Below are 115343 nucleotides of genomic sequence, written 5' to 3'. Positions count from 1 at the left end.
CCAGCCCCAGCAGCATCAGCGCGCTGGCAAGCCCGATCAGCAGGCCGCCGAGAAAGCCGAGGCCCGGCGCGGCGTCCGGGAAGATCGCGCTCACAACGCGTTCAGCGGAAGCTTGAGGTAGCGGGTGCCGTTGTCTTCGGGCTCGGGCAGATGCCCTGCCCGCATGTTGACCTGGATCGATGGCAGGATCAGCCGCGGCATGGCCAGGGTCGCGTCGCGCGCTTCGCGCATCGCGACAAAGGCATCTTCGTCGATCCCGTCGTGGACGTGAACGTTCGCCGCGCGTTGCTGCGCGACGCTGGTTTCCCAGCGGTAGTCGTCACGGCCGGGCGCCTTGTAGTCGTGGCACAGGTACATGAGGGTTTGCGGTGGCAGTTCCAGCAGGCGGCGGATGGACCGATAGAGGGTGCGGGCATCGCCGCCGGGAAAATCCGCGCGCGCAGTGCCGTAGTCGGGCATGAACAGCGTATCGCCGACGAATGCCGCGTCGCCGATGACATAGGCGAGATCGGCCGGCGTGTGGCCGGGCACGTGCAGCACCGTCGCGGGAAGCTCGCCGATCCGGAAGACGTCGCCATCCTCGAACAGGCGATCGAATTGCGAACCGTCGCGTGCGAAGTCGGTGCCCTCATGGAAGAGCGCGCCGAATGTCTGCTGGACCGTCAGGATCGCCGCGCCGATCGCCAGCGTTCCGCCGAGGCGGCCCTGCAGATAGGGCGCGGCAGAGAGGTGGTCGGCATGGGCATGGGTTTCGAGGAGCCAGTCCACCGCGAGGCCTTGTTCGCGGACATAGGCGATGATCGCGTCGGCCGAGGCGAAGGACGTGCGGCCCGACGCAGGGTCGAAATCGAGCACGCTGTCGATGATCGCGGCGCGCAGGGTCGCGGGGTCGTGAACAACATAGCTGACGGTGTTGGTCGCTTCGTCGAAGAAGGCCTTGACCGTGGGACCGCGCTCAGTGGCTGCTTCGATCTGCTCTGCGGCGTGACGTAGGGGCGAGTCCATCAGGCACCTCGATTACTTAACTAGAAATATATGTATGTGTGTAATCGTGTTGCGTCAACCGCCCGAAAATGAGAAAAGACCGAAATGACGGATACGGAAATGCGGGCAGCGGTTGCCCTGCGCATGGGCGACCTCGCGCCCGACTTCGAGGCGCGAACCACCAAGGGGCCGCTGCGGCTGTCGTCGTTGCGCGGGCGCTGGGTGGTGTTTTTCTCCCACCCCGCGGACTTCACGCCGGTCTGCACCACCGAATTCGTGGCGCTGGCCAAAGCGCAGCCGCGCTTTGAGGCGCTCGGCTGCGTCCTCCTCGGCCTTTCCATCGACAGTCTTTACTCGCACATGGCCTGGGTGCGCGCGATCCGCGAACTGTTCGGCGTCGCCATCGATTTTCCGATCGTCGAGGATCCGTCCATGGCGGTCGGTCGGGCCTACGGGATGCTCGACGAGGCCGCACGGGATAGTTCCGGCTTGCGCGCGACCTATTTTATCGACCCTGACGGCATCATTCGCGCGATCATCCACTATCCGATGACGGTCGGGCGCTCGGTCGAGGAGATGCTGCGCCTTCTTGCCGCATTGCAGGCGGCGCAGGGCGGCGATCGGCTGGTGCCCGAGGGCTGGCAGCCCGGCGAGCCTTTGTTGCTGCTTCCCGCCGAGGATGGAGGGGCGGCCGACTGGTTTTGCCGTCGGGCGTCATGACGCCGCTTTACGAAAGCCGCACGCAGGCGGACCTCGCGGCCGAAAAGCTGAAGGTGTTCGCCCAGCCGCAGCGCCTGATGGTGCTCTCGCTGCTACTCGCGCGCGGCGAGCAGAATGTGAGCGAGATCGACGCGGCGACCCGGATCGGTCAGCCGGCGCTCAGCCAGCAGCTGGCCGAACTCCGTAAGGCGGGCATGGTCACGACGCGTCGGCAGGCGAAGCAGGTATATTACCGGCTGGCCGATGCCGGGACCACGCTTTGCGTGCGTAGTCTTGAAGCAATTTTCGGCGAAGGCGCCGGGAGTGCGCTACCGGGCCTCCATACCCAAGCGGAGACCATGGGCATCGACGTGCCGCCAAGTGCCGCTGGGTTTGCCAGAACCTTCGGTTGAAACGCTCTATCGGTATTCGACACCTAAGTTGCTAATCGCACTTGGCGCGATGCTGGTCTCACCCGCCTTATATCGCGTTTGCTGACAGGTTTCGGCGCATTGAGCAAGTATGTCGCCCAGTCGCTCATGAGCCTGCGACGCTTTAGGAAGGCATCGCCGCGCCGGTAGGCGCGTTGGGTCTCGTCTCCGACCTGATGGGCCAGCGCGTGCTCGACGATCGTTTCGGCGTGATCCGTCATGTCGCCCATGTAGTCGCGGAACGAACTGCGCATCCCATGCACGGTGTAGTGGCCTAGCTTCATCCGCCGCAGAACCATCGTCATCGACATATTCGACAGCGACTTTCCTTGCTTCTGGCCGGCAAACACAAAGGCGTTGGGGCGACGATTGCTGCTTCGGCCGATCTCCTTGAGAATGGTCACGGCGCGGTCAGACAGCGGAACGCGATGCTCGATGTTCATCTTCATGCGCTCCTTTGGTATCGTCCAGACGGCATTGTCGAGATCGAATTCTGACCAGGTCGCCTGAAGGGTCTCGTTCGTTCGGGTTGCGGACAAGATCGTCAATTCCAAAGCACGCGCTGCGAGCGCAGGACGAGTGCGCAGCCGCGTATAAAAGCCTGGCATGTCTTCGAACGGGATGGCGGCATGATGGGTAACGTCGGTCTTCTTGCGACCACGCGGAAGAAGGTGGATGAGATTGCCTCGCCAACGGGCGGGGTTCTCCCACGGCCCGTTGACGTGCTTAGCGGCTTTAGCCGCATCAAGGATGTTCTCGATCCTGCCGCGTAACCTGCTGGCCGTTTCTGGAACCGATCGCCAGATGGGGCTCAGGATAGCGACGACATCGTCCGTCGTAACGGCATCGACCGGCTTGTCCAGAATTGGACCGGCGTAGGTCGATATCGTGTTACGCCATTGCTGACGATGCTTGGGATTTTTCCAACCCTCTTCGTGCCTCGCAATGTAGGTTTCCGCGAAATCGCGAAAAAGCGGCGCGCCTGAGGGTGGGGCAACGGGCTCGAACGATGCCTTAGCCTTCTTGGGGATGATGGCTTTCTTCGCCTTTTTCTCAATGAGGCGGTCTCGCTCCTCGGCGGGGTCAAGGCCATCGGCGACTTGCGCTCGCGCGAGCGAGGCGGCTTCCCGCGCCTTCGCCAGCGAAACATCGGCTGCGGCGCCGAGCCCCATTTCCCGACAAGTCTTGTTGCGCTGCCAGCGGAAGACCCACCGCCGCGACTTATCTGGATCGATACGAAGCCAGAGGCCGCCTCCATCTCCATATTTTCCAGGTTCCTTGAGCGTCTCAACCCGGCGGGCGCTAAGTTTGTGAATTCCTCGTGCCATGTCGTCCTCGGCAAACGGCGAGGCCTGAAGGGGCAAAACTGCCGCCCCATTTGCCGCCCCATTTGAGTCGCGGAATGCTGCGATCTGACACGAACCAATGCGAACGAGTTCGGATCAAAAATCCGCAGAAAGCTCTTTAATTTCCGAGGGATATAGAGCACAAAATGGGCGGGAATTCAATGTTATGGAAACCCCGGGTTCGAATCCCTCCCGCTCCGCCATCACCTTGTTTTCCTGCATTCCCAGCGAACCGAAAAGCCCAGCGTGCCCCGGTCTTTCGGACTGATTGGCGTCCCACCTCATCCCCTCGCATCTGTCTGTGACCGATTTGGCGTGTGGTAAAAAGCGCGGGCGCAGGCCCGACATCGGATTGGGCAACGGATCGAAGGTGACGCTCGCTGTCGCCCGCGATCGGGCGCGCGAGGTGTGGACCTGGGTGGAGCTTGGCCTCGACCCTGTGTTCGAGAAGCGCAAAGCGGACGGCATACCGACATTCAGGGAGGCCACGGCCAAGGTCTATGCGGCCAATCGAAAGAGTTGGCGCGACGAAAAGCATGAGGGCAATGGCTGCGAAACGCTGGGTGGACGAACCGCACACGGCGAAGGGCTACCAGTCGGACTATGATCTCCTGATCATCGTCAACGACAAACGGCTGACCGATCGGGTGACCTATTGGGCGAAGCTGGAAGCGCGCCTTTATGCCGAACAGACGATCACCAAGGCGATCCGGACGCCGATCAATTTCATCATCCAGACGCTTAAGGAGGTGAATGCCGGCCTCGCATGGCCGCTATTTCTTAAGGGACGTCGCCAGGGACGGCATCGCGCTTTACGAAAGCGATGACACCGAACTGCACCAGCCCAAGCCCAAAACCCCCGCCCAGGCGCTCGCGATAGCCCAAGAATATTTCAACGAATAAATGCCGAGCGCATCAGGGATGTTGGAAACGGCAAGATTCAGCGCCAATCAAGGCCGTCTCGCCGATTGTCAGGAAGGCGATTGGTCGTCCGAGGGCATCAGCCAGGCAGTGAAGCTTACTGGAGAAGCCACCCCGCGAGCGGCCAAGAGCGCGTCGATGAGCCCCCCTTTTCCGCCCGCTAGCGCCGGATCGTCACCTCGCAATAGCTCGGCTCATATTTGATGAGACGCCCATGGCACTTCGTCTTCTCCGCCGCGATCAGGGTGGAACCTGATCCGCCAAATGGATCGAGCACGATCTCACCCCGCTTCGAGGTGCTCCTGATCGCATCCATCACCATAGTCACTGGCTTAACCTTAGCGAACAATCAGATAGTTTGAGCGGCCTTCATGGATTCTACGTCCTCAACGCCAACACCGATGCACTTAAGAACCTCTATGTTGTGCTCGCCCAGTAGAGGAGGTCTTTGAATCTCCATGTTGGCATTACCGACATGTACTGGAGGACACGCAAGCGAAACGCCATCTGTTTCAGGAAAGGCGACCTTCCGCAGATATGTTTCCGAGAGACCCAACGCGCCACCTACCACCTCCCCCGGCGTCAGGATTGGGCTGGCACCAATATTATGCGAGACGATCGACAGCAGGCACTCTTCGCGCGTCTTGTCGGCCGCCCATTCCGCCATGATTGCGCTCAGGGCAGCGCCGTTGCGGCCGCGCTGGATGTCGTCGACGAAACGGGAATCATCAAGCAAGTCCAGACGATCCACCATCTTCGCCCAGCGTCGGAACATGCCCTGTCCGATCACCTGCATGATGAACCAGCCGTCGCGAGCTGCGAATATGTCGGACGGCCCTGCAATCGGACTTCTATTCGCAATGGGCAGGCGAATGTTGGTCCCTGCTTCATGCTCGATGAGGACCGGGTTCATGATGTTGAGCGCGGTCCCGGCCAGCGTTGCCTCGACCTGCCCGCCCTCGCCGGTCTTCATGCGCCGTATAATAGCCGCCAAAGTCCCGAAAGCGGCAGAAATCGCAGTCGAATAATCGACATAGGAAGTGGCAGAGCGATAGGGCTTACCCGGTTCCCCAGTTAAGTAGACAGCGCCGCTGATGGCCTGCCCCACCCCGTCGAATCCGACCGCTTCCGCCAACGAGCTGTTGCTGTCGAACGCGCTGATCGTCGTCAGGATGACGTCAGGCTTGATGGTCCTGAGCGTTTCATAGTCTAGCCGGAAATGATGCAGCGCCCCTATGGAAAAGTTGGCTACCACGACATCAGCTGTCGCGACCAACCTGTGCGCGAGCGCCCTTCCCTCCGGCTTGCCAATGTCGAGGGTAAGCGATTTCTTGCCGCGGTTGGCCTGAAGGAACATCGCCCCTTCGCCAGTCGATGTGGCAGGCATCAGATATCGGTCATCGCCACCGCCAGGCGGCTCGATACGTATCACTTCCGCACCCAGATCGGCCAGCATCGCCGCGCAAAAAGGCCCGGCGATATATCGCCCGAAATCCAACACCCGCACGCCCTCCAATATACCTGCCACCAGATGCTCCATTTTTTCTAACTGTTGACCGATAGAATATTTTTTCTTAGCTTACAACTATGAGAGCCTGTGCAGTCCTCTTTGCAGGGGACACCGCCCCAATCGAACAGTGGTAGGAGCGGGCGAGAGGCCGCAGCCTCACGAACAGGAGAAGGATCGATGCCGACCGAAATTATATCATCCGCTGCCCCCGTCAGCCCCGCGCACCCCGCGGCGCTCAACTGGGTCGCCTCCGGGCCGAAGCGGCTCTGGATCGACGGTCAGTGGCAGGAGGCAACGAGCGGACGGCAGATTGAGTCGATCAACCCGGAAACCGAAACGACTCTGACCAGCATCGCCGACGCGAACGCCTCGGATATCGACCGAGCCGTGACCGCCGCGCGCCGCGCATTCGAATCGCCCGCCTGGAGCAGCATAACCCCGCATCAGCGCACCTTTTTCCTTCTGAAGATCGCCGACATTGTGGAGGCGCATGGGGAGGAGTTGGCGACCATCGAAACCCTCGATAACGGTATGCCGCTCTGGTATAGCACTGCCAGCGTCCGCGCGGTCGTGGAGCAGTTTCGCTATTATGCCGGCTGGCCGACCAAGATTTTCGGGTCAACCAATCCCAGTGCGCCGAATATCCTGAATTACACACTGCGCGAACCGGTAGGCGTGTGCGGTCAGATCGTGGCGTGGAACGTGCCGCTGGTCATGTCCGCCATGAAGATCGCGACCGCCCTCGCCTGCGGCAACACCGTCGTTCTAAAACCCGCCGAACTCGCCTCGCTCAGCACATTGCGGTTGGCCGAACTGATCGAACAGACCGATCTGCCGCCGGGCGTCGTCAACATCGTGACGGGCCTCGGTTCCGGCGCGGGCTCCGCTATCGCGGCCCATCCCGGCATCGACAAAATCGCTTTCACCGGCTCCACCGCCGTCGGTAAGCAGATCATGCGCGCGGCGGCGGACAATATGAAGAAAGTGACGCTGGAACTGGGCGGTAAATCCCCCAACATCATCTTCCCCGACGCCGACATCGACCAAGCGCTGGACTTTGCAGTGCGCAGTTTCTGCGGCAATTCGGGGCAGGTCTGCTCGGCCAGCACCCGCGTCCTGGTGCATCAGGATATGCACGACGAAATCGCCGCGCGCGTGGCGACGATGGCCGCGAGCTACAAGGTCGGATCGCCCTTCGCCGCCGATACCAAGCTGGGGCCGCTGGTGTCCGCGATCCAACGCGACCGGGTGATGGGCTATGTCGAGGCCGGGAAACGGGGCGGCGCCACGCTGAACTTCGGCGGCGAGCGCGTCGGCAGTCAAGGCTATTTCGTTCAGCCCACCGTCTTCAGCAATGTGGACAACAGCATGACGATCGGCCGCGAGGAAATTTTCGGCCCTGTCGTCAGCATCATTCCGTTCCGCGACGAGGAAGACGCCATTCGCAAGGCGAACGATACCACCTACGGTCTGGCGGGCGCGGTATGGACGCGCGATATCAGCCGCGCGCATCGCGTGGTGCGGGCGATGAAGGCCGGGCGTGTCTGGATCAACAGCTATGGCGACGCCGATCCGGTCATGGCCTTTGGCGGCTACAAACAATCGGGCTTAGGCCGCGAATATGGCCAGGAATCGATTGAGGCCTATACGCAGGTGAAGTCGGTCTGGGCGCGGCTTTGACAAATAGGTGGCAGAGGCTCCTGTAAGAACGGGAGCCTGATCAATCCCCCAGAGGCGGCGCTTCCGGGACCAGCGAGAAATGATGGGCGCGAATGCGCGTCTTGCCTTCGCCCCAATCCAGCAACCAGGTTGTGCGGAGACGCGATTGCGTCCGACGATTGCCGGCCAGGTTGAAGTCGAACGTGCAGAAACCCTGCGCCAACAGCGATGTAGCCCCGGTTTCCACTATCTGCTGCTCGAACAGCTCGACCGAAGCTGACAGAATTACTCCGGCATAGCTGTCGAAATAGGCCCGGATCGCTGCCGCGCCCACACTATGATCGGGGCGGCCGCCAAACAGCAGCGCATCATCGGCATAGAGTGCCGCCAGCGCCGCAGGGTTCCAATCGTGAGCCGCTTCTCTCCACGCGGCTGCCACGGCGTAAAGTCGTTCGCTCACATATGGCCCCGGCTGCGCACGCTGCCATAAAGGTTGAGATACCAGAGCAGCAATTCCCGATGGCTGCCGATCCCCAGCCGGTCATAGAGCCGCTTACGATAGGTTACGACTGTCTCGCGACCGATGGCGAGATCGGCGGCAACGCCATCGGTCGACTGCCCATACAGATAGCGCGCGCAGACGGCCGCTTCGCGCGGCGGCAGTGCTTCGGGCGCCAGTGCGATGCAGCGTTCGATATCCGGCAGATGCGTCAGCGCGCGAGAAAGCTGGCGGTCGCGGTTGACGGTCGCCCAATGCTTGGCGACCAAGGGAAAGGCCAGTTGCGCCATCCATTCGACCTGCGCGCGCTGGTCGCTGCCGAAGGGGCCCCGCTCGACCGAACGCAACATGCTGATGCCGATCACATCGTCCGCCGCACGCCCGCACACCATGATCCGGTCGCGCAGGTGCATCCGGCCATATAAGGTGCTGCGCAGGCGATCGGACGACGCCTGCATCATGTCGGTCTGATAGAGACGCGGCGCCAGCGATGCTTCGTCGCACATCTTCCCCATCGCGCTGTCGAAACGCCACCATCGTCCTGCTGCATAGGCCTTGGCGATGGAGGCGGCGCTGTCGCTGCCGTCGCTGCTCAAGGCTGAGCGGACATGGGGCTCATACTTATCGACGTTAAAGAGATAGAGCTGGTCGGCTCCGCAAATACCCTCGACAAAGCCGGCTAGTTTTCGCTCGAAATCGGGATCACCTATGGCCGTCACCAGATGGCCGAAACCGTCCAGCGGCGTGGCTTGCGCCGGCAGCGGAGCAGCCTTGAGCCGTGTGGAATGGAGATCGCTGATCATGCGCCGGCCTCCTCGATCCGCTGTCCTTATTGGCCGGGATCATATCGCATCCCGGCCGGGCTATATTATTTTTCTGTTTAACGTTCAAATTTCAGGCCGCCTGTTCAAGCGAACTTTTCTTGATCATCAGGCCGGTGCGGCGCAGGCTGACTACCATTTCGCCACGCTGGTTATGGCCGCGCGTCTCGAACTCCACGATGCCAGTATCGGGGCGAGACTTGGACTCCCGCCGGCTGACCACCTCCGTCTCGACATAGATGGTGTCGCCGATGAAGACGGGCTTGGGAAATTTAATGTCCGAAAATCCCAAATTCCCAAGCGTCGTCCCCAGCGTCGTGTCGCCGGCGGTCACGCCGCAGGCAAGCGCGAGGGTGAACAGACTGTTGACCAGCCTTTTGCCGTAGATGGTCGTCTTGCAATATTCATCGTCCATGTGCAGCCAGGCACAATTATAGGTCAGCGCGCTGAACATGAGATTGTCGGCTTCGGTCACGGTGCGGGTGATCGCGTGCTTGAAGATGGTGCCCGGCTCCAGTTCCTCATAATATTTGCCGGTCGCCAGTTCCCGATAGTTCACGGTCATGGAATCTCTCCTGATAAGATGGTTCAGGCCAGCGCGTCGGCCAGCGCGATGATGTCCTGCGCGGTCTTCACATGCGCGATGTCGATATGCTCGCCATCATAGACGACCGACGCGCGCCCGGCGGCTTGCGCGGTTTCCAGTGCTTCGATCATGCCGCGATAATAGGCGACCTCTTCGGGTGAAGGGCTGTAGACTTCGTTGATGATCGGCACGTTCGACGGATGCAGCGCCAGTTCGCCGTCCATGCCCAGCGCCCGGTCCTTGAGCGAGGAGGCGCGTAGACCCTCCAGGTCGCGAATCTGCTGCCAAACGCCGCCGATCGGACGCTTCCCTGCCGCACGCGCTGCCATCACGATGCGTGACTTGAGGTACAGCGTCTCGCGTCCTTCCGGCGACCAGACGGTGTTGAGAGCACGGGCGACATCCGCATTCTTGGCGGTCGCGCCGACGATGGCGGTGACGCGCGGCACGCTAGCGATCTTGAAGGCGTCCTGCAAAGCCTTGGCCGTTTCCAGTAGCGGAATGAGGCCCAGCGAACCAAGCGCCACGCCATTGCGCGCTTCTGCCTCGGTAATCATCGAGGACGCGGTCACGACGTCCTCATAGCCATTGGGCTTGGAGATATAGATGCCCTCGACCCCCGATCGCACCACCGCGAGCAGATCGTCCAGGTCATAAAGATGCGGACTGCGGTTGATGCGGACATAGACGCGCTGGCCCTGTTCGAGCAGCCAGTCGATCTTGCTTGCGACCAGCCCGCGCGCGTCCAGCTTGTCCGCGGGCGGCACACTGTCCTCCAGATCCAGAATCAGCGCGTCCGCGCCGGCCCCGGCCGCTTTCTCGATCATGCTCTCCTTATTGCCGGGAACGAACATGAAGGAACGCGTAGGCTTGAGTGTCATCTTCTTCTCTCCCGACCTTAATAGCTTTTCGGCAGGCCAAGCTTGCGCTCGGCGATGTTGCTGAGGATGAGCTGCGGGCTGACAGGCGCGATATAGGGAACCCAGATTTCGCGCAGGAAGCGCTCGACATGATATTCCTTGGCATAGCCGAAGCCGCCATGGGTCAGGATCGCGGTCTGGCACGCCTTCATGCCCGCCTGCGAAGCCAGCAGCTTGGCCGCATTGGCCTCTGTGCCGCAGGGCAGCCCCTGATCGAGCAGGCTCGCGGCCGCCATCACCATATGGTTGGCCGCCTCCAGTTCCGCCCAGCTCTGCGCGAGGGGATGCTGGATGCCCTGATTCTGACCGATTGGCCGGTCGAAAACGACGCGATCCTTGGCATATTGGGTGGCAAGCCGGATCGCTGCCTGTCCGATGCCGATGGCTTCCGACGCAACCAGGCAGCGTTCGGCGTTCATGCCGTGGAAAATATATTCCAGGCCCTTGCCCTCTTCACCGATGCGATCCTCCACGGGAACGGGCAAATTGTCGATGAACAGTTCGTTGGTGTCGACCGCCTTGCGGCCCATTTTCTCAATCTCGCGGATCTGGACATAATCGCGATTGAGTTTCGTGTAGAAGAGGCTGAGGCCTTCGGTGCGCTTCTTGACCTGCTCGATCGGCGTCGTGCGCGCCAGGATCAGCATATGTTCGGCGACCTGAGCGGTCGAAATCCAGACCTTCTTGCCCGAGATATAATAGGTGTCGCCGTTACGTTCCGCCTTCACTTTGAGCTTGGTAGTGTTGAGGCCTGTGTCCGGTTCCGTCACCGCGAAGCAGGCCTTCGTTTCCCCGCGAGCAAAGGGCGGCAGGATACGCTTCTTCTGTTCCTCGGTGCCGAACAGGACGACCGGGTGCAGGCCGAAGATATTCATGTGGATAGCCGACGCCGCCGCCAGCGCGCCACCGCCCGCCGCGACTGTACGCAGGAACAAGGCGGCTTCGGTGATGCCGAGGCCAGCGCCGCCATATTCCTCCGGCATGGCGATGCCCAGCCAGCCACCGCGTGCGACTTCCTGGAAGTATTCCTCCGGAAATCCGCCTTTCAGTTCGCGCTCGAGCCAATAGTCGAGACCATATTTAGAGCAAATCCGCTCCGCCGCCTCGACGATCGCCTGCTGTTGCTCATTGAGGGTGTAATCCATTCCGCCTGCTCCTCTCAGGTTCGACTCGACCCCGAACCATTCGATAATTTCAAACGGTTGTTAGATTGATTTTTCAAATCCGTCAACGATAGCCCTTGATTTCCCGCGGAGGCGATTGCAGCTAAAGGGAGGCACGATAGGTCCGCCGCACACAGGTCGCGCGGGCAGGTGGAAAGGGACGGAAGTGGCGGAGAGCAAAGCGGAACCCCAGGAGCAGGCCCAAAAAAAAGGGCCGAAAAAGGGAGATGTGACGCGGGCGGCGATCCTGGCTTCGGCAGCGCGGCGCTTTGCGGAAATGGGCTATGCTGATTGTTCCCTGCGCGACATTGCCGGGCTGACCGGCCTGAAGGCGGGCAGCGTCTATTATCATTTCCCATCCAAGGAAGTGCTGCTCGACGAAGTACTGATGGCCGGCATAGAACGGCTGACCAAGGCGGTTACGCATCAGATCGCTGCATTGGGCGACAGGGCGAGCGCTACGGATCAGATGCGCGCCATGATCCACGCGCACGTCACCTGCTTCCTCGACGTTCGTGACGACGCCAACACTTATTTGCGTATCTATGATCATCTGCCGCCGGTCATGAAGCGGCGCACCCGTTCCAACCGTCTCGATTATGCCCAGCTCTGGTTCGACACCTTCGATCGCGGCGTCAAGGAAGGCGAGTTTTCGGCCGCTATCGACCGGATAACCTTCATTTCCTTCCTTCTCGACTCGATGAACGGCGTGATCGAATGGTTTCGCCCCTCGCGCATGACGATCGATGGCGTTTGCGCGATGATCGACAGCACCGTTCTCCAGGGCATATTGACCGACGAAGCGCGGGCCGCCAGCCGATCCAGGCGACGTGATCCGGGGCGGTGAGACCGGCTCGGACAAAATCAATCCGTGATTTTCTAACAAATGGCCGATAATATTGTAAGAGCAGCTCCGGCGTCTATGCTTTGCGGTAAACGGCGTGCCGACTGCCGCCTCACCCCTTTCCGTGGAGAGATTTGTCATGCCAGGGCCACTTGCTGGATTGAAAGTTATCGAGATCGCCGGACTGGGACCGACGCCGTCCTGCGGCATGTTGCTTGGCGACATGGGCGCGGACGTGATCCGGGTTGACCGCGTCGCCAAGGCCGATCTGGGCATTGAGATACCGGCCCGCTTCAACCTACGCGATCGGAACAAGCGGTCTGTGGCCATCGACCTCAAACAGCCCGATGGCGTCGAAGCGTTGCTGAAACTTATCAAACATGCCGATATCTTGATCGAAGGGTTCCGGCCTGGCGTCGCCGAACGTCTGGGCTTCGGGCCGCAAGCCTGCTTCCAGCAGCGGCCTTCCCTGGTCTACGGGCGCGCGACGGGCTGGGGACAGGACGGGCCGCTTGCCCAGTGCGCCGGGCATGACATCAACTATGTCGCGCTGACCGGTGCGCTCGACATGATCGGGCCACGCGATAGCGATCCCGTGGTGCCCCTCAACTTACTAGGCGATTATGCGGGCGGCGCGGCCTATCTGGCTTTCGGGCTGATGTGCGCCGTCTTCGAGGCCCGGCAATCCGGCAAAGGGCAGGTGGTCGACGGAGCGATCGTCGATGGCGTGACGGGACTGCTCACCATGTTCCATACCATGCGCCAGTCCGGCGAGCTGGTACCGGAACGCGGCGCCAATCTGCTCGACGGTGGTGCGCCTTTCTACACCACCTACCCCGCCAAGGACGGCAAACATGTCGCGGTGGGTGCGCTGGAAAGCCGTTTCTACGCCGCGCTTGTAGAACGGATGGGGCTGGACGCCGCAGCGCTGCCCGATCGTAACGACAGGTCCAACTGGCCGGCGTTGCGCGCTCTGTTCGCTTCAATCTTCGCGCAGCGCAGCCGCGACGCATGGGCCGCGCATTTCGCGGATTGCCCGGATGCCTGTTTTTCGCCGGTGCTGTCGCTGGCAGAAGCGAACAGCCATCCGCACAATCAGGCGCGCGGGATGCTGGCGGCGTTTGACGGGCTCGATCATCCCCTGCCCGCCCCGCGCCTGTCGCGTACGCCCGGCGCCATCACCGGCCCGCCGCCCCAGCCGGGTGCGCAGACGCGCGCGATCCTGAGCGAATGGGGATTCGAGCCCGCCACCATCGAGGATGGCATCAGGCAGGGCGTATTCCTCGATGCCACGCACAGCCGGCCCGCCTGACGGGCGGACCGGCGCCCAGCGTCAGAATCGGTAGAAGCGCGACGCATTGCCGCTCAACATCGCGTCCTGCTCATCCTGGGAATAGGGCGCGATGATCCGGCGATAATCGTCGACCAGATCCTTCAATGTCCCGCCGTAGAGCGAGTCCACCGGCCAGTTCGACCCAAAGAAGCAACGATTGCAGCCGAAAGTCTCAATCACCGTTTCGACGGTGTCCTTCACCGACTGGTAGGTCCAATGATGGTCGGTCATATGGACGCCGGAAATCTTGCAATAGATATTGTCATATTGCCCGAGCCGCCGCATCGCCCCCCGCCAGGCGGCAAGGCCTTCGGGATCGCGCTTCATCGGCATACCGCAATGGCCGACGACGATCCGCGCCGTTGGGAAAGCCCCCGCCAGGGCGCTTACTCCCGTCAGATTTTCCCAGGCAAAAGGGTCTTCGAAACACAGGTCGCGATCGACCAGTAACTTGAATCCCGCCCGCAACGACGGCGAATCCGCCCCTCCCGCCCCCCACAGCATCCTGATACCGCGAAAGCCCGCATTTTCGCCCTGCCGGTCCAGCGTGGCGGCGACCTCGGGCGCATCCAGTGCTGCATGGCCGACAATCGCGATGGGAATGTCCCCCCGATCCGCCAGACTCTGAATCCAGGCGGATTCCATCGCCGGGTCTGATCCGAAGGCCGCCTCCGCATGGACGATCTTGGTGACGCGGCTGGGCAAGGCTTCCGCCAGATAATCGTCCAGCGTGTAATCGTTCAGCGTAATAGGCCTATAATCGCCCAATATGCCCGTCCATGGCTCCCCAATCGTCTCCAGCCAGCTATAGGTCAGCGCCTTGCGGTTGAAGAAATGGACATGGGTATCGACCCATCCGCTGCTTGTGCCTGCCATTGGCCCTCTCCCGTTATCGGACGCTCCTTCAGCGCCCTCGGCTTCATGCTAAAACCGCACGGCACCTGAAACAGACCCCCTCGGAGGGGACACACGGCCCGGCGTCACATGCGTAACGTGGCTCATCGACAGGCGGAGCGCCGCCCGCAAGGCAATATCAGGAGACGGATGTGAAAGGTGTGATATTCAAGGGCAATTGCGAGCTGGAACTGGTCGATTTCCCCGATCCGCGGCCTGGCACGAACGACGTCATCGTCGAGATCAGGGCATCAGGCATGTGTGGCAGCGACCTGAGATTCTACCGGCCGCCCTCCGGCGCGGCGCTGGCGGCCATGGGCTTCAAGAGCATGGCCCAACTGGGACTAGACGACAGCCAGGGCGTCATCGCGGGCCACGAACCGGCAGGCATCATCGCCGCTGTCGGTTCCAATGTCGATGAGCGCCATTTCCGTGTCGGCGATCGGGTCATGGTCTATCATTATGACGGCTGCCACGTCTGCGACCATTGCCGCACCGGCTGGACGCAGATGTGCGATGAGGGTGCCTTCATCTTCGGCGCGACCCGTCATGGCGGCCATGCCCACTATATGAAGGCACCCGCCAGCGCCGTACTGCATCTGCCCGAAGAACTCAGCTTTGCTGCGGGCGCGGCGATTTCCTGCGGCACAGGCACGGCCTATGGTGCACTCGTGCGGCTGGACCTCAGCGCACGCGATACGCTGGCGGTCGTCGGCCTCGGTCCGGTCGGCCAGGCGGCAGTGCAACTCGCCGCCGCGATGGGCGTCCGCGTGATCGGCGTCGATATCTCGTCCGAACGGGCCGCGCTGGCGAAGGATTTCGGCGCCGCCGAAACGGTCGACGCCAGCCGGGACGACCCGATCGAGGCGATCATGCAATTTTCCGGCGGCAAGGGCGTGTCGCGCGCGCTGGATGCGTCTTGCACACTGCCCGGACGTCAGGCGGCGGTGCGGGGCACGGGTAAATGGGGCCGGGTCGCGCTGGTCGGCGAAGGCGGCGAACTTCAGGTGGAGGTGAGTCGCGACATTCTGCGCAAGCAGTTGACGATCTTTGGTTCCTACACCTTCTCCAATGTCTGGCAGGCCGATTGCGCCCGCTTCATCGCGGATCATGGCGTCGACGTGGACCGCATTTTCACCAACCGCTGGCGGCTGGAGCAGGCAGAAGCCGCCTATGTCGAATTCAACAAGCAGGCCGCGGGCAAGAGCGTGATCGAGTTCTGATCGAAAGAGTGCCGCCCGGCGGCGGCACTCTTCCCCCCTTATCTCAGTCCAGCGCCTCGGCCATCGTCTTGGCCCGAGTCCATTTGTCGACCTGCTCCAGCGAATGACGGATCAGAATTTCGCTTTCGTGGAGATAGACGAAAGACTTGGCGCCCGATTCCATGCCTTTCTGTGTGCTTTCGATATTGGCGAGGTCTTCGAGAAAGGTGTCAGTGATAGTTGCGGTGAAATGTTCAAGCTGCAATCTTTCGCGCACCGTCGTCGCCTTGGGCTGATAGAAACGTGCTTCCCAGCTCGACTGGCTGCGGTTGCGCGGCCAGAATTCATGCGTCCAGAAACGGCTGGCCGAAATCTGGATATGCCAGTTGGGGAATATCCAGTTGACGTCGCTCGACCAGTCCTTGCGCTTGGGATGATTGACCATCGGATGTTCGGCCAGCGGGTTGACCTCGCCCTCCTTCTGCGTACCCGTAACCGTCTGGTTCGCCGGATAGAGCCAGCGCACCACCTTCCAGTTTGCCGGCGGCTGGTAGCCGATGTTCAGCCAGCCCGCGACCGAGCGATGCGCGCCATAGGCCCCGGCGTCGAGCGGACGACTGCAAGGGTTGTCCTTGCCCGCGTAGACCGGCGCCAATGTCTTGGGATGGATCGACTGGATATGATAGAATTCGCTGAAATTGTCAGCAAGACATTTCCAGTTCGCGTTGATCTCCCCGGACAAGATCAGGCAATTGTCGGCATGGGGATAGGGAATATCGGCGAATTCCGTGCCGAACGATCCAAGAAATTCCATCAGGCCGACTTCGGGCCTGGGCTGAAAATTGATGAAGATCCACCCGTCCCATATGTCGCAGGCGACCGGGGTCAGGCCGCATTTCTTCTTGTCGAAATCGAAAAAGCCGCTCTCGTCAGGCACGCCGATCAGTTCGCCCGTATTCTTGTAGGTCCAGCCATGGTAGCGGCAGGCAAAGCGGTTCGCCTTGCCCTCTGGCTCCAGCACAACATGATTGCCCCGATGGGAGCAGACATTATGGAAGGCGCGGACCTGCCCGTCCTTGGCGCGGGTGATGATGATCGACGCGCTCAGGATCGCGATGTCCTTAACGAAAAACTGGCCCGGCTCCACGATCCGTTCTTCCCGCCCGACCATCAGCCAGGCACGGCGGAAGATGCGCTCGCGCTCCAGCTCATATTGGTTGGGATCGGTGTAGAGGCTCGCTGGCATCGGGCCGGTCGATACGCCGACCAGATCGGCAAGGGTGGGCTGCAACTGGCTCATCTCGTTCATAATGTCTCTCCCGAAATCCGATCAGCCGAAGGGCTGGAGGCCGGCACCGATCTTGAGTGTGTGGGGCCAGGGCGAATATGGCACGCGCGACGCTTGATGCAGTTCCACCGCAATCGCGGCCTGCATCAGCGCCAACAGCAGCCGGAATAGGCAAGCGGCGTCATCGGGCATGTCGTGAAGCGGATAGCGTTCGACATGCACTGTGGCCTCCTCCATCCGGGGCGTCATCGCGTCGTAGAAGCGGACAATATCCTGATAGTCTGCACCCGACCGGCGCATCCAGCGGTCATGCGAGGTCGGAACGTCCCAATAGTCGACAAACTCCTCGAACGCCTCGAAACCCTGCGGCAATCTGCCCATTCTACGCTCCTCTCGTTCCGGGCCGTCGCTCAGGCGAACGGCCTCTGGTTGACGAGAAGGCTAGGAAGTCGGGTCGGCGCGGCCAATCCCTATGATGGGGGAACGACCGGGTCAGGATGCGGTAGCAAGATTCCCCGCACCGCCCACATATTGGCGCAGATACCAGAGCAGCAACTCGTGATGGCAACCGATGCCGAGCCGCCCGTAGAGCCGCTTTCGATGGGTATGGATCGTTTCCGTCCCGATACCAAGGTCGCTGGCGATGCAACTGGCGCTCAGGCCATAAAGAAAGCGCGCCGCGACTTGGATTTCGCGCTGCGACAGCCCAACTTCGGTCACCGACAGATTCTGTTCGATGAGCGCCAGCGACGTCAGCGATTCGACCAGCCTGCGGCTCTGACTCACCATTTCCAGATGCTTGGAGACGATGGGGAATATCTCCGAAAAAGCAAGATTCATGCCCGAAAGATGATCTTTCGACGTCAGGTCGCGCGGCGCGGAGCGCATGATGCTGAAACCGACCACCCCCATCGGCGTCTTGCCGCAGACCATCAGCCGCTCGATCAGTTTCTGGCTGTGGTAGAAGTCCCGCAACTCGCTGGTGGGCGCCTGCCGCGCCTCCAAACGATATAGGGTGGGTTGTTCGCAGTCGAGGCTGCTGCCCTCGTTCATGTCGCGGTCGCCGCGCCAAAGGCTGCGCCGCATATAGGTTTGCGCCAGGTCTTGCGCGCTGCCCTTGCCATCGAGGCTGAGACCGCATGCGATGTCGGGCCTGCCGTCGGACAGTATGAAGAAATGCAGGGAATCGACGCCGCATATTTCATTGAGAAACGGCAAAAGGCGCTGCTGAAGGTCATTGCGGCCAATGGATTCGAACAGGCTGGCATAGACGGGGCGCGGCAGGCTGCTCCCCAGATCACGGGCCTGGTCGGGACATAGGGGGACGGTCCATCCCATCGGCTACCCTCTCGAAATCTTCTTGATATCGAACCAATCTAGGCGCTTTTCCGGCCGATGTCACGCAAGGAAGGGCCGCAACCGCGACCCTTCCCCTGCATCGATCATGGCGGATTCAACGAAAGCTATAGCTCAACGTCAAGCCATAGGTCGCTGGACGTCCGGCGAAGCGCGATACGGTATCATAACCCGATACGACGTTGCTCCAATAATATTCGTTGCCGATATTCTTGCCCCACAGGAAGGCGCGCCAACGCTTGCCTGCGTCCTCGATCCCGATCTGGGCGTCGGCTACGACGTAGCCCCGAATGCAATAGACGCAGCCCGCATTGGTCGCATTGATTGTCGATGGGTTCTCGCCGCCGCCCAGGGTTGCAATGGTTGACGACCGCAGATTCACCGTTCCACCCACGAACAAGTTGATAGTCGAGGTGAGCGGTTGGCTATAATTGGCGCTGACCGAAATCTGATGCTTCGGTGTGTAGGGGATCGGCGTTCCGGCGAAGTCAATGCCGGTGTCGCCGCCCGCATTGGTCCCGATGAAGCGGTCGATCTTTGCATCCAGATAAGTGTAGGCTGCGTTCACGACCAGATGATCCGATGGACGCGCGGTGAACTCCAGCTCGAAGCCTTTGATCGATGATTTGGGGATGTTGCGCAGCACATCGAGCTGACCGAAGGTCGGATCGTTCAGCTTGGTGCGGAGCTGCTTGCCCTTATAGTCATAATAGAAGCCCGCCAAATTGAACTGTAGCAGGCGATCGATCAACGTCGCCTTCAGGCCTGCTTCATAAGCCAGAACCGATTCCTGCCGCGCCGGGACATATTGGTTCAGCGTCGAACCGGTTATCGAGGGGAAACTGCCTGCCTTATAGCCCTTCGATACATTGACGTAGAGTAGGACGTCGGGCGTCGCCTTGTAATCGACACCGACCCGCCAGGAGATATTATCCTCCTTCAGCGTGTTCTGATAGGCCCCGATCGCGCCAAAGGGCAAATAATCGACCGCCGGAACGAACTGACCATTGGCGAGCGCTTCGGAGTCCACGTTGATCGCGACGCACTCGCCCGGAATATAGGGCTGGAACGGAATGCCCTGGAATTGCGCACCGAAAAATTTGAGGACATTGCCGATGTTGTAGGGCGCCTGCGGATCGGTCTGGCAGATATTCGCCTTGTTCCGCGCATTGGTGTAGCGGATGCCGCCCTTCAGTGTCAGGTTTTCGATCACATCATATTCTACATTGCCAAAAAAGGCGTAATTGCGCATCGTTTGGCGATTGGTGATCGTATCGACGCTAAGTGGGAAGCCGAAAAGCTGGCCGAAACCAATCGTCGCAGACGAGGCGGAATAGTCGATATTGACTTCCTGAAAGACCTTGTCCCACTCATAATTGGCACCGATGACGAAGCGCAACGGGTTATGCGGGTCATTGGCGAAGCGCAATTCCTGGAAGAAGGTCTGAATATCGCCCACTGTCAACGGCACGTCGAGGGCATTGAGCGGCAGACCATCGGAATCATTGCCCTGACGCTGGTTGAACTTGGTATAGGCGCTAAGCGCAGTGATGGTGCCGAAATCCCCGACATCAAGATCGGTCCGCAACGATGCCTGGATCATGTCATTATCGGCGAAAGGCACCTTGCCCGGCCCATAGAGGCTGGACGACAGCGACCAGTCCGCCGCCCGCGGATCGTTGGCGGAGAAGGGCGATGCGACCACCGCCGGATTGCGGAACTGACCCGGCGGGCTGGACAAATTTTCATTCTGGAATTGCAGCGCGATATGCTGCCCCGCCTGAGTCTCGCTCTTGTCCTTCCAGCCATTGACGTTGAGCAGGAAGCGGAGCGAGGACGACGGCTCCCACGCAAGCTGGAATCGGCCCATATAATTTTCGACCTTGCCATTCCTGTCACCCGGCCGGCTGGCACTGCGCTGCCAGCCATCGGCAAATTCGGCACGTCCTGCGATGCGTGCCTTCAACCCCTCGGCAAGGGGGCCGCTTACATAGCCCTCCACATCAACCTGGTTGAAGCGGCCATAGGTCAGCGAGGCGCCGGCCTCGAAACTGCTAGTCGGCTTGGCGGCGATATAATTGATCGCACCGCCGGTCGCATTCTGACCGAAAAGCGTACCCTGCGGCCCCTTGAGCACTTCTAGCCGTTCGAGGTCGAAGGTCGAATGCGCCGTCAGCACCGGAAAGGAAAGCGGGATTTCATCGACATAGATACTGACCGACGGATAGGCGCCGATCGAGGTTTCGTAGAAGCCCACGCCGCGCAGCGTGTAAACCGGCGTGCCATTGGGCGCTGCCGCGTAGGACAGGCTGGGCACGCGCGCCGCGACATCGGACAGGGATGTCAAATTCTGCTGCTTCAGCATCTCACCGCCGACCACCGCCGCCGTAACGCCGACATCATTTAGATTCTGCACGCGCTTGTTCGCGGTCACGACGATTTCCGCGATCCCGCTATTGTTGGCAGCATCGCCAGCGGCGGCGGCGGTCTGAGCCGCGGCAACACCGGTCCAGGCGAAGGCGATCAGCGCCGCGCCCGAGGCGTAGTGATGATTGCGATATGTCATATATATATATATCCTCTCCCTCCCGTCCCCTCGACCAAGCCAAGCAGTCCGGCGTCATTGCCAGCCGCGGCCGCGAGGGGATTTCGTTGCTCAGCAGCTTCCCCAAGGAAACCGCTTCTCCCAAATTCGATCAGTTGACCGTTAGTTTTTTTATCAAAAAAATATCGACCCGATCAGGCATCCAGATTGAGCATCACGGTCTTGATTTCTGTAAATTCCTCGATCGTCGCCCAGCCGCCCTCGCGGCCGAGGCCGGAGCGCTTGATCCCGCCCGCCGGCGAATTGGGCATCACCGAATAGCCGTTGATGCCCACCGACCCCGTCCGCATCGCCTTTGCAACCCGAAAGGCCCGGCTGAGATCGGTGGTATAGATGCCGCCCGACAGTCCATAGTCGCTGTCATTCGCCATATGGATGGCATCGCTCTCCTCCTCGAAGGGGATGACGCAGAGTATCGGCCCGAAAATCTCCTCCTGCGCGATCCGCATTCGGTTATCGACATCAACGAACAAGGCGGGGCTGACCCAATTGCCGCCCGCCAGATCGCCGCCGGGCTGATCGCCACCAAAGACAAGACGGGCGCCCTCTTCCTGCCCAATTGCGACATAGGACAGCACCCGCTCCAACTGGCGCTTTGAAATGATCGGGGCCGACGTCGTAGCCGGGTCGAAGGGATCACCGAACTTAACCTCTTGCACCTGTTCCTGCGCATAATGCACGAATTCATCGAGGATCGAGCGATGGACCAACGCCCGCGTCGGTGTCGAACAGACCTGCCCTGACAGGAAGGTCGAACATAGCCCCATCAGGTTACGCGCCGCCGTCCGCACATCGCGGGTGTCAGGGAAAACCAGAGCCGCGCTCTTGCCGCCCAGTTCCAGCGTCAGGCGCTTCATATTGCGGCCCGCAGTCGACATGATCTTCTCGCCCACCACCGGGCTGCCGGTGAAGCTGACCTTGTCGACGCCGGTATGGGTAGACAGCGCTTCGCCGGTCGCCGGGCCACCGGTCACGAGGTTGAAAACGCCGGGCGGCAAGTCCGACTGCGCTAATATGTCCGCCAGCCTCGCAATGGCGAGACCCGCCAGTTCGGACGGCTTCAACACCACCACATTCCCGCAGGCAAGCGCGGGCGCAACCTTCATCGCGAAGGTCATGACCGGCCCGTTCCACGGCGTGATCGCGGCTACGACACCCACCGCCTCGCGGAAGGTCATGTAGTGCATGTTGGTCGCGCCGCTATATTGCGGAAAAGTCTCGCCGGTGATCTTGTCGATCCAGCCGGCATAATGGTCGAACATGTCCGCCGCGACACGGCCCGAAACGCGGCCCGACAGGCTGAAGCTGATTGGCATTCCGTTGTCGAGCGTCTGGAGATGAGCAATCTCCTCCTCCGCCGCATAGATCGCCTCGACGATCGGCTGAAGGATGCGCTTGCGCTCGCGCGCCGCCAGATGCGGCCATGGTCCCTCATCGAAAGCCCGCCGCGCCGCCGCGACCGCTGCATCCACGCCGCTCCGCCCGGCTTCGGCGAAGCTGGTCACGACCTCATTGGTCGCGGGATGGATTTGGTCGTAGCGCCCTTCCCCACCGTCGCGCCATTGCCCGTCGATATAGAGTTGCCCCGGCTTGACGCCCAAACGATCCCGGATCGCCAATATGCGGCTTTTTCCGACCAGCGTCGCCATGTCTTCCACCCCCTTCATGCCACCGCCAGCGCGGCCGCGACCGGCGCGGGGCGTACAGCCTCCATCAAATGGCGCACATCGGCCAGCCGTTCGAGCGCCATCACCGCCTCGATGCAACGGTCGACATTCCGCGGCGGGATAACGCCATCGGCATTGTGGCGGAACTTCTCGACGATCTCCGCCACGCTAAGCGCAATGCCTGGCTCGGGCGCCTTGCTGCCGCGCGGATAGCGCCGCTCGCCCCGGAACATCTGGCCCCGCGCACGAATCTCGATGATGGCCGGACGGCTGGCCGCATGGCCCTCGATCAGCTTCACATAGTTGGGATGCACCTCATGGGACACGCGGTCCATCAGGCTCATCACGGACTCCCCGAAGACAAGGCTTTCATCCATCCATGCCTTGCCGGGTTTTACCCGATGCGCCGCGACCGCCAGACCATGGGCGATGCTGAACTGCGCGTCATGGACATGCTCGATCCGACGGTTAAGCCATACTGGCTGCTCGACGAAGCCCTCGACATAGGCCTTGATGCCTTCAATCTCCTGCGGCTGAATATCGTTCGTATCGAGTATCTCCGTCATCGCGTCGATCAGGGCATGAAGGATGCGGCAATGCGGATAGGGCTTGTAGGTCTGCTCCGCCGGGAAACGCCATTCAGCGCCTAGCGCATCGGCGATCGGCGCCGGCTCCCAGCGCGCGGTGCCTATGAAGCGCGGGAAGCCATAGTCCCGGTCATCCAGCACCTGAAGATCGCCGCGATGCCCCAGCTCGGCCATATGCGCGGCGGTGAAGGCCGCCTGTGTCAGCGATCCGGCGAGCAGATATTTGATGGTCGAACTGGGCGCATGTTGGAACCAGGCCGCCTGCGAGTTGACGGGCGCGATGCAGCCCGCAATGCCAAGACCATGGGCGATCCTGTCGATTGACGCCCCCTTGATCTTCATGATCGCGGCCGTCGCGCCGAAGATTGTGCTGCTATAGCCATAGACTTGCGGCGGGGACACTTTTCCGTCCCTTGTATCACGCAGATAATCCATCGCCTTGCCAAGCCGGTAGGAGATTTCATGGGACAGCGCCGTGGCCTCAACCAAGGTTGCGCCGCTCACGCCCTCCTGCTCTGCCATCGCAAGCGCGCCGGGCAGCACATAGGGGGAGACATGGCCGGGCGGCAGCACGGCGTCCATGTCGAGCGTATTAATCAGTTCGCCATTGGCGAAGGCGGCGCCGAAGACCGACACTTTCCGGTCGGTGCCGATGATCGTCGCCGGGCCGTCGTCGCCGCCGGTCATGCGGCCATAGTCGATCCCGGCCCGTCCCTTGGGCTGATCGACCGCCGCGAGCGCGCAGCCGATGGAATCGAGGATGATGAGCTTGCACTCCTCCACCACCTCCGACGGCAGAACGCTGATGGCGGTCCGGCCGGTAAAGTCCGCCAGTTGTTTGATGAGGGTGTCCATCCCAGTCTCTCCGTGCGCCCCTTTCCAGGGCGTCCTCTATGATTGAACCAAATTACGCCGCCCTACCGGCCCACACATTCCCCCTTGGGGGGGACATTGCTTACGTCAGCCATAGGCGTCGGCGAAATGGCCGGTCGCGCTCATCACCGTGGTCCGGATTTCCTGATAGGCGTCGAGCGCGTCGCTGCCATTTTCCCGGCCCCAGCCGCTCGCCTTGAATCCTCCATAGGGGGTCGACCAGCGCAGATAGCGATAGCTGTTGACCCACACCATGCCGGCCTCGATCCGCTGCGACACGCGCAGCCCCCGACCCAGATCACGCGTCCACAGGCCCGCAGTAAGCCCGAACTCGCTGTCATTGGCGATGGCGATGGCCTCCTCCTCCTCGTCGAAGGGAATGATCGACACCACAGGCCCGAATATCTCCTCGCGCGCGATGCGCATGTCGTTGCGCACCTCCGCAAAGATGGTCGGCGCGACGAAATAGCCGTCCGACAGCGCGCCGCCGAGCCGCTCGCCGCCCGCTACCAGTTCGGCCCCGTCCTGTTTGCCGATCTCGACATAAGAGAGCGTCTTGGCGAGCTGCGCTTCATGCGCCTGCGGTCCCATATGCGTCGCTTCGTCCAGCGGCATACCCACGCGCACCCGCTGCTGACGGGCGCGGAAGGCCTCCACCACCTGCGCATAGATGGGCCGCTGTACCAGCACCCGCGACCCCAGCGCGCAAGCCTGCCCGCAATGCGCCCAGGCCGAGGATGTCGCCGCATTGATCGCCGCGTCGAGATCGCAATCGGCAAAGAGGATATGGGCTGCCTTGCCCCCCAGTTCGAAGGTGAACCGCTTGAGCGTATCCGCACCGTCGCGTAACATGCGCCGCGCTGTCGCGCCCGATCCGGTGAAAGAGATTTTCGCGATGCCGGGATGCTCGACCATCCGCGCGCCTGCGGCAGGGCCGGCGCCCGGCACGACATTGACGACGCCGGGCGGAAATCCTGCTTCATCGGCGATGCGCGCCAGTTCCAGCGACGTCACCGCCGTCAGTTCGGAAGGCTTCAATATCACCGTGCAGCCCGCCGCCAGCGCTGTGCCGATCTTCCAGCAAGCCGTCAGCAGCGGCACATTCCAGGGCGTGATCGCGCCGACGACCCCTACCGGCACCTTGGTCGTGAAGGCATGGACGCCCTCGTCCAGCGGCAAGGTCCGTCCCTCGCTCTTGTCAGCCAGCGACGCGAACCAGTGATACCATTGCGCATGGGCGCCGACATCCATGCGCGCCTCCCGGATGGCGCGGCCGCAGTCGCGCGTCTCCAGTTCCGCCAACCGGGGCGCCTTTTCACGATAGAGTTCGGCAAAACGCCGGATCAGTTGCGCCCGCTCCCAAGCGGGTATGTGGCGCCATGGCCCGGCAAAAGCCTCGCTCGCGGCGGTGACAGCCTTGTCGATGTCGCACGCGCCGCCAATTGCGACCCGTGCCCAAGGACGCCCGGTCGCGGGATCGATCGACTCGATCACCGCGCCATCTTCGGGCGCGACCCATTCACCGGCAATGTAGAGCTTGTCCCAACTCGGGGTCATGATCCTCTCCTTTTCCGACAGGATCGGGGGACGGAGGCGCGCGCTCAATCCCCCGATGAGGGTAAGGTCAGGCCGAAAAGTCGGGCCGCCGCTTCTCCCGGAAGGAGGCCAGCCCTTCCTTTACTTCCGGCCCGCCAAAGCCCAGCATCTCCAGCGCAAGTGAAGCGTCGAACGCCGGCCCCGCCATGCGCATCCAGTTGTTAAGCGCATGTTTGGTGAAGCGGATCGCTGTCGGCGCCCCGGCCGCCAGGCGCGCGGCGATCTCAACCGCCTTGTCCTGAAGCACATCATCCTCGACGCAAAGCGAGACAAGGCCGATGCGCTCGGCCTCCTCCCCCTTCACCGGGTCGCAAAGCAGCAGATGATATTTCGCCTTGGCCATGCTGCACAGTAGCGGCCAGAGGATCACCGCATGATCGCCCGCCGCCACACCCAACCGGGTATGCCCGTCGGCCAACCTTGCGCTTTTGCCCGCGATCGATATGTCCGCCAGCAGCCCCGCGACAAGCCCGGCGCCCACCGCCGAACCCTGAATGGCGGACACAATCGGTTTGGTGCAGTCGAGGATGTTGTAAACCAGATCGCGCGCTTCCTGCCAGACGCGCACTTTAGCGGCGTAGCTGTCGGTCAGTTCCTCGACCAGTTCGAAATCGCCGCCCGCCGAAAAGGCCCGCCCCGCGCCGCACAGGATGACCGCCCGCACATCGGGATCGGCGCTGATGTCGCGCCAGATGTCGGTGATTTCCTGATGCCCTTGCCGGTCCAGCGTATTCAGCCGCTCGGGCCGGTTGAAGGTCAGGCGCAACACCCCATCAGAGGGCCAGTCGAAATCAAACGCCTTGTACCGTCCGTTGCGGTCGCTCATGCTGTGATACTCCTCTCCGCATTTCTGACCGCCTCCAGCTCCTCTATGGCGCCCGGATTGTCGAGCGCGGACAGGTCGCCCAGCGGCTGGTCGGTCCAGATGCGCTTGATCACGCGGCGCATCACCTTCGAACTGCGTGTTTTGGGCAATTGCCGGACCAGATGGACACGGCTCGGCTTGAACGGTTTGCCCAGCCGATCCGCGACATGGCGCGCGACCTGATCGGCCAGTTGCGCGCCATCCCCGGCCCAGCCCGGCATGATGATGATGAATACCAGTAGCTTCTCGCCCTTGGTCGCATCGGGCACGCCGATGGCGGCGGCTTCGCTGACCGTTTCCAGTTCCAGCACGACTTCCTCGACTTCGGCCGGGCCAAGGCGCTTGCCTGCGACCTTGAGCGTGTCATCCGAACGACCCATCATGAAGAAGGAGCCGTCCCGATCCCGTACCGCCAAGTCACCATGTACCCAGATGCCCGGCAAGGTGCGCCAATAGCTGTCGAGATAGCGCTCATCATCCTGCCAGAAGGAGTGCGTCATACCGACAAAGGGGCTGCGCACGACGAGTTCGCCCACTTCGCCGACAAGCGCGTTCCCGCCCGCATCGGCCACGCCGACATCCACGCCGGGCGAACCGGTGTTGAAACCTGACGGGCGAATGGGCTTGACCACCACGCTCGACAGCAACGCCCCGGATACCTCGGTCCCGCCGGTATAGTTGATCAACGGCGCGCCGCCGCCAAAGCGACGCTGGAACCAGATGAAATGTTCGGGATCAATGCCCTCGCCCGCTGTGATGAGAAGTTCCACCGTCGAACGGTCGCCCGCAAGCGCCAGCGCTTCATTGGCGGCCAGGCCGCGGATGAGCGTGGGCGCCGATCCATAATGGGTCACGCCATGCCGCGCGACCAGACGACCCATGCGCGACCAGTCGGGATAGTCGGGCGCCCCGTCATAGCAGACCAAAGTTGCGCCGCGCAGCAAGGCGCAGGACAGGACCAATGTGCCCGCGATCCAGCCCATATCCGCCGGCCAGCAATAGACCTTGCCCGGCCCGACATTGAAATGGACCAGCGAGTCGTGGGCGATCTTCAGCGGGAAGCCGCCATGGGTATGCACCGCGCCCTTGGGCTTGCCAGTCGTGCCGGAGGTGTAGATCACCATGAAGGGGTCGGACGGGCTCATGCGTTCGGCGGGCAGGCCATCCTCCGTCGTCGCCGCAACCTCCTGCCAGTCGATCCCGCTCGATGGAACGTCCGTGCCCTTCCAGATGATGTGCTGAAGCGACGGCAATTGCCGCGCGACCTCTTCCACCACCGGCACCAGATCGACCCGCCGCCCGCGCCGGTGGAAACCGGTAGTTGCGATCAGCGTGCTGACCGCGCTCGGCTTCAGCCGCGAGATGATCGCATCCGCGCCAAAGCCGCTGAACAAAGGCACGACGATCGCCCCCACATAGGCGAGCGCCAGCAGCGACACCGTCGCCTCGACGCCGTTTTCGGTGAGCAGCCCCACCCGGTCCCCGTGCCCAATGCCCCGCGCCCGCAGGCCGGCGGCAAAGCGGCGCACGGCCTCTCCCAGCTCGGGATAGCTGAGCCATTGCACCGTGCCGTCTTCCTGCTCGGCCACGACGCCGCGCTGGCCCGCCATCCGCGGATCGTCGCACCAGCGCAGCACGGTATCCACCCAGTTCAATTCGCCGCCGGGAAACCAGTCGGGAAATTCAGGACCGCGATCGAAACTGACATAGGCGTCGGGGCGCCGCGACCAGACGATGCCCAGTTCATTGATGACGCGCATCCAATAATCGTCGGGCCGCTCCAGCGAATGCCGATGCAGCGCGTCATAATCCGCAAGGCCGAAGGCGCGAACCCAAGCCGTCACCTGCGCCTCCTCGGCCTGTCGATGGCTGGGGTGCCAGATATCCTTGTCGTCTCTCGACATGCTTTTTCATCCCGTCGATGGGTGCGCCGTCAGGCGCGGTGCATCCTCTTTACGGCCCTTCTCATCCGCCTCGACGGCGCGGCGCGCAAGCACGGACAAAGGGCGATTGACCCCACCCCTCGGCAGGGCATAGGGTAAACCTATGCCCTGCCAGCGGAGTTTTCGCGCTATGTCTTCACCCGAACTCGCACATGAACGAACGCTGCGCATGGCAAGAGAGCTACCCGCCTTGGATGTCCGTCAACTGCATTATTTCGTGACGCTTGCGGAACAGGGATCGATCTCCTCCGCCGCGACGGCCCTGCATATGGCGCAGCCGTCGCTGTCCGAAAATCTGATGCGGCTGGAAAAACGGCTGGGGGTGCAGTTGGTGGTGCGCAGCGCGCGCGGCGTCATGCTGACGCAGGCCGGGCAATTGCTGGCCGAACATGGCCGGCAGATCGTCGACGCCACCGGCCGCGCCATCAACGAAATTCGCCATGCCGGGAATGACGCGCGCGGCCCCGTCGCCGTCGGCCTGCCACCCTCGCTCGGCCTGTTGCTGAGCGTACCGCTCGCCGAAACAATCCAGAGCGAGTATCCCGAAGTACGTCTGCGTATCACGGAAGGGATGTCAGGAAATATTGCCGAATGGATCGAAGAAGAACGGATGGACCTCGGCTATGTCTATGAAGTCCACGACAACCATGACCTGATATTCCAGCCCGTCATGGCCGAAAAACTCTTCCTCGCGACCGCACCCGACAATATTCCCGATTGCGTCGACTGGACCGATCCCGCCGCGCCGACTATCAAGGGCGTCGATCTCCCTTCTCTGCCCCTTGCCCTGCCCGCCAGCTCACACGGCGCGCGCAAGGTAGTGGAGCGTTTCGCCCGCGGCGCGGGGATCAAACTCAACATCATTGTCGAGATCGACTCGCTGCCCCAGCTCATCACCATGGCGACCCGGGCGAGCGCCTACACGATCCTGCCCCATGCCGCCGTGATCAACGAGGTAGCCGCCGGGACCATCAGGCTGTTCGAGATTGTCGAACCGACAATGACCCGCAGCGCGTTCATGCTGCGCAAGCGGTCCCGCCCGATCACCCGGGCCAGCTTCGCCGTACAACAGTCCATCGGCATCATCATTCAGGAAATGATTGAACGATTTCAACTTGATGCGGCCTTCATCAGCGAAGATGCCCGCCTCAATCCACCCGTGGAAAAGGATAATAAGTGACGTCGATAGAACGCAGCGCCCTGGCCGAAGGGCCAGACGCCCTTCCGCCCGATGCGGGCGCGCTGACCCGACTGCTGGTCGATCGCTTCAGTTGCCGCGCCTTCCGGCCCGATCCGGTGACCGACGCGCTGATCGACCGGATGCTGACCATCGCGCAACTGGCGCCGTCCTGGTGCAACACCCAGCCCTGGCAGGTGACGATCACCTCGGGCGAGGCCACCGATCGGTTTCGCGCCGCGCTGATAGCGGACATCGACAACCCGACGCCCGACACGGCGCCGGACATCGCCTTTCCCGCCGCCTATAGCGGGGTCCGGCTGGAGCGCCGCCGCGAGGTCGGCTGGCAGCTTTACGAAAGCGCGGGCATCGTCAAGGGCGATCGCGAGGCTTCGGCGCGGCAGGCGCGGGAAAATCAGCGGCTGTTTGGCGCACCCCATGTGCTGTTGATCCACACCAGCCGGGAATTGGGCGCCTATGGCGCGGTCGATTGCGGCGTCTATCTGGGCACGCTGCTGCTGGCAGCACAGAGCCTGGGGCTGGGCATCATCCCGCAGGCGGCGCTTGCCCATCATTCGGCGCTGATCCGCCGCCATTTCGCCGTGCCCGACGACCAGATGTTCGTTGTCGGCGCCTCCTTCGGCTTCGCCGAAATGGACAGTCCTGTGAACCGGTTCCGGTCGCGCCGCGCGCCGCTCAACGACAGTGTGAAGAAAGTTTCGCAATGACATATAAGCCACTGGAAGGATTGCTGGTCGTCGCTCTGGAACAGGCCGTCGCGGCGCCGCTGGCAAGCAGCCGCCTCGCCGATGCCGGCGCGCGTGTCATCAAGCTAGAACGGCATGAGGGCGATTTCGCGCGCGGTTACGATAATTATGCGGCAGGCCATTCGACCTATTTCACCTGGCTCAACCGCCATAAGCAATCCTGCCGCGTCGATCTGGCGCAGCAGGATGACCGCGCGCTCGTCCATGCCATGCTGGCCAAGGCCGATGTGTTCATCCAGAATCTGGGACCGGGCGCCACCGGCCGTCTTGGTCTGGGCAGCGAGGCTCTTCGCGCGGCCTATCCCCGGCTCATCACCTGCGACATCAGCGGCTATGCGCCGGATACGCCCGATGCGAAGCGCAAGGCCTATGACCTGATGATCCAGGCGGAATCGGGTCTTGCGGGCATTACCGGCACCGAAGCATCGGGCGCCAGCCGCATCGGCATATCGATCTGCGACGTCACCACCGGCATGACCGCCCATGCACAGATATTGGAAGCGCTCTACCGGCGCGAGCGTACCGGCGAAGGCAGCGCCATTTCCGTATCGCTGTTCGACGTGGCGGCCGAGGCGATGAACATCCCCTATATTGCGGCGCGCAACGGCGGCCCGCTGGCGCGCCGGGTCGGCCTCGCCCATCCGTCGATCGCGCCCTATGGCGCCTATGAATTTGCGGATGGCACCCTGCTGGTCGCGGTGCAGAGCGAGCGCGAATGGGCGCAACTGTGCCGCGACATATTGGACGATGCGGAACTGGCGAACGACCCGCGTTTCCGTTCCAATTCGCTGCGCGTGACCAATCGCCCGGCGATGGAGGAAATCATACACGCCGTCTTCGCGACGATGCCCACGGCACAGGCCATCGAAAGGCTGGAACGCGCAAAGATCGCTTGGGGCCGCGTATCGACGCTGGAGGATTTGATGGCGCATAGCGCGCTGACCACCGTTACCGCGACGGCGGGCGAGGATGACGTGGTGATGGTGGCCGGCCCGGCGGTAGTGGATGGCCATCGCCATGGTGGCGGCAAGGTGCCAGCCCTGGGCGAGCATGACGAAGCGTTGCGGCGCGAATTCGCGCTGACGACCGCATAAAAAAAGAGCGGGTGATGCCCTCGCATCGCCCGCCCCTCATGGTCCGTCACAAGACAGGCTCAGATAACGCCGCTTTGCTTCCATTCGGCCAACTGGCTGTCCGAAGCGCCAAGCAACGCCCCGAAAACCGCTGCATTGGCTGCGCCCAGATCCATGGCGGGCTGATCAAACCCCACCTTGCAGGCTGAAAAATGGATGGGCAGGCCCATTCCTGTCGCGCCGATCTTGCCCAGGCTTGGATGCTCCAGTTCCACCACCGCCCCGCGCTCGCGCAGCCTGGGGTCGTTCAGCACCTCAACCGCGGTGCGCACCGGTACCGACGGCACGCCCCGGCTGCCCAGTTCCGCCAGCAGGTCGACCGTTGCATAGCCGCTAGTCCAATCCTCGATCAGCGCGTTCAGTTCATCGGCATGTTTCATGCGCGGACCGCGACTGGCAAAACGCGGATCGTCGAGCAATTCTTGCCTGCCCATCGCTTCCAGCAATCCCCGGAACCATACCGGATTGAACCCCGCAATCGCTGCATGGCCATCGCGTGTCGGATACACCCCGAACGGCACCAGCCGGTCCTGCGAATTGCCCGACCGCACAGGATAGCCCGCCGCCTGCGACACGTCGAAATGCTCCTCCGCCACCAGGGAGGCAAGGCAATCGAGCATCGACACCTGAATATGCTGCCCCTGGCCCGTCCGTCCGCGCTGGATCAGCGCGGCAAGGATACCGTTGCAGGCATAGAGCGGGGCCAGCAGATCGGCAATCGGTAGGCCGAAGCGGGTGGGCGGGCCGTCCTTGAAGCCGGTCACGTCCATGATCCCCGACAGCGCCTGCGCCAGCACGTCCATGCCCTTGAGGCCCGGATAGATGCTCGGCTCGCCGAAGGCCTTGATCGAGGCATAGACGATGCGCGGATTGACCTTCGCCACATCCTCATAGGCGACGCCCAGACGCATGGTGGCGCCCTCGCTCATATTTTCTATGACGACGTCGGCCTGCTTCGCCAGTTCCAGAAACAGCCTGCGTCCTTCAGGTGATTTGAGGTTCAGCGTGACGCTTTTCTTGTTGCGCGCGCGATTGAGAATGGTGAGCGAGACATCGCCCTCCTCCGGCGCGCCATAATGAATGCCGTTCTTCCCCACGTGCGGCGGATTGGTGCGGGCGATATCCCCACCATCGGGCGATTCCACACGGATCACCTCCGCCCCCAGCCCCGCCAACAACAGCGAGCCATAGGGACCGGCCAGCGCCACGGTGAGGTCGAGGACGCGAATGCCCTCAAGCGGTCGCTGCATCGTCATAGTCACCTCATTATCTTTCATCATGGTCACTTTATTGCGCCAACAGGTTGGTGAAGGTCGCAACCTGCTCGTCGCCGCCGAAATCGCGAATGGCTTTCAGCAGCACCTCGGTCTTTTCCGGGCTGATGACGCCATCCACCAGTTCGCGAAACTTGCCGTCAAGCCTGTCCTGGCTCATCGGATTTTCGACCGTGCCGGTGGAATCCTCGATAAAGACACGCTCGGAGCTCCCATCCCTGAAGGTGACGGTCACATCGGCGACGAACTTGCCGGGATATTGCAGGTCGAGTTGCGCATCCTCGACCATATGCACGCGGCGCGCGAGCCTGAGTATCTCGCCTTCGCCCGACAGGTCGAGCCGGTCTTCCTTGGCGTCGAGATGGACCTGATAGCCATTGCCCAGCCCGATCAGCGTGAAGGCGAGCTGGACCGGCAGGCTATATTGCACATGCTCGATCATCCGGGGGGTATAGGCATTGGCGTTCTTCGTGCCCACCGGCACATTGGCGGAACGCTGGATGCGCAGGTCCAACCGCTCGACCTCCGCCGCGCGCCCTGCAAAGGGACTCACTGCATCGATGTAGCCATGGATGCAGCCGCAGCAGAGATAGGGCTTGATCCAGACCTTAGCGATTTCCAGAGGACGAGCCGGACGGAACCAGTCGGCGGCTTCGTCTCCGACTTCCGTGCCGATAAAAGTGCGATAGAAGCCCTTGCTGCCAGTGAGGTAGAAGATGGGGCCGGTAATGCCATGCTTCGCCATCTGCGCAGCACGGATGCCGCCGGTGGTGCCCAGCCCCGAATGGACGCGTTTGATCGACCCGCCGCTCGACGTATATTCGGTGGTGCCCGACGCGTGGCTCATCGCGATGGCGAGCGCGTGACCGGTCTGCTCGCGACTAAGTTGGAGCAGGCGGGCAGCGATGGCGGCGGCTCCAAAGTTGGACAACATGCAATGGGGATGATAGCCCCGCGCCAGCAGTTCCGGCGCGGCGATGGAGCCGATGCGGGTATAGACTTCATAGCCGACGACCATGGCTGCCAGCACCTCGTCGATGGTGGCGCCGACCTCCTCGCCCAGCGCAAGCGCCGCCGACACGACGCAGGAACCGGGATGGCTGGCGCTTTCGCGATGGGCATCGTCATATTCGAATGCATGGCCAAAGGTGGCGTTGACCATGGTGGCGTCGATCGCGCTCATCTTGTCGCCATGGACGGTGACGGTCGCGACACCAGGCCGCATCTGGGAGCGGACGAACTCCAGCGTCCTGATCGACCAGGGCAGTTGCGAGCAGGCGAGCTGGTTCGCGATCTGGTCCTGCATCAGCCTTTTGGCGGCCGAACGCGCGGCCTCGGTCAAGTCTTCGACCGTAAATCCATGAATGAAATCGAGAATGGATTCTTCCAGCGTTGCGGAAGGGTCGGACGAAATCCGGGTCGATGAAGCGGACATATAGGCCATTCTCTCTAGGTTCCTGTTTCAAGAGCCGAAAATACCGGGCCAGAGGATGTCTGCCAATGAAGGGCTTCACCCCATAGGACATGCCTATGCCTAAGTCAGGCAGTGAAGGCGCTGGACTTCCGCATGGAAGCCACTGGTGCGAAGAAACGTCCAGCAAGCCAGCGGCGTAGGTCCGGCTGACATTACGGAAAGGACGGAGCATTGCCTGAGCAGAAAGGCGCCCGACAGGAGCGGGTGACGGATGATCGCCGCTTCGCACTGCGAAGCCTGCTCTTCGTGCCCGGCGATGCGGACAAGAAGATCGACAAGGCGCTCGATACGCCCGCGGATGTCGTGATCCTCGATCTGGAGGACGCTGTCGCGCCCTCCGCCAAGCGCGCCGCGCGCCTGTTGGCCTGCGGCGTGTTGCGCGGTGATCGCCGCAAACCGGTCGCCATCCGCATCAACGCCGTGGATACGCCCTGGTATCTGGAAGACCTCGGCGCGATCGGCGGGTTGCGGCCCGATATTGTCATGCTGCCCAAATGCGAGGCCGCCGCCGACATAAAGCGGCTGTGCGATCAGTTGTCCGTTCTGGAGGCGGCGGCAAGCGTGCCGGTCGGGGACATCGCGATCCTGCCACTCGTAACGGAAACCGCCGCCGCGCTGCGCAACACGGATTATCGCAGCGTCAGTGAGCGATTGTGTGCGCTGGGCTTCGCCGGGGAGGATCTGTCCGCTGATCTGGGGGTGGAGGCGCGCGACTCCTTGGGGATGAATCCACTGCTGGAACAGGCGCGGCGAGCGGTCGCCATGGCGGCGGCGGCGGCGGATGTCCCTGCCATCGACACCCCTTTCCCCGATCCACACGCCACCGCCGCCCTGGCGCGCGAAGCCGGCGACGCCGCACGACTGGGCTTTGCCGGCAAGATGTGCATTCACCCCGGCCAGATCGACGCCGTCCATGCAGCCTTTCAGCCAAGCGAGGCGACGCTGCAATGGGCGAGGGGGGTGGTACGGGCCTTGGCGCAATCTGCCCAAAACGGCGTAACTTTGCTGGACGGGAAGATGATCGACCGCGCGCATCTGCGTTTGGCGGAGCGATATCTGCGTCACGAAGCCCCGGAGAAAGCGCAATGAGCGATGATGCCGGGAACGCGATCGCACTCGATCATCTACGCAACTGGATCGGACGCAGCGAGACGGTGCGGGACAGCATCGCGCTGGCGCCGGCCGCCGCGCTCGCCGCGACACTGGACCACGACCATGCGCCCATGGAGGGCGATACGCTGCCCGCGCTGTGGCATTGGATCTATTTCACGCCCCGCGCCCGCCAGTCGGATTTGGGCATCGACGGTCATCCGAAACTGGGTGGCTTCATACCGCCCATCTCCCTGCCCCGCCGCATGTGGGCCGGGGGACGGCTGACATTCTTCCAGCCGCTGCTGATCGGCGATCGGGTGGAAAGGGCGACCGAGATCATCAGCATCGAAAGCAAGACCGGCCAGCAAGGCCCCTTACTGTTCGTAACCCTGCGCCACCGCCTGTCGACCGGACGCGGCCTCGCCATCGACGAAGAACAGGATCTGGTCTATCGCTCAGCGAGCGCCAGCTCCGCGCCGGCCCTGCCCGCCAGCGTGACCGCCGAACCGCCGCCAGCGCTGTGGCGCGACACGCTGCTCCCCGATGCCCGACTGCTGTTCCGCTATTCGGCGCTGACCTTCAACACTCATCGCATCCATTATGACCTGCCATATGCGCAGGGCGAGGAAGGCTATGCCGGTCTGGTCGTGCAAGGACCGCTGACCGCAACGCTGCTGGCAGACCGGCTGATGACGCATGTGGGCGGCCGCCTGCGCTGCTTTTCCTTCCGGGGACGCAGCCCGCTATTTTCCGGTGCGACGGCCCAACTATGTGGTCAGCCGGAAGAGACGCCGGGCCGTTTCGCGCTCTGGGCCGAGGGACCGGACGGCATGGCGGCCATGACCGCCCATGCCGAACTGGAGACGTCCGATGCCGATTGACGCCGACAGACTGCTGAATTTCCCGATCCCGGCGGTGCGGCAACAGGTGACGCCCCGCGACGCCGCCTTCTACGCCCTGTCCGTCGGCCTGGGCCATGATCCGCTGGACCCGGCGCAACTGCCCTTCGTCGATCCGCTCGCCGGGCCGGTCCCCATGCCCTCCATGGCGCTGGTGCTGGCGCATCCGGGCTTCTGGCTGGGGCATCCCGATTCCGGCGTCGATCCGCTCGCCGTACTACATGGCGGCCAATCCTTGATGCTGTTCGCGCCGATCCCGGTTGATGGAAAGGTCGCCAGCAGCACGCGCATCACTGGCCTTATCGACAAGGGACCGGGCAAGGCGGCGCTGATCATCACGCAAACCGAGTTGGTGGATGCGGCAGGCGCATGTTTCGCCCGTCTCGACCGCACCACCTTCATCCGCAACGGTGGAGGCTTTGGCGGCGACGATGCTGCATCGCCGCCCGTCCCGCCCCCGTTGCCGCCACCCGCACCGGATGGCGAGCCGGATGGCGTGATCGACCTGCCCACCTTGCCGCAGCAGGCGCTCTACTATCGCCTGAACGGCGACCTCAACCCGCTGCACAGCGATCCGCAGGTGGCGGCAAAAGCCGGCTTCGATCAGCCGATCCTGCATGGCCTCTGTATCATGGGCGTCATCACCCACGCGCTGCTACGCCAGTTGGACTATCGAACCGACCGGCTGCAATCGGTTAGCCTGCGCTTCGCCGCGCCCGTCATGCCCGGCGAGACGATCCGCACGGAAATCTGGGCCAATGGCGCCTTCCGCGCGCGCGTCGCCGAACGCGGCACCGTGGTCGCGGATCAGGGATATTTCACGACATTGGCTATGGATAGGAGAGCAATATGACCGGGTGCCTCGAAGGCAAGGTGGTCGCCATCACCGGCGCGGGACGCGGCATCGGCCGGGAACTTGCGCTCCATTGCGCGCGGCAGGGGGCGGCCGTGGTCGTCAACGATCCGGGCGTGGCGCAGGCAGGTGAAGGTGGCGACGCGGGCCCGGCCGAAGCGGTCGCGGCGGAAATCGCCGCATTCGGCGGCAAAGCGCACGCCAATCTCGCCAATGTCGCCGATCCGGTGGCGGCCGCGACGATCATCGAGGACGCGGTCCAGCGTTTTGGGCGGATCGACGGCGTGGTCAACAATGCCGGCATCCTGCGCGACGCCATCTGGCACAAGATGAGCTATGAGGACTGGCGGAGCGTCATCGACGTCAACCTGACCGGCGTGTTCAACGTGGCCAAGGCCGCCACCCCCCATTTCCGCGAACAGCAGTCGGGCAGCTTCGTCCATTTCACCTCGACCAGCGGACTAATTGGCAATCTGGGCCAAGCCAATTATTCGGCGGCGAAGCTGGGCGTCGTCGCCCTCTCCCAATCCATCGCGCTCGACATGGCGCGCGCGGGCGTGCGATCGAACTGCATCGCGCCGTTCGCATGGAGCCGGATGACCTCTTCCATCCCCGCCGAAACCCCTGAGCAGAAGGCCCGAGTCAAGCGGTTGCAGGAAATGTCGGCGGACAAGGTCGCGCCGCTCGTCTCCTTCTTGATCTCGGACGTGGCGAAGGAGGTCAGCAACCAGATCTTCTGCGTGCGCAAGAATGAGATATTGCTCTTTTCCAAGCCGCGTCCGCTGCGCTCTATCGCCAAGCTGGAAGGCTGGACGCCACAGGCGATCGCGGACGAACTACTCCCCGCCTTCCGCCCCAGCTTCGCCCGCGCCGACGAGGTGTCGGCCCACGTCTTTCCCTATGATCCGATCTGAGGCCCCAGCCATGAGCAGCACCCCCAATCCGGGCATGGACGCCGAGCTATTCGAGCAGTTCATCGAACAGTTGCGGCGCTATGTGCGCGACCGGCTGATCCCAGCCGAAAAGGCGATAATCGAGCAGGACCGCATCCCCGACGCCATCGTCGCGGAAATGCGCGACATGGGCCTGTTCGGCCTGACCACGCCGGAGGAATTTGGCGGCGCGGGCATGGACATCAGCCAATATGCGCGCACGATCCATGCGCTTAGCCACGCGATGCCGGCCTTTCGCTCGCTCATCACGATCAACACCGGCATGTTCTGTTCGGCGATCAAGAATGGCGGCACGGCGGAGCAAAAGGCCCAATGGCTGCCGCGCATCGCGGCGGGCGACATCGCCAGCTTCGCCCTGACCGAGCCGGGGTCGGGTTCTGATTCCGCAGGACTTCAAACCATGGCGGTCAAAACCGACAGGGGCTGGGTGCTGAACGGGACCAAACGCTACATCACCAACGCGCCCTACGCCAAGGTGGCGCTGGTGATGGCGCGAACGGACAAGGAAGATTTGCCGCGCAACGCGCATGTATCGGCCTTTATCATCCCCATGGATGCGCCGGGCGTATCGATCGGCAAGTCCGACAAGAAGATGGGTCAGGCCGGCAGCCACATCGCCGATGTCATCCTGGAGGATGTGGAGGTATCCGACGGCGCGCTGCTGGGCGGAGAGACCGGGCAGGGCTTCGCCTTCGCGATGATGAGCCTCGACACCGGGCGCATGTCGGTGGGATCGGCGGCAACCGCCTATGCGCGGCGGGCGCTGGACAGCGCGATCCTGTATGCGACCGAGCGCAAGGCGTTCGGCGCGCCGATCGCCAATTTCCAGCTCATCCAGCAGATGATCGCCGAAAGCGAGATCGAAATCTATGCTGCCGAAACCATGATGGCCGACGTCACTCATAGAGCCGACGCGGGCGAGAATGTCTTGCGCAAGGCGGCGGCGTTTAAGGTGTTCGCGACCGAGATGTGCGGCCGCGTCGTCGACCGCGTCGTCCAGATCTATGGCGGCGCGGGCTATCTGGCCGAATACGATGCGGAACGCTTCTTCCGCGATGCCCGCCTCTACCGCATCTACGAAGGCACCACCCAAATCCTGCAACTGCAAATCGCCAAGCATCTGCTGCGCGAATTTCATGGAGCGCAATGATGAATCTCAGCCCTTATGACAATGAGAATTTCCCCGAAATCCGCGAGGGCGTGCGGCGCCTGTGCGCGGAATTTCCCGGCGAATATTGGCGCGATCTCGATGCGAAGCGGGCATATCCCACGGCCTTCGTGAAGGCGCTGACGGAGGCTGGCTATCTCTCCGTGCTGATCCCGGAGGGATATGGCGGGTCGGGCCTTGGTTTGTCAGCAGCGGCGGCGATCCTGGAGACGATCCAGGCCGAAGGCTGCAACGGCGGTGCCTGCCATGCACAGATGTACACGATGGGCACGATCCTGCGCCACGGGTCGGAGGAGCAGAAGCGCGCCTATCTACCCAGGATCGCGACGGGCGAATTGCGTTTGCAGGCCTTCGGTGTGACCGAGCCGACCAGCGGCACAGACACCACCGCGCTGCGGACGACGGCGGTGCGGGATGGCGACGACTATATCGTCAACGGGCAGAAGATCTGGACCAGCCGCGCCGAACATTCGGACCTGATGCTGCTGCTCGCGCGCACTAGCCCCAAGGATCAGGTGGCGAAAAAGACGGACGGGCTGTCAACCTTCATCGTCGACATGAAGCACGCGCTGGCGGACGGGTCGCTAACGATTCGTCCGATCCGCACAATGATGAACCATGCGACGACCGAGGTTTTCTTCGACAATATGCGCATCCCGGCCGCCAATCTGCTGGGCGATGAGGGCAAGGGCTTCCGCTATATCCTGTCGGGCATGAACGCGGAACGCACGCTGATCGCGGCGGAATGTGTTGGCGATGCGAAGTGGTTCACGAAGAAGTCCGCGGAATATGCCGGCGAACGAAGCATCTTCGGCCGCGCCATCGGCAAGAATCAGGGCGTCTCCTTCCCCATCGCTCGCGCCTACGCCAATATGCGCGCGGCCGAGCTGATGGTGCATGAAGCGGCGCGGCTCTACGAAGCCGGGCAGCCCAATGGCGCGGAGGCGAACATGGCCAAGCTGCTGGCGGCCGACGCCTCGGTCGAGGCGGGCAATGTCTGCATTCAGACCCATGGCGGCTTCGGCTTTGCCGAGGAATATGATGTCGAGCGCAAGTTCCGCGAGACGCGGCTCTATCAGGTCGCGCCGATCTCGACCAACCTCATCCTCTCCTTCCTCGCCGAGCATGTCCTTGGCCTGCCGAGGAGCTACTGATGCGCCGGGCCGCGATCGTCGCGCCGCTGCGCACCCCGGTCGGCGCCTTTGGAGGGTCGCTGCGCGACGTGCCGGTGGAGACGCTGGGCAGCCTGGTCGCCAGGGCGGTGATCGAGCACGCCGGGATCGACCCGGCAAGGATCGAGGATGTCGTCTTCGCGCAAAGCTATGCCAATAGCGAGACGCCCTGCGTCGGGCGCTGGATAGCGCTGTCGGCGGGACTGCCTGTCGAGGTGCCGGGGATGCAGCTCGACCGGCGTTGCGGTGGCGGCTTGCAGGCTATCGTCACCGCCGCGATGATGGTGGAAAGCGGCGCCTGCGATGTCGTCATGGCCGGCGGCGTCGAAAGCATGAGTCGGATCGAATATTACACCACCGACATGCGCTGGGGTAAACGGTCCGGCAGCACGCAGCTTTACGATCGGCTCGACCGGGGCCGTGAACGGTCGCAGCCAGTGGAGCGCTTCGGTCCTATTTCCGGCATGATCGAGACGGCGGAAAATCTCGCGCGCGATTACGGGATAGCGCGCGAAGACGCCGACGCCTTCGCGGCGGAAAGCCACCGCCGCGCCGCCGACGCCTGGGAAGAAGGGCGCTTCGCGGCGGAGATCATTCCCATTCCCGTGCCGCAGCGCAAGGGCGACGCCGTGCTGTTCTCCCGCGACGAGGGTATCAGGGCGGAAACCAGCCCGCAGTCGCTCGGGAAACTGCGCGCGCTCATGAAGGACGGCACCGTCACGGCGGGCAATGCGGCGCAGCAGAATGACGCCGCGGCCGCCTGCCTAATCGTGGCGGAGGACAGGCTGGAGGAACTGGGTCTCAAACCGCTGGCCTTCCTCAAGGGTTGGGCCGCCGCCGGCTGCGAGCCGTCGCATATGGGCATCGGCCCCGTACCCGCCACGGCCAGGCTGCTTAGAAAAACCGGGCTGAAACTGGATGATATGGGCCTAGTCGAAGTCAACGAAGCCTTCGCGGCTCAGGTTCTCGCCGTGCTGAAGCGCTGGGATTGGGATGACCGCAGCCGGCTGAACGTCAACGGCTCGGGCATTTCGCTGGGCCATCCCATCGGCGCGACCGGCGTACGCATCATGACTTCGCTGCTGCATGAGATGCAGCGCCGCGATGTGCGCTATGGCCTGGAAACCATGTGCATCGGCGGCGGTCAGGGGATGGCCGCGATCTTCGAACGGGCCTGATCTTCAGATCAGTCCCGAGAACGCAAATTGTCCACCAGCAGCGTGAAGGCCGAAGAGGCATGGCGCCGGTGCGGATAATAAAGATGGTAGCCCGGCAGATTAGGCGTGAATTTGCCGAGCACCCGCACCAGCCGCCCCGCCTCCAGATCAGGCTGAACCTGATCGAGCGGCAGATAGGCGAGGCCGTGCCCATCCAGCGCGGCGTCCCGGATCAGCGTGATGCTGTTGAGGACCAGTTGACCATCGGCCCGCACCCGCGTTTCCCGTCCGCCCCGCATCAACCGCCAGCCATTCAGCGTGCCGGAAGTCGGCAACCGTAAATTGATCGCGCGATGGTCGATCAGTTGGGCGGGCGACGACGGCATGGCATGGACGCGGAAATAATCCGGCGCACCGACGATGGCCATGGGGATATCCGGCCCGATCCGCACCGCGATCATATCTCTGGCGATCTCCCCTCCCAGCCGGACCCCGGCGTCGAACCGGTCGGCCACGACATCGGCAAGGCCATAGTCGATGGTGATTTCCACCTTGATGTCGGGATTGTCGGGCAGCATGGCCTTCATCGCCGGGACGAGGATGGTTTTCGCCGCATGTTCGACCGTGGTGATGCGGATCGTACCCGCCGGCCGGTCGCGCAATTCCCCCAGCGAAGCGATCGCCGAATCCAGATCGTGCAGCATCGGCCCCAAGGTTGCCAGCAGTCGTTCGCCCGCGTCCGTCGGCGCCACGCTGCGTGTCGTGCGCGACAGCAGGCGCAGCCCCAGCCTTTCCTCTATCCGCCGCACGATCTGGCTCAGCGCCGACTGCGCCATACCCAGACGCGCCGCCGCCTTGGTGAAGCTGCGTTCCTCCGCAACCACGACAAAGGCCGCCAGATCAGCGATTTCATCCCGCCGCATTTATCACCTCATTGATAGGGCCAAACAGGATTCTCCGGCTAATCGAAATAATCTTACCGCCCTACATTGCCTTCATCAACGCAAAGGAGTGCGCAAAATGGGCAAGATCAGCTTCGCCAATTCGAACAATGCCACGATCAGCATGTCCGCCATCATCCACTACCCCGAAGGTTTTGAAGAAAGCGGCCGCTATCCCGCGATCGTGGTGTCACATCCGGGCGGCGGCGTGAAGGAACAGACCGCGGGCACCTATGCCCGCAAGCTCGCCGAACAGGGCTTCATCGCCATCGCCTATGATGCCTCCTATCAGGGTGAGAGCGGCGGTGCCCCGCGCCAGCTTGAAAATCCCCATATCCGCACCGAGGATGTCAGCGCGGTGATCGACTATCTTACGACCCTCCCCTATGTGGACCAGGGCCGGATAGGCGCGATGGGTATCTGCGCCGGGGCGGGCTATACCGCCAATGCCGCGATCCAGGACCGCCGGATTAAGGCGATCGGCACTGTCAGCGCCGTCAACATCGGATCGATGTTTCGCAACGGCTGGGAAAACAACGTCAAATCGATCGACGCCCTACCCTACATCGTGGCCGGGTCGGACGCCCGGACATCCGACGCGAACGGGGTCGACATCGCCACCATGCCGCTCGCCCCGCTGAAGGAGGAGGACGCCCCCAACGAGGAACTGCGCCAGGCCTGGGAATATTATCACACACCCGCGCCGCCTGTCCGACCGCGCCCGGCTTCGCGACGCTGCGCAGCCTGAACCAGGTCATCACCTATGACGCCTATCACATGGCCGACATCTATCTGACCCAGCCCGTCCAGATCGTCGCAGGCAGTGTCGCGGGCAGCAAATGGATGAGCGACGACCTGTTCGACCGCGCCGCCAGCACCGACAAGGCATTCCATGTCGTCGAGGGCGCCAATCATATGGACCTCTATGACGGTCAGGCCTTCGTCGATGAGGCGGTGTCGGTCCTCGTGCCCTTCTTTCGGGCAAGGCTGAACGTCGCGGAAACCGTCCCGGCCGAGTGACCGGGGAAAGGAAGGAAATTCCCATGCAATCCATACAGATCCAGAATGCCGACATGGCCTGGCCTATCGCGGCGACTATTCAATATCCGCCGGACTTTGACGAGACGCGAACATATCCGCTGATCGTCAGCATCCACCCCTTCGGCAGTTGCAAGGAGCAGACCTCCGGCGCGATCTATGGCAAGGCGCTGGCGGAGCAGGGCTTTGTCGTCATCGCCTATGACGCCAGCTTTCAGGGAGAATCGGGCGGCAGCCCACGCTGGATCGAGGATCCGACCCAGCGGGTCGAGGATGTCAGCCGCGTGATCGACCATGCCGTGACGCTGCCCTATGTCGATGAAGACCGGATCGGGGTGATCGGCATTTGCGGCGGCGGCGGTTACGCGATCAATGCAACCCTCACCGAAAAGCGGATAAAGGCGGTGGTCAGCGTCACCGGCGTCAATGTCGGCCGGCTGTTCCGTGAAGGTTTCAGCCAATATGATCCGCTCGGCGCACTGGGCGCCATGGCGGCGCAACGCACGAAGGAAGCGCGCGGCGGCGATCTCCAGGTCAATGAACTGCTGCCCGCCAGCCCGGCCGTCGCGACGCAGAACGGCCTCACCGAACGGGATGTTTTCGAAGCGACCGATTACTACAAGACACCGCGCGGCCAACAGCCCGGCGGAGCGACCCGGATGCTGTTTTCCCATGCACAGAAGACACTGGCATGGGACGCCTTCGCCTTTGCCGAAACCTTGCTGACGCAGCCGGTGATGGTGGTGATCGGCCAGAAAGTCGGCGCGTTCGGCGCGTTCCGCGACGGCATGGAAATCTATGGCCGAGCCACCGCGTCGAAAGACCGCCAACTAGTTTCGCTGGAAGGTTGGTCGCACTACGACCTTTACGACAAACCTGAACCGGTCGGCCGCGCACTCGAAAAGGCCGTTCCCTTTTTCCGGCACCATCTGCGCGAATAAGCCGCCGACAGGAGCTTGATCCACCGGGTCATGCCCCCGCCCTTGTCTACATACGCATCGACAGGCTGACGCCATAAGTGGCCGGCGTCCCGGCGAAGCGGGCCACGGCGTCCGACGATGTCACGGCATTATTCCAATAGTAAGTGTTGAAGATATTTTTGGCGAAGACCATGAGACGCCAAGCATCGTCCGGTCCGGCGATGCCCACGCGGGCGTCCACAAGGATATAGTTGTCAATGCCTTGCAGCATCTTGTTCGTCGGGACGGCATTGGCGGCGTTGGTGTCGCCGCCCACGACCGCGATCGTGTTCGAACGCAGGTTCATGCTTCCGCCGACAAACGCATTCAGGCTGCCGGTGATCGGGAATTCATAGTCGAGATTCGATGACAATTGATATTTCGGTGCGAACGGCATCCGCGTGTCCGCGAAATCGGCGGGCAGGCCACCGCCGCTGATACCCTGGAATGTCTTTATCTTGGCGTCCAGCCAGGTGAAGCCGGTGGCCAGCGTCAATCCTTCGACCGGCCGCATAGTGGTTTCCAGCTCGAAACCCTTGATCGTGGATCTGGGTACATTGACCAGCGCATCCTGAATACCGAAGAAGGACTGAACCTTCGACCGCAACTGCTTGTCGCGATAGTCATAATAGAAGCCGGCGGCGTTGACCTGTAACGATCCACCCAGCAGCGAGGCCTTCACCCCGCTTTCATAGGCCGTCACCGATTCCTGGCTGACTGCGCGATACTGGACGAAGCTGGTCGCCGATACGGCGGGGAAGCTGCCCGCCTTGTAGCCCCGACTGACATTGGCGTAGAGTAGCAGACCGGGGCGCGGCTTATAGTCGAGGCCCGCGGTCCAGGAGATATTATCCTCGCTCAATCTGTCCCTATATTCGCCGGGCGCACCGGGCGCGACGCCGTTGATCGTGCGACCGAGATCATTGCCCGCGAAGCAGTCGCCCGTCCGGAACGGCCCCGCCGCGCCGCCATAGACGATATCGAACAGAAAGGCCCCTGTCCCCCTGGCGTCATCGGTCAGGTCGGTGTTGCAGATGGTGGCCGTGCTCTTCGCCCGCGTATAGCGGGCGCCCGCCTTGAAGGTCAGCCCGTCGGCCAGATCATATTCGCCATTGGCGAAGACGGCGTAGCTGCGCAGCTTCTGGAAATTGCTGTAGTGGGCGCGGGTCAGGTCATAGCCATAGAAGGTTTTCACCGTCTCGTTGACCGAAGTATAGCGATAATCGAAATCGGCCGCCTGATCGACCTTGCTGTCCGCATAATTGGCGCCCACCACCCATCGGAAAGGCCTGGCCCCACCATTGCTGAGCCGCAGTTCCTGGAAGACGCTGCGGATCGAACCGTCGCTGATGAGGTCGTTCACCGTATAGGGCAGGCCGTCGCGGTCGGCCCCCTGCCGCTGGTTGAACCGCAGGTAGGAGGTCAGCGAGGTCAGCGTGATCGCGTCGCTGAGGTCGATGTCCCCACGCAGCGAGACCTGCCAGAAATCGCTGTCGCCAAAGGGCTCGAAACCCGCGACCGGCCCGCCCCAGTCGGCGGCGCGCGGCTTTTCCGGGGAAAAGGGGATAGTGGGAATGATCGGATTGGCGACCGGATTCTGCTGGACATAGCCGATATATTGCGGCGCGGCGGTGTCGCTCTTGTCCTTCCAGCCATTGACATTAAGGCTGAACCGCGCGGTCGGTGCCGCCTCCCAGTCGAGCAGCAGGCGGCCCATGAGATTGCGGACCTTGCCATTGCGGTCGTCGGGGCGCGAATTGCTGATCTGCCAGCCGTCCATGCGCTCGATGCGTGCGGCCACGCGGGCTTTCAGCGCGCCGGACAGCGGACCGCTGACATAGGCTTCGCCATTGACCTCGTTGAAGCGACCATAGGAAATATTGAAGCCGGCCGACAGATCGTCGGTGGGCTTGGCGGCGATGAAGTTGATCGCACCGCCGGTCGAATTCTGGCCGAACAATGTGCCTTGGGGACCTTTTAGGACTTCCACCCGCTCCAGATCATAAGCCGAATGGATCGCCAGCGCGCCGAAGGGCAGCGGCGCTTCGTCGACATAGACCGATACGGTCGGGTAGGCGGCCAGCGAGGATTCGATGAAGCCGACGCCGCGCAGGGTCAGGATCGGCGTGCCATTTTCCGAATTGGCGAAAGACAGGCCCGGCACCGCCTGGGCGATGTCGGCAAGGTCGCTGATTTGCTGCCGTGCGAGCGCTTCGCCACCCAGCACCGCAACTGTCGCGCCGACATCGGACAGCTTCTGCTCGCGCTTGTTGGCGGTGACGATGATCTCGGGTCCAACGTCATTGGCGCCGGGCGCATCCACCTGCGCATAGCTGGGCGACGCCAACATTGCTGTGCCGATCAGCAGAAATCTTCTAGGGTACATGACGTTCCTCCCATTTTAGGGGCCTTTGTGGCCCTTATCTGCTCAGTAAAGCGTGTAACCGCCGTCCACCGGCATGACGACGCCGGTGACGAAGGACGGGTCGTCCGACAGCAGCCACATGGCGGCGCGCGCCTGTTCGATCGGCTCGCAGGCACGGCGCAGGGCGTGAGCCGCCTCCAGTTTCGCGACATAGCCCGGATTGGCCTCCACATAGTCGAGGTAGAGCGGCGTACGCGTGGCCGATGGCGCAATGGCGTTTACGCGTATGCCATGCTGGCCATATTCGGCGGCGGCAGCGCGGGTCAGGCCGGTAATCGCATGTTTGGATGCCGAATAGGCAGCAAGTTGCGTGTCGTAGATGAAGGCGCTGACCGAAGACGTGTTGACGATCGCGCCCCCACCCGCCCGCAACATCGCCTGAATTTCATATTTCATGCACAGGAAGGTGCCAAACAGGTTGACGCCGAAAACCCGCTGCATCTCTTCCAGCGCCATGTCCGCGAGCAGACCTGGGGCGTTGGCGATACCCGCATTGTTGAAGGCCCCGTCCAGTCTGCCATAAGCGTGCTCGGCCCGATCCACCATGGCGCGGACATCGCTTTCCTGCGCGATATTTGTGCGGATGAACTGCACCTTCCGCCCCGATGCCGTCAACTCGGCCGCCAGCGCCTCGCCGCGCTCCGCATCAAGGTCAGCGGACGTCACCAGTGCGCCATGTCCCGCGAACAGGCGCACCGCAGCTTCACCGATGCCACTCGCGCCCCCGGTCACGATGATCGACCGCCCTTCCATGCCTGCCATATTCCCCTCGCGTTATTTGAGATCGCTGCCTTCTTGTGGGTGGCTATCATCGCGGCATCCGCTGTGCTGCCCCCAACATTAGGGACAGCGGCGATCGCCATCTTGAACCGCACGGAGTATCGGCGCTGTGCCATCAGAGCCGATGGCGCGATTTCTCGAAACAAGGAGGATGCTCTCATAATCCGGTTCTGACATTCGATACGGCTTGAGCCATGTCGCGCACGAATGTCAGTATCTGTTTTATGATCTGTATAGATATTTGATTCTATTGGATTTTGTGATTTTTACATATGCAGTCCCATCCCAACCTCCAGGGGATGCAAATGCCAAAATCGATCCACTAGCTGTAAGTCGCAGCACGCCATCCGACGTGCAGTGACGATCAATGCTTCCGCTGGTCGCAGAGCAAATGACAGGCGTTGGAAAATTGCGCTAAATACCAGCTCACCAGATCGCGCATGCCGCCCATTCGGAAGCGTTGGTAGAAACGCTTCTTGTAGGTTAACGCAGTTTCATAAGAAATGGCGAGATCGAGCGCCGCTCCCTCGCAAGTCAGGCCATAGAGCATACGGGCAATCACCTGCGCTTCTCGTCTGGGAATATTATGCCCGGACAATGCAATACATTGTTCGATGAGTTTGAGAGACGTCAAGGCCGACGACACAATGCTCCGTTCATCCAGCAACGCATAATGGCGGGCAAGCAGCGGGAAGGCGATTTCACCGATCATACCGACCCTTGAACGTTCCTCGTCGCTGAAAGCCCCCCGCGCCTGGGTTCGCACGATGCTGAGACCAAGATGCCCACCACCGCCCTTTCCGTAGACAACCACCCGCTCCCTTATGCCCTTGTCGTCATAGAAATGCTTGAGTTCCTCGGTTTCCGGTCGATCGATACTGAGTTGGGTAAGGATCGGATCATTATCATTCCATCGGCTGCCGGCATCGAGGGTGGGATCGAACTGCCACATGCGGCGCTCCAGATAATGGGAGCTGTGTTCCTGCGCCCTCGCGCTGCCATCCTCCGTGATCGACATCAGCATCTGCGGCCGGCCTGAAGGAAAATGACAGATATGAACAAATTCCGACTGAAACATCTGCATTAACTGCCGCGCCAGTTCGGACTCGAAAGTCGGAGCGCCGACCGCCCCGATCAGACCGCCCATGCCGTTGCACCGGGTCGACATGCCGAATGGAGGCGGATTGGCTCCTGCCGCGCTCTTGCCTGGGTACATCTCCAGCACCCTCCCCTCGTTCCTTATATGTATGGCGGCGATTGCTGCGCCAGAACACTTATCGTGATTCGAATGCAGAACATGATCCGGGCAGACAACAAAATCAAGCGATCGTTAGAATTTTTGCCATCCCGGCATCGCAAACAAGAATGGCGAAACAGGGGCAAATCTGCCGGATCGTTTTGACCATTTTTCCCGGGATGTCATCCTGCGCGCTATTCTGCCTGACATGAAAGCCGCGCGCTCCTTCCCGAAGAAGGAGACACGCGGATCGGCGGGATGGAAGCTCCTATTTGGGGAAATTAACCTGCGCCTCGACCCGGCCATCGGCCTTCTTGATCAGCCACTTACCGTTAATCTTGACATAATCTTCGACCAGCCGTTCGAAACCCAGGCCGGTCTGGCCACCAATGGCGCCATAGCCGTTGATAAACCACAAGGCCCGCGCCCGATCGGCGGTCACGGTTTCGAATTGCGCCATGGTGCAGATGTGGATCGACTGCCCCTGCAAAAGCTGTTTGACGAAATCGATGAACTTATCCGCCCCAACAAGCTGCGCCGGCGGGCGCATGTTGGGCCCGTCAGGACCTTCGGTCTGCGCGAAATAAAGTTCGAAATCATCCGCCATCGTGGCGCGCAGCGCGTCCCAGTTGCGATTGTCGAGGGACCGGCAGAAGGTCAGACGAAGATCCTTCATCTCCTCGATCGCCAAGATGCGGTCGAGCCCCTTGAGTTCCGTGGCGGCGGCTCCCTGCGGCGCGAGCGACTTGGCCTCCACCGGGGCGATGCCGCCCACCGCTGTCATGACGGTCAGAGCGACAATGACGGCGCTCCCAATAGTTTTCCGGATTTTCATCTTCTCTTCTCCCATAGTTGTTCTTTGAGGGCGTTTTTTTCATCGGTGCCCGATTAGAAGATGATCCTGCGCCGACTGCGCGCGATCGCATCGGAACATCATCAGAAATTATAGGAAAGCGACCCACCGAAAACGCGCGGCGGCGCCCATATCGCGTAAGTGCCCAGCGGCCCGCCCTGATATTGCTGCGGGCGGTCGTGGTTGGTGAGGTTCGTCACGAACAATTCGCCGCGCCAATGCGTGTCGGCGGTGGTGTAGGATATATTCGCGCCCACTTCGGCATAGGTGCCGACGGGGAAACCAAGGTTCGCAACGTTGTAATTCTTGGTCGCGGCGTTCACATTGGCCGAAAGCTGGACAATGCCCGAACCCACGTCGATGTCGTAGCTCGTGGCGAAATTTCCCGACCATTTGGGAGAACGCGGCATCCGCGTTCCGTCCGCCGAGACATTGACCGTCGTCCAGGTACCGGGCAGGTCCGGGCTGGGAACAAATTTCGGTGCATCGGCGAAACGGACGAACTTCGCATTGAGATAGGCCACGCCCATACTGATCGACCATTCCGGCGTCGGGCGGAAGCTGCCCTCCAGTTCCGCGCCAAAGCTGCGCGCCTCGTCGGCATTGACGGAATTGGTCCGGGCCGGATTGTTCGCATCCACGGCCGTAACCTGCACATTCCTATAGTCATAGTAGAATGCCGCCGAAGTAATGCTGAAGCGATGAGAACTGTGCTTGAATCCCACTTCATAGGCGTCCAGATGTTCAGGATCGATCAGGACTGGCGCCGCGCCGGAATAGGTTCCCGTCTTATAGCCGCGCGAATAAGAGGCATAGACATTGCTGCCTGCATCGATCTGATAGCGGACGACCGCACGTGGCGTGAAGCTGTTCCAGCGCTTGTGATCCGGCAGATTCAGGTCCGGAATGTCCGGAATGTCCTCGATGGGGATGGCCAGGCCTGTAACGCTGTTGACCAGCGAATAATCCTTGCGCTCGGTGCTGTAGCGACCGCCGGCGGTCAGGAATAGATTTGGCGCCACTTCATAGGTCATGTCGAGAAAGGCTGCGGCAGTTTCCGCCTTGATATGCTGGAAATTACCGCCCGTCGAAGGCTGCCCAAAGAAGACGGCCCGGCCGTTGTCGGCATCCCAGACCTTGCCCCAGTAATAATAAAGACCAGCCACGTAATCAAGTTTGCCGATCTTACCATTAAGCGTCATCTCGTCGGAAAAGGTCCGGTAGAATACGTCGTTGCCGACATCGAAGAAGGAAAGCTGGGAAAGGTCCGCGTCGGCCAGAAACCTGTTCTTATCAGCGCGATAGCTGGTCACGTTCTTCAGCGTCAGTTCGTCACTCATCTCCCAGTTCAGAATAGCCGCGCCGGAATCACCGACATTCCGGTTTATGGGCTCGCTGTTGGCGGAGGTCTGCCAGGGCTTCGTCGCGATGATCGGCTTTTCCAGACCGAAAAGAGCGGCCAGCGCCGTCATGCCTTCAAATCCGTCCGGGTTGTTCAATCCCAGTGCAGTGGTGTCGAACGCATAGCTGTGCTCATAAATCAGGCGGACGCTAAGCCCCTCATTGTTCGTGAGCAGGATGTCCGGGCGGATGTTGAACATCTTGGCGCGCGCATCATCGTCCGCACCGGTCACGATATTCTTCGTATAACCATCCGACTTGCGATAGCTGACCGACAGGCCGGCTCGAATATTGTCGGTGATGGGACCGGACAGATAGCCCTGCACCCGCAGGTCTTCATATTTGGCATAGCCGATCTTGAAGCGACCGGTCAGCGTTCCCGAAGGTTCGGACGTGGTGATCAGGATCGCGCCACCGGTGGAGTTACGACCGAACAAGGTACCCTGCGGTCCTTTGAGCACCTGCATCCCGTTCACGCCGGGCAGATCGAAATTCATGCCGCGCGTGTTGGGCAGGTAAACGCCGTCGACATAGACTGGCACACTCGCGTCCAGAGAACCGCTCAGCAGCAACGTGCCGACACCGCGCAGAGTCGGCATGAAGGTGGGGGCCTGCCCCTCGAAACGCAGGCTGGTGACGGATTTCCCAAGATCGAATACGGAATTGATCTGCTTGACCTGCATCTCTTCCGCGCTGATCGCGTTAACGGAAACCGGCACATCGACCAACCGTTCGGCGCGGCGCTGGGCCGTTACGATGATGTCGCCAAAGTCACTCGTTTTCTGCCCTTCGCTTTGAGCAGGGTCGGCTTGGGCCATGGCGAAATTGGGCAGCATTGTCAGCATGGCGCCGCAAAGCAATGTCGAAATCTTCATCTCTCTCCCCCATTTTTATGCGAGCGAGCAGGCATTACTTGGCCCGTCAGCGCTCTGCTGTCTCATTCTGTATAGAACGGAAGGCGTAGGAGGACGTGTCCCCAACATTGGGGGCCATTACAGGCTCGATCTGTGCCAGACCTTATCTGCTTCAATGATCGGAACGCGGCGAATGTATTAGGGTGGGATTTGAGCCTTTAGCGCTGCGCCCGCTTGGGACCACGATATTGCATGTCGTTAGGGCGTACAGCCGCTCAGCCGCGATAGCGCAAGGCGTCGATCAGCGCGGTGAAGGCCGGTGGATGCTGGCGACGGCTGGGATAATAGAGGTGATAGCCTTCGAAACTCATGCGCCAGTCGGCCAGAACCTCGACAAGTTCCCCCCTGCCTATGTGCACTGAGACATAATCGAGCGGCAGATACGCCAGGCCGAAACCCGCAAGACAGGCCTGACGCACCTGGGATATGCTGGTGAATATCAGCCGTCCTTCGGACGTGACGCCAATGTCCTTACCGGCCTTGCTGAACCGCCATGCCAGCAATTCCCCATGGGTGGGCAGGCGCAGGTTGATGCAGGCATGGTCGGAAAGATCCTGCGGTCGTTTCGGTCGTTTGCGACCCGCGAACCAGGACGGAGCGCCGACGACGCTCATCCCGATATCCGGTCCGATCCGCAGCGCGATCATGTCCTTCGAAACCAGTTGGCCCCGGCGCACGCCTGCATCATGGCGCTCCCGCACGATGTCGGCCCGCCCATAATCGGTCGTCAGTTCGATATTGATCTCGGGAAAGGCGACAAGGAACGCCTCCAGAGCCGGCCACAGGACATTTTCAATCGCATATTCATCGGCCGAAATGCGGATCGTACCCGCCGGACGATCCATCAGAGCGCCAAGCTGGGCGAAACCGAGATCGATCTCCTCCAGCGCAGGCCCGACCCGTGCCAGCAATCGTTCCCCCGCCCCGGTCGGCGAGACATTGCGCGTGGTGCGGTTGAGCAGACGAATGCCGACCCGCTCTTCGAGCGCGCGCACGGTCTGGCTCAGCGCCGACTGCGACACCCCCAGTCGCGCGGCGGCGCGGGTGAAGCTGCCCTCCCTGGCGACGGCGACGAAGGCGTTCAGATCACGGAGATTTTCGGTCTGCATTAATAAGCATTGCTAATGATGGCTTTCGCATAACCCTGTCTAATGTAATTCCCGGCCCGACGCTATCTCTTCATCATCGCAACGAGCGGGAGAAAAGATCATGAAGTCTGTCACATTTTTCAACGGTTCGATCCGAATGGCCGGCAACCTCCATGTGCCCGAAGGATTCGACGAAGCGCGGCGACATCCCGCAATCGTGTGCGTCCATCCGGGCGGCGGCGTGAAGGAACAGACCGCCGGCCTTTACGCGCAGCGGCTTGCACGCGAAGGCTTTGTCGCGCTGGCCTTCGACGCCTCTTTCCAGGGTGAAAGCGGCGGCGAGCCGCGCTTTCTGGAAGACCCCTATGCCCGCGTCGATGATGTGCGTGGCGCTGTCGATTATCTGACCTCGCTGGATTGCATCGATCCCGCGCAGATCGGCGTTCTGGGCGTCTGCGCAGGCGGCGGCTATGCGATCCACGCCGCGATGACCGACCGGCGCATCAAGGCGGTCGGCGCCGTCAGCACCGTCAATATCGGTGCGATGTTCCGCAACGGTTGGACCGGCGCGACCGATCCGGCACAGGCCATTGGCTTGCTCGAAATGGGCGCCACGCAACGAACGATTGAAGCCAATGGCGGCGACGTCGCCTATATCCCCTTCTCACCAACCAGCCTTGATGGCGTGGAAGACCCCGACATGCGCGAAGCCTATGACTATTACCGCACCCCCCGCGCGCAGCATTGCAACACACCTAGTAAGTTCATGACACGTAGCCTGCCGCAACTGGCGAGTTATGACGCCTTTCATTTGGCCGACGTGCTGCTGACCCAGCCATTGCAACTGGTGGCGGGCAGTGACGCAGGTTCGCTCTGGTTCAGCAAGGATATCATGGATAAGGCAGCCAGCCAGAACAAGAGCCTGCACATCATAGATGGAGGCACCCATCTGGCGCTGTACGACAATCCCGATTGCACGGAAGAGGCGGTTTCGCAGTTAGCGCCCTTCTTCAGGGCTCATCTTTAACTGCAGTCCACTTACAGATTGGAAATTTCTGATCTGTAAGTGGACCATCGATCCAGGCTCAGGACCTGATCGTCAGTGGCATTTTCTTCGTGATCAGGAATGGCCTGCGATGGCATGATGCGTCTACTGAGTGTGAGCCGTCAAAGGTGATTTGAAACCGTTTCATCCGCTGGAGCAGGCTCGGCGTGTTCAACAATATCTTCGCAGCGCTCGCGGCGAAGGGCGGGAAGCCAGACCAGTTGATGATCGATGCGACCCATCTGAAGGTGCCATTTTCATCAACCGCTCGGCCGCAAACGCGATCATGTTGCGCAAATTTCAGCGTTCGATGCCTTCTCCACCGGCGAGCGCAAGTGCATCATGGGGTCGGTGATCGTGGTTCCTTCCGTCAGGTTCGAGCTTCGCAACCCAAACCTATCCGAAAATCACGGTGACCACCTCAGACCTCAGCTACACCACTCTCTGGACACGACCTTTTTCTCGACGCCGAGGTCGGCAATTTCACTTTCAATGGCACCCGCAAGCGGGCCAGACTCCTCCAACAGACTTTCCGACAAATGACTTGAAATGAAACCTTGCAGATGCGGCCACGCTTATAGGGGGGGGGCCGCGTCGCAATCTGTTTTATGGCAAAGGATGGGACTTTACGGGCTGTTTGCTTCGGAGCGAAATCAGCGACAATCTGCTTTTGAGACACCCAGGTGACCGTTTTGGGAAGACCTTGGCTGGAACGTTCGCAATAGTCGGCTTCGGGACCAAGAGACATTCTCGCCTGTGAGTGTCCCCATTTGTCGCGGCAGCGACTAACCGTTACAATCCTCAGAAGGCGAGTTTTACCCCGACATTGGCCGAAGCGCGGCGATCATCCTCGCTATAGGTCTGTGAGGCATTGGCAAAAAGCGAGAGAGCCGAACCGACCCGCATTTCCGCGCCGCCGCTCACGTTGCCAACCAGACCGCCACGACGGACGCCGAGCGATAGCAATCCCTGCTCCGATCCGGAGAAGCCTGCCAGCGCCTCGACGCTCCGGCCTTGCAACTGATATTGCACGCCCAATCGCACGAAGGGCCGGAAGCGAGCTTTGGAACCGCGACTGCGCCCGAAGGCGATGCCGCCATCGGCGAACAGGGCATCATGCGTGTCCTTCGCAACGTCGAGCGCCCAGACGCTGCCATTGTCCTCGCGCAGGCCTGTGCGGGTCGTCGCGACATAGGTCAGGCCGATGTCCGGCTGTGCCGCCCAATCGCTGCCCAGCAACGCCTCGTAGGAAAGGGACAGGTCACCGACCCAGTTTTTGAGGCGGAAGCGGCCATGCGCCTTGTCACCATCGGGCGTCAGGCGATCGGTATCGGCATCGATCTGGTGATAGGCCAGCGTCGCGTCGAACCGCAGCGCGCCCATCGCATAGCTGCCAGCGACACCGGCGAACCAGCCATCGGCGTCGGTCTGCGATCCCAGGTGGCGCAGCGTCTGGCGCGAGTCCAGATAGCCGCCAAAGCCTGCGATCGACCAGCGGTCCGTGCCGATACCCAGCCCACCGAGCAGGCCGTAGCTGCGCGAACGGCTGGCCGACTGACCGGCCTGGTCGTCGGCCGCGATCCGGCCCAGGCCGCCCAGATATTGGCCGATGCTGAACGCCCGCGGTGCATCGTCACCCGACAACCGGGCAATGCTGCGCGCGGCATTGGCAATCGTCAGGCCATTCTCCATGCCCATCTGGGTCGCGGAGGCATAGGGTTCGGCGGTCAGGCGCGCGAAAGCGGCGCTGTTCGATGCACCCGATGCACTCGCCAGTACGGGCAGCGTGTCTATCAGGCCGTCGCTAGCCGTGCCTGCGCTGATCACGGCGTTGGTGTAATCGATGGCGCGCCGGACCTGCGGCGTGAAGCTGCCATTATTGAGGAACTGGCCCAGCAGGCGGATGCGCTTGTCGTCCTGAACGATAAAGCCGAACAGGCTGTCGGGTTTCACGATACTGGTATAGCTGCCCGATATGCCGCCATTGGCGATGATGAGGTCCAGCGTGGTGCCGGGCTTCACCTGCTGATCGGCGGTCAGGACGAGGCCAGCGCCCTGCGCGATCGTCAGCGTGCCGGAAATCAGCAACTGATCGGATAGGGTCGGGCTGATCTCCATAAGCGTGGTCGATCCACCCGCCAGGGCGACATTGCCGATCACGGTCATCGTGCCGGGCGATGCGCCGGGGCTGAGCGTCCCCGCGACATTGACATTGCCGATCACATGGCCGGCCGATCCGAAGGTCGCCCCCTGACGCACCACAAGGCCGCCCGCGCGGATGGTGGAGCCCGCACGCCCCACCAGACGCCCGCTCGTCAGGTCGATCACGCCGAAATCGGCGTCAGCCGAAACGGTCGCATAGCCACCACTCATATCCAGCCCGGCGATATTGCTGACCGCCGCAAAGCGGACCGGTGCAGCCGCGCTGCCGGCGTTGAGCAGGATGCGATTGCTGCCCGCGCCGCCATCGATCGATCCTGCGAACAGGCCGTTGATGATGAAACGATTGTCGGCGCTGCCGAAGGTCAGGCTGTTCGTGGTCAGCGATGCATCGCTCGCCAGCGTCAGGTCGCCTGCCACATTCAGGCTCTGCAAGGTGAAGCCATTGGTCAGGGTCAGCATCGCGGCCCCCTGCGCCGTGACCGCTTCGAAGCCGAGCAGGTTGTTGGCGTCCAAGGTGCGGGCGTTGGCCATCCCCAGGATCAGGCCGTCATTGCCAGCGCCGCCCGACAGAGTTCCCTGCCACAGCGCGCCATCGGCGAGGGTTACGATATCATCGCCGCCGGCCATGTCGATCTGGCCCGACAAGCGACCACCCGCCGCGATGTCGAGCCGTTCACCGACATCGCCGAAACGCAGCACGCCGTCGGCGCCGCCAAGCTGACCCGTCACAACGAGGGTGCCGCCCGCCAGCGACACACTTTCAAAAGCGGTTACGGCACCGGTCAGCGTGACCGGACCCTGCGCAGAGAAGGCCAGGCTGTCATCGCCCGCGCCGCCATCATAGCGGCCCGCCGCGCGCGTCAGATCGAAGATCAGCGCGTCATTGCCACCGCCCAGCAGCACGTTGCTGGCATCGCCGGTCAGGCGCAATTGTTCTTGCGCGGCGCTGCCCAGGATCTGGCCGACAAACGCACCGTTGGTGGTGAGGTTGAGGTTTGTGCCGAGAAGGCTAATCAGGTCATAGCCCTGATCCAGCGCCAGAGTCAGCGTACCCTGGCCCTCGACCGAGAGCTGCTCGAATCCGGTATGGGCGCCGATGCCGCTGCGGTCGCCCGCCATGATCACGCGATAGAGATCGGTCCCGGTGCCGCCATCTATCAGCCCGGCCACGCTGCTGCCCGCCTGTTCGGTGAAGCTGTCATTGCCCGCGCCCATGTCGACCGGCCCCCCGATGCCACCCCCGTTGACGATGCTGTCATCGCCCCCGGCCAGCGCAATGCCCCCACCGATCGTGCCCGCGTTCTGCACGCTGTCATTGCCTGCTCCGCCAGTAACGGTGGTCCCGCCGACGCTGCTTAGCGTCTCGCCCGCTGCCACGATGATGGTGCCGCCGTCCAGGCCGATCGTGTCAAAGCCAAAGTCGCCCGAATAGCTGACATTGCCCTCGCCGATCTGGAAGAAGCGCTCGAAATTGACGAAATGATCGGCATTCACCGCCCCACCGCCCGTCGCATCGACAATGAAGCTGTCGGTGCCGGCGCCGCCATCGACGGTGCCCTGCAGGATTGCGCTCGCCAGCTGGGTAAAACTGTCGTCGCCGTCGCGCAGGTAGACGTCGCCGATGATCGTCCCGCGATTGACGATTACATCCTCGCCAAAACCAAGGTCGATATCGCCGCGGATGATGCCGCTGTTGGTAAGGCGATCATCATGATTACCAATGCTCTGGATTGCACCGGCCAGACGCGTCGTGCCAAGCAGCAGCGCTAGACCATCGTCCGAATCAAGTACCGTCCCGGTCCGACCGTTGATCTCGCCGCCATTGTCGATGTCGATTGCCAGGCTCGACAGAATGGCGGTCGAGGCATCGCCAAGCGCTTCGATGACGCCGCCTTGCGCATTGGTGACAGTCAGGACCGAGCCAGATATCCCCGATCCGCGGATCGCCGACGCGGGGGCCGTATAGAAATAATCCGGCCAATAGTCGTAGGAAATCAATGAACCGCCGCCATTGGCGCGTAGGGTTCCGCTGTTCGCGATCGTGAAACTGCCGGGCTCCTCGAAAAGGTCAGCCAGACTGATCGCCGATCCCCATTTGGCAGAGGATTCGATCGTCCCACTATTGTCGATATTCACCACGCTTCCCGCACTGGAAAACAGGCTTATGCTGATGCCGTTCTCAATCGCTGTGGAGATCGTACCTGCGTTACGAATGGCAACAGTAGCCGGTCCGTCGGCGTTGAAATAGCCTTCAACGCGACCCGCGATCATTCCAGCATTGTTGAAGGTGATTTCGCGTAATTGGTCGCTATCTAAACTCACGGCAAGGCCGTACTGCTGGTTGCCGCTGATCATTCCTTCATTGCTGAATGAAAGTGTATCGATATTTGTGATCGACACTCCAGCATAATCGGCGTTATTTTTGCCGATCACCGCGCTGTTAGTAAAGGTGCGCGCAGCACCGTAAAATGCAGAGATATCCGCTTCATTCGAGAAACTCGCTAAAGGTTCCAATTCCAGTTCGAAAGGATAAGCATAGACCCGACTAGCTATGACACCCCCAGATTGCGCCCGATTAACGATGTGGCCGTCGCCACCAATCGCAAAACCATTAGCGACGGGTTCAGCTGATTCCAGCGTCAGAACTGTATCAGGACCCTCCGCGCGTACCAACTGGGCTTCAAAATTCACCCCTGATACCGCCCCAAGGGTTACAGTCCCGCTGCTTACAAACGTCTGACCGAAAACGTCAAATCCCTCGCCCCCGTCGATAATACCCGAAACGCCTATGTCCGTTCCGTTGGAGAGGAAGATATCGTTTGCCGACCCAAACAGCAGATCCCCATTCAGCATACCGCCGTCGGAAATGTAGAGGCTGCTGGCATAGCTGCTACCGTAAGTACGGTAGGCCATATTCACAGTGCCCGTGATGATGCCCGCATTTCGGATCGACGCGCCACTACTGACGCGTATCGCGCCGTCCTTACCCTCGATCGTGCCATCGACGTCGTTGACAAGAATCAGCGATCCATCGCCCGCAATCGCGATCCCGTTTTTACTGCGCAACACGCCGTTGTTGATAATGTTAGTGGAATTGAAATCGGCAACCACAGCGCGACCATTCATGCTGATCGTACCGTTGTTGGTCAAATATGATGCGACAACCCCAACAGATGTCGTTCCGCTTTCAAATTCCGTGACCAGGCCGTTATTATAGACATGTCCTGCGCCGCTGATAGCCGCTGCTCCATCGACAAGGATGACGCCATTATTCGTGACCTCACGCCCTCGACTGATTGCGGCCACATAGCTGTAGGGAGAGATTGCAAAATTCTGGAAGGTCAGGGTGCCGTCGTTGATGAAGCTGTTTTCATAGCCCAGCACGACCATCGCGCCGTAGGAAGGATAGTTGCCGGTTGCACTTCGTATAGCCGTCAGCGCACCCTTGCTTCTGACCAACAGTGCCGAATTATTGTAATTTTCGCCCGGCAGCCTAATGCCATCAACGATGTTGAGCAATCCATCTTCCGCGAAATTAAAGTTCGCAGCCAGCTCGACTGTGCCTTGACCAGCCAAAACGAGACTGTCGCTTTGTGTTGCAGGCGCACTGAGGAAGAGGGTCGCATCCTGCGCGACCTCATAGCTGATCGCACCGAAGCCGGCGAGGCGACCGAGAGTCGCACTGGCGTCGGTTGCGGCCATGTAACGAAGGCTTGCGCCATTCCCATGGACGGTGCCGTTGAAACCATCGAACATAGCGCCGCTCGAAACCGGCAGAGACACTGCGAGCGTGTCACTACTGCCCAGGATGAGGTCGCCATTGAGTATGCCACCCCGCAGCGCGATGTAGCTGTTACCATAGCCATAAATAGAATTGCTGGCGAGATTGACGGTTCCGTTGATCGTACCCGCATTGGCAATCGTGCTGTCATAGACTGAATAGTTGGAATTTTGCGGACCAATCGCCAAATTCCCGCCTGAAATAACCCCGTCCGCTTCGTTCAACAGCCCGCCGCCGGTCATCGCCACCGCAATGTGGGGAGAGGAGATGGTGCCGCTATTCTTGAGGCTGCCGTTAAGCAAGACGCCTACAGCGGCGCCATCAATCAGTCCTTTATTGATAAGGGGCAGACCATAATAGGTATCGATGTGCAGGGCGATATCGCTGGTCGAACGGATCATCCCAGAATTCACCATGCTACCCGATCCGAAGTAGACGGTCCGTTTGGTCGACGTTATATCGCCTTCATTGGTGAATTTAATCGAATAGAGCCCCAGCGCATTGCCTTGGACATTGATCGATCCACTATTGTCGAACGTCATCTGCGCAAACGACAGGGCCGTCATATAGGGGTCCGCGTTTGCGGCGTTAATGATGCCTTCGTTTCGGAAGGTCAGGCCATAGCCATAAGAGTCGCCCGCCCAGATTGTGGCGTTCGGCTCCGTCAGCATAATCCTGGTCTGGTTCCTGATAGTTCCATTGCCGGTCAGAAACAGCGGAGCATTCGCGACGAAACCATCGACTAGCGCGACATTTGCCGTGTTCAGCGCTGTGATGCGGACTTGTTCGAAGCCAGGAAGCGCGATGCGCTGATTGATGGTGCTGTCGGCTTCAAACCGCACATCAATCGTGTCATTCCCTTCGCCGCCATCGACACGCCCGCTGACGCCGGTGCGCAAACCCGCAACCGGATCAAACGTCGCAATGAGCAGGTCATGACCACCCCCCAGCAGCAGATCGCCGTTGATGGTGCCGAAGCGGGAATCGACGGTGCTCGTTGGCGAATAATAGGGAGATGAGAAAGCCTGCGTGATGACGTTGCCCTCAATCACACCCGCATTGGTCAATTGCAGACTGCCGGTAGCGCCAGTCGCGATAATGTCGCCTTTGATAATGCCGTCGGCCTGGTTATCGACAGAATAATAATAGCCCCGGATCGCGGTGCCGCCGCTGTCGTTGGCGATTGTTCCGGTGTTGACCACAACAGCCCCGGCACCGAGGTTGTCGATCGTCGCATTCGCGCTATCGGAGCGGATAATGCTGTTATTTTTCAGGTCTGCCTTCGGGCCGTAACCATCGCCAATCCTGCCGTCGATGGCACTCCATACCCCGCCATCAATTAGCCCGTCATTGCTCAGTTGGGTCAGCTTTCCGCTGATCGCACCCATGACCCCATCGTGGCGATTGACCAGACCGATATAGGCGTAAGCGGTGTCCGCGGTGTCATCCCGAATGGCATAGCCATCGGCGCCGGTGATCGATCCACTATTATCCACGTTCAGAGTCATGGAGGCGTAGGCATTGTCCGGCCCGTTTGACAGAAGAATGCCTGTGCTGCCGTCGATGCGACCGCCGGATCCCACCACGACACCCAAATAGTCGGAGGCATAAGCGGGGCTTGCAGCATCAAACCGGACGCCGACATGTCCTATGCCCTCGACATGACCGTCGATATTCAGGAGCACTGTGCTGGAGTAGACACCACTGTGCGCGCGCTGGACCAAAATGGCATCGCTGCCGGACGAAGAGATACGCGCACCGCTAGATAGCGAGACGCTCGTATTCTCGGATGTGATGACAATACCATCATTGTCGGTGCCATCGCAAATGGTCGTCCCACCTGTGATCGGCGGATCGGGCTGGCATTGAGCTATTGCAACGTCAGCGAGCATTGCTGACAAGACAAGAAGGCTAACGCCGCCGGCACGGCGCAGCTTGTCTGAAAATTGCATGTAAATACCCCCCAAACCCCATATAACGCCGCTATGGCAAAGTCCTGAAGCACTTGTCTAGTTATTTGGTCCCCGCATTTAAGCCGTCTCGGATCTATCGGAGGTTGTAACTATTATGTATTGAAAGTCGCCGACAAGGTGATCCCATGTGAGCCAAGAATCGAACGGGAGCAAACGCCTGACAAAAGTGGACCTTCCCCAACCGGGCGTTGAAATTTGGTCCCTGAGTGGCAAGGATCAGCCGCGAGCAGCATGAACAGGACGGTTCGAACCTGTAGCTTGAAAATCGAAGGCTGAGTGATCGAGACGGATTCGCGCCACTGCGAAGAGGCCGGAATTTCGGCCTTTTTTTGCTCAAGCTTGCACCGGTCAGTATCGACGACCAGCAAATCCAGGTAGGACGTCATCTAACCGATGTGATCGGCAAGTGCGGCACAGCATCTCGTCGTCGCATATCGGCTTTACACGCCGTTGCCCCTCAGTTGTCGGACGCGTGCAGGGCCGCGATATAGCCGAAGGTCATGGCGGGGCCGATGCTGCCCCCGCCGCCCGGATAGGCGCCGCGGAAAACGGAATTGGAATCCACGCCGACGGCATATAGCCCCGCTATCGGCGCGCCCGCCGCATCGAGCACGCGCGCCGAGGCATCGGTTTCCAGGCCGTTGATCGTGCTGAACTCGCCCGGCCTGATCTCCACGGCATAAAAGGGGCCGGGTTCCAGCGGACCGAGCGTGGGATCGGGCCGGTGCGCGGGATCGCCCTGTTCGGCGGTATAGCCGTCTTGGCCCTTGTAAAAATCGGGGTCATGCCCTTCGCGCGCGAAGCGATTGAAGCGTTCGACCGTTGCGGCCAGCACCGCCGGCTCCATCGCCAATGCCTCGGCCAAGGCGGGGATCGTCGCCGCAGTCCTGAGATATCCTTTGCGGATATAGGATTGATACGGCAGCGGCGCGGGTTTGACATGGCCCATGCCATAGGTGCGCAGCGCGCCATGGCAACAGATCAGCCAGGCCGACCGAATGGCCTTGCGGATCATCACATTGCCCAAATCCTGATAGGAGGCGCCTTCATTGACGAAACGGCGACCCTGCGGATCGACCAGCACAAAGCCCGGAAATGCGCGATCGCGAAAGATGTGAGGATGGTGAAGGCGCCTGCCGCGCCGATCCGTCATGGTGGACAGCGCCGCCCAGATGGCGTTGGCGATATTGTCCCCGACAATATGCCCGCCCACCTGCTCGCCGGCCCGAAGCCCGTCGCCGCCGTTCGTTTCGGGCTGCAGCGACCAGCCCGCATCCGCAAGCGGCAGGAATGCGCGCCGCATCTTGTCGTCACCGCCATAGCCGCCGGTCGCAAGCACAACGCCGCGCCGGGCGGCGATCAACCGCTCGCCGCCATCGCCCCCTATCGTCACGCCGCGCACCGCATCGCCCTCCCGGTGAAGACGCACCATCGGCGTGGACCGCCAGAGGGTCACGCCCTTGTCCAGCGCGGTCAGCAGCAATGCGCCGATCAACGCATTGCCGCCGACCAGCCTGGTGGGCCGGCCATGACGCAACAGGTCGCGCGCATAGCGGCCGATCTTCCCCGCCATATAGAGGAAGGCGGCACGGTCCCGGAACGCCGCGCTGAACGGCGCAACGTCGGCATAGCCGATCTGCATTCCGCCCAGCATGGTGAGATTGGGCAGGCCGGGACGGATCGCGGGCAGATATTTGCCCAGCCGCCGACCGTCAAATTCGGCCGCGCCGATGCTGCGCCCCCGCGCCGCGCCTTTGCGCCATGGCTCATAATCGAGACTGCGCCAATTATCGAAGCGAACCGCACCATGCGCTTCCATCATGCGGATCATGTCCGGGCCATGGCGCAAGAAGGCGCAGACCTTGTCGGCGTCATAATAATTGCCCATGAGGTCGCGCAGATACTGGTCCGCCTGCTCCGGGCTGTCGGACAGGCCGGCGGGCGCCATGTGCGGATTGTTCGGTATCCAGGCCACCGCGCCCGACTGCGCCGTGGTGCCGCCGAACCGTGCCGCCTTTTCCAGCACCAGCACCGAAAGCCCATGGTGCGCCGCAACGACGGCCGCAGTCAGACCTGCGGCGCCCGAACCCACCACCACCAGATCGAAGGCCTGTTCCTCTTGCATCATCCTGTCCTTGCTCATGGGGATGGCCCGGCGGCTTGGGCCGACATGAAACGCCGCCATCCCCGGCCCGCTTCAATCCCGCGGTGCGCCAGCCCTGACCCAGTCACGCAGCGTGGCGATGGACCGGGCATCGAGCGGGCCGGTCAGGGGCATACGCTCGCCCGATCCGCCAGCCTCGACATGCGTGCCCTCCACCTTGCGGATAAGGTAGCTTTGGTCCGCCCGGCCAGGCATGACGTAGAGCAAGGGGCTTTCCCCGCTCCTTACCGAAACGACCGCACCATAGGCCGCCCCGCTCTCAAGATTGAGCTTGCCCGAAGCGCCCTCAGACTGGTGGCAGGCTACGCAGTTGGCATCGAAGATCGGCTGGATATCCCGGTCGAAATTCGGCCCGGCGGCGGCCACTTGCGCGTTGTCAGCCTTTTGCTCCGCCCGCTGCGAACAGCCGCAGAGCATCAGCAGCATTGAAAGCCCGGTTAAGGACAGCGCGCCCCGCCGCGCGATCGCAAACGCCGTGTCGGTCATCCTGTCGTCCTCAACCCGCTATCGGCAGTTGCACGTCTGCGTCACTTTTCACTCGCTCGCTGGCGGCGTTCATGCCAGCCAGATGCCCATAGGTCATGGCCAGGCCCAGCGTGCATCCGCCGCCCCAATAGCTCTGGCCCGCCGGCGACGAGATGCAATTGCCCGCGCCGTACAGGCCGGGAATGGGGACGTCCGATGTGTCGAGTATCTGCGCCTTTGGATTGATCACCGGCCCGCCATTCGTGTCGAGCACGCCCGATCCCAGGATGATGGCATGATAGGGGCCTTCGGACTGGAAGGGATGCATCGTGGCGCTGGGCGCCTCGCCGGTTTTCCATGCCGTCCCCTCGCGCGGAATCGACGTGTAGCTTTGCCAGTCGCGGTCCCATTGGAAGGCGCCGCGGCTGAACTGCGCATCGACGCCGGTTGCGGCATAGCGGTCGAACGCGGAAAGCGTATCGACCAATCCCGCCGCGAAGCCGCGGTCGAGGCGAACATCGCCCCATGTGCCAGCGTGCCGATCGAGGCGGGCCTGTATCGCCGCCGCCAGGGCGGCAGGACTGTCGCCCTGGATGACATAGGATGCTGCCGCACCGGCCGCGGGCAGCGGGAAATTGCCGGCGAACAGGTCGGCGACGCGCCGGTCATAGATCATGAACAGAAACTGGTTCGGATATTCCTCCCGGTTGGCATCCCATGCGAAATGCACTTTCGAACGATCGTGATAATTATGTTTTTCGTTCACGACCCGCGCGCCATATTTATTGACGATGACCATGCTGTCGCCGGGCGGTTGCCATATGCCCTTGGGGACGCTGGGCTGGTCGAGCGTATGTTCCATGACGACCTGCATCCGCCATGCATTGTTGAGGTTTCCGAGCTTTGCATCGACCGCCTGGGCCATTATGAGGAAATCGCCCTGGCTCGTCGGGACGGAACAGGTGCCGTAGATCGGCGCGGGCTGGAAGTTGCGCATCATCGCCTTGTTATGCGCGAAGCCGCCGGTGCCGAAGATCACAGCCTTGCGCGCTCTCAGCCGTACCATCCGGTCGCCGGAGGTCGCCACTTCCAGCCCCACCACTTCCCCCTGGCCATTGCGCAGGATCGTGCGCGCGCGGTGTTTGAGCAGACAAGGCACCTTGCGGTCGTCCAGCCAGCTTTTAAGCTGACGCACGAGTTCGACGCCAAGGCCATAGTCGCCGTCGGGCTTTTGCGTCATGATCTGGCGACCGAGGGGAACCTTGTTCTCCGGTCCCTCATAATAGTCGGGCAGTTGCAAAATCTGCGTGGTCCTGAGCGCGCCGACCTTTTCCAGAAATTCAAATGTCCCGGACGCATTGTCGTAAAAGGCCTCCATCAACCGATATTCGGGTTCCGGCATGCCGAAGAAGGGCGCGTCGCGCCGGTACATATGCGGCCGCGCGCAGCGGGCCATGTAGCGCAGAGCATCCTCGCGGTCGTCGCTCTTGCCATTGGCGCGCAGGAAGCGGTTGTTGGGCACCCACATGCCGCCCTCCGACTTGGTGGAGGTGCCGCCATGGACCGGCCCTTTTTCCACCAGGATGACCGACGCCCCTTCATTCACTGCCGCGACCGCTGCGGAGAGCGCGGCTGCGCCGCTGCCCACGACCAGTATGTCGGCTTCCTGCGCCCAGGCGACGGCGCCGCCCGGCCCCGTCGCGGCGGCGGCGGCATAGCCCAGCGTCCCACCGACCGCTGCCCCTGCCGCCGCAGAGAAAAATTGCCGTCGCGAAGAAACAGAAGGCGCGGATGTCTGATTAGCTGCCATATCAATTCCCAAAAAAAAGCGCGGCCCTTGCCCCTCGCCGCCGGCGATGCGCTCAGTAATCGAAGGCGACGGTCAGCCCGTAAGTGCGCGGCGGCTTGACGAAGCCGATTACCGGGGAGCCAAGCAGCGTTGTTGCCACCTGCCCCGATGCGCGAATGGTTTCATTGCCGATGTTGCGGATGAAGCCCGTCAGCCGCAGCCCGCTGTCGGTGCGATAGGTGACGAAGGCATTTTGCGTATCGAACGCGGGTTGCGACACATAGTCGAGGTTGAAGGGCGAGAAATAGATCCGGTCGGACCAGTTGCTTTCCCCCCGGACTGTCAGCGAACCGCCAGGCACGTCAAAGCTATATTGGGCCGACAGATCGATCGTATATCTGGGCGCCTGCGGCAATGTGTTCCCTGAAAGGTCGAAGGCGGGCACGCCATTCTCGTCCAGTGTCGTGCCATCGCCGGCGGGCCGCGCTTGATCCGCCGTCACATAATTTTTGAACCGGGCGTGCAGCCAGCTTGCGTTGAGCGTGAGGGTGAGGTTGCGGACCGGTTCCAGCGTGAACTCGCCTTCCACACCATAGATTTCGGCCGCCGCAGCGTTTTCAAGGACCAGAAGCTGACCCTGGACCTTGCCCACCTGAAGGTCGGAATAGTCATAGTAGAAGCCCGACAGGTTCGCGCGGAGATGGCCGTCGAACAGGGTCGATTTCAGGCCGATTTCATAAGCATCGACTTTTTCCGGATCAAGCGCGGGACCGGTCGAGCCCAGGTTGAACGTGCCCGCCTTGAAGCCCTTGGAATAGGAGGCATAGACCATCACGTCGCGCGCAATGTCGAAGTCGAGCCCGATCTTGGGCGTGAAGGATTTGAAGCTCTTGCTGTCGCGGTTCGCCGGAAAGCGGGGACCGGCGGCCGGGTCGTACAGATCGTCGAAGTTGAAGTCCGACTGGTCGGCCACCTTCTTCTTTTCCCAGCTATAGCGGGCGCCCAGCGTCAACCGCAAGGCGTCGGTGATCGAATAACTGTCCTGCGCGAAGATGGCGGCAGCGTCGGTCTTGAGCCGTCCGCCGGAATAGAAGCCCTGGATGAACAGGTCCGGTCCACCCAGGGCACGAAGATTGAACGGCCCCTGGATGAACCCGTCGATCGATTCATGCATGTAAAAGGCGCCTATGACCAGCTTGTTTCTGTCGGTGTCGAGATTGAGTTGGAGCTCCTGCGAATATTCGTCCGACGTCTCGCCGAAGGTGATCGGGAAAAGATCGAGGCCGAGCGGATTGAGGTCCGAGTTCACCAGAAACGAACTGCTGCGATAGGCGGTGAGCGAACGCAGCGAGAGCGTATCGTTCAATTCATAGGAAATATCGGCGCGCGCGCCCCAGAATTCGGCGTTATTGGAAGGATCTCGTACGCTCGCCACATTGCGCGGGCCAGGATCGAAACCGCCGAGCAGCAGGCCGGTCGGTGTGACCGGATCGCCCGAAGCCGTAAAACCCGCCGCGCCTAAATAATGGTAAATGTTCGACCTGTCCTTCTGGTGATAATAATCGGCACCCAGCAGGATCGTCAGGCGCTCGGTTGGCTCGAACAGCAGCTGTCCGCGGATCGCTTGCGAATGTTTGTTATCGACGTCGGCGCCGGTGACGCGATTTTCGCCATAGCCGGAATGGCTCTGGATCTGGCCCGCCAGCCGCATCGCCACCTTGTCGTTCAGGCCGGTTGAATAATAGGCTTCGGCGTTGATCGCGTCATAATTGCCATAAGTCAGGCTGACGCCCGCCTTGGTGGCGAAGGTGGGGCGGTTCGTAATGATGTTGACGCTGCCGCCCGTGGCGTTGCGGCCATAGAGCGTCCCCTGCGGACCGCGCAGCACCTCGACCCGTTCGACATCGTAGAAGGATGCAAGGGCCGCGGCCGAACGGGAAAAGAATACGCCGTCCTGATTGAAGGCCACGCTGCTTTCCGCGCCCGTCGAGATATTGTCGACGCCGATGCCGCGCAGGGTCAGCCGCGCCTGCCCGACCTGTTCGGACACGTTCAGGCCGGGGACAATGGAGGCGATCGCCGTCAGGTCGGTCGAACCGCGCTGCGCCAGGGCCGCGCCGCTGATGGCCGACACCGCGATCGGGATATCCTGAACGGATTCCGCGCGCTTCTGGGCGGTTACGACGATGTCAGCGATACCGGTCGTTGCTTCGTTAGCCGCTACGCCTTCGCCGCCCTGCTGGACATTCGCCTGGGCGAGAGCCGGAGATGTAGCGAACGCAATTGCCGCCACGCTGGAAAGAGCCGCGCCGCGTACGTATCGATATGTCATATTTCCTCCCAATTGTCGCATTATCGTTATTTATCGAGGCGCCGGGGTTGTGGTTCAGCCAGCAGCCCTGCCCTCTTCCCTGCAAAGCTTGGCGATCTTGCGCCGCACCCGGATTGCCGCTGCATCGCTCGACAGGATGGCCGGGTGCATGTCCCAGAAATCGCGTCCCGCCATCCTGTCCTGGATCGCCTCGATCATCGGATTATCCTCTTCGAGGAAGATGCGGTTCTGCAGTTCACCGATCATGCGCGGCCGCCAGGCGTCCTTTTCGGCATAGGAGCCAGAGCTGCCGAAGAAATAATGGGTGGTCCGTTCGGTTTCGGGGGTGAAGATATGGAAGGCATAGCCGCCCTCGTCCTGCACCGGCGGTTCGCCCGGCAGCACCGCTCCGAAGTCGATTATCATCGCCGAGGGCGCATGCCATTCGACATTGTTCCACTGGTCGCACAACTGACCTTCCAGCGGTCCGAACGGGCAGATCGTATCCGGCATCCACAATTCAGCGCGGATCACGCCGCCCTTTTCGCTCACACGCATATCACCCGCCCGCATGCTCTCATTGCCGAGCGAGCCGTCGTGCAGATAATGGACATGCGTCAGGTCCATGATATTGTCGGTTTCGAGCAGCCAGTTGCCCTGGACGTGCAGATAGTTGCCGAGATTCTCATGACCGCCGGCCTCTGGTATCCGCGACAGGCGCGGGATCAGGTCCGGATTGGCCTGCCCGCCGTCGCCCGGCCATATCCAGATCGCACGGTGTCGCTCCACCAGCCGGTACGACGCCACCCGGGTATCCGGCGGAAAGCGACTATAGGTCGATGCATTGCCCAGGCACGCGCCCGAGGCGTCGAACCGCAGGCCATGATAGCCACACTGAACGACACCATCCTGCACACGGCCCCTGGAGAGGGGGGCGAACCGGTGCGGACACATGTCATTCAGTGCGGCGGGGGCGCCCTGCGCGTCGCGGAAGAGGATGATCGGCCGATCGAGCAGAGTTCGCGCCAGCAAGCGATCGCCTGCAAGGTCATCGGCCCAACAGGCCATATACCAGGCGTTGAGCGGATAGCTGCGATGGGGTGCCCGTGACGACAATGCCTGCTCCTCTGCATGTCTGGAAGGCGTCGTTTCGTCGCATCCTTCCTGGCCTTCATCCCTATTTCGTTCCGCCTAGCGCATCCAATTGTCCTTGCTGATGTGAAACATAAGGGTGGGATATCGGCGGCGTTCTGCCTTACCAATGCACCATCGGCAGACCGGCAACCGGCGAGGTGAAGGCAGGGATGTTGGTGCCCCGCAGCGAGCCGAGGCAGGCCGTGCGCAGGTCAGGCCCGGCAAAGGTGACGCTCGCCAGCCACGGGGCGACCGTGCCGCCGCAGGCAACCAATGTCTCGAACGACACCGGCGCGCCGCTTGCAAATTCCGCCTCGAACCGGTCGGTTGCCTGCGGATTGCCGAACTCGGCAAGTTCAAGGCAGTCGCCATCGGGGGTGATCGCGACCAGCCGGTCGGCGAAGATCATCGTTGCCCACAAATTGCCAAAGGCATCGAAGCAGATACCGTCGATAACGCCACGCCCCAGGTTCGAGGGGCCATAGACCTCGCGGTCGCTCAGCGACCCATCCGCGCCGATGCGCAGGCGGGTGACGCATTTGCCCGTGGTTTCGGCAACATAAAGCCACTCCTCGGCGGCATCCAGACGGACTTCATTGGTGAAGGCGAAACCGTCCGCCACCGCCCGGATGCCGCGATCGTCGACTAGCGCGATATAGCCGTCGCGGATTGAAGGGGTGATCGCATCAGTCCACGGATTGACCATGGTGGAGACGGTGAGCCAAAGGCGTCCCCGGCTGTCCCGCAGGACGAAGTTGACTTTGCCCAGCGGCCTGCCGTCGATCCGGTCGTGCAGCACGCGGGTCGCGCCGGTTTGTCGATCCATGATTTCGAGCCGGTCCGTCCCGAAATTGGCGACCAGGATCGCGCCGTCCGCGTCAAAAGCAAGGCCGTTGGGCAGCGTGCCGGACACCAGGCTTTGTTCCGCATCGTCCGACAGGTCGAAATGGGGGTCGGCGCTCTGACATAGCAGTGTCTGGCCGCCGTCCGGCGCAATCCGCATCACGCCGCCGCGCGCGTCGGCCGACCATAGGGTGCCGTCGCGCTGCGCCAATATACATTCCGGGCGTTGCAGATCGTGGCCGATCGTGCGCAGCATATGGTCTTCGACGCGAAAGCCCGTAAGGGGGTTGGGGCCGCGCGCCTGCTGGATCAGGGTCATGCCGCGATCCTCGTTTCCGATGCGCCTTTGAGCTGCAATAATGCACGGGCATCCTGCGGCGTCGCCACTTCCAGCGACAGGCCGTGCAGGACCGTGATGATGCGCTCGACCTGCTCGGCATTGGACTTGGCCAGGCGTCCAGGCTCGCCCCAGAGCGAATCCTCCAGGCCGACACGCACATTGCCGCCCATTGCGGCCGACATGGTTGCGATCGGCATCTGGTGCCGCCCGGCACCTAGCACCGACCAGACATAATCTTCGCCGAACAGGCGATCCGCCGTACGGCGCATCATGGCTACATCCTCGGGATGAACGCCTATGCCACCGCGTATTCCGAATACCGACTGAATGAAGAATGGGGGCTTCAACAAGCCGCGATCGGCGAAATGGGCAGCCGAGTAGAGATGCCCGATATCATAGCATTCGACCTCAAATCTCGTGCCCTGCGCCGAACAGCTTTCCAGGATATAGGCTATGTCTCGGAACGTGTTGCGAAAGATATAGTCGTCGCTGCCGCGTACATAGGGCTCTTCCCACGCATGATCAAAGCAGGTGAAACGCTGCAGCATCTCGTAAAAGGCGAAGTTCATCGACCCCATGTTGAGCGAGGCGATCTCGGGCTGGAAGTTCAGCGCCGGCGCCAGCCGCTCTTCAAGGGTCAGGACCGGTGAGCCGCCCGTGGTGATGTTGATGATTGCGTCGCAGCGGTCCGCGATCACCGGAAGAAATCGGCTATAGACATCCGGTTCCTGCGTGGGCCTTCCGCTTTCGGGGTCACGGGCATGGAGATGCACGATCGTGGCGCCGGCGCGGGCCGCCTCTATCGCTGAGCTGGCGATCTCTTCTGGCGTCACCGGCAGATGCGGTGACATGGAGGGCGTGTGTATTCCGCCTGTCACCGCACATGTTACGATCACCTTGCGCATCCGGCATCCCTTCCGTTGGTCTGTTTGATAGCCAAGCTTCCAGATCACCGGGCGCACGGGAAATCACTTTGCCCGATAGGACCGATAAGCCGGCCTGATCGGCATAGGGCACGGATAGGCAGCAATTATGCCACGCATACCGACAAACGATTTTTGCGGTCGGCCAAGGCATATTAACCCCGGTTCTCAACAGGGCATGACCGGTCTGACGGGCAGCCTCGAGTAGCCCGAGACGGGTACGGGAGGGATGGAGAATGGCAATCATCGGGATCAAGCGGCTGCGTTATTCGGTGTCCGACATGGACGCCGCGCAGCGCTTTTTCGCTGATTTCGGGCTGAATCCGGCAGGCGGCGGTGCGCCGGGCCTCTTCACGCTCGCCAACGGATCGGAGGTCGAAATCCTGCCCGCCGGCGACCCGGCGCTTGCGTCCGCGCAGATCGTGGGCGACGGGGTGCATGAAGTCTGCTGGGGCGTCGATGACGATGCGTCGCTCGGCGCGCTGGCCGACAATCTGGGCCGCGACCATGCGCTTGAAACGGTGGACGGCGGCTTTCGCGCGCTATTGTTCGGTGTGCCATTCTCGTTCGTCCGCTGGACGCCCCGCAAGTTCGCCAACGCCCCCGACCCGGTCAATGCGCCCGGCGTGGTGCGGCGCCTCAACACGCATCGCAAATGGCGTCGCCGTGCACGACCCAAGGTGATCAACCATGTCGTGTTCCGCCTGCCCGACTATATCGAGGCCGGACGCTTCATGCGCGTGCGCCTTGGCTTTCGGCTGAGCGATGTACAGACTGGCTTTGGTCATTATCTGCGCGCGAGCGGCAGCAATAATCATCATAACCTGCTCTTCCTCAACGCCGACGCCCATTTCCCAGGCTGCGACGGCCAGCTACGTTTCGACCACGCCAACTTCGGGGTCGAAGATATCGATGAGCTGATGATCGGCGCCAACTATATGGTGCGCCGCGGCTGGCAGCCGTCCGACATCGGGCTTGGCCGGCACCGCATTGACTCCGCCTTATTCTATTATCTGCCCTGCCCCGCAGGCGGGGAGGCGGAATATGGCGCCGACGCTGACTATGTGGACGACAGTTGGGTGCCGCGTGAATTCGATGTGCCGCTTTTTGGCTATAGTCATTTCACCCACAATGTTCCGCCTTTCCTGGAGATGGAGCCGGAATGGAGCTTCAAATATCTGACTGAGGCGCAGGTGAACGAAGGGCTCAATGATGTTTGAGCCCTTTCCCACCAACTATGTCTGGAACCTGTCCATCAACCTCGCTCTCGAAATGGGCGGGGCGATCGGCGAGATCGATACCGCCAATCGCGCGACCGCTCAGGCCGCCACGACAGGCGACGATGGCGTCGCCGCCTTCTTCGACATCTGGCTCGCCATGGCGGCCGGGGTCAACGCCATGGCGGAGGACGACAATAGGGCGGGGCATGTCGAAAGCGCCGCGGCCAAATATCGTCGCGCCTGCGCCTATCTCATCACGGCCGAACGGATGCAGGCGAGTGACTATCCACCGCGCCAGCAGGCCTATGCCGACATGCTCGGGGCCTTCGCGCGCTATATAGAATGTAGCGGCGAACCCTGTGAGATGGTCGATATCCCCTATGCCGGCAGCAGCTTTCCCGCGCTTTTCTGTTCTGCGGCCACGCAGGACAATCCCACGCCGCCCTGCATGATCTTCTGCAACGGCCTCGACAGCGTGAAGGAGATGGTGTTTCTGGTCGATGTGCCCGCAGCGTTGCGGGCGCGCGGCATATCCTGCCTCATCCTCGACCAGCCGGGCGTCGGCGGCGCGCTCCGGCGCAACGGCCTGCCCGCGATCGTGGAGACGGAAATCTGGGCGGGCAAGGCGGTCGATTGGCTGGAGACGCGCACCGATGTCGCGCCGGACAGGATCGGCATGATGGGCTGGTCGCTCGGCGGCTATTATGCCCCGCGCGCCGCCGCGTTCGAAAAACGATTCAAATTATGCGTCGCGTGGGGCGCCAACCATGAATGGGGCCAGGTCCAGCAACGGCGGCGTCGCAACGAGGGCGAGAATCCCGTGCCGCACTATTGGGCGCATGTCATGTGGGTATGGGGTCAGGATAATCTCGATGATTTCATGGCCCTGTCGGAACATATTACCCTGAACGGCGCGGTCGAGCATATCGACGTGCCATTCCTGGTCGTGCATGGCGAAAATGACCGGCAGATTCCGGTCGAATATGCCTATCGCTCTCACGCGCAGGCTGTGCGCAGTCCGCGCGCCGATCTTAGGATTTTCACCGCCCGCGAAGGCGGTGTCGAACATTGCAGCGCCGACAACATGGAACCTGTCCGCAGCTATATCGCCGACTGGCTCCGCGACAGATTTGCCGAAATGACCTGATCGCGCGACGGTCGCGTGAGACATATAATGGGAGTAGGGAAGACAATGACCGATCTGACAGGCGCCGTCGTTGCGCTGACCGGCAGCGGGTCGGGCCTCGGCCTGGGCCTCGCGCAACATTTCCAGGAATTGGGCGCGACGTTGGCGCTGCTCGACATTGCGCCCGCAAAGGTGGCGGCGCTTCAGCATGCCTTTGGCGACGACACGCTGGTCATGCAGGGCGATGTGCGGGATATCGACGCGCTGAAGGCGTTTCGTGATGCCATCCTCGCGAGGTTCGGCGGGGTCGACTGCCTGGTCGGGGCGCAGGGCATCTTCGATGGCAACCGTCCGATTTCGGACCTGCCGGTGGAAAAAATCCCCGCCGCCTTCGACGAAGTGATGCGGATCAACGTGCTCGGCTACATCCTATCGGCGGTGGTGTTTCGCGAGGAATTGGCAAAGCGCAACGGGTCAATCACCCTGACAGCCTCCTCCAACGCCTCCTACTGCGCGGACGGGGGCGGCCTGCTCTACACCGCCTCCAAGCATTCGGTGCTGGGCGTCGTGCGGCAACTGGCGTTCGAATTTGCACCTGACATTCGGGTGAATGCGGTTTCCCCCTGCGGCATCGCCGGGTCGGACCTGCGTGGGCCCGAAGCGCTTGGCCTTGCAGGCGAAAGCCAGAACGACATTCCCAAGGACAGCTTCATGTCGATGATCCGCAAGGTCACGCTGCTCGACCACCTGCCGACCGGCGCGGAATATGGTCCGGCCTATGCGTTGCTGGCCGATCCTAAGCAGCGCATTCTGACGGGCGAGATTATCATGGCGGACCAAGGCCTTGCCAATCGCCCTATCATTTCTGCTCGCTGAGGAAAGGAAGCGATCATGGTCATGCACATAGCGCAATCGCGCTCTGGTATCGGCGAGCGGCTCGACGATATTCTGGCGCGCACCCGCAGTGAACTGGACCGGGGCCTGGTGCCCGTCAACATCTTTGCCAATGCCGACATCTTCGATGCGGAGATGGAGCGCATCTTCGCGAAAAGCTGGGTATTCCTGGGCTTCGAGTCCGAAATCCCTGACAAAGGCGATTTCATGCAGCGTCGGATAGGGCGCGACAGCGTGATCGTGACGCGCGACACGAAGAACGATATTCATGTCCTGGCCAATTTCTGCCGCCATCGCGGCACCCGGCTGTGCCAGACCGATGTCGGTAACCAGAGCCATTTCCGCTGCCCTTATCATGGGTGGGTCTTCAGGAATAATGGGGACTGGATCGGCGCGCCCGATAAGAGCAAGGCCTATAAGGCGCTCGATCCCAAGAACTGGGGGCTGCTCAAAGCGCCGCATGTCGAGAGCTTCCTTGGCATGATCTTCGCCTCACTCGATCCGGATGCGCCAGCGCTCATGGATTATCTGGGTGGCGCTGCCTGGTTCATGCGGGGGCTGATGGATCTGCACCCTGCCGGTATGAGCCCGATGGGGCCACCTGATCGGTACAAGGTGCGCGGCGACTGGAAGACGGGTTCTGAAAATTTCGGGGGCGATGGCTATCATGTCGGGGTAGCGCACGGCTCGGTCCAGACCATCGAGCTCGCACAGGGCTTTGACGTGCTGAACAATTTTTCGACGCACTATGTCATTCCCGGCGGCCACAGCTTCCTTGGCCATGACTTTGACAGCATGTTCGGTCCCGATGGCCATGTTTGGTATTACCCGCCTGACATCCAGCAGCATTTCGATCTCGACCGCCTCGATCCGCTGTTGCAGGATGTGGTGAAAAAGAATCCGCCGATCGTCGGCACGGTCTTCCCGAACCTTAGCTTCCTGCGCTTCTTTGGCCCGCCTTCGCCCGGCAAGCCGCCTGCGGTCTATACCTCTTGGCGCCAGTGGCAGCCCACAGGACCAGGAGAGATGGAACTATGGTCCTGGCAGCTCAAGTGGGACTTCATGGACGAGCAGCAAGCCTCAGACAGCTATGCCGCGGGCCAGTTCGGCTTCAGCTCGGCCGGTATTTTCGAACAGGACGATACGGTTGTATGGGAAGGCGCGCCCGAAGCGGCGCGCAGCGTTTGGGCGCGTAAGGAAAACATCGCGTTCAACATGCAGATGGGCATGGAGGGCATGGGTCAGCAAAAGCTGGACGAAAGTTGGGAAGGGCCTGGGGAAGCGTGGCGTCCGGGGCCGGGCGAACCCAGCCAGCGCGCATTCTACCAGCATTGGCTGAGCCAGATGGCGGAGACGAGCCAGTGAGCGCGATCACACCTGCTGTAGAATATGCCATCCGCCAGTTTCTGGGCCGCGAGGCGATGCTTTTGGACAATGGCCGGCTCGACGATTGGGTCAACCTGCTTGACGAAGGGATACTGTACGAGATTCCCTTGCGCATCAGCGCCCGGAAGCAGGAAGATCAGTTCCCCAAAGGCGCCTTCCGCATGCATGAAGATATGGCGATGATTCGCAAACGCCTGGAACGCATGGGTACGAGTGAGAACTGGGCGGAAGATCCCGCCTCGCGTACGGTGCGGACGGTGGGGTCGATTTTTGTCGAGGAGGATGAAGGGGGCGGCATCTTTCGTGTCCACAGCGCTCTTTCCCTCTATCGCCAGCGCGCACTCGATCGGGCCTATGAATGGATTCCGGCACGCCGGATCGATCGTATCCGGATCGAAGCCAGCGGAGAATGCCGCCTGGTCCGGCGTACGATCATCTTGGCTGAAACGATCCTCCAGACCCCGAACCTGGCGGTTTTCCTCTGATGATGGCTACGGCCGCGGCGTGACCGGTTCAGTCCAGTTCCGCCGCGGCCTCTTTCATGACCGCGCGCAGCCAGATATGGCCGGGATCATCATCGCTGCGATTGTGCCAGATAAGCGTCTCTTCCAGGGTGCCGAGGTTAATCGGCGGCCGCAGGACGCGGACCTTCTGGGAGTCGGCCAACTGCTCCGCTAGCTTGCACTGCACCGTGGCGATCAACTCGGTGCCTGGCAGCATCTGGAGCAAACCGGCAAAGGTCGGAACGTGCAGCAATTCCTTGATGACGATGCCGCGCCGCTCGATCTCGGCCTCTTCGACCGTGCGCACATTGGCGCCGAAGAAAGCGAGGGCGTGCGGGTAGGACAGATAATCATCCTTCGTCATGCTCTCCCCGATCGGATGATCGCGCGCGACCACGCACACGAAACTGTCGGCGAACAGGTCGGCGGTCAGAAGGTCGACATCGCGTCCCTCGCGGCCAAAAAGGCTGCGGTCGCCATGGGTGACAACCATGTCGATATCGCCGCCCTCCAGCCTTGAGAAGCTGGGTCCAAACACATTCTCGATCATCAGCCTGAGCTGCGGCGCGCGGGCGGCGAGGATGCGCACGACCTTTGGCAGATAGATATGGACGCAATAGTCCGACATCGCCACGCGGAAAGTCCGCTCCGAAGTGCCAGGATCGAAGATCGCCTGCGTTTCGAGAGCGGCGTTGATATGCAGCAGGGCGGTGCGGACCGGCTCTATCAGCGCGCGCGCCTTGGGCGTCAGTTCCATCTCGCGCCCCACGCGCAGCAGCAGCGGGTCATCGAAATGCTGGCGCAACCGTTGCAGCGAACCGCTAAGCGCCGGCTGGGTCACGCACAACCGATCGGCCGCCCGCGTGACGCTGCGCTCGGACAGGAGCGTGTCCAGCGCCAGCAGCAGATTGAAATCGAAGCGGTTGAGATTAGCCATTATGCCTCAAGTCCATCCTCTCGTCCGACCGTTGTCGATGCAACTGCGGCTTTTCTGCGTCCCTCATGGCAAATCCTGCAAGCCTTTGCGCATCTTTTGAACTTATGCCCGACATAGGGCGAAGCAATTTCCGGCTCAGCTTCTGCGTGAGTAAGCCCCTTCAGGCAATGATGCAGCAGGATGAGGACAGGGATGACGATGATCGACCTCACGGGCAGGACCGCGATCGTGACCGGCGCAGGCGGCGGGCTTGGCCGCGCGCACGCACTGGCGCTGGCGGCGCATGGGGCAAGGGTGGTGGTGAATGACCTTGGCGACGGCGCCCGCGCGGTGGCGCAGGAGATCGCCGCGAACGGCGGCGAGGCGATCGTGGATGGGACCGACATCACTGATCTGGCCGCAGTACGGGCGATGGTGACCGATGTTGAGCATCGTTGGGGTGGTTTGGAAATCCTCGTCAACAATGCCGGCATTTTGCGCGACCGCAGCTTTGCCAAGATGGAGATGGAGGATTTTCGCGCGGTGATCGAGGTTCACCTCATGGGGTCGGTCCACTGCGCCAAGGCGGTCTGGGAGGGCATGCGGGCACGCCGCCACGGGCGGATCGTCTTCACGACTTCTTCCTCGGGCCTGTTCGGCAATTTCGGACAGGCCAATTATGCCGCCGCGAAGATGGCGCTGGTGGGGCTAATGCAGACGCTTCGCCTGGAAGGGGAGAAATATGGCATCCGCGTCAATTGCCTCTCCCCGTCAGCGGCAACGCGGATGACCGAAGGATTATATGGAGCCGATGAGTTACGGCAGCTTGATCCCGCGCTCGTCGCGCCTGCCATCGTCGCCCTCTCGGCAGACGGCGCGCCTAACGGGGCGATCCTGTGCGCTGGCGCGGGCAGCTTCGAAAGCGCGAAGGTCTTGTTGACGCAAGGGCTGTTGGTGAACGAACCGGATGCCGCGGCCGCGATACTGAACCGTTGGCCCGAGATCGACGACGGCCGGGGCGCGTTCGTGCCGCTCCATGGACCCGACCAGTTCAGCCATGAGATAGCAAGGGCAAGCGCTCAGCTACCTTTGCTCGCGGGCCAAGCGGCTGTGCCCGTGTGATCTGCTATAGCCTGGTGGAAGGATGCAGACATCGGCGGCTGGCATTTGCCACATCTGCTTGAATGAGCGCCCGCGTTACTCAGGGCGACGAGTACAGCTCCTCCAAGAGCGATCCGCGCAAGGCTGTTGTGGACATCAGCAGACTTTCGCGCCCATTCGGAAGAATGGCCGGACGTGGTCGTTATCGCATCGGCAATTCCAACCATGCCGGCATCGGGCCAACGGGGAACACCGCGTCGCGTTGTGCTGCCATAGGCTCGCATTCATGGGACCATATCGGTGGCGCCCCCCATATGGGTGCGCGGCGCCGTCAGAAAGACCCGCAAATTGGCGCTGGGCTTGGACAGGGCGCGCAATACATAACTGTCGCCGGTGCCTTGGTATCGCGGAGGACGAGCGACAATATGGCGCTTTCGAAGCCATTCTACGCGCCTGAGCAGAATCGCATCCTGTCAAGTCAAGCATCTGCGAAGGACGACCGATCGGCATGTGCGTCACATCCGTTCCTTCCAACCCGCTCTGATCAGCCACCAGTTGACCGGATAGGCGGTGACAAATCCCGCCAGCATCGCGATTTGCATCGCAAACCAGAATATGGGCGTCGTGACCTCCGCAACGCCGCCATAGGCCGGAGCGAACCAGCCGAACTGCATGATCGCCATCGCGCCATACATGCCCACCTGCCATGCGGAAATGGAGGCGATGTCGGCCTTGAGCGCAGCGATGATGCCCCCGCCGACCGACAGGTCGCGCATGGGCTTGATCGTGAAATATTGAAACGCCACCCCGATCGCGAAGGCCAGGATGAAATCCAGCACCCAGATCGCGAAAATCTTGTCTGCGAACAGGCTTTTCCACCCGAACCAGACCGCGATGACCGGAAAGGCGACCGCCAGCCATTCGGCGATCAGGTCGCCCAGGGTGCAACCCGCGCCGCAATGACTGGCGCCTTTGCCCACCATTATGGGGAACGGCAGGTCTTTGCGCTCATCATGGGGCGCCGGCGCCCGGCCCCAGGCATAATAGGCCGCCAGCCACAGCAGGCTGCCGAACAGGGCGGTGAGTGGCCATACTAGATTCATGATCCACATCGTCTGCGGCCGCCGGACTTCGTCGCACGCGATGATGAAGGCGCAGATGCCGCCCAGCGCCAGGGATATGGCGGCCGACAGGCTGAGCCAGGCGGGGAATTGCGCCACGGCCATCAGGCGCGGATGCGCACCGGCACCGATTTGGAGGCGGGCGTCTTCGAAAGGCGATCATGATGCGACAGGGGCACGAGCGGATTCATTTCCGGATAATAGGCCGCGACGCATCCGGACGGCAGGTCGAACGGCGTGACGGTCAGGCCGCCAACCGACCGCGCCACGCCGTCTTCCGCGTCGCTTTCCAACGCGACGACCTGGCCGGCCTCAAGCCGGGCCTTCGCCATTTCCTCCGGGCTGATGAGCAGCACGTCGCGCGTGCCCTCAATGCCGCGCATCCGGTCGGAATAGCCATAGATGGTGGTGTTGAACTGATCGTTGGAGCGTAACGTGATCAACCGGTAGCGGCCGGGCGCATCGGGGAAGCCGCAGGCGTTGAGCCCGTCCGGCACGGTGATCTCCACCTTGCCGCTTTGCGTCTTCCAGATTCTTTCGCGCGCCGCATTGCCCTTGTAGAATCCGCCGGGCGTGAACATGCGTTCGTTGAACTTTTCGAACTTGTCGGGATAGGTCGCCTCGATCAGATCGCGGACCTTGCCATAATCGCCGACCCATTCGTCCCACCGGATTTTGGGATGGGGAGGAAGCGTCGCCTTGGCGATGCCCGCGACGATGGCGAGTTCGGACAGGAGATGCGCGCTCGCCGGTTTGCGCTTGCCCACCGAACCATGGATCATGCTCAGACTGTCTTCCATGGTGACGGTCTGCGGACCCGACGCCTGTTGATCCGTCTCCGACCGTCCCAGGCAGGGCAGCAGATAGGCGACTTCGCCGTTGATCAGATGACTGCGATTGAGCTTGGTCGCGATCTGGACGGTCAGCCGCATTTTCTGCCAGGCGGCCTCCATCTTCTCGCGTTCGGGAATGGCGCGGACGAAATTGCCGCCCAGGCCGATAAAGGCGCGGACGCTGCCCTCGATGATCCCCTCACAGGCTTCCACGGTCGCCATGCCGGTGTCAGGCGGCGGGTCGAAGTCGAACAATTCCCGTAACTTGTCATAAGGCACCAGTTCGGGTTTTTCGGAAATGCCGACGGTGCGCTGCCCCTGGACATTGCTGTGCCCGCGCACCGGCGAGATGCCCGCGCCTTCGCGGCCCAGATTGCCCCGCATCGCCAGCAGGTTCACCAGCATCCCGATGGTCTGCGATCCATGGACATGCTGGGTGACGCCCATGCCGTAAATGCCGATGACATTATGCGCGTCGCAATAAATGTCGCCGGCCGCTTCCAGATCCTTGCGTGCAATGCCGGATTCGCGCTCGATTTCGTCCCACGCCGTCGCCTTCACCCGCGCAACAAAGTCGTCGAAGCCGTGGCAATGTTGTTCGATGAAACCCATGTCGAGAAGATGCCGGTTAGCATCGGCCAAATGACGCGCCTCGCGCGCCAGCACATGCTTGCACAGCCCCATGATCGCGGCGATGTCGCCGCTGGGCCGGACCTGGAAATAGAGTTCGGAAATCTGCGTTTCCCTACCCATCAGCATCTCGGTCGGGCTCTGCGGGTTGGTGAAGGCGATCAGCCCTTTTTCCCGCAGCGGATTGAAGGTCACGATCCTGCATCCGCGCTTCACCGCCTCCTGCAAGGGATGGAGAAAGCGCGGGCTGTTCTGCCCGGTGCTCTGGCCAAAGAAGAAGATCGCGTCGCATTTGGAAAAATCGTCGAGCACGCAGGTGCCGACCGACGATCCGGTGACCTTCTTTAGGCCGACCGATGTCGTCTCATGGCACATGTTGGAACTGTCGGGCAGGTTGTTATGCCCATAGAGCCGCGCGAACAGCGCATAGAGATAGCTTGTTTCCAGACTGGCGCGGCCCGAGGCATAGAAGATGGTCGATTTGGGATCGAGCGCCTTCAATTCCGCGGCGATCCCGGCAAACGCCTCGTCCCAGCCCACCGGCACATAGGTGTCGCTTTCGCTGTCGTATCGCATCGGCTGGGTCAGCCGTCCGGTCTGCTCCAGATCATAATCGCTCCACCCCTTGAGTTCCGTGATTGTATGTTTGGCGAAGACGTCCGGGGTGCACCGGCGGCTGGTGAGTTCCCACAAGGTCGCCTTGGCGCCATTTTCGCAAAATTCGAAGGGATGGGGATGGGCGGGCTTGGTCCAGGCGCACGATACGCACATGAAGCCGCCCGGCTTGTTCTGGTGCGCCAGCGTATCCAGCGCGGCGGGCGTCGCCCATTCCTTGCCATAGATGCTGGATATGCCCCGCAACGATCCCCAACCCCCGGCCGGGCCGTCATAATGAACGGTATCGTCGTCCTGCTTGGTCGGATCGCCCATGCTGTCCTTCTCCCTTGACTATGCATCGGGAACGGAGCCGCCGCCGATGCGTTCCGCGACATTGCGGAAAGTTCACATTATCCAGCGGCGCGTCAGATAGTCGGTCGCCGTCAGCATGATCAAAATCGCCAGCCAGACGAACCCGGCGATCGCAGCCAGCCGCGCCAGGCCGCTTTCGCGCCGCATCTCCATGAAAAACCAGAGGATGAGGATGGCCTTGGCCGTGGCGATCGCATAGGCGACCCACGGCTTCGCCATACCGATCGGCAGGAAGGCGGCGCCGACCGTCAGCGCCAGCAACGCCATCAGCGCGGCCCAGACCAGCAGCAGGCGCACTGCCCCGCTCATCGCACGCCCGCCAGATATAAAGTAGGGTAGAGAAAGACCCAGATTACATCCACCAGATGCCAGTAGAGCGCGACATTACCGATCAGCATGGCATGCCGGTCCTGGCGTGCGCCGCGGTTGAGCGCCGCCGCCGCCAGCAGCGCCAGGCCGAAGGTCACATGAACCGCATGAAGGCCGGTGCCGATGAAATAGAGGTTCATGAACAATTGCTGCGTCCGCCCTTCGAAATGGGTCGTCGCCATGCCCGGCATCAGCCCCTCCCGATATTCGCCGGCATATTCGACGCCCTTGATCGCCAGGAACACCGTGCCCAACGCCACCGCGCCCCACAGCGCACATGCCGCCCATCGCGCTTGTCCGTTCCGCGCCGCCTGCACGGCCAGCGCGGCGCACAGGCTGGAGGTCAGCAAAACGCCCGTATTGGCCGTCCCCAACCACAACTTCAGATGATGCGCCGCGTCGACATAACCGGCCGGATGCTCCAGCCGTAGCGCCAGCGCGGCGGCGAAGATGCCGCCGAACAACATCACTTCGCTGGCCAGAAAGATCAGCATCCCCAGCCGTTCGGCCTCGCGCTGGCGCGCCGCACGCGCGAAGGGTTCCTGGACGCCGCCTTCAGCCATCGTCACGGCTCGCGGGATGGGCCAGCGGATAGTCATAGGGCTGGCGGACGACCACTGGCTGCGCGATGAAATTATGCTTGGGCGGGGGCGAACTCGTCGTCCACTCCAGACCTGACGCTCCCCAAGGGTTGGCCGGCGCGCGGCGCCCCCCGGGCAATAGCGACCAGAGAAGATAGAAGGCGGGCATCGCATAGCCGACCGCCAGCAAGGCCGCGCCCAATGATGAGATGACGTGCAGCACCTGGAATTCGGGCGGATAGACATGGTAACGGCGCGGCATCCCTTGATAGCCCAGCAGAAATTGCGGGAAGAAGGTGATGTTGAACCCGACCAGGATCAGGATCGCGGCGATCCGCCCCAGCGTCTCGTTGTAAAGGCGCCCGGTCATCTTGGGCCACCAGAAATGCAGGCCGCCAAAGAAGGCGGTCACGCTGCCGCCGACCATGATGTAGTGGAAATGGGCGACCACGAAGTAGGTGTCGGTCACATGCACGTCGATCGCCAGCATCGCCAGCATCAGACCCGTCAGGCCGCCCGCCACGAACAGCCCGATGAAACCGAGCGCAAACAGCAGCGGCGCATCGATCGCGACGTCGGCCTTATAGAGGGTGGCGGTCCAGTTGTAGACCTTGATGGCGCTGGGCACCGCCACCGCGATCGACAGAAAGGAAAAGACGGCGCTCGCGAACACCGACTGGCCCGACACGAACATGTGGTGGCCCCAAACCATGAAGCCGATCACCGCGATCGCGATCGACGCGAAGGCGACGAACCAATAGCCGAAGATACGCTTGTGCGCGGCGGCGGTGATGAGTTCGCTGACTACCCCCAACGCCGGCAGCACCATGATATAGACCGCCGGATGGCTGTAGAACCAGAAGAGATGCTGGAACAATAGCGGGTCGCCGCCCAGGCGCGGATCGAACACGCCGATGCCGATCAGCCGCTCGGCCGCGACCAGCAACAACGTGATCGCCAGCACCGGCGTCGCCAGCACGAAGATGATGGACACGGCATAATGCGACCAGATGAACAGCGGCAGGCGGCTCCACGTCATGCCGGGCGCCCGCAGCTTGTGAATGGTGACGATGAAGTTCAGGCCGGTAAGGATCGTCGAAAAGCCGCTGATGAACACGGCGACGATCGTCGCGACGACCGCCCCATTGGCATAGACGGACGACAACGGTGTGTAGAAGGTCCAGCCGGTATCGACCCCGCCACTGACTACGACATAGAGCGTCAGCAACCCCGACAGGATATAGATATACCAGCTCAACAGATTGAGGCGGGGAAAGGCCAGGTCCCGCGTGCCGATCATGATCGGCACCAGGAAATTACCCAGCACATTGGGGATGGACGGGATCAGGAAGAACCAGACCATGATGATCCCGTGGATCGAAAAGGCCCGGTTATAGCCATCATTTGTGAGCAGGTCGCCCTGCGGCGTCAGCAGGTCGAGCCGGATCAGCGCTGCCGCACCCGCGCCGATCAGGAAGAACAGCGTGATCGAAACAAGATAGAGCAGCGCGATCCGCTTGTGATCCGTGGTGAAGAACCAGGAACGCAGGCTGTGGCTCTCGGCCAGATAGCTGGGCGCCCGTTCCTCGGGCGGATGCTCGAAACGCGGCTCGTCGGTCATTTGCTATCCTCGCGGGCGCGGCTGGATTTCAGATAGGCGACCAGCGCATTGACCTGTTCGGGCGCCAGCACATTGCCATAGGTCGGCATGATCGGGCGGTAGCCGGCCGCGACCTGTTTGTTGGGCAGCAGGATGGAATCGCTCAGATACTGATCGTCCGCGATCAACGTACCACCGTCGGCCAATGCGACCGGTCGGCCGAAAATGCCCTCCAGCGGCGGCGCCTTTACCGATGCGGCCGCGCTATGGCATCCGCTGCACCCCAGATCGCGAAACAGCCTGGCCCCTGCCTGCGCCAGCGTGCCGTCCATGCCGCCATCCCGGTTGCGCCCCAGCCAGACCGCATAGTCCTGCGGCGGCATCACGATCAGCGTGCCGCCCATCGCACTATGGTCCGCCCCGCAAAATTCGGCGCAGCGCAGCGGATAGCGCCCCGGCTTGTCGGCATTGAACCAGAGCGAGGTATAGCGCCCCGGCACCAGATCCTGCTTTTGGCGCAGCGCCGGCACATAGAAGCTGTGGATCACATCCTCCGACGTCATGATCAGCTTGACCGGCCGCCCCGCCGGCACATGCAGATTGTTGATCTCCCGCGCGCCGTCGGGATGCTGGAATTTCCACATCCACTGCTTGGCGACGACATGGATGGGGATGGCGTCGGGCGGCGGTCGATAAAGGTCGAGGAAAAGCATCGTCGCCCACACGTAAAAACCCAGCACCAGGATGAAGGGGATGACGGACCAGCCCACCTCCACCCAGAGGTTGCGGGTCGGCGCATGATCGCGATTGACCTCCCGGCTGCGCCGGTAGCGGATGGCGAACCAGCTCATCAGAACGAAGACCGGGATGGTCAGCAGCCAGACCATCGCACCGAAGCTGCCGATCAGCAGGTCGACCTGCTGCGCATGATGCGACGCCGCGGGCGGCCAGAGTTCGATGCCCGCGCTCATGCGGGTCTCCTGCGCAGGCGCCAGATCAGCGCGATCAGGCCGATCACGGTCAAGGCGGCGGCCAGCTTCAGCATCTTTTCGATCGACGCGGTGTAGCGGCCGGTCGCCGGGTCATAATGGAAACAGAGCAGCAGCAGCCTCTCGCCCCAGCGCGCCCGTTTGTCCTGCCCTGCATCCAGCACCGCCTGCCGCAGATCGGTCGGCCGGGGCGTCAGGCCGTAGAGCCAGCCCGACAGCCGCCCCTGCGGGGTCAGCACGGCGGTCGCGGCGACATGAGCATATTGGCCGATGCGCTCGTCCCAGGCATAGCGATAGCCCAGCGCGCCGGTGACGGCATGGATGGCTTCCGCCGATCCGGTAAGAGCAAAAGCGGGCGCCCCCTCGCCGGCATGTGCCCGAAGCCGCGCAAGGTCATGGGCGGCATCTTCAGGCCCTTCTTCGGGGTCGATCCCGAATGCGACGAGAGTGAAATCGCGGCCGGGGCGGAGCGGTTGCGCCGCAATGGCGTCGGCCACTCCGGCCAGGGTCACACCGCAGATGTTCGGGCAATTGTGCAGCACCGGGATCAACAGGATGGGCTTGCCATCCCCCAATTGCTTCAGGGTCGCGGGCCGCCCGTCGGCCCGCGTGAAGGGCGCGTCCATGGGGATCGCCGCGCCGGGCCGTTCGTCGATGCCAGCCTCGCCGAAGGGATCGAAGCCGGCCTGCGCCCGCACCGGAGCAGCCACGCATAGCGCTATCAGAAGGAGGAAAAGGCGCGTCATCGCCGCGCCTCCGCATGATCGCGCGCGACTTGCGCCGTAGACGGCGCGCCTGCGCCATCCCACCCCCTGCGCGCGACCATCGCCATGGCCGCGTCGATGGTGACAGGGCCATCGCGCAGCCGCCGCCGCGCGCCGGCCTCGATCCGCAGCCGCGCGCGGGTCGGGTCGGCGAGCAGAGGCGGCGCCGGCGGCTGGCGATCGGCGTGGCTTGCCGCAGCGGCGCTTGGATGGTGGTTCGACCAGCTGCTCGCGACCAGCCCCGCCGTTCCCAGGCCAACCGGCATCAGGCTCATGAACGCGGCGAGGACATAGGCGACCTTTGCCGGCGGCGCGTCACCAGGCTCATGGCCAAACGCCAGAGCGGACATGCCCGGCTCGGCTGGCTTGCCGCGCTGGACGCGGGTATCCTTGTGCAGCGGCCGGGTCATGCCGGCGCCCTCGTCCCGATGCGGCGACGCATCGCGACCGCCAGTCCGACCGCCGTCACAGACGCCAGCGCGGCGGCGGCCAGGGCAAAGCTTGCGACCGCCAACGGCCCGCTTCCCGGCAGCGCGAACCAGGCGAACTCGATGAGCTTGCCTGCGATCACCGATATGCAGAGCCGCGCCAGCCAAGCCGCATTCCTGCGAAACCGCGCGAGCAACAGCGCCAGCAACGGCCATCCGCCCAGCAGCGCGAACGCCCATTCCGCCGCATCCCATCCCCCCGCCCGGCGGCCATACCATGCCGCGCCGTCCGGCAGGCCCGGCGACCACAGGATGAAGAAGGTCAGGAACTGGATATAGGCCCACATAAGCAGCAAGCAGAGCAGCAGTCCCCCCGACACGCCGACGCGATAGGGCCGCCCGCCCAGGGTGATGCGAAACAGCAGCAGCACCGCGAACGCCAGCGTCACGGACAGGATCAGGATCTGAAGCCCGAAGGCCGATGATGCGAGCTTGAGGTCGAGCGACATCAGCCAGTCGATGGCCACCAGACTGCCCAGCACGGGAAAGGCCACCAGCGCGCCCGCCGCAACGACTCTGGTCCGGTGGCGCGCCCGGATCGCCCCGGATGCGCTCCAGAGCAGCGCAAACCAGAGCATGGTCCGCAGCGCGAAGGGAAGGGGGCCAAGCCAGACGCTTTGAAATGGCGTTTGGGGACCATGGATCATCCAGGGATAGATGACGCCCATCCCCAGCAGCACCGGCACAAAGGCGAGAAGCGCGGGCAGCGCCAACAGCGTTCCCGCCTCGCAGGTGAGGCGCAACGCTTCGCCCCAGACGCCGGGGATCAGCGTCATCATGGCCAGCAGGCACAATGATCCGGCCGGAATGGCGGCGAAGGCGGCCGCCGCGCCCAGCCAGCCGGTCAGCGCCGCGGCTGGATCGATCAGCGCAAGCGCGAGCGACGCGACCGCGCCCGCAGCGGCCGCAAACAGCATATGCCTTTCGGATGAGCGCAAATCAGCGCGCATCGGCGCCTCCCGCCGTCTGAAGCGCGCGGATATAGGCGGCGATGGCCCAACGGTCACGCGGGCTCACCCGATCGGCATAGGCATACATCACGCCATAGCCATGGGTGATGACGTTGTAGAAATGCGCGGTCGGCGCGGCGACCAGGCGCGGCTCCAGATAACTGGGCGGCCGGGGGAAACCGCGCGCGGGCACGATGCCGTCGCCCCGACCGTCAACCCCGTGACACATTGAACAATAAATATCGTACCGCTCCCGCCCGCGCGCCACCAGCGCCGCGCTCATCGGCGGCCGCAGTTCCTGCGCGGCGCGCGCCACGGCATCCTGGGCCACCGCGCCCTCCGGCGGCGCACCCATCGCGCTGCCATTGGCACTCAGCGGGGAGCGTTCGAAATCATCATAGCGCGGCTGCTGCACCATATTCTGGTCGCAACCGTTCAGCAGCAGCAGCGCCAGGATCAACGCCGCCCTCATGCCGAAACCTCAATGATCGCACGGGGACCGAGCGCGGCCAGAGCCTTGCCCGCGTCATCGCGATCAAAATCCGCGTCCGCCAGGATCGCCAGAAAGAAACGGTCGTCGGCCGACAGGTCGAAGCGGTCGGCGGCAAACACCGGATGGTTGAGGCGCGGCAGCCGATTGGCGACGAACAGCGTGCCGATCCCCGACAGCACCGCGCCCAGCACCAGCATCTCGAAACAGATCAGCATGAAGGCTGGCACGGCGATCAGCGGACGCCCGCCAACCCAGAGCGGATAGTCGAGATTGGTGCCCACCTGCATCAGGAACCCCAGCACCGCGCCCGCAGCGCCCCCGATCAGCATGGCGCGCGCGACCTTGTCATCGGTAAAGCCCAGCAGCCGGTCCAACCCTTCGACCGGGAAAGGCGTGAAGGCTTCCAGCCGGCGCCAGCCCTGCTCGCGCAGCCGGCGCGCAGCGTCCATCAGCCTTTCCGGGCTGTCGAATTCGGCCAGCAGGGCATAAGGTTCAGCCATCGCCGCCCTCCTGCGCCGCCTCGCGCACTTCAAAGGCGGAGATCACCGGCAGGAAGCGAATAAACAGCAGGAAGCAGGTGAGGAACAGCCCCAGCGTCCCGGCGTACAGGCTCCAGTCCCAGAATGTCGCCCGAAACAGCCCCTGCGAACTTTCCAGCCAGTCGCGATAGAGCGAGGAGACGAGCAGCATGTAGCGTTCCAGCCACATGCCGATCGCGACGCTGAGGCCGATCAGAAACAGCGGGATCGGGGACAGGCGCACGCGCTTCCACCAGAGCGCCTGCAACGGGACGAAATTGAGGATGACCGCCCCCCAGTAGCTCCAGGCGTAGGGACCGGCGAAGCGATCCCACATCGTTTCCGCCTCGCGCCCACCCGCCCAGGCTGCGGTAAAGACTTCCGCCAGATAGCCATAGGCGGTCATTAGCCCTGTCGCGAGCAACAGGATGCCCAGCATGTTCAGATGGCGCGGCGTCACCAGCGTTCCCAGCCGCAGCATCGCCCTCAACCACACGGTCAGCATCGACACGACCGCGAAACCGGAAAAAGCCGCCCCCAGCACGAAATAGGGCGGGAACACGGTCGAAACCCAGCCCGGCACTGGCCCGGCCGCCATCAGCAGCGAAATTTCCGAATGGACCGACACCACCAGCGGCACGGCGATCGCGGCGGTCAGGCCGTAGCTTTGCCGCCAGCGATGCCAATGTTGCGCAGAACCGCGCCATCCCAGCGCGCCCAGGCCGAAAAATATCTGCCAGCGCCGCCTTTTCGCGCGATCCCGCGCCGCCGCCAGATCAGGGATGATGCCGATATACCAGAACAATATGGATACGATCAAATAGGTCAGGACGGCGAAGAAGTCCCAGGTCAGCGGGCTCTTGAACTGCGGCCAGACGCCCATGGTGCTGGGATAGGGCGCCATCCAGTAAAAGCGCCATGGCCGGCCCAGATGCAGGATCGGATAAAGACCCGCGCACATGACGGCGAACAGCGTCATCGCTTCGGCAAAGCGATTGAGCGAATTGCGCCATTGCTGGCCGACCAGCAGCAGCATCGCGGAAATCAGCGTGCCGGCATGGCCGATGCCCAGCCACCAGATATAGTTGGAGATGGGAAAGCCCCATGCGACGGGAATATTATTCCCCCACACGCCCGGCCCCCGCGCAAACAGCACCGCGACCGAAATGAGGAACAGCGCCAGCAGGCAAAGCGCAAGCAGGAATAGCGCCCACCAGGCGCGCGGCGCGGGAAAGCGCGTCGGAATGACGACGACATGACGGGCGGCGACGTCCTGCTGGGCGGCTGCGGTCATGCCTGGTCCCCACGCCGGATGCGGGCCTGATAGGTGGTGCGCGGGCGGGTATTGGCCTCACGCAACAGGTCATAGTCGCGCCCATTGCCCTTGCGCTCCGACACCGCGCTGTCGTCGCGGGAAACATCGCCAAAGACGATCGCCTGCGTCGGGCAGGCCGCCTGGCAGGCGGTGACCACTTCGCCCTCGGCAATGGGGCGATCCTGCTTCTTCGCCTCGATCCGCGCCGCGCTGATCCGCTGGATGCAATAGGTGCATTTTTCCATGACCCCCCGCCCGCGCACCGTAACCTCGGGATTACGCGCGGCGCGCAGTTCGGGCGGGTCGCCACCGGTCAGGTCGAACCAGTTGAAGCGCCGCACCTTATAGGGGCAATAGGCCGAACAGGTTCGCGTGCCGATGCATCGGTTGTAGACCTGAAGGTTGAGGCCGTCGGGGCTATGCACGGTGGCGTTGACCGGACACCCCATTTCACACGGCGCATCTTCGCAATGCATACAGGGCACGGGCTGGAAGGCATGGGTCGGATCGTCCGGCGAGCCTTGATAATAGCGATCGACTCGCAGCCAGTGCATCTCCCGCCCCATCGCGACCTGGTCCTTGCCGACCATCGGGATATTGTTCTCGGCCACGCAGGCGACGACGCAGGCATTGCAACCGATGCACAGGTCGAGGTCGATCGCCATGCCCCAGGCAGGACTGGATCTCTGCGGCGGAAAAAAGCTGGAACGCGGCGGCTCCTTGGGCAATTTGTCGCCGGCGGCATCGACGAAGCGGACAAATTCGTCCTCTTCCATCGCAAAATGATGCTGGGTCGAAACGACAGCTTCCGTCCGGCCCAGCTTTTCGATCGTCACTGGCCCGCTCGCGTCCGCCAGCGGCCATGCATTGAAGCCCACCCCCCGCGCGACGCGCCCGCCCCGGCTGCGGCCATGGCCCAGATGCACCAACAGGGTATCGCGCTGTTGGCCGGGCAGGATCCATACCGGCCCCTCCACGCTCCGGCCGCCGATCGACAGCCGCACGACATCCTCATTTGCCAGCCCCTGTTCGCGCGCCAGTGCCGGGCTGACATGGATGGCGTTGCCCCAGGCGATCTTGGTCAGCGGCTTGGGCAATTCCTGGAGCCAGGGATTGGAGCCGAACCGGCCATCCCAGATACAGGGGTCGGGCCGCACGATGACCGAAAGCCCCTCGCCCGCGGCAGGAATCGCCTCCCCCTCGTCCGTCGCAGGCGGCTCTGACGGCGCCGGGGACGCTTGCGCGCCGGCAACATATCCGCTCAGCAGCGCCTGCCGCCAGCCTGCATCATCCAGCCCCCAGGTCGCACGCACAATGGCCCGGTCAGGCCGGTCGTCGCCTGTCAGGTTTGCGAGCACCGCATGGCGAGATCGCACCGCCAGCCAGGGGCGCACCAGCGGCTGGATGATGGCGGCGGACTGATCCGCGCAGCGCCCGTCGCTCCAGCTTTCAAGCCCATGGGCGAGCGGCAGGTGCCAGCGGCAATGCACGGCGGTCTCATCGGCATGAAGGCCCGCATGAATGCATTCGGGCACCCTGGCCATCGCGGTGGCGAAGGCGGGATCGGCATAGGCGGGATTGGCATCAAGTATCAGCAAGGCGGCCACCGCGCCCTGCTCCATATCGGACGACAGCGCGCGAAGATCCCCCGACCCCGGCACCTCCGGGGCAGGATCGGCCGCGACATTGCCCAGCATGGCCGCGATCCGGCGGACGGCGCGATGCGACGCGGGCGGGTGATGCGCACCCAGCGCGATCAGCCCCTGCCCGCGATGCCGGTTCAATTCAGCGGCGCAGGCCTGCACCCATGCCGCTTCGCGGGTATTGAGACCGGCTGGCGCATCGCCCGATCCGACCATGGCCTCCAGCGCCGCAATCAGGATTGCGATCCGGTCCTGCCGCACCGCCAGTCGATCGGTCGCCGTGACGCCGGTGATGGTGGGGCTGGGTTCGGCCACGAACATCGAGGCGCTGCCCTGCCCGGCCTGATAGTTCCGCCGCCGCTCGGACCATCCCCTGGCATGAAAGGTCTGGAAAGGCCCTGGACCGATCAGGTCGTCATCCAGCGCGACCACTATCTGCGCCTGTTCCAGGCGCAAGCCGTGCGGCCGGCGTGGCAGCGGTGACCATTGATGCCAGCGCGCTTCGGGCCAGCGAGCCAGCAGGTCGCCGATCTGGCGCAGCAGGGTTGGCGATCCCACCGGGCCGGTCAGCAGGCGAAAGCCCGCGCCGCCCGTCCGGTCGAAGGTACGACGCAGGCTCGCCATCGCGCTGTCCACCCGCGCCCAATCGATCTCGTCGCCCTTGAACAAGGGGGCTTTGGACCGTTCGGGGTCATAAAGGTCCAGCAACGCGGCCTGGGTGAACGCATCCGTCGCCCCGCCGCTGGCCGGGTGACGTGCATTGCCCTCCAGCTTGATCGGCCGGGCCATGCGCGTCCTGCCCATCACGGGCTGCGCCACGCCGTCCATCTCGACCGCCGTCGCATAATGACGCGCAATGCCGGGCGTCTCGCCCTCGGGCTGCACCACATAGGGCAGCGCGTCCTCGTCCGGCGACCGCTCGCAGCCATCTAGCCCCGCCATGGCCAGCGCGCCGCCCAGACATTTTAATATATCGCGCCGGCGCCAGTCCGCCCCCGCGCCGGCGATCGCCGGAAACGCCTGCGCCAGTCGATCGCGCATGTCGGGACGCGCAACCAGATCGTCGAGTCCGCGCCAGAACGCTCGCCCGTTCGCATCGCGCAGCGCCGACAGGGCCGCGTCCAGGGTGCGCCCGCCGTTCATCGGTGACATATTTCGCAGTTGACGAGGGTTTTTGGATCGATGCTGTGAGCAGCCATCACGCGCGCGCCATAGCGGCGCTTGTCCGCCTCGGACCATGGCAGCGGCTCCATTTGCGTCACCTTGTCCGGTGGACGAAGATGCGGAGCGGGATTCTGGTGGCATTCGATGCAGAATTGCATCTGGAACGGCTTGGCCCGCTGGGTGAGGGGCATGGTATCGATGCGGCCATGGCATTCGACGCAGGCGACACCGCGATCGACATGGATCGAATGGTTGAAATAGACATAGTCCGGCACTTGCGACACCCGGTGCCAGACGAGCGGCCGCCCGGTCGCCATGCTTTCCCGCACCGGCGCCAAAACTTCAGCGCCGGTCCAGAGCTGCGAGTGGCAGGTCATGCAGATATGGGTGGCGGGCAGGCCTGCATTGGCGCTGGTTTCCACGCTGGTATGACAATAGCGGCAATCAATGCCGGCGTCGGCGACATGATGCTTGTGGCTGAACGGGACGGGTTGATGCTGCACCCATCCCTGCTCGGTTTCATAGGGGGATCGCACACGCGCCCATCCGGCGACCCCCAGGGCGACCGCCGAAAGGCAGATCAATATCGCTCCTATCCGCAACCAGCTATCGGCCACGGGGGGGAATATCTGTGTCAGTGCGCCCTCCCTGCCTACAAGGGCAGGAAGACCGCAATGGCGTTTAAGTTCCAGCCAGACGCCTTTTTATCGCATGTTTTCATCCGGCAGACGGACGATGCAGTCGCCCGATCGCGCACCATGCCCGGCTGCGCTTCACTGGGGCGGCATGGTGCCGGGGCGCAGATAGCCGAACATATGCGCCACATAGTCCACCTTGCCCAGCTCTACGCCATTGCTGCGCAGGATGGCGTAGACGATCATCACATGGAAATAAAATTGGGGCAGCGTCCAGTCACGGGCATATTGCTCCGCGGTCAGGTCGAACACCAGCCCCATCGGCAGCGCATGAGCGATCATGCTGTCCGGATCGGTGTCGAGCGCATCGGGCGCCAGGGCATCGAGCATGGCGACCGTCTGGTCGATCCGGGCCTTGGCATCGGCAAAGGAGCCGGGCCGTTCACCCGCATTGCGCCCTTCGTCGAGCAGCTGTTCCACCGCCGCCGGAAACGCCTCTCCCTTCAGGCGGAAAACACCTTCCAGCGCCTGCACGCACGCGAAGCGGATCTGCGTCGCCAGCGGGAACATGTCGGGCGCCAGACGGGCCGAAAGCAGCGCTTCTTCCCTGTCCGGCGATTGCGCCTGCGCCTTGTCGAGCCAGGCCGACAAGGCTTTGAGCATCTGCGTGTAGGTGGGAACAAGGAGGTTCGTGAACGACATCATGGCGCCTTTCGATCGGAAGATTTTGAACCGATGTCATGCATATCCACTGAGAGCGGGGCCCCATGGCGCGACATCGGCGGTGCCGTAATACCTATGAAAAGCATGGCTTCACAAACGCATATTGTTGCCGCGCGCCCTTGCGAGCAAGCGCGACGGCATGAGCGGCGCATATTTCCATAAACATGAAAATATCATTGACCCGACCGTCCGCCAGATATATTTCGACGTTCATCGAATTGAAGGACGCGCCATGAACCAGGACAAGGCCGTGATGGCGCTCGCCGCCCTCGCGCAGGACACCCGCCTGTCGGTATTCCGCTTGCTCATCAAGGCCGGACCGGACGGCATGATCGCGGGCGCGCTGGCGGACGCGATGGCTGTCCCGCCCTCCACCATGTCGCACCATCTCGCCAAACTGGAGCAAGCAGGCCTGGTGTTGTCCTGGCGGACGAGCCGGTTGATCCATTATGCCGCCGACTATGCCGGAGTGCAGGCATTGCTCACCTTTCTGATGGCCGATTGCTGCCAGGGCGATCCGCGCGCCTGCGCCGACCTCCTGTCCGCCATCGTCTGCGACCGCGTGGGCGTGGGCGCCTGTTCATGAGCGACAGTCCTTCCACCGCACCGGCAACAGCGGCCAAAGGGGGAGCCAGGCACATGACCGCCGACATCATCATCTATCACAATCCCGATTGCGGCACCTCGCGCAATGTGCTGGCGATGATCCGCAATGCCGGAATCGAGCCGCATGTCATCGAATATCTGAAGACGCCGCCTTCGCGCGCCCTGCTGGAAAGCCTGATCGTGCGGGCGGGCCTTTCGCCCCGCGCCCTGCTGCGCGAAAAGGGCACACCCTTTGCGGAACTTGGTCTGGGCGACGACGATCTCTCCGACGCGGCATTGATCGACGCGATGATGGCGCATCCCATCCTCATCAACCGTCCACTGGTGGTGTCGCCGCTGGGCGTGAAGCTCTGCCGCCCGTCCGAAGCGGTCCTGGACCTGATACCGGCAGCGCAACGCCGCGCCTTCGCCAAGGAAGATGGCGCGCCGGTGATCGACGCCGCCGGCAACCGCGTCACGCCCGACTGATCCATGGCGCCGGCGATGCCGCCCCACCGCTTAAGGAACCCCGATGACTCCCAGCCCTCGTCCGCGCCTGTCGTTCCTCGACCGCTATCTGACCTTGTGGATTTTCCTCGCCATGGCGCTCGGCGTCGCGCTGGGCACGATGATAGAGGGATTGCCGCAGGCGATTGACCGCCTGTCCTGGGGCAGCACCAACATTCCCATCGCCATCGGCCTTATCCTGATGATGTATCCCCCGCTGGCGCGGGTGCGTTACGAGGAATTGCCGCGCGTGTTCGAAGACAGGCGCGTGCTGGCGATTTCGCTGGTCCAGAACTGGATCATCGGCCCGGTGCTGATGTTCGCCCTCGCCGTCCTTTTTCTGCGCGACCAGCCGGAATATATGACCGGCCTCATCCTTATCGGCCTGGCGCGCTGCATCGCCATGGTGATCGTCTGGAACCAGCTTGCCAGGGGCGACAATCAATATGTCGCGGCGCTGGTCGCCTTCAACTCGATCTTCCAGATCCTGTTCTTCAGCGTCTATGCCTGGTTCTTCCTGTCCGTCCTCCCGCCATTGTTCGGGCTGGAAAGCAGCATCGTCGACGTTAATTTCTGGACCATCGCCCGAGCGGTCGGCATCTATCTCGGCCTCCCCTTCCTCGCCGGCTATCTGACCCGCAAATGGCTGGCGGCGGCGAAAGGGCGCGATTGGTATGAGGATGTCTTCCTGCCCAAAATCGGCCCGGTCACGTTGATCGCCCTGCTGTTCACCATCGTCGCCATGTTCAGTCTCAAGGGCGGCGAAATCGTCACCTTGCCCGGCGACGCGATCCGCATTGCGATCCCGCTGACTGTCTATTTCGTTGTCCAGTTCACGATCAGCTTTTTCATGGGCAAGCTGATCGCCAGCGACTATCCGCGCACGACCGCCGTGGCCTTCACGGCCGCGGGCAATAATTTCGAACTGGCGATCGCCGTCGCCATCGCTGCTTTCGGCCTCGCTTCCCCGGTCGCCTTCGCCGCCGTCATCGGGCCGCTGGTCGAGGTGCCGGTGCTGATCCTGCTGGTGAGCGTCGCCTACTGGCTCGGGCGCCGATGGTTCCCGGATACGGTCCCCGTCGAGGCGCGATGAACCGAAGGCGATCCGCCGCCGCCATCAGCGGCGCAGCAGCCACCACATCAAACCAGCCATCGGCGACCAGCTTTCGCAACTGAAGCGGTGCCGCAGTCCGCAACTATGCATTTTGCCCCGCTCTTGCGACAGCTTCTGCGACAGGTCGGCAACCGCCTGCTTGCTCCTGGGTGCGCGTCGGCGCCTGAACAGCGAGCGCTGCCTAGGCAGCATGGGACTGCCGGGACGGCAGTTGCGCATAGAGGGCAAAAAGTTGATTGAAATGGTCGTCCATGGTCGTGACGCTGGCCGCCAGCGCGGCGCTACGCCGGCGCTGTTGCTCTGGATCGTTGCGCACGAAGTCCAGGATCGTCGCGGCCAGGCTCTCCGCCTGTCCGGCCTTGTAAAGCAAGCCGCCCCGCCCGCGCGCCTGGTCGGGTGCGCCGCCTTCATCGGGGACAATGACCGGCAGGCCGCTGGCGCGCGCTTCGGCCGCGATCATGCAAAAGGTTTCGGCTTCGCTTCCATGGACGAGGGCGTCCGCGCTTGCCAGCAGTTCGGCCAGCGCGGCCCGGTCGCGAATGGGCGCCAGCAACTGAATGTGCGGATTGTTCGCCGCCGCCCGCCGCACGCGCGCGCGATCGCGCCCATCGCCGACCAGCACCAGGCCGACCGGCCTGCTGTAACCGGCCACGGTCACTGCCTCGATCACCATCGGCCATCGCTTTTCAGGCGCATGGCGGCCTGCGCCGACCAGCAGCGTCGCGTCCGGTCCCAGGCCGCAGCGTTCGAGCAGGCGGGCGCGCAAGCGCTCATTGCGCCGCGTCGGTGAGAACCAGCCCGGCTCCACCCCCATGGGTACGGTCACGACCCGTTCCAGCCGACCCGATTCCAGCCGCTGCGTCAGGCTATCGCAAGCGCTGACGATCAGGTCGAAGCTCTGGTCCAGACGGCGCAGATGTGACCAGAACCATTCGAAACCGCGGTCGATGGTCTCGCGCCGCAGCACCGATCCGAACCAGCGATAGGCATAGGCGGACAGAGGGTCGGCGTGCATGATGAGGGCACGCGGCGCATTCCCGCGCCAGCGCGCCACCATCGACGCGCTCGCCCAGGGCGAGGCGGCCTCTACCAGGTCGGGCTGCAACGCATCGAGCATGGCGTGGAGCCGTTCCTCATCGTCGAAATAGGAATAGCGGCGGTCCAGCGGGAAATGACGCGCAGGCACCATCATGATCCGTCCGTCGCCATGGGCTTCGACCGCCTGGTGGCTGCCCGACGGGGCAAGGATGATGATCTCATGCCCTGCGGCCGCGCCGGCCTGAAGCTTGTAATCGACATAGGTCTTCACGCCGCCCCCACGCGGCGCGTAAAGGGCGCAGACGTCCACGATACGCATCGGCTATTTCTCCACCGGGCCGAAGGAAAAAAGTCCCCGGCGATAATTGAGGACGATCCTGAGGCGCGATGGACCATTGCCCACCGGCGCGCTCGCCGCGGTCGCCTTGGGCTTGCTCCAGCGCAGCTTGGGATTGCCGGCGAACCCGATACCATCGACGGCCAGGGCGAAGCGGCGATTGGCGTCGCGGTCATGCAGCAGGCTGAGCGCGTAGGTGCCCGGCCCTGGGGCGCGGATGCACAATTCCACTGGCCCGGACGACGGAACGGGCAGCTCGACCCGACGGAACGGCTTGCCCGCCGCCACCAATATATTGTCGTCGGCCAGGAAATCCTCGTCATTGTCTGGATAAAGTTCCAGCTTCAGCCGTCCCTCGCGGTCCTTCAGACCGACGACATCGACCAGATAGGCCGGCCCGTTTTCGTTCGCGCGGCACCGGCCCTCCGCCTTGCCCAGGTCGGGCGTGGACGGGATCGCTGCGGCCAGGAGAAAAAGCGCGATCATTGGCCCTGCCCCTCGCGCAGCAGTTCCGCCGTGCCCAATACCATGCCCACCAGCAGGTGCGCCGCCAGGATCAGCGAGGCCATCAGCGCCATCGCGGCTCCAATCTCATTGTCGTGTCCGATCAGGAATGCGGCCATCCCGGCAAAGACCACATCCTTGTTGGGCAGGAAGGGCAGGCGTGAAACGAGTTGCCGCAACGTCCCCAACAACACCCACCAGACGAGCGCGATGTCCGGCAGGATCATGTGCCACATGATCGCCGCCAATATATTCTTGCTCACGATCCGCAGGAAATGAATGGCCGAGATAATCCAGAGTTCTTGCCTGGGCAGGGTGAACAGGCGGTTGCGCAACAGCATCATCGCCAGCGACGTCACCAGGACGAAGAGGACCGAGCCGCCCACCTCCCAGCGGTTGAGGCCAGCGCCGACCACGCCCAGCAGGGGCAGCGCAAGCGCCAGCATCGCCAGCGTCACGACATTGCCGACCAACGCCGAGAGGATGGTGACATCCTTGATCGCGCCGAACGGGGCGGCGGTGATTTTGGCGCTGCGCCGCGCCCAGGCGTAGAAATAGACTTCGCCCAGATAGCCGAGCAGGATTTCGTTGCTCACCAGCTTGCGCAGCAACGCGGCAAGCCCTTCCACCGGGATCGACCATAAACGGCGGAAGATCACCCATTCGGCAAGCGGGGCAGCCAGATAATAAAGCCCGAAAACCAGCCAGAAACCGGCCGCCCCCGGCATCAGTTTCCAAAGATTGGCGGGATTGATGTCGCGGAACTGATGCAGCGCGGCGACAAGGATCAGCAGCGACACCAGCGGCCCAGCCCAGCGGGTCCAGTTGCGGCCCGTCTGCACCAGCGGCTTGGGATCGAGCATCGTGCCGTCGAAGGATGCTACGGGCGGAAAGGCGCCGGTAGAGATGTTTCCGGTCATAAGGAACTCGTCATTGTGGACGGGATCGGGAAATGCGGCGTCGGGCCGGTTTCGGCCATCGAAACGGGCGTGATGTCTCCGCCCATGGGCTGAGCCACCACCGCCGCAAAGGTGCGGAGATAGGCAAGGGACGCCGTCTCCAGCGCGAAACGGCTGGCCTGCGCCAGACTGGCCTGCGCGTCCTGCGTCAGATGTGCAGCGTCAGCCATGGCGGCGGCGAAGGCATGGCGGTCACCTGCGGGGACGATCCGGCCCAGCGCGCCATCGTCGAGCAACGGGCGTATCGCCCTGCTGCTCTCCGTCGCGATGACCGGCAGCCCGACCGCCAGCGCTTCCAGCAGCACGGCGGGCACGCCTTCATAGTCGGACGACAGCAAGAAAATATCGGCATGACCAAGACAGGAAGCCGGGTCCGGCACATAGCCCGCCAGCGTCACCCGGCTCGCCACGCCCAGCCGATCCGCCAGGGCGCCGAGGGCCGCACGGTCCGGTCCCTCGCCCAGGATGAGCAGCTGATCGTGCGGCCCGCCGGCCTGGGCGAAGGCTTCGATCATCAGCGCGAAATTCTTCTGGCGCACCAGGCGGCCGATCCCGACGAACAGGCGCCCGTCCGCCTCCCTGCGCACTGGCCGCTCTACCGACCGCAGCCGGTCGATCTGCGCCAGCGACAAGGCGGGATTGGGGATCACCGTGATCGCCGCATCCCCAGGCCGGATATAAGCCGCGACTTCGCGCTCCAGCCCCGGCGCCATCGCGACGAAATGATCGATGAAGCGCCCTTGCAGCCGCAACCAGAACCGATAGGCCATCCGCATGGGCCAGCCCATGTCGCGCCGTTCAAGGTCATTGCTGATCTTGGCGACGATCGACGGGCAGGCGCGGCCGAGCCGCAGCTTCATCGCCACGGCGACAACGGTATAGCTGTTCCCCGCGCAGAACAGCAGGTCGGGCCGCAGCCGCCGGATCGTCGCGGGCAGCGTCAGGATCATCCACAGGGTTTCGAAGCGCGCGACGGAAAAGGCGGGCTGGCGCGGCACATGCCGCTCCAGTTCCTCACCCAGCCCCGCCCGCATCGCGCCATCATCGCGTCCGACGAACAGCGGCGCGTCCACCCCCACCTCGCGCCATTGGCGCACCAGCCGCAACGCGACGCGCTCCACGCCGCCCGGCTCGAAACTGTGAAGGAAGGTCAGGATACGCATCGCTGCTTCACCCCGCCAGCAGGTCGTCATAGCGACCGGGCGCATGCGTGCGCGTCAGGCGTCGCAGCACCCGGTCGATACTGTCCAGAAGCTGCGGAAAATGAGCGTCCCCCGGATGCACCGCCACGCGCGCGGTCGCCGCATGGCGCAGCACCGGCGGCAGCAGCCTTGCCGCCAGCAGCGAAGACGCCCGGCGCGCCCGGCTGCGACTGGCCCAGGTCACCACGGGGCCGCGCGCCAGGACGCGGCCGGAGGGCGGGTGCCAGACCTTCATATGATCCTCGGCCAAAGCGAAGCCGGTCTCCGCCAGCGCCTCGATCGCGGGGCGGCCATAGAGCCAGGCCGGGGCGATGAAGCCGGCCACGGGCCGGCCGGTGATCGTTTCGATCAGGTCGCGGCCCGCGCCCATCCGCTGCGCCGCAGTCGCCCGGTCCAGCCCCAGAAACTCGCCTTCGCCCGCGGTCATATGGCGCGCCTTGAACCGGGCGACCGGCGTAGCATGATCGGCCATGTCCTTGTGGAACCAGCCATGAACGAACATGCTGGCGCCCGCGTCCGACCATGCCCGCACGCGCGCGGCGAAGGGTGAACCAATTGTCAGTCGATGCTGGCCCCAATGATCGGGCACCAACAGCATGGCCAGCCGGTCCGGCGCGACATGGCGCGTCACGCGTTCCAGCAACAGCTCCACCTCCGCCTCGAAGCGCGGGCCGACGTCATGAACCGAGAGCAGCAGACGCTTCATGGCCGGGCGCGCCAATCGAAAATGTTGCGTGACAAGCGCCCTATGATGGTCGCCGGTGACTTGCTCGTTACAAAATGCCCCGCCATGGGCGCTTCGCGCGCGCTGCATAAAGGCCCGGCGCGCCGACCTCGCTTTAACTTACTGCATCATCGATCTTTTTATGAGCAAATGAGAGCGCCTTCGGCCGCAGATATTTTGCACCTGCATCGAAATGAACCGCCCTTCTTCATGGCGGCGGGACCAGCAGCGTCGGCAATTCCCGCACCTGCGCCATCATCCGGCATGACGGGCGGCGCAGGAGTGTGTCCACGCACGCTGTTTCCTCGCCCCCAAGATGCTGAACGGCCATGGGAATGACGGACGTGCGGGAGCAGCCGTGCTGTTTCCGCCGCGATCTACGTAGCATCCTCGGCATCAACCAGTCCGCTCGTGATATACCTATGCACTGACATAGCGAGTCGATGGAGGCGAGACGCATGACTATCGCAGCACCCGAAAATCAGCCCACATATGATGGCTGGACCGAACTTCTCTATGCTTGGCAGATGCCTTGGCGGCTGGGCGCCCAATGGTGGGAATTATATGCCGAGGCCCTGCATGTCGCGTGTACGCATCCGCCCCATACCGAGCCGCATTTGTTCTCGAGCGATGAAGAACCCCTTCATGTCGAAGATGAGGAAGGTCTGTGCGCCTGACGGCGTGATCGTCGGGAGGAGTTTGGCGAGGCGTTGCCCCGGCCATGTGCCGGCATGGCGGCCGGCGCTCTGTCGCGCTCTCAGCCGCGCGCGACCTGGAAGCCGGCAAGGGACTGGGTGACCGGCATCAGTTCGATCCGGTTGAAATTCAGGTGCGGCGGCTGGTTCGCCACCCATAGCAGGGTCTGCGCAATGTCATCCGCCGTCATCGGGCGGGCATCGCCATAAAGCGCGTCCGACGCCGCCTGGCTGCCGGTGCGCACCAGCGTGAATTCGGTCTCGACCATACCCGGCTCGATCGACGTCACGCGCACGCCCGTCCCGTGCAGGTCGGTCCGCAGATTGAGCGAGAATTGAGTCACGAACGCCTTGGTGCCGCCATAGACATTGCCGCCGCCATAGGGATAGGTCGCCGCCACGGAACTCAGGTTGATGATCGCCCCCTTCCGCTCGACCAGGCGCGGCAGCAACTTGTGGGTGATCGCGACCAAGCCGCTGATATTGGTGTCGATCATCTGCTGCCACTGGGCTAGGTCGGCCTGTTGCGCCGGTGCTGTGCCCAGCGCCAGCCCGGCATTGTTAACCAGCAGGTCGATGTCGCGGAACCCTTCCGGCAGCGACTGCAAAGCCGCATCGATCGCGGCCGCGTCGCGCATGTCGAACGTCAGGCTGTGCATCTGCGGCCCGATTTGCGCCGCCAGCTTTTCCAACCGGTCGGCGCGGCGGCCGGTGCCGATCACCCGCCATCCCGCCTCTGCAAAGGCGCGCGCCGCCGCCTCGCCAATGCCTGCGGTGGCTCCCGTGATGAAGGCGGTCCTGTCGGTCATATTGGCTCCTGGGCTGAAGGTGCGCGCGGGAAGGGGCGCGGCCGCGCGCCTATGTGGCGCGCCGGTGACCCGGATACAATATCGCGGGTCGTTCAGGGCAGCGCATAGGCGACCAGTTCGTCGCTGACGGGCGTCTCCATGAAGTGATGACCACCCGCCATGATGACCAGATATTGCTTGCCATTCTGGCTATAGGTCATCGGCGTCGCCTGCCCGCCGCCCGGCAGCGTGTCGGTCCACAATGTCTTGCCGGTGCGCAGGTCGATCGCCCGGACCAGATTGTCGGTGGCGGCGGCGATGAAGATCAGGCCGCTCTTCGTCACCACCGCGCCGCCATTATTGGGCGTCCCGATGGTGAGCGGCAGCATGGACGGGATGCCGAACGGCCCATTGGTGCGCGCCGTGCCGAACGGACGGTCCCAGATGGTGCGCCCCGTCGCCAGGTCGATCGCGCGGATGCCGCCATAGGGGGGCTGCTTGCACAGCATTCCGGTGAATTTCATTCGCCACCCGGCATTGACGTCGATCGCATAGGGGGTGTGCGCCTGGGGATCGCCCGCGCCTTCCGCGCCGCCAATCCGCCCGCGCGCCTGGTCACGCGGCGCCCAGCCCCGTTCATTCGCTTCCGCGCGCGGGACCAGCCGCACATAATTGGGCATGTCGTTATAATTGGCGACGATGACCCCTCGCGCCGGATCGACCGCAATCCCGCCCCAGTCGGTCCCGCCATTATAGCCGGGATATTCGATCGAGCGCCGGTCCGCCTCGGGCGGCGTGAAGAAGCCCTTGTAGCTCGCCTTGCGGAACTGGATGCGGCATATCATCTGGTCGATCGGCGACATGCCCCACATGTCCTTTTCGGTCAGGTCAGGCTTGCGCAGGTCGTGATAGAGCGACACGCGCTGCGTCGGCGCGCGATCCTGCGGTTCCACGCCGCCGCCCGGCGCCTTGATCCGGCCGATCGGAGTCAACGGCTGGCCGGTGCGGCGATCGAGGATATAGATGTCGCCCTGCTTGCTGGGCAGGACCATCGCCGGCACCGGGCCGCGCGGCGTGGGATAATCCACCAGCGTCGCCTGCGCGCCGAAGTCGTAGTCCCACACATCCTTCTTCACCGCCTGGAACGTCCAGCGCGGCTTGCCCGTCGTCACATCGATCGCGACCAGCGATGTCGCATAGCGATTTTCCTGCGGGCGCCGCAGGCTGCTGTAATAATCGGCCGACGCATTGCCCATCGGCAGGTAGACCAGGCCCAACTGCTCGTCGCCCGACGCGATCGTCCACATGTTGGGCGTCCCGCGGGCATAGGTCTGGCCGGCTGGCGGCGGTCCGCTGCGTTCTGGATGCATCATGTCCCAGGCCCAGCGCATGTCGCCGGTCGTCGCGTCATAGGCCTGGATGACCCCTGACGGCTCCCAGCGATCCTGCCCGTCCAGCACTTGATGCCCGGTCACGATCACGCCGCGCACGATGGTGGGCGGCGAGTTGATCGAGACATAGCCGGGCCGCACCTGTCCCATGCCGTCGGTGATGCGCACCTGGCCATTCTCGCCGAAGTCGCGGCACTGGCGGCCTGTCCGCGCGTCCAGCGCGATGATGCGCGCGTCCAGCGTGCCCAGGATGATCCGCTGGGCACAGGGCGCGTCGGCGGCGGCATCGGGCACGGCATAATAGCTGACGCCCCGGCACGCGGCGGTATAGGGAATGGCCTCATCCTTGACGCCGGGGTCGAAGCGCCATTTCTGCCGGCCCGTTGCCGGATCGAGCGCCAGCACCATGCTTTTGGGCGTGCAGAGATAGAGCGTATCGCCGATCTTGAGCGGCGTCGTCTCCGCGCCATAGGTGTCGCGGATATTCTTTGAACTGGGCAGGTCGCCCGTGTGGATCGTCCAGGCGCGCTTGAGCTGCCCCACATTGTCCGGCGTGATCTGCGCCAGTGGCGAATAGCGGCGCGCGCTGTTGGTCCCGCCATAAGCGGGCCAGTCGGCGCCCACGCGTCCCAGCGAGGGGTCAGCCATGGCGTAGCGGTCAGCAGGCAGGCCGCCCTGGACCGGCGGGATATAATTGCCAGCGATGCTCCAGCCAAACAGGACGGCCACGACCAGCGTCCCGACCACGCCGATCCCCGCCAGTTTCCAGCGGCCCGGTCGGCGCGTCAATGTCGGCATGACCAGCATGACCGCGATCAGCAGGACCAGCGGCGCCACCACCCGCGGCACCAGCGCCCAGGGACTAAGGCCCACTTCCCACAATGCCCAGATCAGCGTGGCCAGGAATATCGCGCCATATAGCCATGCCCCTGCCATCCGCCCCCGAAACAGCAGCACGCCCGAGACCAGCATCGCAACCCCTGCGAGCAGATAATAGGCCGATCCGCCCACCGCCAGCAGCCAGCCGCCGCCGATCGTCAGCACCAGGCCGATCAGCCCGATCAGGATGCCCAGAATGATCGCTGCGATGGATCGCCGTGCAACGGGATGCGCGCTGCCCATTTCTGTTTCTCCTTTGTGTCTGCCGGGGGTTAATCCCAACAAAACTTGACTGGAGAATGGGTTCCTTGCCCTGCGAGATTCCTCCGAAACACGTGCGCCGCGCTCATGGCGCCAGGCGGGTCATCAGTCCTGCGGCGAACGCCGCCAGCGAACAGTCCTGCGCGCAATAGGCGGGCTGCAATGTAGCGCTCAGCGGCGGGCTGCGCCTTGTCAGGGGCTGGCGGTAACGCATCTGGTCCAGGCCCTGCGCGACATAACGCAGCCGCACATAATGCCCGTCATCGCCCGATCGCCGCCACAGTTCGAAAATCAGCCCGCCGCCCGGCGCGGCCTCCCCCGGTCCATAGCCGTCAAGATGCCAGTCCAGCCCCAGCAGGCCCGCCAGCATCGTCACGGTGCCGTCATGACCGCTCAGCACGATGATCTTCTCGTCCGCGCCAATCGGATCGGCCAGGACCGGCACGCCCGCCCCCCGCTGGAGCGTGGCCAGCAGGCGCATCGCCAGATAGCTGCTGGTCTGCCGGCCGACTTCGGGCGTCCGGGTGCGCAGCGCAATGCCCGCCCCATGCACCTGCAACGCAGCGCCGATCGTCCGCGCGTCGATCCCGCGCCACCCGTCGAAGGACAGGCCGTCGGCATAGGCCATCAGCAGGCTCTCCGCGATCCCCGCGACCTGAAGCGCGGGCGACGTGACGCGTAAATGCCCTTGCTCGTCCAGCCCAAGCGCGACCGGCGTGTCGGCCAAGGTCCGCCTGGCGCGACCGCGCTCCCGGTCGGTGCAGGGCGTGGCGGCGCATTGCAGCAGCAACGCCTCGAACCGGTCCCGGCCGGGGCGCTGGCGCGCATCCCAGGCGTGGAGGTCGCCACCCGCCTGCGCCCGCACCGCCTTCAGCAGGCGCGGACCGTCGGGCGGCGCGAGGGGAGTCAACGGCGCGTCGAACAGCGGGTCGGGACTGGCGGGCGCCCTATGCACCGGGGCGGCGCAGCCGGGGGTCAGCCCGGCGGCAAGCGCGGCGGCGGTCGCCTCCGTCCGCTGGGTGCGGTTCGCCCAATAATAGACGTTGCAGTCGTCCTCATCCAGCAGCCCTGCGGTGCGATAGTGATCGCGATACCAGCCACCCAGCATGGTGACGAGGCGCGCGCCGTTCGCGGTCAGATGGCCGGGCGGCACGGCGAAATGCGGCCAGGGCCGGGCGCTATATTCGCCCAGCGCCTCGGGCGAGGACATGGCGCTGCGCACGCCATGCCGCATCACGATGACGACCCGCTCCAGCCGGTCGGCCGGCGCATCGGCCGCTGCCGCAGGCGGGACGAACCCCGCCAGCAGCAGCGCGAACAGGGCGATCCGCATCAGAAGCGCGCCCGCACGCCTGCCATCAATGTCGTGCCATAGTCGGTGTAGCCCGCGAAGCGATTGTCGCGGACATATTGCCATTGCACGCCGCCCGCGACGTTGATGCCCTGAACGACGAACGTCACGTTCGGCGTCACCTTGTAGGAAATGTCGAAGTCCAGGCTGCCAAAGGCCGCGTCGTTATTGGCCGCCAGCCCCGCGCCGCCCACGTCGCGCAGCACCTTGCCGCGCCAGCTATAGCTTGCCCGCGCGCCTACCGGCCCCTTTTCATAGAAGGCGGTCAGGTTGAAACTGTCCGCCGCCACATCGGTCAGGTCGTCGCGGAAAGTCGTGCCGTCCGACGTGGCATAGGTGCCCTTGCTGGCCGTGTGGGTATAGTTGGCCTGGAAGCCCAGGCCATCGAATGGCGCAGGCAGCATCCGAAACAGCTGTTGATAGGCGATCTCGATCCCCGCGACATAGGCGTTGCCGCCATTTTGCGGAGCGGTCAGGCGATAGGTCTGGCCATCCAGGTCGAAATTGCGCGTCTGCTGGAAAACGAAGGTCGTGATGTCCTTGTAGAAGGCGCCGCCGATCAGGGCGCTGCCCGGCGCGAAATACCATTCCATCGTCGCGTCATATTGCCAGGCCTGGAACGGGCGCAGTTCGGGATTGCCGCCCACCGCGGTCAGCACCGTCGGGTTGGAATTGATGGTCAGACGCGGGGCGAGGTCCGCCAGCGAAGGCCGGGTGATGACCTTCGACGCGGCGAGATGCATTTGCAGGTTGCGCGTGAATTCGGCCACCAGATTGAGCGACGGCAGGACATTGTCGTAATTGCGTTCATAACGGACCGGCAGCGCGACGGTGCCATTGTCGGCATAGCCTGACGATGTCTGGCGGGTGTGGGCGTAGCGCACCCCGGCATCACCCCGGACGGTCACGCCGCCCAGCGGCAGTTCGAACGTCGCCATGCCATAGCCGGCGAAAATCCGCTCGTCGATCGCATAGCTGTTGCGGCGGTCGCCCCGCGTCAGATCGGCGGCGAGCAGCGCCTCCTTGCCGGTGGCCGCATCCCAGAACCGGTCCGGGTCGGGCATCAGCCATGCGCGGGGCAGGCTGCCGCTCGCGCCCTTCAGGAAATCATCGACGGGAAAGGCCTCGAAATAGCTGTCATCGAAATATTGGCCGGCAATGCCGCCGGTAAAATTGATGTCGCGCCGATTATAGGTGCGGTCACGCTTCTCATATTTGGCGCCGACGCGCAGCGAGCGCAGCGGCCCGTCCAGTTCGCGGGCGACATCCAGCGTCGCGGCGCGCTGCCGGTCCAGCGAATCGTTGACGCGATATTCGATCCGACGGCCCGGCAGGGTCTCGGCCTGCGAAAGATCGGCGTCGAGGAAGCTGATATTGGGCAGGCGGTCGCCGACCTTGGCATAGTCGAACGACACATTGCCGACCGCCCCGAGCAGGCGGGTGCGATAAATGGGCGTCGGTGTATTGGAATAGGCGCGCGCGATGCTGCCGTCGGCGGCAATCGTCCAGCCATTGGCCGACCATTTGGCGTTGGCGCCGATCAGCCAGTTCTTATAGTCCAGCGTCGACGTCTCCCGCCCGATCTGGGTGGATGTGGCGACGGTCGCCGCGGTCAGCACGCCATTTTCGACCACCGCCGTCCCCGGCACGATCGCGCCCGCCTTGGTGGCGGAAAAATCGGTCGAGTAGGTCAGCTCGTCATAGTCGATGCTCAGCTTGCTCCACAGCGCATCGACATTGAGTTCGAAATGATCGTCCGGCCGCCACTGGATCGCGCCGTTCAGGCCGATGCGGTGGCGGTTCTCCCGCTCCAGCGTCGGGCGGGTGCTGTTGGGCACCAGGATCGTGTCGCCGTCCAGCGCGCCGTCGCCATCGCTGTCGATCTGTCCCTCGACCCAGCCGACGCCGGTGATGCGGTCCTGCCGGGTCGTGCGTTCGTCATAGACCGCCGCGATCAGCGCGCCGAACGTGCCTGCGTCATTCACCCAGCTCGCCATGCCCGACAACCGGGGATCGACCGTGTCGGCCAGGCGCGGGGAGCTGGCGGTGGCGGACAGGGACAGGACCGGCTTCTTCAGGTCGATGGGGCGAAATGTCTGGAGGTTGACGGTGCCCCCGATGCCGCCTTCGGCCAGGTCGGCGCGCGGGCTCTTCACCACTTCGACCGCCGACATGAGTTCGGACGGCAGGGTGTCGAAGCGGAACTGGCGTCCGCTCTGCCCGCTGTCGCGCACATTCTCGTTCACTGCGGCGGACCTGCCGTTCAGCGTCACCACCTGGAAATTGGCGCCCAGGCCGCGAATGCGGACAAACACGCCCTCGCCACGGTCACGCACGATCGACACGCCGGGCACCCGCTGCAATGCCTCGGCAATGTTCTGCGCGGGAAACTTGCCGATATCCTCCGCCTTGACGACATCGACGACATTGGTCGCGGCCCGCTTCTGCGCGAGCGCGCCCGACAGGCTGGCGGCATAGCCGGTAACGACGATTTCCGGCGCGGCCTCGCTCGTCCCGCTCGCGCTCATGTCCTGGGCGGCGGCAGGCGCGGCGATCACCAGCAGCGCGCCATTGGGCTGCTGGCGCACGGCCAGCCCCTTGCCCGCGATCATCCGTTCCACGGCGGAACGGGCATCCATCTTGCCCTGCACCGGGGTCGCGGTCATGCCCGCGACGACGCCGGGCGCGAACAAAATGTCGGTGCCGGTCTGGCGCGCGAGCGTTTCAAAGGCCTGGCCAAGCGGCTGTGCGGCGATCTGGATGGTCTTGCTGCGCTCCTGCGCATGGGTCGGCACGGCGCAGAGCGCGGCCAGCGCTGCTCCAAGCACGAGCGAGCGGCGCAGATGGCGCGAACGGTGAACTGTCACGGAAACTTCCCCCCAAGGATGGCGGCAAAGGCGCCGCGCTCCCTCGACGCGCCACCTGCGTCCTACCTCACCTGCCCGTGCAGATTTTTTTCAGCCGCCCAGCAACACCGCGCCGTCGACTTCGCGCGCACGGATCGACAGCAGTTGCGACAGCGCCTGGGCCAGCGCAACATTGTCTCCCATGCGGTACATGCCGCTGACCCTCAATTCCGCCGTGCGGGGGTCGGCGATCACCAACCGCGTGGTGCTGTAGCGATTGGCCTCGGCCGCCACGGCTTCCAGCCGATCCTCATGGAATGCCGCGCGACCGCTTTGCCAGGCCAGGGTCGCTTCGGGGTCGGGGCGATCGACCTGCAACGCCGCAGCGGCATCAGCCCGCACGCGCTCGCCGGTCTCCAGGCTGCGGCGCGCGCCGGCGATCGCGACGTCGGCCTTCCCGGAAAGTGCGGTGAGCGCCAGCCGGTCCGCATCGTCCCGCCGCAGGTCGAACCGGCCCGGCCCGGCGATCAGCGATCCCTTGCCCGCTTCCACCGTGAACGGCACCGGCGCGGGCCGCACCGACAGGGCGATGCGCCCACGTTGCAGCCAGAGCTGGCGGCGCTGCGGACTGGCGATCACCCGAACCCGCGTGTCCGCGTCCAGGAACAGCGCCGATCCCTCGGCCAGCGTGATATGGCGCTGCTCGCCGATGCCCGTCTCGTACCGCGTGCCGGCATAGGCGGACTGGACCGCGACCAGCGCGCCGCCGCCCGTCACCGTCGCAATGCCGGCGGCCAGCACCCGGCGGCGCGACAAAATGGGCGTGCGCGTCACGGCGGGAGCGACCGATGCGCCCGGCACGATCGCCCAAAGGTCGGTCGCACGCTCGAACGCCGCTTCATTGTCGGGGCTTTGCGCCAGCCAGGCGCGGAACGCCTGATCGTCCTCGCTGGTCCTGCTGTCCGCGTTGAGCCTGGCAATCCACTCGGCGGCAGTCCGGTTCGAAACGTGCTCGCCGGTCATGTCTGGGCTCACCAATCCTTTGTCCATTCGCTCAGGAACGTCATCGCCCTGGCCATATGCTTCTCGACCGCGCTTTGGCTGATTCCCAGCTTTTCCGCAATCTCGCGATATTTAAGATTATCCATCCGCTGGAGCAAGAAAACCTCGCGCGTGCGCGGGGGCAACCGGTCGATCCCCTCGCTCACCCGTTTCAGCCGCGCTTTGGCGATGATCGCTTCATCCTGCATCGGCCCCTCGTCACGCAGCCGGTCCAGCGCGTCCTCGCAATCCTGCACGCCGCGCACCCTTTCCCGGCGATAGGCGTCGCGCGCGCGGTTGACCGCCGCCCGGACGAGAAAGGCTTCTTCATTGTCCGGCGCACCGGCGCGCGCGGCCATGCGGACATAGGCGTCGTGCAGCAAGTCTTCGCTGTCCGCGCGCCGCGTCAGCCGCTCGACCTGCGCCAACAGACTGGCCCAGCCCGCCCATAGCCGGCCGGGGGCGGTCCCACGCGTTTCGCTGATATCCCGATCGCCCATGGATGGCGGCAATTATGGGCCGTGCTGGAAAGTTTGATGACCTGCCGGGGTCAGTTTAATGACAATCCTCGCAAATGCCGGGCGGTCCGTCGCTCCGCCGGGCGGTGCGCTTACCAGTTGTTAACGATTGCCTGTGAAAGCTTATTCTCTCGCCGACGGATGCCTCAAGGCTTCCTTCTCGACGCTATGGCAGTCGCGACGCGCGGCTTTCGGAGGTGCTGGACAATGACGATCACTGAACTCGCAGCGCATTTCGACCGGCGGCGTCACCCCCGTTTCGTGACCGCGTTCGAGGCGGAGCTGATCGACGGCGAGGAAAGCCGCACGGTCATCGTCGGCGACGTTTCGTCGGGCGGCTGCCTGCTCGAACATCGGCTCGGCTTTCGCGTCGGCACCACGGTGCGCCTGCGGGCCAAGGGGCTGGACATGGAATCGCGGATCATGTGGTCGCGCGGCGACCTGTGCGGGATGCGTTTTGCCCAGAGCGTCGATCCGTGGCAGGTCATCCGCACCAATGTGGAGGGCGCGGCGCGTCTCCAGGATCTGATGAACGAAAGCGCCCGCCAGAAGCTGGAACCGACCCGCTGACGGCATCTCGGACGCGGTTGTCGCTCTGACCCGCGCCCCGCCAACCGTTCCGACGCCCGGCCCGGTCAGCGGCGCGCCGTGGCCGTATATTTGTCCTCGCGTCGCCGGCCAACCAGCATTCCACGCTCCAGCCGGGCGCACAGCGCTGCATAATAATCGGACAGGAAAGCATAGTCATCGCCATCGTCGGGTAGCCCCGCCTTGCGCCGGATCGTCGCGGCGACGGTGACGATCGCCTCCTCCTGCCCGGCCCGCAGCACATTTTCCAGCGTCTGCAATTCGTAGATGCCATAGAGGTCGAGCGCCGCGTCGGTGAAGATGCGACGCGGTTGTTCCGCCCGCGCCGCGACCAGGTCCGCGCCCAGCTTGGCCCGCACATTGTTCACGACCCATGTGCCCGCCAACAGGTCGCCGACGCGCAGCCGGTCCCGGTTGAACAGCGGGAAAAACAGGAAAATCCCAGTCCAGGCCAGGGCGAAGATGGTCAGGAAACCGTCCGCCATATCCTGCGCCGCCTGCATCGCCAGAAAGGAAAGCGGCAGGAACACTTCGATCTCGCGCAGCGCGTTGCGGGCGATCACCGCCCCGCCGGTCAGCCGCCCGCCATCGCGCGCCACCACCCGCAGGCCCAGCAACCTTTTGCCCGGCGTCGCACCGCGCCCGCCCATTTCGAACAGGATGAACCAGCCGTTGCGCAGCACGAACGCGCCGATCAGCCACAGGACCATGAACAGCTCGCCGCGCGCCTTGGCAATGCCCAGCAGGCCGATCGCGACGGTGGTCAGGATCAGGCTGATCAACAGGATCAGCATGTCCAGGATGAAGGCCGATGCCCGCGTGCCCGCGCTCGCCAGTTCCAGGCGCAGGTCGACGCCCTCGGGCGTGACGAAGCTGCGCCGCAGCGATTTGGGCGCGCGCGGCCCCCGCGCCTTACGCCGCCAGCGCATCTTGCCCCTCCCGCCGGCGCGGCAGATAATAATAGGCCAGCCAGCCGGCCAGCGCGGCCAAGCCGATGCCATATCGCATCGCATCCGCCTGCACCGTCTGGCGGCCAATCCCTTCCAGCAGGCCCGCCACCATCAGCATCAGAACCACCCCCGCCATCGCGACCGCCGCCTTGCGCCCGGCCAGCACCGCCGCCTCGGTCCGCGCCTCGCGCCCCGGAAAGGCGACGGCGGTGCCGATCTTCATGCCCGCCGCGCCCGCCAGGATGATCGCGAACATCTCGGTCGATCCATGGATGGTCAGCCATCCCAGGAAATTGAGGCCCAGCCCCTTTTGCGCGAACAGGCACAGCATCGCCCCCAGGGTCAGCCCGTTATAGACGAGCAGCAGCACCGTGGGCACGGTGAAGGCGAAACCCAGCGCAAAGGCGAAGATCGCGACCTGGCTGTTATGGGTGAAGAGATAGGCGGCGAAGGTGGCCAGCGCGCCGCCCTCCTGCTTGCCATAGATGGTGGCGCGCAGCGTCTCCACGCTGGCGGCCGGGTCGCGCCCGCTCGCCATCGCGTCGGGGATGATGCTGTAATACCAGCTCGGATCGGTCGCGACGAGCCACCAGCCCGCGACCGCGCCCGCGATCGTCAGGATGAGGCACGCCAGCGTCTCGCGCCAGAGCGAGCGGACGGCGGACGGCCAGTCGCGCGCCAGAAAGCCGCCAAGCTGCCGCAACGCCGTGTCGGGCACGCCGTAGAGCTGGAAATAGGCGCGGGTGCAAAGCTGTTCCAGATAGGTGACGAGCGCCCGGTCGAGCGACGTTTCCCGCGCCACCGACAGCGACGACAGCGCCGACCGATAGAGCAGCGGCAGCGCCAATATATCATCTTCGGACAAGGCGCGGACCGACCGTTTCTCGATCCGGGTCACCAGTTGGTCCAGCCGGTCCCATTCCGCCTCATGCGCGGCGCGGAAACGGCTGGCATTGACCAGCGGCGCGGCCGCGCCTTCGACCAGCGCGCTCACAACAGGTTCCTCCGCTTCAAATCGACATAGCCCTGCACCAGCCGCTCGGCCACCTGGTCATGCGCGCTCTCGATCACATGCGCGCCCAGATGGCGCAGCCGGGTCAGCACCATCAGCCGGTCCCTCAGCAACGCCGCCGCCGTGACTGCGCGGGTCACATCGTCGGCGCTTTGCGGCCGCCGGTCGAGGATCGATTCCAGCTCCTCGTCGCGCAGCACGACGACCATCAGCAAATGGGTCTCGACCAGGCGGGCTGCGGCGCGGACCAGGAATTCGGCGGATGTGAGGTCGGTGAACTCAGTGAACAGCACGATCATCGACCGGCGCGTCAGCCGCGTCGCGAGCGTGGTCAGCGCGTGGGTATAATTGGTTTCCTCGCCGCTATAGTCGATCCGCGCGGCCAGCCGCTGCAACTCGCCAAAGGCCGCCGCGCCCGACACCAGCCCGCTGGCGATTCGCGGCCGCGAATCAAAGGCGTGGAGCGCCACCCGATCACCCAGTTTCAGCGCCACCCATGCCGTCAGCAACATGGCCGACACCACCCGGTCCAACCGGCTGAGGCCCGCCACCGGCTCGCTCATCTGCCGCCCCGCATCGACCGCGAAGACGATCTGGTTGTTGCGCTCGGACCGGAATTCCTTGGCGTGCAGCTTGACGTGGCGGGCCGACTGTTTCCAGTCGATCGCGCGCCGGTCCATGCCGGACCGGAATTCGACCAGCGCATCGAAATCGGCGCCGTCGCCGCGATCGACCTGCGCCATCAGTCCCTGGATCGCATGGCGCTGGAAAATCTGCGCGCCGCGCTCATGCACCGGGCGAATGTCGGGCAGGATCGCGATCGCCGCGTCCAGCGGCACGATCC

At 63.0% G+C, this 115343-nt stretch carries 99 protein-coding genes and 1 pseudogene (1 of these 100 running past the window's edge); 33 read left to right on the top strand and 67 right to left on the bottom strand.

The genetic code is table 11. The annotated features are described in order from the left end of the window. Both C100_RS26025 and C100_RS26020 read right to left on the bottom strand, forming a co-directional pair. Positions 1-94: the 5' end (the start) of a YeeE/YedE family protein gene (locus tag C100_RS26025; RefSeq protein ID WP_024017938.1), read on the bottom strand. The gene continues 344 nt to the left of window position 1, outside the view; only the first 94 of its 438 coding nucleotides appear in the window; its start codon is at positions 92-94; the stop codon falls past the left edge of the window. Further along, positions 91-1005, bottom strand: a complete 915-nt coding sequence (locus C100_RS26020; RefSeq protein WP_024017937.1) for an MBL fold metallo-hydrolase — start codon at positions 1003-1005, stop codon at positions 91-93. Before C100_RS26020 ends, C100_RS26025 begins: the two co-directional genes overlap by 4 nt. Before the next feature lie 84 nt (positions 1006-1089). Here C100_RS26020 and C100_RS26015 point away from each other — a divergent pair, with 84 nt between their 5' ends. After that, positions 1090-1704, top strand: coding sequence for a peroxiredoxin (locus C100_RS26015; protein WP_024017936.1), 615 nt, complete (start codon positions 1090-1092; stop codon positions 1702-1704). Continuing rightward, on the top strand, positions 1701-2096 hold the full coding sequence (locus tag C100_RS26010; protein WP_024017935.1) for an ArsR/SmtB family transcription factor: 396 nt from the start codon (positions 1701-1703) through the stop codon (positions 2094-2096). Before C100_RS26015 ends, C100_RS26010 begins: the two co-directional genes overlap by 4 nt. A gap of 23 nt (positions 2097-2119) precedes the next feature. On the opposite strand, the gene C100_RS26005 is transcribed toward C100_RS26010, so the two are convergent. After that, positions 2120-3478 carry a tyrosine-type recombinase/integrase gene (locus C100_RS26005; protein ID WP_024017934.1) on the bottom strand — a complete coding sequence of 453 codons (1359 nt, stop codon included), beginning with the start codon at positions 3476-3478 and terminating at the stop codon, positions 2120-2122. 283 nt (positions 3479-3761) lie between these two features. Here C100_RS26005 and C100_RS48500 point away from each other — a divergent pair, with 283 nt between their 5' ends. Continuing rightward, positions 3762-4067, top strand: coding sequence for an integrase arm-type DNA-binding domain-containing protein (locus C100_RS48500; protein ID WP_327194921.1), 306 nt, complete (start codon positions 3762-3764; stop codon positions 4065-4067). Beyond that, positions 4021-4360: pseudogene (locus C100_RS26000) on the top strand (nucleotidyltransferase); the annotation flags it as partial. The gene C100_RS48500 and the pseudogene C100_RS26000, both read left to right, overlap by 47 nt. A gap of 181 nt (positions 4361-4541) precedes the next feature. Here C100_RS26000 and C100_RS47665 read toward each other — a convergent pair. Both C100_RS47665 and C100_RS25995 read right to left on the bottom strand, forming a co-directional pair. Next, positions 4542-4730 carry a DNA methyltransferase gene (locus tag C100_RS47665; protein WP_268746809.1) on the bottom strand — a complete coding sequence of 63 codons (189 nt, stop codon included), beginning with the start codon at positions 4728-4730 and terminating at the stop codon, positions 4542-4544. Next, entirely contained in the window at positions 4731-5921 is a 1191-nt protein-coding gene (locus C100_RS25995; protein WP_024017931.1) for a CaiB/BaiF CoA transferase family protein, read from the bottom strand. 147 nt (positions 5922-6068) lie between these two features. On the opposite strand from C100_RS25995, the gene C100_RS25990 reads away from it, so the two are divergent. Then, positions 6069-7571, top strand: a complete 1503-nt coding sequence (locus tag C100_RS25990) for an aldehyde dehydrogenase family protein (RefSeq protein WP_024017930.1) — start codon at positions 6069-6071, stop codon at positions 7569-7571. Between the two features lie 40 nt (positions 7572-7611). On the opposite strand, the gene C100_RS25985 is transcribed toward C100_RS25990, so the two are convergent. The 5 genes from C100_RS25985 to C100_RS25965 form a co-directional block, all read right to left on the bottom strand. Continuing rightward, positions 7612-8010 carry a nuclear transport factor 2 family protein gene (locus C100_RS25985; RefSeq protein WP_024017929.1) on the bottom strand — a complete coding sequence of 133 codons (399 nt, stop codon included), beginning with the start codon at positions 8008-8010 and terminating at the stop codon, positions 7612-7614. Next, on the bottom strand, positions 8007-8852 hold the full coding sequence (locus C100_RS25980; protein ID WP_024017928.1) for a helix-turn-helix transcriptional regulator: 846 nt from the start codon (positions 8850-8852) through the stop codon (positions 8007-8009). Before C100_RS25980 ends, C100_RS25985 begins: the two co-directional genes overlap by 4 nt. Before the next feature lie 91 nt (positions 8853-8943). After that, positions 8944-9435 (bottom strand): MaoC family dehydratase, encoded by a 492-nt coding sequence (locus C100_RS25975; RefSeq protein ID WP_024017927.1) that lies wholly within the window; start codon positions 9433-9435, stop codon positions 8944-8946. Between the two features lie 23 nt (positions 9436-9458). Then, entirely contained in the window at positions 9459-10337 is an 879-nt protein-coding gene (locus C100_RS25970) for an HpcH/HpaI aldolase/citrate lyase family protein (RefSeq protein WP_024017926.1), read from the bottom strand. A 17-nt stretch (positions 10338-10354) separates the two neighbouring features. Beyond that, positions 10355-11521, bottom strand: coding sequence for an acyl-CoA dehydrogenase family protein (locus C100_RS25965; protein WP_024017925.1), 1167 nt, complete (start codon positions 11519-11521; stop codon positions 10355-10357). A 247-nt stretch (positions 11522-11768) separates the two neighbouring features. Here C100_RS25965 and C100_RS47365 point away from each other — a divergent pair, with 247 nt between their 5' ends. Continuing rightward, positions 11769-12386 (top strand): TetR/AcrR family transcriptional regulator, encoded by a 618-nt coding sequence (locus C100_RS47365; RefSeq protein ID WP_152536389.1) that lies wholly within the window; start codon positions 11769-11771, stop codon positions 12384-12386. A gap of 136 nt (positions 12387-12522) precedes the next feature. Next, positions 12523-13695, top strand: coding sequence for a CaiB/BaiF CoA transferase family protein (locus C100_RS25960; RefSeq protein ID WP_052028192.1), 1173 nt, complete (start codon positions 12523-12525; stop codon positions 13693-13695). Positions 13696-13716: 21 nt separating this feature from the next. On the opposite strand, the gene C100_RS25955 is transcribed toward C100_RS25960, so the two are convergent. Continuing rightward, positions 13717-14592, bottom strand: coding sequence for an amidohydrolase family protein (locus C100_RS25955; protein WP_024017922.1), 876 nt, complete (start codon positions 14590-14592; stop codon positions 13717-13719). Positions 14593-14762: 170 nt separating this feature from the next. On the opposite strand from C100_RS25955, the gene C100_RS25950 reads away from it, so the two are divergent. Beyond that, positions 14763-15833, top strand: coding sequence for a zinc-dependent alcohol dehydrogenase family protein (locus tag C100_RS25950; RefSeq protein ID WP_024017921.1), 1071 nt, complete (start codon positions 14763-14765; stop codon positions 15831-15833). Positions 15834-15876: 43 nt separating this feature from the next. On the opposite strand, the gene C100_RS25945 is transcribed toward C100_RS25950, so the two are convergent. The 9 genes from C100_RS25945 to C100_RS25905 all read right to left on the bottom strand — a co-directional run bounded on the left by C100_RS25945 (position 15877) and on the right by C100_RS25905 (position 28553). Beyond that, a complete protein-coding gene (locus tag C100_RS25945; protein WP_024017920.1) occupies positions 15877-17121 on the bottom strand; it encodes an aromatic ring-hydroxylating oxygenase subunit alpha in 1245 nt (414 codons plus the stop codon). Between the two features lie 21 nt (positions 17122-17142). Continuing rightward, positions 17143-17481, bottom strand: coding sequence for a hypothetical protein (locus C100_RS25940; protein ID WP_024017919.1), 339 nt, complete (start codon positions 17479-17481; stop codon positions 17143-17145). A 111-nt stretch (positions 17482-17592) separates the two neighbouring features. Continuing rightward, entirely contained in the window at positions 17593-18438 is an 846-nt protein-coding gene (locus C100_RS25935) for a response regulator transcription factor (RefSeq protein WP_024017918.1), read from the bottom strand. 115 nt (positions 18439-18553) lie between these two features. Next, positions 18554-21022, bottom strand: a complete 2469-nt coding sequence (locus C100_RS25930) for a TonB-dependent receptor (protein WP_024017917.1) — start codon at positions 21020-21022, stop codon at positions 18554-18556. A gap of 173 nt (positions 21023-21195) precedes the next feature. Continuing rightward, on the bottom strand, positions 21196-22728 hold the full coding sequence (locus tag C100_RS25925) for an aldehyde dehydrogenase family protein (RefSeq protein WP_200866530.1): 1533 nt from the start codon (positions 22726-22728) through the stop codon (positions 21196-21198). Then, complete coding sequence (locus C100_RS25920; protein WP_024017915.1) at positions 22725-24170, bottom strand: MmgE/PrpD family protein; 1446 nt, start codon at positions 24168-24170, stop codon at positions 22725-22727. The genes C100_RS25925 and C100_RS25920 overlap by 4 nt, the downstream gene beginning before the upstream one ends. Positions 24171-24275: 105 nt before the next feature. Beyond that, a complete protein-coding gene (locus C100_RS25915) occupies positions 24276-25745 on the bottom strand; it encodes an aldehyde dehydrogenase (protein WP_031308433.1) in 1470 nt (489 codons plus the stop codon). A 67-nt stretch (positions 25746-25812) separates the two neighbouring features. Then, positions 25813-26610: an enoyl-CoA hydratase/isomerase family protein gene (locus C100_RS25910; protein ID WP_024017913.1), complete on the bottom strand. Its 798-nt coding sequence runs from the start codon at positions 26608-26610 to the stop codon at positions 25813-25815. Next, positions 26607-28553, bottom strand: a complete 1947-nt coding sequence (locus C100_RS25905; protein ID WP_024017912.1) for an AMP-binding protein — start codon at positions 28551-28553, stop codon at positions 26607-26609. Before C100_RS25905 ends, C100_RS25910 begins: the two co-directional genes overlap by 4 nt. A 208-nt stretch (positions 28554-28761) precedes the next feature. Here C100_RS25905 and C100_RS25900 point away from each other — a divergent pair, with 208 nt between their 5' ends. From C100_RS25900 to C100_RS25890, 3 genes are read left to right on the top strand one after another with little or no spacing between them, the layout of a single operon-like run. Further along, on the top strand, positions 28762-29772 hold the full coding sequence (locus C100_RS25900; protein WP_161633886.1) for a LysR family transcriptional regulator: 1011 nt from the start codon (positions 28762-28764) through the stop codon (positions 29770-29772). Beyond that, positions 29769-30497 carry a nitroreductase gene (locus tag C100_RS25895; RefSeq protein ID WP_024017910.1) on the top strand — a complete coding sequence of 243 codons (729 nt, stop codon included), beginning with the start codon at positions 29769-29771 and terminating at the stop codon, positions 30495-30497. The genes C100_RS25900 and C100_RS25895 overlap by 4 nt, the downstream gene beginning before the upstream one ends. Then, entirely contained in the window at positions 30494-31630 is a 1137-nt protein-coding gene (locus tag C100_RS25890; RefSeq protein ID WP_024017909.1) for a CaiB/BaiF CoA transferase family protein, read from the top strand. The genes C100_RS25895 and C100_RS25890 overlap by 4 nt, the downstream gene beginning before the upstream one ends. 59 nt (positions 31631-31689) lie before the next feature. On the opposite strand, the gene C100_RS25885 is transcribed toward C100_RS25890, so the two are convergent. Both C100_RS25885 and C100_RS25880 read right to left on the bottom strand, forming a co-directional pair. Beyond that, positions 31690-32925, bottom strand: coding sequence for a CaiB/BaiF CoA transferase family protein (locus tag C100_RS25885; RefSeq protein WP_031308427.1), 1236 nt, complete (start codon positions 32923-32925; stop codon positions 31690-31692). Between the two features lie 31 nt (positions 32926-32956). After that, positions 32957-34387, bottom strand: coding sequence for an MmgE/PrpD family protein (locus C100_RS25880; protein WP_024017907.1), 1431 nt, complete (start codon positions 34385-34387; stop codon positions 32957-32959). 201 nt (positions 34388-34588) lie between these two features. Between C100_RS25880 and C100_RS25875 the strand changes: the two genes are divergently transcribed. Genes C100_RS25875 through C100_RS25845 form a run of 7 tightly spaced genes read left to right on the top strand, consistent with a single transcriptional unit; the run spans position 34589 to position 41732 of the window. After that, positions 34589-35506, top strand: a complete 918-nt coding sequence (locus tag C100_RS25875; protein ID WP_200866529.1) for an HpcH/HpaI aldolase/citrate lyase family protein — start codon at positions 34589-34591, stop codon at positions 35504-35506. Beyond that, entirely contained in the window at positions 35503-36390 is an 888-nt protein-coding gene (locus C100_RS25870) for an FAS1-like dehydratase domain-containing protein (protein ID WP_024017905.1), read from the top strand. The genes C100_RS25875 and C100_RS25870 overlap by 4 nt, the downstream gene beginning before the upstream one ends. Further along, on the top strand, positions 36380-37261 hold the full coding sequence (locus C100_RS25865; RefSeq protein ID WP_024017904.1) for a MaoC family dehydratase: 882 nt from the start codon (positions 36380-36382) through the stop codon (positions 37259-37261). The genes C100_RS25870 and C100_RS25865 overlap by 11 nt, the downstream gene beginning before the upstream one ends. Next, entirely contained in the window at positions 37258-38175 is a 918-nt protein-coding gene (locus tag C100_RS25860) for an SDR family NAD(P)-dependent oxidoreductase (protein ID WP_024017903.1), read from the top strand. The genes C100_RS25865 and C100_RS25860 overlap by 4 nt, the downstream gene beginning before the upstream one ends. A gap of 10 nt (positions 38176-38185) precedes the next feature. Further along, the gene (locus C100_RS25855) at positions 38186-39364 is read left to right on the top strand and encodes an acyl-CoA dehydrogenase family protein (RefSeq protein ID WP_024017902.1); all 1179 of its coding nucleotides are present in this window, start codon (positions 38186-38188) and stop codon (positions 39362-39364) included. Then, positions 39364-40536, top strand: a complete 1173-nt coding sequence (locus C100_RS25850) for an acyl-CoA dehydrogenase family protein (RefSeq protein ID WP_024017901.1) — start codon at positions 39364-39366, stop codon at positions 40534-40536. The genes C100_RS25855 and C100_RS25850 overlap by 1 nt, the downstream gene beginning before the upstream one ends. After that, positions 40536-41732 carry an acetyl-CoA C-acetyltransferase gene (locus C100_RS25845; protein ID WP_024017900.1) on the top strand — a complete coding sequence of 399 codons (1197 nt, stop codon included), beginning with the start codon at positions 40536-40538 and terminating at the stop codon, positions 41730-41732. Before C100_RS25850 ends, C100_RS25845 begins: the two co-directional genes overlap by 1 nt. 8 nt (positions 41733-41740) lie before the next feature. Here C100_RS25845 and C100_RS25840 read toward each other — a convergent pair whose 3' ends face one another. Beyond that, complete coding sequence (locus C100_RS25840) at positions 41741-42634, bottom strand: LysR family transcriptional regulator (RefSeq protein ID WP_024017899.1); 894 nt, start codon at positions 42632-42634, stop codon at positions 41741-41743. Between the two features lie 97 nt (positions 42635-42731). Here C100_RS25840 and C100_RS25835 point away from each other — a divergent pair, with 97 nt between their 5' ends. Genes C100_RS25835 through C100_RS25830 form a run of 3 tightly spaced genes read left to right on the top strand, consistent with a single transcriptional unit; the run spans position 42732 to position 44631 of the window. Then, complete coding sequence (locus tag C100_RS25835; protein WP_200866528.1) at positions 42732-43400, top strand: alpha/beta hydrolase; 669 nt, start codon at positions 42732-42734, stop codon at positions 43398-43400. A 29-nt stretch (positions 43401-43429) separates the two neighbouring features. Next, the gene (locus C100_RS48915; protein ID WP_200866527.1) at positions 43430-43672 is read left to right on the top strand and encodes an alpha/beta hydrolase; all 243 of its coding nucleotides are present in this window, start codon (positions 43430-43432) and stop codon (positions 43670-43672) included. Between the two features lie 23 nt (positions 43673-43695). After that, positions 43696-44631, top strand: coding sequence for an alpha/beta hydrolase (locus tag C100_RS25830; RefSeq protein ID WP_024017898.1), 936 nt, complete (start codon positions 43696-43698; stop codon positions 44629-44631). A 46-nt stretch (positions 44632-44677) separates the two neighbouring features. On the opposite strand, the gene C100_RS25825 is transcribed toward C100_RS25830, so the two are convergent. From C100_RS25825 to C100_RS25800, 6 genes are all read right to left on the bottom strand, one after another. Then, positions 44678-47035 carry a TonB-dependent receptor gene (locus C100_RS25825; protein WP_031308419.1) on the bottom strand — a complete coding sequence of 786 codons (2358 nt, stop codon included), beginning with the start codon at positions 47033-47035 and terminating at the stop codon, positions 44678-44680. Between the two features lie 42 nt (positions 47036-47077). After that, the gene (locus C100_RS25820; RefSeq protein WP_031308417.1) at positions 47078-47836 is read right to left on the bottom strand and encodes an SDR family NAD(P)-dependent oxidoreductase; all 759 of its coding nucleotides are present in this window, start codon (positions 47834-47836) and stop codon (positions 47078-47080) included. A 382-nt stretch (positions 47837-48218) separates the two neighbouring features. Beyond that, positions 48219-49079, bottom strand: coding sequence for a helix-turn-helix transcriptional regulator (locus C100_RS25815; RefSeq protein ID WP_161633885.1), 861 nt, complete (start codon positions 49077-49079; stop codon positions 48219-48221). Between the two features lie 280 nt (positions 49080-49359). Then, a complete protein-coding gene (locus C100_RS25810; RefSeq protein ID WP_161633884.1) occupies positions 49360-49926 on the bottom strand; it encodes a nuclear transport factor 2 family protein in 567 nt (188 codons plus the stop codon). A 101-nt stretch (positions 49927-50027) separates the two neighbouring features. Continuing rightward, positions 50028-52220: a TonB-dependent receptor gene (locus C100_RS25805; RefSeq protein ID WP_024017893.1), complete on the bottom strand. Its 2193-nt coding sequence runs from the start codon at positions 52218-52220 to the stop codon at positions 50028-50030. A gap of 254 nt (positions 52221-52474) precedes the next feature. Further along, positions 52475-53368, bottom strand: coding sequence for a LysR family transcriptional regulator (locus tag C100_RS25800; RefSeq protein WP_024017892.1), 894 nt, complete (start codon positions 53366-53368; stop codon positions 52475-52477). Between the two features lie 100 nt (positions 53369-53468). On the opposite strand from C100_RS25800, the gene C100_RS25795 reads away from it, so the two are divergent. Beyond that, positions 53469-54374, top strand: coding sequence for an alpha/beta hydrolase (locus C100_RS25795; protein ID WP_024017891.1), 906 nt, complete (start codon positions 53469-53471; stop codon positions 54372-54374). A gap of 819 nt (positions 54375-55193) precedes the next feature. Here the strand turns inward: C100_RS25795 and C100_RS25790 are convergent. The 8 genes from C100_RS25790 to C100_RS25760 all read right to left on the bottom strand — a co-directional run bounded on the left by C100_RS25790 (position 55194) and on the right by C100_RS25760 (position 72260). Continuing rightward, positions 55194-61844, bottom strand: coding sequence for an autotransporter domain-containing protein (locus C100_RS25790; RefSeq protein ID WP_161633883.1), 6651 nt, complete (start codon positions 61842-61844; stop codon positions 55194-55196). A gap of 922 nt (positions 61845-62766) precedes the next feature. Next, positions 62767-64452: an FAD-dependent oxidoreductase gene (locus tag C100_RS25785; RefSeq protein WP_161633882.1), complete on the bottom strand. Its 1686-nt coding sequence runs from the start codon at positions 64450-64452 to the stop codon at positions 62767-62769. Between the two features lie 54 nt (positions 64453-64506). Further along, positions 64507-64959, bottom strand: coding sequence for a c-type cytochrome domain-containing protein (locus C100_RS0123765; RefSeq protein ID WP_024017888.1), 453 nt, complete (start codon positions 64957-64959; stop codon positions 64507-64509). Positions 64960-64969: 10 nt separating this feature from the next. Further along, positions 64970-66748, bottom strand: a complete 1779-nt coding sequence (locus tag C100_RS25780) for an FAD-dependent oxidoreductase (RefSeq protein WP_024017887.1) — start codon at positions 66746-66748, stop codon at positions 64970-64972. A gap of 52 nt (positions 66749-66800) precedes the next feature. Further along, the gene (locus C100_RS25775; protein ID WP_031308403.1) at positions 66801-69059 is read right to left on the bottom strand and encodes a TonB-dependent receptor; all 2259 of its coding nucleotides are present in this window, start codon (positions 69057-69059) and stop codon (positions 66801-66803) included. Between the two features lie 54 nt (positions 69060-69113). After that, positions 69114-70154 carry an aromatic ring-hydroxylating dioxygenase subunit alpha gene (locus C100_RS25770; RefSeq protein ID WP_024017885.1) on the bottom strand — a complete coding sequence of 347 codons (1041 nt, stop codon included), beginning with the start codon at positions 70152-70154 and terminating at the stop codon, positions 69114-69116. 139 nt (positions 70155-70293) lie between these two features. Continuing rightward, the gene (locus C100_RS25765; RefSeq protein ID WP_024017884.1) at positions 70294-71334 is read right to left on the bottom strand and encodes an SMP-30/gluconolactonase/LRE family protein; all 1041 of its coding nucleotides are present in this window, start codon (positions 71332-71334) and stop codon (positions 70294-70296) included. Beyond that, positions 71331-72260, bottom strand: coding sequence for a 3-keto-5-aminohexanoate cleavage protein (locus tag C100_RS25760; protein WP_024017883.1), 930 nt, complete (start codon positions 72258-72260; stop codon positions 71331-71333). The genes C100_RS25765 and C100_RS25760 overlap by 4 nt, the downstream gene beginning before the upstream one ends. Before the next feature lie 254 nt (positions 72261-72514). Here C100_RS25760 and C100_RS25755 point away from each other — a divergent pair, with 254 nt between their 5' ends. Genes C100_RS25755 through C100_RS25735 form a run of 5 tightly spaced genes read left to right on the top strand, consistent with a single transcriptional unit; the run spans position 72515 to position 77389 of the window. Further along, positions 72515-73498: a VOC family protein gene (locus C100_RS25755; protein WP_024017882.1), complete on the top strand. Its 984-nt coding sequence runs from the start codon at positions 72515-72517 to the stop codon at positions 73496-73498. Beyond that, on the top strand, positions 73488-74645 hold the full coding sequence (locus C100_RS25750; protein WP_235218986.1) for an alpha/beta hydrolase family protein: 1158 nt from the start codon (positions 73488-73490) through the stop codon (positions 74643-74645). The genes C100_RS25755 and C100_RS25750 overlap by 11 nt, the downstream gene beginning before the upstream one ends. Positions 74646-74690: 45 nt before the next feature. After that, on the top strand, positions 74691-75500 hold the full coding sequence (locus C100_RS25745) for an SDR family oxidoreductase (protein ID WP_024017880.1): 810 nt from the start codon (positions 74691-74693) through the stop codon (positions 75498-75500). Between the two features lie 15 nt (positions 75501-75515). Continuing rightward, the gene (locus C100_RS25740) at positions 75516-76883 is read left to right on the top strand and encodes an aromatic ring-hydroxylating oxygenase subunit alpha (RefSeq protein WP_024017879.1); all 1368 of its coding nucleotides are present in this window, start codon (positions 75516-75518) and stop codon (positions 76881-76883) included. Then, positions 76880-77389, top strand: a complete 510-nt coding sequence (locus C100_RS25735) for an aromatic-ring-hydroxylating dioxygenase subunit beta (protein WP_024017878.1) — start codon at positions 76880-76882, stop codon at positions 77387-77389. The genes C100_RS25740 and C100_RS25735 overlap by 4 nt, the downstream gene beginning before the upstream one ends. Positions 77390-77417: 28 nt before the next feature. Here C100_RS25735 and C100_RS25730 read toward each other — a convergent pair whose 3' ends face one another. After that, on the bottom strand, positions 77418-78344 hold the full coding sequence (locus C100_RS25730) for a LysR family transcriptional regulator (protein ID WP_024017877.1): 927 nt from the start codon (positions 78342-78344) through the stop codon (positions 77418-77420). Between the two features lie 192 nt (positions 78345-78536). Here C100_RS25730 and C100_RS25725 point away from each other — a divergent pair, with 192 nt between their 5' ends. Beyond that, positions 78537-79445, top strand: coding sequence for an SDR family NAD(P)-dependent oxidoreductase (locus C100_RS25725; protein WP_024017876.1), 909 nt, complete (start codon positions 78537-78539; stop codon positions 79443-79445). A 494-nt stretch (positions 79446-79939) separates the two neighbouring features. Here C100_RS25725 and C100_RS25720 read toward each other — a convergent pair whose 3' ends face one another. The 15 genes from C100_RS25720 to C100_RS25655 form a co-directional block, all read right to left on the bottom strand. Further along, on the bottom strand, positions 79940-80650 hold the full coding sequence (locus tag C100_RS25720; protein ID WP_024017875.1) for a DUF4396 domain-containing protein: 711 nt from the start codon (positions 80648-80650) through the stop codon (positions 79940-79942). Further along, positions 80650-82938, bottom strand: a complete 2289-nt coding sequence (locus C100_RS25715; RefSeq protein WP_024017874.1) for an FdhF/YdeP family oxidoreductase — start codon at positions 82936-82938, stop codon at positions 80650-80652. The genes C100_RS25720 and C100_RS25715 overlap by 1 nt, the downstream gene beginning before the upstream one ends. Positions 82939-83010: 72 nt before the next feature. Then, positions 83011-83286 (bottom strand): cytochrome C oxidase subunit IV family protein, encoded by a 276-nt coding sequence (locus tag C100_RS25710; RefSeq protein ID WP_024017873.1) that lies wholly within the window; start codon positions 83284-83286, stop codon positions 83011-83013. Continuing rightward, on the bottom strand, positions 83283-83909 hold the full coding sequence (locus tag C100_RS25705) for a cytochrome c oxidase subunit 3 (protein WP_031308398.1): 627 nt from the start codon (positions 83907-83909) through the stop codon (positions 83283-83285). The genes C100_RS25710 and C100_RS25705 overlap by 4 nt, the downstream gene beginning before the upstream one ends. Then, on the bottom strand, positions 83902-85548 hold the full coding sequence (locus C100_RS25700) for a cytochrome c oxidase subunit I (RefSeq protein WP_024017871.1): 1647 nt from the start codon (positions 85546-85548) through the stop codon (positions 83902-83904). Before C100_RS25700 ends, C100_RS25705 begins: the two co-directional genes overlap by 8 nt. Further along, positions 85545-86498: a cytochrome c oxidase subunit II gene (gene coxB, locus C100_RS25695; RefSeq protein ID WP_024017870.1), complete on the bottom strand. Its 954-nt coding sequence runs from the start codon at positions 86496-86498 to the stop codon at positions 85545-85547. The genes C100_RS25700 and coxB overlap by 4 nt, the downstream gene beginning before the upstream one ends. Then, positions 86495-87262: an SCO family protein gene (locus C100_RS25690; RefSeq protein WP_024017869.1), complete on the bottom strand. Its 768-nt coding sequence runs from the start codon at positions 87260-87262 to the stop codon at positions 86495-86497. The genes coxB and C100_RS25690 overlap by 4 nt, the downstream gene beginning before the upstream one ends. Further along, positions 87259-87690, bottom strand: a complete 432-nt coding sequence (locus C100_RS25685) for a hypothetical protein (RefSeq protein ID WP_024017868.1) — start codon at positions 87688-87690, stop codon at positions 87259-87261. The genes C100_RS25690 and C100_RS25685 overlap by 4 nt, the downstream gene beginning before the upstream one ends. Then, positions 87687-88718, bottom strand: coding sequence for a hypothetical protein (locus C100_RS0123760; protein WP_152536385.1), 1032 nt, complete (start codon positions 88716-88718; stop codon positions 87687-87689). The genes C100_RS25685 and C100_RS0123760 overlap by 4 nt, the downstream gene beginning before the upstream one ends. Next, entirely contained in the window at positions 88708-89190 is a 483-nt protein-coding gene (locus C100_RS25680) for a c-type cytochrome (protein ID WP_024017866.1), read from the bottom strand. The genes C100_RS0123760 and C100_RS25680 overlap by 11 nt, the downstream gene beginning before the upstream one ends. After that, the gene (locus C100_RS25675; protein ID WP_024017865.1) at positions 89187-89711 is read right to left on the bottom strand and encodes a DUF3341 domain-containing protein; all 525 of its coding nucleotides are present in this window, start codon (positions 89709-89711) and stop codon (positions 89187-89189) included. The genes C100_RS25680 and C100_RS25675 overlap by 4 nt, the downstream gene beginning before the upstream one ends. Beyond that, a complete protein-coding gene (gene nrfD, locus C100_RS25670) occupies positions 89704-91023 on the bottom strand; it encodes an NrfD/PsrC family molybdoenzyme membrane anchor subunit (protein WP_024017864.1) in 1320 nt (439 codons plus the stop codon). Before nrfD ends, C100_RS25675 begins: the two co-directional genes overlap by 8 nt. Continuing rightward, positions 91020-93830, bottom strand: coding sequence for a TAT-variant-translocated molybdopterin oxidoreductase (locus C100_RS25665; protein WP_024017863.1), 2811 nt, complete (start codon positions 93828-93830; stop codon positions 91020-91022). The genes nrfD and C100_RS25665 overlap by 4 nt, the downstream gene beginning before the upstream one ends. Continuing rightward, positions 93827-94435, bottom strand: coding sequence for a cytochrome c3 family protein (locus C100_RS25660; protein ID WP_235218985.1), 609 nt, complete (start codon positions 94433-94435; stop codon positions 93827-93829). The genes C100_RS25665 and C100_RS25660 overlap by 4 nt, the downstream gene beginning before the upstream one ends. A 189-nt stretch (positions 94436-94624) precedes the next feature. Next, positions 94625-95188: a DUF1993 domain-containing protein gene (locus C100_RS25655; protein ID WP_031308392.1), complete on the bottom strand. Its 564-nt coding sequence runs from the start codon at positions 95186-95188 to the stop codon at positions 94625-94627. 253 nt (positions 95189-95441) lie between these two features. Between C100_RS25655 and C100_RS0123755 the strand changes: the two genes are divergently transcribed. Genes C100_RS0123755 through arsB form a run of 3 tightly spaced genes read left to right on the top strand, consistent with a single transcriptional unit; the run spans position 95442 to position 97394 of the window. Beyond that, positions 95442-95795: an ArsR/SmtB family transcription factor gene (locus C100_RS0123755; RefSeq protein ID WP_031308391.1), complete on the top strand. Its 354-nt coding sequence runs from the start codon at positions 95442-95444 to the stop codon at positions 95793-95795. Positions 95796-95848: 53 nt separating this feature from the next. Further along, positions 95849-96283: an arsenate reductase (glutaredoxin) gene (gene arsC / locus C100_RS25650; RefSeq protein ID WP_024017859.1), complete on the top strand. Its 435-nt coding sequence runs from the start codon at positions 95849-95851 to the stop codon at positions 96281-96283. A 43-nt stretch (positions 96284-96326) separates the two neighbouring features. Beyond that, positions 96327-97394, top strand: coding sequence for an ACR3 family arsenite efflux transporter (gene arsB / locus C100_RS25645; protein ID WP_024017858.1), 1068 nt, complete (start codon positions 96327-96329; stop codon positions 97392-97394). Between the two features lie 202 nt (positions 97395-97596). On the opposite strand, the gene C100_RS25640 is transcribed toward arsB, so the two are convergent. Genes C100_RS25640 through C100_RS25620 form a run of 5 tightly spaced genes read right to left on the bottom strand, consistent with a single transcriptional unit; the run spans position 97597 to position 102161 of the window. Then, on the bottom strand, positions 97597-98772 hold the full coding sequence (locus tag C100_RS25640; protein ID WP_024017857.1) for a glycosyltransferase: 1176 nt from the start codon (positions 98770-98772) through the stop codon (positions 97597-97599). 3 nt (positions 98773-98775) lie between these two features. Then, on the bottom strand, positions 98776-99276 hold the full coding sequence (locus tag C100_RS25635; RefSeq protein WP_024017856.1) for a DUF2141 domain-containing protein: 501 nt from the start codon (positions 99274-99276) through the stop codon (positions 98776-98778). After that, a complete protein-coding gene (locus C100_RS25630; RefSeq protein ID WP_024017855.1) occupies positions 99273-100214 on the bottom strand; it encodes a hypothetical protein in 942 nt (313 codons plus the stop codon). Before C100_RS25630 ends, C100_RS25635 begins: the two co-directional genes overlap by 4 nt. After that, the gene (locus C100_RS25625; protein ID WP_161633881.1) at positions 100211-101416 is read right to left on the bottom strand and encodes a glycosyltransferase; all 1206 of its coding nucleotides are present in this window, start codon (positions 101414-101416) and stop codon (positions 100211-100213) included. The genes C100_RS25630 and C100_RS25625 overlap by 4 nt, the downstream gene beginning before the upstream one ends. Positions 101417-101423: 7 nt before the next feature. Continuing rightward, positions 101424-102161: a DUF2334 domain-containing protein gene (locus tag C100_RS25620; RefSeq protein WP_024017853.1), complete on the bottom strand. Its 738-nt coding sequence runs from the start codon at positions 102159-102161 to the stop codon at positions 101424-101426. Between the two features lie 476 nt (positions 102162-102637). Between C100_RS25620 and C100_RS25615 the strand changes: the two genes are divergently transcribed. After that, a complete protein-coding gene (locus C100_RS25615; protein WP_024017852.1) occupies positions 102638-102856 on the top strand; it encodes a hypothetical protein in 219 nt (72 codons plus the stop codon). Between the two features lie 80 nt (positions 102857-102936). On the opposite strand, the gene C100_RS25610 is transcribed toward C100_RS25615, so the two are convergent. The 6 genes from C100_RS25610 to C100_RS25585 all read right to left on the bottom strand — a co-directional run bounded on the left by C100_RS25610 (position 102937) and on the right by C100_RS25585 (position 111931). Beyond that, positions 102937-103683 (bottom strand): SDR family NAD(P)-dependent oxidoreductase, encoded by a 747-nt coding sequence (locus C100_RS25610; RefSeq protein WP_024017851.1) that lies wholly within the window; start codon positions 103681-103683, stop codon positions 102937-102939. Between the two features lie 92 nt (positions 103684-103775). Further along, a complete protein-coding gene (locus C100_RS25605; RefSeq protein ID WP_024017850.1) occupies positions 103776-106175 on the bottom strand; it encodes a membrane-bound PQQ-dependent dehydrogenase, glucose/quinate/shikimate family in 2400 nt (799 codons plus the stop codon). Positions 106176-106278: 103 nt separating this feature from the next. Next, complete coding sequence (locus C100_RS25600) at positions 106279-107526, bottom strand: histidine-type phosphatase (protein WP_024017849.1); 1248 nt, start codon at positions 107524-107526, stop codon at positions 106279-106281. Next, complete coding sequence (locus C100_RS25595) at positions 107526-110411, bottom strand: TonB-dependent receptor (protein WP_037529338.1); 2886 nt, start codon at positions 110409-110411, stop codon at positions 107526-107528. The genes C100_RS25600 and C100_RS25595 overlap by 1 nt, the downstream gene beginning before the upstream one ends. A 90-nt stretch (positions 110412-110501) precedes the next feature. Then, positions 110502-111413 carry a FecR family protein gene (locus tag C100_RS25590; protein ID WP_024017847.1) on the bottom strand — a complete coding sequence of 304 codons (912 nt, stop codon included), beginning with the start codon at positions 111411-111413 and terminating at the stop codon, positions 110502-110504. Positions 111414-111421: 8 nt separating this feature from the next. Next, positions 111422-111931 (bottom strand): RNA polymerase sigma factor, encoded by a 510-nt coding sequence (locus C100_RS25585; RefSeq protein ID WP_024017846.1) that lies wholly within the window; start codon positions 111929-111931, stop codon positions 111422-111424. A gap of 225 nt (positions 111932-112156) precedes the next feature. Here C100_RS25585 and C100_RS47660 point away from each other — a divergent pair, with 225 nt between their 5' ends. After that, on the top strand, positions 112157-112519 hold the full coding sequence (locus C100_RS47660; RefSeq protein WP_024017845.1) for a PilZ domain-containing protein: 363 nt from the start codon (positions 112157-112159) through the stop codon (positions 112517-112519). 65 nt (positions 112520-112584) lie between these two features. Here the strand turns inward: C100_RS47660 and C100_RS25575 are convergent, their stop codons facing one another. From C100_RS25575 to C100_RS25565, 3 genes are all read right to left on the bottom strand, one after another. After that, positions 112585-113466 (bottom strand): RDD family protein, encoded by an 882-nt coding sequence (locus tag C100_RS25575; RefSeq protein ID WP_024017844.1) that lies wholly within the window; start codon positions 113464-113466, stop codon positions 112585-112587. Further along, positions 113450-114481, bottom strand: coding sequence for a stage II sporulation protein M (locus C100_RS25570; RefSeq protein ID WP_024017843.1), 1032 nt, complete (start codon positions 114479-114481; stop codon positions 113450-113452). Before C100_RS25570 ends, C100_RS25575 begins: the two co-directional genes overlap by 17 nt. After that, the coding region (locus tag C100_RS25565; protein WP_031308385.1) for a DUF58 domain-containing protein at positions 114478-115343 on the bottom strand (866 nt) is incomplete at its 5' end. The genes C100_RS25565 and C100_RS25570, both read right to left, overlap by 4 nt.

It is taken from the genome of Sphingobium sp. C100, from assembly GCF_000508185.1.
Classification (GTDB): Bacteria; Pseudomonadota; Alphaproteobacteria; order Sphingomonadales; family Sphingomonadaceae; genus Sphingobium.
Note: the sequence above shows the minus strand (reverse complement) of the source record. Positions and strands in the feature narration are given on the sequence as shown.

Coding starts and splice junctions, on each gene's coding strand:
- C100_RS26020 (WP_024017937.1), bottom strand. CDS start 1,005: ATGGACTCGCCCCTACGTCACGCCGCAGAGCAGATCGAAGCAGCCACT.
- C100_RS26015 (WP_024017936.1), top strand. CDS start 1,090: ATGACGGATACGGAAATGCGGGCAGCGGTTGCCCTGCGCATGGGCGAC.
- C100_RS26010 (WP_024017935.1), top strand. CDS start 1,701: ATGACGCCGCTTTACGAAAGCCGCACGCAGGCGGACCTCGCGGCCGAA.
- C100_RS25995 (WP_024017931.1), bottom strand. CDS start 5,921: ATGGAGCATCTGGTGGCAGGTATATTGGAGGGCGTGCGGGTGTTGGAT.
- C100_RS25990 (WP_024017930.1), top strand. CDS start 6,069: ATGCCGACCGAAATTATATCATCCGCTGCCCCCGTCAGCCCCGCGCAC.
- C100_RS25980 (WP_024017928.1), bottom strand. CDS start 8,852: ATGATCAGCGATCTCCATTCCACACGGCTCAAGGCTGCTCCGCTGCCG.
- C100_RS25975 (WP_024017927.1), bottom strand. CDS start 9,435: ATGACCGTGAACTATCGGGAACTGGCGACCGGCAAATATTATGAGGAA.
- C100_RS25970 (WP_024017926.1), bottom strand. CDS start 10,337: ATGACACTCAAGCCTACGCGTTCCTTCATGTTCGTTCCCGGCAATAAG.
- C100_RS25965 (WP_024017925.1), bottom strand. CDS start 11,521: ATGGATTACACCCTCAATGAGCAACAGCAGGCGATCGTCGAGGCGGCG.
- C100_RS25960 (WP_052028192.1), top strand. CDS start 12,523: ATGCCAGGGCCACTTGCTGGATTGAAAGTTATCGAGATCGCCGGACTG.
- C100_RS25955 (WP_024017922.1), bottom strand. CDS start 14,592: ATGGCAGGCACAAGCAGCGGATGGGTCGATACCCATGTCCATTTCTTC.
- C100_RS25945 (WP_024017920.1), bottom strand. CDS start 17,121: ATGAACGAGATGAGCCAGTTGCAGCCCACCCTTGCCGATCTGGTCGGC.
- C100_RS25940 (WP_024017919.1), bottom strand. CDS start 17,481: ATGGGCAGATTGCCGCAGGGTTTCGAGGCGTTCGAGGAGTTTGTCGAC.
- C100_RS25935 (WP_024017918.1), bottom strand. CDS start 18,438: ATGGGATGGACCGTCCCCCTATGTCCCGACCAGGCCCGTGATCTGGGG.
- C100_RS25930 (WP_024017917.1), bottom strand. CDS start 21,022: ATGACATATCGCAATCATCACTACGCCTCGGGCGCGGCGCTGATCGCC.
- C100_RS25925 (WP_200866530.1), bottom strand. CDS start 22,728: ATGAAGGGGGTGGAAGACATGGCGACGCTGGTCGGAAAAAGCCGCATA.
- C100_RS25920 (WP_024017915.1), bottom strand. CDS start 24,170: ATGGACACCCTCATCAAACAACTGGCGGACTTTACCGGCCGGACCGCC.
- C100_RS25915 (WP_031308433.1), bottom strand. CDS start 25,745: ATGACCCCGAGTTGGGACAAGCTCTACATTGCCGGTGAATGGGTCGCG.
- C100_RS25910 (WP_024017913.1), bottom strand. CDS start 26,610: ATGAGCGACCGCAACGGACGGTACAAGGCGTTTGATTTCGACTGGCCC.
- C100_RS25905 (WP_024017912.1), bottom strand. CDS start 28,553: ATGTCGAGAGACGACAAGGATATCTGGCACCCCAGCCATCGACAGGCC.
- C100_RS25900 (WP_161633886.1), top strand. CDS start 28,762: ATGGCAAGAGAGCTACCCGCCTTGGATGTCCGTCAACTGCATTATTTC.
- C100_RS25890 (WP_024017909.1), top strand. CDS start 30,494: ATGACATATAAGCCACTGGAAGGATTGCTGGTCGTCGCTCTGGAACAG.
- C100_RS25885 (WP_031308427.1), bottom strand. CDS start 32,925: ATGACGATGCAGCGACCGCTTGAGGGCATTCGCGTCCTCGACCTCACC.
- C100_RS25880 (WP_024017907.1), bottom strand. CDS start 34,387: ATGGCCTATATGTCCGCTTCATCGACCCGGATTTCGTCCGACCCTTCC.
- C100_RS25870 (WP_024017905.1), top strand. CDS start 35,503: ATGAGCGATGATGCCGGGAACGCGATCGCACTCGATCATCTACGCAAC.
- C100_RS25865 (WP_024017904.1), top strand. CDS start 36,380: ATGCCGATTGACGCCGACAGACTGCTGAATTTCCCGATCCCGGCGGTG.
- C100_RS25860 (WP_024017903.1), top strand. CDS start 37,258: ATGACCGGGTGCCTCGAAGGCAAGGTGGTCGCCATCACCGGCGCGGGA.
- C100_RS25855 (WP_024017902.1), top strand. CDS start 38,186: ATGAGCAGCACCCCCAATCCGGGCATGGACGCCGAGCTATTCGAGCAG.
- C100_RS25850 (WP_024017901.1), top strand. CDS start 39,364: ATGAATCTCAGCCCTTATGACAATGAGAATTTCCCCGAAATCCGCGAG.
- C100_RS25845 (WP_024017900.1), top strand. CDS start 40,536: ATGCGCCGGGCCGCGATCGTCGCGCCGCTGCGCACCCCGGTCGGCGCC.
- C100_RS25840 (WP_024017899.1), bottom strand. CDS start 42,634: ATGCGGCGGGATGAAATCGCTGATCTGGCGGCCTTTGTCGTGGTTGCG.
- C100_RS25835 (WP_200866528.1), top strand. CDS start 42,732: ATGGGCAAGATCAGCTTCGCCAATTCGAACAATGCCACGATCAGCATG.
- C100_RS48915 (WP_200866527.1), top strand. CDS start 43,430: ATGGCCGACATCTATCTGACCCAGCCCGTCCAGATCGTCGCAGGCAGT.
- C100_RS25830 (WP_024017898.1), top strand. CDS start 43,696: ATGCAATCCATACAGATCCAGAATGCCGACATGGCCTGGCCTATCGCG.
- C100_RS25825 (WP_031308419.1), bottom strand. CDS start 47,035: ATGTACCCTAGAAGATTTCTGCTGATCGGCACAGCAATGTTGGCGTCG.
- C100_RS25820 (WP_031308417.1), bottom strand. CDS start 47,836: ATGGCAGGCATGGAAGGGCGGTCGATCATCGTGACCGGGGGCGCGAGT.
- C100_RS25810 (WP_161633884.1), bottom strand. CDS start 49,926: ATGAAAATCCGGAAAACTATTGGGAGCGCCGTCATTGTCGCTCTGACC.
- C100_RS25805 (WP_024017893.1), bottom strand. CDS start 52,220: ATGAAGATTTCGACATTGCTTTGCGGCGCCATGCTGACAATGCTGCCC.
- C100_RS25800 (WP_024017892.1), bottom strand. CDS start 53,368: ATGCAGACCGAAAATCTCCGTGATCTGAACGCCTTCGTCGCCGTCGCC.
- C100_RS25795 (WP_024017891.1), top strand. CDS start 53,469: ATGAAGTCTGTCACATTTTTCAACGGTTCGATCCGAATGGCCGGCAAC.
- C100_RS25790 (WP_161633883.1), bottom strand. CDS start 61,844: ATGACTCTGAACGTGGATAATAGTGGATCGATCACCGGCGCCGATGGC.
- C100_RS25785 (WP_161633882.1), bottom strand. CDS start 64,452: ATGAGCAAGGACAGGATGATGCAAGAGGAACAGGCCTTCGATCTGGTG.
- C100_RS0123765 (WP_024017888.1), bottom strand. CDS start 64,959: ATGACCGACACGGCGTTTGCGATCGCGCGGCGGGGCGCGCTGTCCTTA.
- C100_RS25780 (WP_024017887.1), bottom strand. CDS start 66,748: ATGGCAGCTAATCAGACATCCGCGCCTTCTGTTTCTTCGCGACGGCAA.
- C100_RS25775 (WP_031308403.1), bottom strand. CDS start 69,059: ATGACATATCGATACGTACGCGGCGCGGCTCTTTCCAGCGTGGCGGCA.
- C100_RS25765 (WP_024017884.1), bottom strand. CDS start 71,334: ATGACCCTGATCCAGCAGGCGCGCGGCCCCAACCCCCTTACGGGCTTT.
- C100_RS25760 (WP_024017883.1), bottom strand. CDS start 72,260: ATGCGCAAGGTGATCGTAACATGTGCGGTGACAGGCGGAATACACACG.
- C100_RS25755 (WP_024017882.1), top strand. CDS start 72,515: ATGGCAATCATCGGGATCAAGCGGCTGCGTTATTCGGTGTCCGACATG.
- C100_RS25750 (WP_235218986.1), top strand. CDS start 73,488: ATGATGTTTGAGCCCTTTCCCACCAACTATGTCTGGAACCTGTCCATC.
- C100_RS25745 (WP_024017880.1), top strand. CDS start 74,691: ATGACCGATCTGACAGGCGCCGTCGTTGCGCTGACCGGCAGCGGGTCG.
- C100_RS25740 (WP_024017879.1), top strand. CDS start 75,516: ATGGTCATGCACATAGCGCAATCGCGCTCTGGTATCGGCGAGCGGCTC.
- C100_RS25730 (WP_024017877.1), bottom strand. CDS start 78,344: ATGGCTAATCTCAACCGCTTCGATTTCAATCTGCTGCTGGCGCTGGAC.
- C100_RS25725 (WP_024017876.1), top strand. CDS start 78,537: ATGACGATGATCGACCTCACGGGCAGGACCGCGATCGTGACCGGCGCA.
- C100_RS25720 (WP_024017875.1), bottom strand. CDS start 80,650: ATGGCCGTGGCGCAATTCCCCGCCTGGCTCAGCCTGTCGGCCGCCATA.
- C100_RS25715 (WP_024017874.1), bottom strand. CDS start 82,938: ATGGGCGATCCGACCAAGCAGGACGACGATACCGTTCATTATGACGGC.
- C100_RS25710 (WP_024017873.1), bottom strand. CDS start 83,286: ATGAGCGGGGCAGTGCGCCTGCTGCTGGTCTGGGCCGCGCTGATGGCG.
- C100_RS25705 (WP_031308398.1), bottom strand. CDS start 83,909: ATGGCTGAAGGCGGCGTCCAGGAACCCTTCGCGCGTGCGGCGCGCCAG.
- C100_RS25700 (WP_024017871.1), bottom strand. CDS start 85,548: ATGACCGACGAGCCGCGTTTCGAGCATCCGCCCGAGGAACGGGCGCCC.
- coxB (WP_024017870.1), bottom strand. CDS start 86,498: ATGAGCGCGGGCATCGAACTCTGGCCGCCCGCGGCGTCGCATCATGCG.
- C100_RS25690 (WP_024017869.1), bottom strand. CDS start 87,262: ATGACGCGCCTTTTCCTCCTTCTGATAGCGCTATGCGTGGCTGCTCCG.
- C100_RS25685 (WP_024017868.1), bottom strand. CDS start 87,690: ATGACCCGGCCGCTGCACAAGGATACCCGCGTCCAGCGCGGCAAGCCA.
- C100_RS0123760 (WP_152536385.1), bottom strand. CDS start 88,718: ATGCGCGCTGATTTGCGCTCATCCGAAAGGCATATGCTGTTTGCGGCC.
- C100_RS25680 (WP_024017866.1), bottom strand. CDS start 89,190: ATGAGGGCGGCGTTGATCCTGGCGCTGCTGCTGCTGAACGGTTGCGAC.
- C100_RS25675 (WP_024017865.1), bottom strand. CDS start 89,711: ATGGCTGAACCTTATGCCCTGCTGGCCGAATTCGACAGCCCGGAAAGG.
- nrfD (WP_024017864.1), bottom strand. CDS start 91,023: ATGACCGCAGCCGCCCAGCAGGACGTCGCCGCCCGTCATGTCGTCGTC.
- C100_RS25665 (WP_024017863.1), bottom strand. CDS start 93,830: ATGAACGGCGGGCGCACCCTGGACGCGGCCCTGTCGGCGCTGCGCGAT.
- C100_RS25655 (WP_031308392.1), bottom strand. CDS start 95,188: ATGTCGTTCACGAACCTCCTTGTTCCCACCTACACGCAGATGCTCAAA.
- C100_RS0123755 (WP_031308391.1), top strand. CDS start 95,442: ATGAACCAGGACAAGGCCGTGATGGCGCTCGCCGCCCTCGCGCAGGAC.
- arsC (WP_024017859.1), top strand. CDS start 95,849: ATGACCGCCGACATCATCATCTATCACAATCCCGATTGCGGCACCTCG.
- arsB (WP_024017858.1), top strand. CDS start 96,327: ATGACTCCCAGCCCTCGTCCGCGCCTGTCGTTCCTCGACCGCTATCTG.
- C100_RS25640 (WP_024017857.1), bottom strand. CDS start 98,772: ATGCGTATCGTGGACGTCTGCGCCCTTTACGCGCCGCGTGGGGGCGGC.
- C100_RS25635 (WP_024017856.1), bottom strand. CDS start 99,276: ATGATCGCGCTTTTTCTCCTGGCCGCAGCGATCCCGTCCACGCCCGAC.
- C100_RS25630 (WP_024017855.1), bottom strand. CDS start 100,214: ATGACCGGAAACATCTCTACCGGCGCCTTTCCGCCCGTAGCATCCTTC.
- C100_RS25625 (WP_161633881.1), bottom strand. CDS start 101,416: ATGCGTATCCTGACCTTCCTTCACAGTTTCGAGCCGGGCGGCGTGGAG.
- C100_RS25620 (WP_024017853.1), bottom strand. CDS start 102,161: ATGAAGCGTCTGCTGCTCTCGGTTCATGACGTCGGCCCGCGCTTCGAG.
- C100_RS25615 (WP_024017852.1), top strand. CDS start 102,638: ATGACTATCGCAGCACCCGAAAATCAGCCCACATATGATGGCTGGACC.
- C100_RS25610 (WP_024017851.1), bottom strand. CDS start 103,683: ATGACCGACAGGACCGCCTTCATCACGGGAGCCACCGCAGGCATTGGC.
- C100_RS25605 (WP_024017850.1), bottom strand. CDS start 106,175: ATGGGCAGCGCGCATCCCGTTGCACGGCGATCCATCGCAGCGATCATT.
- C100_RS25600 (WP_024017849.1), bottom strand. CDS start 107,526: ATGCGGATCGCCCTGTTCGCGCTGCTGCTGGCGGGGTTCGTCCCGCCT.
- C100_RS25590 (WP_024017847.1), bottom strand. CDS start 111,413: ATGACCGGCGAGCACGTTTCGAACCGGACTGCCGCCGAGTGGATTGCC.
- C100_RS25585 (WP_024017846.1), bottom strand. CDS start 111,931: ATGGGCGATCGGGATATCAGCGAAACGCGTGGGACCGCCCCCGGCCGG.
- C100_RS47660 (WP_024017845.1), top strand. CDS start 112,157: ATGACGATCACTGAACTCGCAGCGCATTTCGACCGGCGGCGTCACCCC.
- C100_RS25575 (WP_024017844.1), bottom strand. CDS start 113,466: ATGCGCTGGCGGCGTAAGGCGCGGGGGCCGCGCGCGCCCAAATCGCTG.